This window comes from Kitasatospora kazusensis (assembly GCF_039529945.1).
In the GTDB taxonomy this organism is placed as follows: domain Bacteria; phylum Actinomycetota; class Actinomycetes; order Streptomycetales; family Streptomycetaceae; genus Kitasatospora; species Kitasatospora kazusensis.
Genome location: NZ_BAAANT010000008.1, coordinates 1 through 113,152, shown reverse-complemented (window position 1 = coordinate 113,152; position 113,152 = coordinate 1). Strand labels below are relative to the sequence as shown.

The 113,152-nt window shown below is 71.4% G+C and carries 111 protein-coding genes, 2 tRNA genes, 1 other RNA gene and 1 riboswitch (1 of these 115 cut by a window edge); of the genes, 74 read left to right on the top strand and 40 right to left on the bottom strand.

Features of this window, described 5'->3' with window-relative positions:
- Nucleotides 1-727, bottom strand: partial view of an ABC transporter ATP-binding protein gene (locus ABD330_RS09590; RefSeq protein WP_344462928.1) — the 5' portion only. 185 nt of this gene lie to the left of the window's left edge; 727 of the gene's 912 nt are visible here — the first part of the coding sequence; its start codon is at nt 725-727; its stop codon lies off the left edge, out of view.
- A 133-nt stretch (nt 728-860) separates the two neighbouring features.
- On the opposite strand from ABD330_RS09590, the gene ABD330_RS09585 reads away from it, so the two are divergent.
- The 4 genes from ABD330_RS09585 (at nt 861) to ABD330_RS09570 (ending at nt 8,203) form a co-directional block, all read left to right on the top strand.
- Entirely contained in the window at nt 861-2,183 is a 1,323-nt protein-coding gene (locus ABD330_RS09585; RefSeq protein ID WP_344462926.1) for a sensor histidine kinase, read from the top strand.
- Complete coding sequence (locus tag ABD330_RS09580) at nt 2,180-2,848, top strand: response regulator (protein WP_344462924.1); 669 nt, start codon at nt 2,180-2,182, stop codon at nt 2,846-2,848. The genes ABD330_RS09585 and ABD330_RS09580 overlap by 4 nt, the downstream gene beginning before the upstream one ends.
- Before the next feature lie 149 nt (nt 2,849-2,997).
- Nucleotides 2,998-5,829, top strand: coding sequence for an AAA family ATPase (locus ABD330_RS09575; RefSeq protein WP_344462922.1), 2,832 nt, complete (start codon nt 2,998-3,000; stop codon nt 5,827-5,829).
- A 496-nt stretch (nt 5,830-6,325) separates the two neighbouring features.
- A complete protein-coding gene (locus tag ABD330_RS09570) occupies nt 6,326-8,203 on the top strand; it encodes a putative Ig domain-containing protein (protein ID WP_344463104.1) in 1,878 nt (625 codons plus the stop codon).
- 174 nt (nt 8,204-8,377) lie between these two features.
- On the opposite strand, the gene ABD330_RS09565 is transcribed toward ABD330_RS09570, so the two are convergent.
- Nucleotides 8,378-10,027 (bottom strand): Nramp family divalent metal transporter, encoded by a 1,650-nt coding sequence (locus ABD330_RS09565; protein ID WP_344462920.1) that lies wholly within the window; start codon nt 10,025-10,027, stop codon nt 8,378-8,380.
- Between the two features lie 314 nt (nt 10,028-10,341).
- Nucleotides 10,342-10,518: riboswitch (M-box (ykoK) riboswitch) on the bottom strand.
- A 301-nt stretch (nt 10,519-10,819) separates the two neighbouring features.
- Here ABD330_RS09565 and ABD330_RS09560 point away from each other — a divergent pair.
- From ABD330_RS09560 to ABD330_RS09540, 5 genes are all read left to right on the top strand, one after another.
- Entirely contained in the window at nt 10,820-12,157 is a 1,338-nt protein-coding gene (locus ABD330_RS09560; RefSeq protein ID WP_344462918.1) for a nucleotide sugar dehydrogenase, read from the top strand.
- Nucleotides 12,154-14,025: a glycosyltransferase family 2 protein gene (locus ABD330_RS09555; protein WP_425555488.1), complete on the top strand. Its 1,872-nt coding sequence runs from the start codon at nt 12,154-12,156 to the stop codon at nt 14,023-14,025. Before ABD330_RS09560 ends, ABD330_RS09555 begins: the two co-directional genes overlap by 4 nt.
- Before the next feature lie 100 nt (nt 14,026-14,125).
- A complete protein-coding gene (locus tag ABD330_RS09550; RefSeq protein WP_344462916.1) occupies nt 14,126-16,246 on the top strand; it encodes a polysaccharide deacetylase family protein in 2,121 nt (706 codons plus the stop codon).
- On the top strand, nt 16,243-17,208 hold the full coding sequence (locus ABD330_RS09545; RefSeq protein ID WP_344462914.1) for a hypothetical protein: 966 nt from the start codon (nt 16,243-16,245) through the stop codon (nt 17,206-17,208). The genes ABD330_RS09550 and ABD330_RS09545 overlap by 4 nt, the downstream gene beginning before the upstream one ends.
- 306 nt (nt 17,209-17,514) lie before the next feature.
- Entirely contained in the window at nt 17,515-18,189 is a 675-nt protein-coding gene (locus ABD330_RS09540) for a Crp/Fnr family transcriptional regulator (RefSeq protein ID WP_280718543.1), read from the top strand.
- Nucleotides 18,190-18,499: 310 nt separating this feature from the next.
- Here the strand turns inward: ABD330_RS09540 and ABD330_RS09535 are convergent, their stop codons facing one another.
- The 5 genes from ABD330_RS09535 to sp36 all read right to left on the bottom strand — a co-directional run bounded on the left by ABD330_RS09535 (nt 18,500) and on the right by sp36 (nt 21,214).
- Entirely contained in the window at nt 18,500-19,321 is an 822-nt protein-coding gene (locus tag ABD330_RS09535) for an MBL fold metallo-hydrolase (protein ID WP_344462912.1), read from the bottom strand.
- On the bottom strand, nt 19,318-19,506 hold the full coding sequence (locus ABD330_RS09530) for a hypothetical protein (protein ID WP_344462910.1): 189 nt from the start codon (nt 19,504-19,506) through the stop codon (nt 19,318-19,320). Before ABD330_RS09530 ends, ABD330_RS09535 begins: the two co-directional genes overlap by 4 nt.
- A 49-nt stretch (nt 19,507-19,555) precedes the next feature.
- Nucleotides 19,556-20,437 (bottom strand): NUDIX hydrolase, encoded by an 882-nt coding sequence (locus ABD330_RS09525; RefSeq protein WP_344462908.1) that lies wholly within the window; start codon nt 20,435-20,437, stop codon nt 19,556-19,558.
- 148 nt (nt 20,438-20,585) lie between these two features.
- Nucleotides 20,586-21,056: a RidA family protein gene (locus ABD330_RS09520; protein ID WP_344462906.1), complete on the bottom strand. Its 471-nt coding sequence runs from the start codon at nt 21,054-21,056 to the stop codon at nt 20,586-20,588.
- Nucleotides 21,056-21,214 (bottom strand): Sp36 family protein, encoded by a 159-nt coding sequence (gene sp36, locus ABD330_RS09515; RefSeq protein WP_095874066.1) that lies wholly within the window; start codon nt 21,212-21,214, stop codon nt 21,056-21,058. Before sp36 ends, ABD330_RS09520 begins: the two co-directional genes overlap by 1 nt.
- Nucleotides 21,215-21,423: 209 nt before the next feature.
- On the opposite strand from sp36, the gene bagA reads away from it, so the two are divergent.
- A complete protein-coding gene (bagA, locus tag ABD330_RS09510; protein ID WP_344462904.1) occupies nt 21,424-22,542 on the top strand; it encodes an ATPase BagA in 1,119 nt (372 codons plus the stop codon).
- Nucleotides 22,539-23,738, top strand: coding sequence for an ATPase BagB (gene bagB / locus ABD330_RS09505; RefSeq protein ID WP_344462902.1), 1,200 nt, complete (start codon nt 22,539-22,541; stop codon nt 23,736-23,738). Before bagA ends, bagB begins: the two co-directional genes overlap by 4 nt.
- Nucleotides 23,739-23,815: 77 nt before the next feature.
- Here bagB and ABD330_RS09500 read toward each other — a convergent pair whose 3' ends face one another.
- Entirely contained in the window at nt 23,816-24,139 is a 324-nt protein-coding gene (locus ABD330_RS09500) for a WhiB family transcriptional regulator (protein ID WP_280718551.1), read from the bottom strand.
- A gap of 400 nt (nt 24,140-24,539) precedes the next feature.
- Here ABD330_RS09500 and ABD330_RS09495 point away from each other — a divergent pair, with 400 nt between their 5' ends.
- Complete coding sequence (locus ABD330_RS09495) at nt 24,540-26,840, top strand: transglycosylase domain-containing protein (protein ID WP_344462898.1); 2,301 nt, start codon at nt 24,540-24,542, stop codon at nt 26,838-26,840.
- Between the two features lie 272 nt (nt 26,841-27,112).
- Here the strand turns inward: ABD330_RS09495 and ABD330_RS09490 are convergent, their stop codons facing one another.
- On the bottom strand, nt 27,113-27,568 hold the full coding sequence (locus tag ABD330_RS09490) for a GatB/YqeY domain-containing protein (protein WP_344462896.1): 456 nt from the start codon (nt 27,566-27,568) through the stop codon (nt 27,113-27,115).
- A gap of 173 nt (nt 27,569-27,741) precedes the next feature.
- Between ABD330_RS09490 and ABD330_RS09485 the strand changes: the two genes are divergently transcribed.
- Both ABD330_RS09485 and ABD330_RS09480 read left to right on the top strand, forming a co-directional pair.
- A complete protein-coding gene (locus tag ABD330_RS09485; protein WP_344462894.1) occupies nt 27,742-28,683 on the top strand; it encodes a metallophosphoesterase in 942 nt (313 codons plus the stop codon).
- A 100-nt stretch (nt 28,684-28,783) separates the two neighbouring features.
- Nucleotides 28,784-28,857 (top strand) — tRNA-Pro (locus tag ABD330_RS09480).
- 121 nt (nt 28,858-28,978) lie between these two features.
- Here ABD330_RS09480 and ABD330_RS09475 read toward each other — a convergent pair.
- On the bottom strand, nt 28,979-30,409 hold the full coding sequence (locus tag ABD330_RS09475) for an ATP-binding protein (RefSeq protein WP_344462892.1): 1,431 nt from the start codon (nt 30,407-30,409) through the stop codon (nt 28,979-28,981).
- A 412-nt stretch (nt 30,410-30,821) separates the two neighbouring features.
- Here ABD330_RS09475 and ABD330_RS09470 point away from each other — a divergent pair, with 412 nt between their 5' ends.
- From ABD330_RS09470 to ABD330_RS09440, 7 genes are all read left to right on the top strand, one after another.
- Nucleotides 30,822-31,418: a TetR/AcrR family transcriptional regulator gene (locus tag ABD330_RS09470; protein WP_344462890.1), complete on the top strand. Its 597-nt coding sequence runs from the start codon at nt 30,822-30,824 to the stop codon at nt 31,416-31,418.
- Nucleotides 31,415-31,762, top strand: a complete 348-nt coding sequence (locus ABD330_RS09465; protein ID WP_344462888.1) for a nuclear transport factor 2 family protein — start codon at nt 31,415-31,417, stop codon at nt 31,760-31,762. The genes ABD330_RS09470 and ABD330_RS09465 overlap by 4 nt, the downstream gene beginning before the upstream one ends.
- A complete protein-coding gene (locus ABD330_RS09460) occupies nt 31,759-32,070 on the top strand; it encodes a TfoX/Sxy family protein (protein WP_344462886.1) in 312 nt (103 codons plus the stop codon). The genes ABD330_RS09465 and ABD330_RS09460 overlap by 4 nt, the downstream gene beginning before the upstream one ends.
- 103 nt (nt 32,071-32,173) lie before the next feature.
- Nucleotides 32,174-33,118, top strand: a complete 945-nt coding sequence (locus ABD330_RS09455; protein ID WP_344462884.1) for an RNA polymerase sigma-70 factor — start codon at nt 32,174-32,176, stop codon at nt 33,116-33,118.
- A 127-nt stretch (nt 33,119-33,245) separates the two neighbouring features.
- The gene (locus ABD330_RS09450) at nt 33,246-34,451 is read left to right on the top strand and encodes an NAD(P)/FAD-dependent oxidoreductase (RefSeq protein ID WP_344462882.1); all 1,206 of its coding nucleotides are present in this window, start codon (nt 33,246-33,248) and stop codon (nt 34,449-34,451) included.
- A 260-nt stretch (nt 34,452-34,711) separates the two neighbouring features.
- Nucleotides 34,712-35,314: an HAD domain-containing protein gene (locus tag ABD330_RS09445; protein WP_425555487.1), complete on the top strand. Its 603-nt coding sequence runs from the start codon at nt 34,712-34,714 to the stop codon at nt 35,312-35,314.
- Between the two features lie 216 nt (nt 35,315-35,530).
- Nucleotides 35,531-36,184, top strand: a complete 654-nt coding sequence (locus ABD330_RS09440) for an LppU/SCO3897 family protein (protein ID WP_344462880.1) — start codon at nt 35,531-35,533, stop codon at nt 36,182-36,184.
- 115 nt (nt 36,185-36,299) lie between these two features.
- Here the strand turns inward: ABD330_RS09440 and ABD330_RS09435 are convergent, their stop codons facing one another.
- The 3 genes from ABD330_RS09435 to ABD330_RS09425 form a co-directional block, all read right to left on the bottom strand.
- Complete coding sequence (locus tag ABD330_RS09435) at nt 36,300-38,426, bottom strand: vanadium-dependent haloperoxidase (RefSeq protein WP_344462878.1); 2,127 nt, start codon at nt 38,424-38,426, stop codon at nt 36,300-36,302.
- Nucleotides 38,427-38,623: 197 nt separating this feature from the next.
- A complete protein-coding gene (locus ABD330_RS09430; RefSeq protein WP_344462876.1) occupies nt 38,624-39,094 on the bottom strand; it encodes a hypothetical protein in 471 nt (156 codons plus the stop codon).
- A gap of 190 nt (nt 39,095-39,284) precedes the next feature.
- On the bottom strand, nt 39,285-41,981 hold the full coding sequence (locus tag ABD330_RS09425) for a helix-turn-helix transcriptional regulator (RefSeq protein ID WP_344462874.1): 2,697 nt from the start codon (nt 41,979-41,981) through the stop codon (nt 39,285-39,287).
- Nucleotides 41,982-42,115: 134 nt separating this feature from the next.
- On the opposite strand from ABD330_RS09425, the gene ABD330_RS09420 reads away from it, so the two are divergent.
- Both ABD330_RS09420 and ABD330_RS09415 read left to right on the top strand, forming a co-directional pair.
- Nucleotides 42,116-42,478 (top strand): nuclear transport factor 2 family protein, encoded by a 363-nt coding sequence (locus ABD330_RS09420; protein WP_344462872.1) that lies wholly within the window; start codon nt 42,116-42,118, stop codon nt 42,476-42,478.
- Between the two features lie 289 nt (nt 42,479-42,767).
- Nucleotides 42,768-44,579, top strand: a complete 1,812-nt coding sequence (locus ABD330_RS09415; RefSeq protein ID WP_344462870.1) for a S9 family peptidase — start codon at nt 42,768-42,770, stop codon at nt 44,577-44,579.
- A gap of 66 nt (nt 44,580-44,645) precedes the next feature.
- Here ABD330_RS09415 and ABD330_RS09410 read toward each other — a convergent pair whose 3' ends face one another.
- The 10 genes from ABD330_RS09410 to ffs all read right to left on the bottom strand — a co-directional run bounded on the left by ABD330_RS09410 (nt 44,646) and on the right by ffs (nt 54,863).
- Complete coding sequence (locus tag ABD330_RS09410) at nt 44,646-45,428, bottom strand: SURF1 family protein (protein WP_344462868.1); 783 nt, start codon at nt 45,426-45,428, stop codon at nt 44,646-44,648.
- 58 nt (nt 45,429-45,486) lie between these two features.
- Nucleotides 45,487-46,671, bottom strand: a complete 1,185-nt coding sequence (locus ABD330_RS09405) for a hypothetical protein (protein WP_344462865.1) — start codon at nt 46,669-46,671, stop codon at nt 45,487-45,489.
- Nucleotides 46,664-47,185 carry a SigE family RNA polymerase sigma factor gene (locus ABD330_RS09400; protein ID WP_344462863.1) on the bottom strand — a complete coding sequence of 174 codons (522 nt, stop codon included), beginning with the start codon at nt 47,183-47,185 and terminating at the stop codon, nt 46,664-46,666. Before ABD330_RS09400 ends, ABD330_RS09405 begins: the two co-directional genes overlap by 8 nt.
- Nucleotides 47,186-47,617: 432 nt before the next feature.
- A complete protein-coding gene (locus tag ABD330_RS09395; protein ID WP_344462861.1) occupies nt 47,618-48,682 on the bottom strand; it encodes an aspartate-semialdehyde dehydrogenase in 1,065 nt (354 codons plus the stop codon).
- Nucleotides 48,679-49,959 (bottom strand): aspartate kinase, encoded by a 1,281-nt coding sequence (locus ABD330_RS09390; RefSeq protein ID WP_344462859.1) that lies wholly within the window; start codon nt 49,957-49,959, stop codon nt 48,679-48,681. Before ABD330_RS09390 ends, ABD330_RS09395 begins: the two co-directional genes overlap by 4 nt.
- A 395-nt stretch (nt 49,960-50,354) precedes the next feature.
- Nucleotides 50,355-51,032, bottom strand: coding sequence for a DUF5063 domain-containing protein (locus ABD330_RS09385; protein WP_344462857.1), 678 nt, complete (start codon nt 51,030-51,032; stop codon nt 50,355-50,357).
- Nucleotides 51,025-51,624 (bottom strand): recombination mediator RecR, encoded by a 600-nt coding sequence (gene recR / locus ABD330_RS09380; RefSeq protein WP_344462855.1) that lies wholly within the window; start codon nt 51,622-51,624, stop codon nt 51,025-51,027. Before recR ends, ABD330_RS09385 begins: the two co-directional genes overlap by 8 nt.
- Before the next feature lie 361 nt (nt 51,625-51,985).
- Nucleotides 51,986-52,288, bottom strand: coding sequence for a YbaB/EbfC family nucleoid-associated protein (locus ABD330_RS09375; RefSeq protein WP_425555485.1), 303 nt, complete (start codon nt 52,286-52,288; stop codon nt 51,986-51,988).
- A gap of 231 nt (nt 52,289-52,519) precedes the next feature.
- A complete protein-coding gene (locus ABD330_RS09370; protein ID WP_344462851.1) occupies nt 52,520-54,700 on the bottom strand; it encodes a DNA polymerase III subunit gamma and tau in 2,181 nt (726 codons plus the stop codon).
- A gap of 66 nt (nt 54,701-54,766) precedes the next feature.
- Nucleotides 54,767-54,863: signal recognition particle sRNA small type (gene ffs, locus ABD330_RS09365), an RNA gene on the bottom strand.
- A gap of 128 nt (nt 54,864-54,991) precedes the next feature.
- Between ffs and ABD330_RS09360 the strand changes: the two genes are divergently transcribed.
- Nucleotides 54,992-55,076: transfer RNA gene (locus ABD330_RS09360), tRNA-Ser, on the top strand.
- 156 nt (nt 55,077-55,232) lie between these two features.
- Here the strand turns inward: ABD330_RS09360 and ABD330_RS09355 are convergent.
- From ABD330_RS09355 to ABD330_RS09340, 4 genes are all read right to left on the bottom strand, one after another.
- Nucleotides 55,233-56,036, bottom strand: a complete 804-nt coding sequence (locus ABD330_RS09355; protein ID WP_344462849.1) for a hypothetical protein — start codon at nt 56,034-56,036, stop codon at nt 55,233-55,235.
- Between the two features lie 127 nt (nt 56,037-56,163).
- The gene (locus tag ABD330_RS09350; protein WP_344462847.1) at nt 56,164-57,399 is read right to left on the bottom strand and encodes a tyrosine-type recombinase/integrase; all 1,236 of its coding nucleotides are present in this window, start codon (nt 57,397-57,399) and stop codon (nt 56,164-56,166) included.
- A gap of 10 nt (nt 57,400-57,409) precedes the next feature.
- The gene (locus tag ABD330_RS09345; protein ID WP_344462845.1) at nt 57,410-57,715 is read right to left on the bottom strand and encodes a helix-turn-helix domain-containing protein; all 306 of its coding nucleotides are present in this window, start codon (nt 57,713-57,715) and stop codon (nt 57,410-57,412) included.
- A 274-nt stretch (nt 57,716-57,989) separates the two neighbouring features.
- Nucleotides 57,990-58,499, bottom strand: a complete 510-nt coding sequence (locus tag ABD330_RS09340; RefSeq protein ID WP_344462843.1) for a helix-turn-helix domain-containing protein — start codon at nt 58,497-58,499, stop codon at nt 57,990-57,992.
- 408 nt (nt 58,500-58,907) lie between these two features.
- Here ABD330_RS09340 and ABD330_RS09335 point away from each other — a divergent pair, with 408 nt between their 5' ends.
- The 6 genes from ABD330_RS09335 to ABD330_RS09310 all read left to right on the top strand — a co-directional run bounded on the left by ABD330_RS09335 (nt 58,908) and on the right by ABD330_RS09310 (nt 65,708).
- Nucleotides 58,908-60,308: a DUF3631 domain-containing protein gene (locus tag ABD330_RS09335; protein ID WP_425555484.1), complete on the top strand. Its 1,401-nt coding sequence runs from the start codon at nt 58,908-58,910 to the stop codon at nt 60,306-60,308.
- A gap of 426 nt (nt 60,309-60,734) precedes the next feature.
- Nucleotides 60,735-61,541 (top strand): DUF2637 domain-containing protein, encoded by an 807-nt coding sequence (locus ABD330_RS09330; protein WP_344462841.1) that lies wholly within the window; start codon nt 60,735-60,737, stop codon nt 61,539-61,541.
- A gap of 512 nt (nt 61,542-62,053) precedes the next feature.
- The gene (locus tag ABD330_RS09325; RefSeq protein ID WP_344462839.1) at nt 62,054-62,650 is read left to right on the top strand and encodes a MobC domain-containing protein; all 597 of its coding nucleotides are present in this window, start codon (nt 62,054-62,056) and stop codon (nt 62,648-62,650) included.
- Entirely contained in the window at nt 62,647-64,380 is a 1,734-nt protein-coding gene (locus tag ABD330_RS09320; protein WP_344462837.1) for a relaxase/mobilization nuclease domain-containing protein, read from the top strand. Before ABD330_RS09325 ends, ABD330_RS09320 begins: the two co-directional genes overlap by 4 nt.
- A 125-nt stretch (nt 64,381-64,505) precedes the next feature.
- A complete protein-coding gene (locus tag ABD330_RS09315) occupies nt 64,506-65,249 on the top strand; it encodes a ParB/RepB/Spo0J family partition protein (protein WP_344462835.1) in 744 nt (247 codons plus the stop codon).
- A 129-nt stretch (nt 65,250-65,378) separates the two neighbouring features.
- On the top strand, nt 65,379-65,708 hold the full coding sequence (locus ABD330_RS09310) for a hypothetical protein (RefSeq protein ID WP_344462833.1): 330 nt from the start codon (nt 65,379-65,381) through the stop codon (nt 65,706-65,708).
- 493 nt (nt 65,709-66,201) lie between these two features.
- Here the strand turns inward: ABD330_RS09310 and ABD330_RS09305 are convergent, their stop codons facing one another.
- From ABD330_RS09305 to ABD330_RS09285, 5 genes are all read right to left on the bottom strand, one after another.
- Entirely contained in the window at nt 66,202-67,044 is an 843-nt protein-coding gene (locus ABD330_RS09305; protein ID WP_344462831.1) for a hypothetical protein, read from the bottom strand.
- Nucleotides 67,028-67,924 carry an aldo/keto reductase gene (locus ABD330_RS09300; RefSeq protein ID WP_344462829.1) on the bottom strand — a complete coding sequence of 299 codons (897 nt, stop codon included), beginning with the start codon at nt 67,922-67,924 and terminating at the stop codon, nt 67,028-67,030. The genes ABD330_RS09305 and ABD330_RS09300 overlap by 17 nt, the downstream gene beginning before the upstream one ends.
- On the bottom strand, nt 67,924-69,108 hold the full coding sequence (locus ABD330_RS09295) for a cupin domain-containing protein (protein ID WP_344462827.1): 1,185 nt from the start codon (nt 69,106-69,108) through the stop codon (nt 67,924-67,926). The genes ABD330_RS09300 and ABD330_RS09295 overlap by 1 nt, the downstream gene beginning before the upstream one ends.
- 11 nt (nt 69,109-69,119) lie before the next feature.
- Nucleotides 69,120-69,260: a hypothetical protein gene (locus ABD330_RS09290; RefSeq protein ID WP_344462825.1), complete on the bottom strand. Its 141-nt coding sequence runs from the start codon at nt 69,258-69,260 to the stop codon at nt 69,120-69,122.
- A gap of 225 nt (nt 69,261-69,485) precedes the next feature.
- The gene (locus ABD330_RS09285) at nt 69,486-69,926 is read right to left on the bottom strand and encodes an ATP-binding protein (RefSeq protein ID WP_344462823.1); all 441 of its coding nucleotides are present in this window, start codon (nt 69,924-69,926) and stop codon (nt 69,486-69,488) included.
- A gap of 272 nt (nt 69,927-70,198) precedes the next feature.
- On the opposite strand from ABD330_RS09285, the gene ABD330_RS09280 reads away from it, so the two are divergent.
- The gene (locus ABD330_RS09280) at nt 70,199-71,512 is read left to right on the top strand and encodes an NsdA family TPR-like regulatory protein (protein WP_344462821.1); all 1,314 of its coding nucleotides are present in this window, start codon (nt 70,199-70,201) and stop codon (nt 71,510-71,512) included.
- On the opposite strand, the gene ABD330_RS09275 is transcribed toward ABD330_RS09280, so the two are convergent.
- Entirely contained in the window at nt 71,513-72,046 is a 534-nt protein-coding gene (locus tag ABD330_RS09275; protein ID WP_344462819.1) for an NUDIX hydrolase, read from the bottom strand.
- A gap of 256 nt (nt 72,047-72,302) precedes the next feature.
- Here ABD330_RS09275 and ABD330_RS09270 point away from each other — a divergent pair, with 256 nt between their 5' ends.
- From ABD330_RS09270 to ABD330_RS09245, 6 genes are all read left to right on the top strand, one after another.
- Nucleotides 72,303-72,671 (top strand): hypothetical protein, encoded by a 369-nt coding sequence (locus tag ABD330_RS09270; RefSeq protein WP_344462817.1) that lies wholly within the window; start codon nt 72,303-72,305, stop codon nt 72,669-72,671.
- Nucleotides 72,672-73,017: 346 nt separating this feature from the next.
- On the top strand, nt 73,018-75,060 hold the full coding sequence (locus ABD330_RS09265; RefSeq protein ID WP_344462815.1) for an ATP-binding protein: 2,043 nt from the start codon (nt 73,018-73,020) through the stop codon (nt 75,058-75,060).
- A gap of 126 nt (nt 75,061-75,186) precedes the next feature.
- The gene (locus ABD330_RS09260) at nt 75,187-76,863 is read left to right on the top strand and encodes an Eco57I restriction-modification methylase domain-containing protein (protein WP_344462813.1); all 1,677 of its coding nucleotides are present in this window, start codon (nt 75,187-75,189) and stop codon (nt 76,861-76,863) included.
- A gap of 13 nt (nt 76,864-76,876) precedes the next feature.
- Nucleotides 76,877-77,602, top strand: a complete 726-nt coding sequence (locus ABD330_RS09255; RefSeq protein WP_344462811.1) for a PaeR7I family type II restriction endonuclease — start codon at nt 76,877-76,879, stop codon at nt 77,600-77,602.
- A 474-nt stretch (nt 77,603-78,076) separates the two neighbouring features.
- On the top strand, nt 78,077-79,354 hold the full coding sequence (locus ABD330_RS09250) for a tyrosine-type recombinase/integrase (protein WP_344462809.1): 1,278 nt from the start codon (nt 78,077-78,079) through the stop codon (nt 79,352-79,354).
- Nucleotides 79,355-79,465: 111 nt separating this feature from the next.
- Entirely contained in the window at nt 79,466-80,239 is a 774-nt protein-coding gene (locus ABD330_RS09245; protein WP_344462807.1) for a hypothetical protein, read from the top strand.
- Between the two features lie 62 nt (nt 80,240-80,301).
- Here ABD330_RS09245 and ABD330_RS09240 read toward each other — a convergent pair whose 3' ends face one another.
- Both ABD330_RS09240 and ABD330_RS09235 read right to left on the bottom strand, forming a co-directional pair.
- Nucleotides 80,302-80,550 (bottom strand): hypothetical protein, encoded by a 249-nt coding sequence (locus ABD330_RS09240; RefSeq protein ID WP_344462805.1) that lies wholly within the window; start codon nt 80,548-80,550, stop codon nt 80,302-80,304.
- A 139-nt stretch (nt 80,551-80,689) separates the two neighbouring features.
- Complete coding sequence (locus ABD330_RS09235) at nt 80,690-81,106, bottom strand: hypothetical protein (protein ID WP_344462803.1); 417 nt, start codon at nt 81,104-81,106, stop codon at nt 80,690-80,692.
- A gap of 282 nt (nt 81,107-81,388) precedes the next feature.
- On the opposite strand from ABD330_RS09235, the gene ABD330_RS09230 reads away from it, so the two are divergent.
- From ABD330_RS09230 to ABD330_RS09180, 11 genes are all read left to right on the top strand, one after another.
- Entirely contained in the window at nt 81,389-81,607 is a 219-nt protein-coding gene (locus tag ABD330_RS09230) for a DNA-binding protein (protein WP_344462801.1), read from the top strand.
- Nucleotides 81,604-81,768, top strand: coding sequence for a hypothetical protein (locus ABD330_RS09225; protein ID WP_344462799.1), 165 nt, complete (start codon nt 81,604-81,606; stop codon nt 81,766-81,768). The genes ABD330_RS09230 and ABD330_RS09225 overlap by 4 nt, the downstream gene beginning before the upstream one ends.
- Nucleotides 81,765-82,196: a hypothetical protein gene (locus ABD330_RS09220; RefSeq protein WP_344462797.1), complete on the top strand. Its 432-nt coding sequence runs from the start codon at nt 81,765-81,767 to the stop codon at nt 82,194-82,196. The genes ABD330_RS09225 and ABD330_RS09220 overlap by 4 nt, the downstream gene beginning before the upstream one ends.
- On the top strand, nt 82,193-82,408 hold the full coding sequence (locus ABD330_RS09215; RefSeq protein WP_344462795.1) for a hypothetical protein: 216 nt from the start codon (nt 82,193-82,195) through the stop codon (nt 82,406-82,408). Before ABD330_RS09220 ends, ABD330_RS09215 begins: the two co-directional genes overlap by 4 nt.
- Nucleotides 82,405-83,079, top strand: coding sequence for a hypothetical protein (locus tag ABD330_RS09210; RefSeq protein WP_344462793.1), 675 nt, complete (start codon nt 82,405-82,407; stop codon nt 83,077-83,079). Before ABD330_RS09215 ends, ABD330_RS09210 begins: the two co-directional genes overlap by 4 nt.
- Complete coding sequence (locus ABD330_RS09205) at nt 83,076-84,248, top strand: DNA cytosine methyltransferase (RefSeq protein WP_344462791.1); 1,173 nt, start codon at nt 83,076-83,078, stop codon at nt 84,246-84,248. The genes ABD330_RS09210 and ABD330_RS09205 overlap by 4 nt, the downstream gene beginning before the upstream one ends.
- A 119-nt stretch (nt 84,249-84,367) precedes the next feature.
- Complete coding sequence (locus ABD330_RS09200; RefSeq protein ID WP_344462789.1) at nt 84,368-85,222, top strand: hypothetical protein; 855 nt, start codon at nt 84,368-84,370, stop codon at nt 85,220-85,222.
- Nucleotides 85,222-85,914, top strand: a complete 693-nt coding sequence (locus ABD330_RS09195; RefSeq protein ID WP_344462787.1) for a zinc finger domain-containing protein — start codon at nt 85,222-85,224, stop codon at nt 85,912-85,914. Before ABD330_RS09200 ends, ABD330_RS09195 begins: the two co-directional genes overlap by 1 nt.
- Nucleotides 85,911-86,300, top strand: coding sequence for a hypothetical protein (locus ABD330_RS09190; protein ID WP_344462785.1), 390 nt, complete (start codon nt 85,911-85,913; stop codon nt 86,298-86,300). The genes ABD330_RS09195 and ABD330_RS09190 overlap by 4 nt, the downstream gene beginning before the upstream one ends.
- Nucleotides 86,297-86,692 (top strand): hypothetical protein, encoded by a 396-nt coding sequence (locus ABD330_RS09185; protein WP_344462783.1) that lies wholly within the window; start codon nt 86,297-86,299, stop codon nt 86,690-86,692. The genes ABD330_RS09190 and ABD330_RS09185 overlap by 4 nt, the downstream gene beginning before the upstream one ends.
- A gap of 86 nt (nt 86,693-86,778) precedes the next feature.
- The gene (locus ABD330_RS09180; protein WP_344462781.1) at nt 86,779-87,600 is read left to right on the top strand and encodes a hypothetical protein; all 822 of its coding nucleotides are present in this window, start codon (nt 86,779-86,781) and stop codon (nt 87,598-87,600) included.
- 34 nt (nt 87,601-87,634) lie between these two features.
- Here ABD330_RS09180 and ABD330_RS09175 read toward each other — a convergent pair whose 3' ends face one another.
- On the bottom strand, nt 87,635-88,057 hold the full coding sequence (locus ABD330_RS09175; protein WP_344462779.1) for a hypothetical protein: 423 nt from the start codon (nt 88,055-88,057) through the stop codon (nt 87,635-87,637).
- Between the two features lie 744 nt (nt 88,058-88,801).
- On the opposite strand from ABD330_RS09175, the gene ABD330_RS09170 reads away from it, so the two are divergent.
- The gene (locus tag ABD330_RS09170) at nt 88,802-89,140 is read left to right on the top strand and encodes an HNH endonuclease signature motif containing protein (RefSeq protein ID WP_344462777.1); all 339 of its coding nucleotides are present in this window, start codon (nt 88,802-88,804) and stop codon (nt 89,138-89,140) included.
- A 155-nt stretch (nt 89,141-89,295) separates the two neighbouring features.
- Here the strand turns inward: ABD330_RS09170 and ABD330_RS09165 are convergent, their stop codons facing one another.
- Nucleotides 89,296-89,574, bottom strand: a complete 279-nt coding sequence (locus ABD330_RS09165; RefSeq protein WP_344462775.1) for a hypothetical protein — start codon at nt 89,572-89,574, stop codon at nt 89,296-89,298.
- A gap of 448 nt (nt 89,575-90,022) precedes the next feature.
- Here ABD330_RS09165 and ABD330_RS09160 point away from each other — a divergent pair, with 448 nt between their 5' ends.
- The 25 genes from ABD330_RS09160 to ABD330_RS09040 all read left to right on the top strand — a co-directional run bounded on the left by ABD330_RS09160 (nt 90,023) and on the right by ABD330_RS09040 (nt 109,902).
- Nucleotides 90,023-90,511, top strand: coding sequence for a phage terminase small subunit (locus ABD330_RS09160; RefSeq protein WP_344462773.1), 489 nt, complete (start codon nt 90,023-90,025; stop codon nt 90,509-90,511).
- A gap of 139 nt (nt 90,512-90,650) precedes the next feature.
- Nucleotides 90,651-92,051, top strand: a complete 1,401-nt coding sequence (locus ABD330_RS09155) for a terminase TerL endonuclease subunit (RefSeq protein WP_344462771.1) — start codon at nt 90,651-90,653, stop codon at nt 92,049-92,051.
- A 19-nt stretch (nt 92,052-92,070) separates the two neighbouring features.
- The gene (locus ABD330_RS09150) at nt 92,071-92,226 is read left to right on the top strand and encodes a hypothetical protein (protein ID WP_344462769.1); all 156 of its coding nucleotides are present in this window, start codon (nt 92,071-92,073) and stop codon (nt 92,224-92,226) included.
- Nucleotides 92,223-93,500: a phage portal protein gene (locus ABD330_RS09145; RefSeq protein ID WP_344462767.1), complete on the top strand. Its 1,278-nt coding sequence runs from the start codon at nt 92,223-92,225 to the stop codon at nt 93,498-93,500. Before ABD330_RS09150 ends, ABD330_RS09145 begins: the two co-directional genes overlap by 4 nt.
- Complete coding sequence (locus ABD330_RS09140; RefSeq protein ID WP_344462765.1) at nt 93,500-94,189, top strand: HK97 family phage prohead protease; 690 nt, start codon at nt 93,500-93,502, stop codon at nt 94,187-94,189. Before ABD330_RS09145 ends, ABD330_RS09140 begins: the two co-directional genes overlap by 1 nt.
- A 117-nt stretch (nt 94,190-94,306) precedes the next feature.
- Nucleotides 94,307-95,665, top strand: a complete 1,359-nt coding sequence (locus tag ABD330_RS09135) for a phage major capsid protein (protein ID WP_344462763.1) — start codon at nt 94,307-94,309, stop codon at nt 95,663-95,665.
- Between the two features lie 75 nt (nt 95,666-95,740).
- The gene (locus tag ABD330_RS09130) at nt 95,741-96,076 is read left to right on the top strand and encodes a hypothetical protein (protein WP_344462761.1); all 336 of its coding nucleotides are present in this window, start codon (nt 95,741-95,743) and stop codon (nt 96,074-96,076) included.
- 5 nt (nt 96,077-96,081) lie between these two features.
- The gene (locus ABD330_RS09125; protein ID WP_344462759.1) at nt 96,082-96,606 is read left to right on the top strand and encodes a hypothetical protein; all 525 of its coding nucleotides are present in this window, start codon (nt 96,082-96,084) and stop codon (nt 96,604-96,606) included.
- A gap of 15 nt (nt 96,607-96,621) precedes the next feature.
- A complete protein-coding gene (locus ABD330_RS09120; RefSeq protein WP_344462756.1) occupies nt 96,622-97,506 on the top strand; it encodes a hypothetical protein in 885 nt (294 codons plus the stop codon).
- Nucleotides 97,506-97,988, top strand: coding sequence for a hypothetical protein (locus ABD330_RS09115; protein ID WP_344462754.1), 483 nt, complete (start codon nt 97,506-97,508; stop codon nt 97,986-97,988). Before ABD330_RS09120 ends, ABD330_RS09115 begins: the two co-directional genes overlap by 1 nt.
- Nucleotides 97,989-97,998: 10 nt before the next feature.
- The gene (locus tag ABD330_RS09110) at nt 97,999-98,220 is read left to right on the top strand and encodes a hypothetical protein (RefSeq protein ID WP_344462752.1); all 222 of its coding nucleotides are present in this window, start codon (nt 97,999-98,001) and stop codon (nt 98,218-98,220) included.
- Nucleotides 98,213-99,187 (top strand): phage tail tube protein, encoded by a 975-nt coding sequence (locus ABD330_RS09105; protein WP_344462750.1) that lies wholly within the window; start codon nt 98,213-98,215, stop codon nt 99,185-99,187. The genes ABD330_RS09110 and ABD330_RS09105 overlap by 8 nt, the downstream gene beginning before the upstream one ends.
- A 10-nt stretch (nt 99,188-99,197) precedes the next feature.
- Nucleotides 99,198-99,653, top strand: coding sequence for a hypothetical protein (locus ABD330_RS09100; RefSeq protein WP_344462748.1), 456 nt, complete (start codon nt 99,198-99,200; stop codon nt 99,651-99,653).
- Between the two features lie 41 nt (nt 99,654-99,694).
- A complete protein-coding gene (locus tag ABD330_RS09095; RefSeq protein ID WP_344462746.1) occupies nt 99,695-99,850 on the top strand; it encodes a hypothetical protein in 156 nt (51 codons plus the stop codon).
- On the top strand, nt 99,843-100,340 hold the full coding sequence (locus tag ABD330_RS09090; protein WP_344462744.1) for a hypothetical protein: 498 nt from the start codon (nt 99,843-99,845) through the stop codon (nt 100,338-100,340). The genes ABD330_RS09095 and ABD330_RS09090 overlap by 8 nt, the downstream gene beginning before the upstream one ends.
- Before the next feature lie 42 nt (nt 100,341-100,382).
- On the top strand, nt 100,383-102,956 hold the full coding sequence (locus ABD330_RS09085; RefSeq protein ID WP_344462742.1) for a phage tail tape measure protein: 2,574 nt from the start codon (nt 100,383-100,385) through the stop codon (nt 102,954-102,956).
- Nucleotides 102,957-102,999: 43 nt separating this feature from the next.
- On the top strand, nt 103,000-106,419 hold the full coding sequence (locus ABD330_RS09080; protein WP_344462740.1) for a hypothetical protein: 3,420 nt from the start codon (nt 103,000-103,002) through the stop codon (nt 106,417-106,419).
- 18 nt (nt 106,420-106,437) lie between these two features.
- On the top strand, nt 106,438-106,974 hold the full coding sequence (locus ABD330_RS09075) for a hypothetical protein (protein ID WP_344462738.1): 537 nt from the start codon (nt 106,438-106,440) through the stop codon (nt 106,972-106,974).
- Nucleotides 106,967-107,248, top strand: a complete 282-nt coding sequence (locus ABD330_RS09070) for a hypothetical protein (RefSeq protein ID WP_344462736.1) — start codon at nt 106,967-106,969, stop codon at nt 107,246-107,248. The genes ABD330_RS09075 and ABD330_RS09070 overlap by 8 nt, the downstream gene beginning before the upstream one ends.
- 69 nt (nt 107,249-107,317) lie before the next feature.
- Nucleotides 107,318-107,755, top strand: coding sequence for a hypothetical protein (locus ABD330_RS09065; protein ID WP_344462734.1), 438 nt, complete (start codon nt 107,318-107,320; stop codon nt 107,753-107,755).
- Nucleotides 107,752-108,273, top strand: coding sequence for a hypothetical protein (locus ABD330_RS09060; RefSeq protein WP_344462732.1), 522 nt, complete (start codon nt 107,752-107,754; stop codon nt 108,271-108,273). Before ABD330_RS09065 ends, ABD330_RS09060 begins: the two co-directional genes overlap by 4 nt.
- Complete coding sequence (locus ABD330_RS09055; RefSeq protein WP_344462730.1) at nt 108,270-108,977, top strand: peptidoglycan-binding protein; 708 nt, start codon at nt 108,270-108,272, stop codon at nt 108,975-108,977. Before ABD330_RS09060 ends, ABD330_RS09055 begins: the two co-directional genes overlap by 4 nt.
- Nucleotides 108,978-108,994: 17 nt before the next feature.
- On the top strand, nt 108,995-109,249 hold the full coding sequence (locus ABD330_RS09050; RefSeq protein WP_344462728.1) for a hypothetical protein: 255 nt from the start codon (nt 108,995-108,997) through the stop codon (nt 109,247-109,249).
- Entirely contained in the window at nt 109,246-109,560 is a 315-nt protein-coding gene (locus ABD330_RS09045; RefSeq protein WP_344462726.1) for a hypothetical protein, read from the top strand. Before ABD330_RS09050 ends, ABD330_RS09045 begins: the two co-directional genes overlap by 4 nt.
- 162 nt (nt 109,561-109,722) lie before the next feature.
- The gene (locus ABD330_RS09040) at nt 109,723-109,902 is read left to right on the top strand and encodes a hypothetical protein (protein ID WP_344462724.1); all 180 of its coding nucleotides are present in this window, start codon (nt 109,723-109,725) and stop codon (nt 109,900-109,902) included.
- A 66-nt stretch (nt 109,903-109,968) separates the two neighbouring features.
- Here ABD330_RS09040 and ABD330_RS09035 read toward each other — a convergent pair whose 3' ends face one another.
- The 3 genes from ABD330_RS09035 to ABD330_RS09025 form a co-directional block, all read right to left on the bottom strand.
- On the bottom strand, nt 109,969-111,138 hold the full coding sequence (locus ABD330_RS09035; RefSeq protein WP_344462722.1) for a methyltransferase domain-containing protein: 1,170 nt from the start codon (nt 111,136-111,138) through the stop codon (nt 109,969-109,971).
- An 8-nt stretch (nt 111,139-111,146) separates the two neighbouring features.
- Entirely contained in the window at nt 111,147-112,079 is a 933-nt protein-coding gene (locus ABD330_RS09030) for a radical SAM/SPASM domain-containing protein (RefSeq protein ID WP_344462720.1), read from the bottom strand.
- A 142-nt stretch (nt 112,080-112,221) separates the two neighbouring features.
- The coding region (locus ABD330_RS09025; RefSeq protein WP_344462718.1) for an endonuclease/exonuclease/phosphatase family protein at nt 112,222-113,152 on the bottom strand (931 nt) is incomplete at its 5' end.

The following is a 113,152-nucleotide window of genomic DNA, read 5'->3' as shown; positions in this document are numbered from 1 at the left end:
AGGCGCCTGCGGCGGTCAACACGCCGGCCAGCGCGGCGGCCTCCCTGGTGCGTACGGTCACGCCGAGCCGGGCGCCCCGGGCCGCGAACTCCGACAGGCTCTCCGCGGCGATCAACTCGCCCCGGCCGACCACGATCAGCTGGTCGGCGGTGTGCTCCATCTCGCTCATCATGTGGCTGGAGACGAAGACCGTCCGGCCCTCGGCGGCGAGCCGCCGGAACAGGCCGCGCACCCACAGCACGCCCTCCGGGTCGAGGCCGTTCAACGGCTCGTCGAAGAGCAGGACCGGCGGGTCGCCGAGCAGCGCGGTGGCGATGCCGAGTCGCTGCTTCATGCCGAGCGAGTACCCGCCGATCCGGCGCCGGGCCGCGCCGGTCAGCCCGACCTCGGCCAGCACCTCGTCCACCCGGCGCAGCGGTATGCGGTTGCTGCGGGCCAGCGCGGACAGGTGCGCCACCGCGCTGCGCCCGCCGTGCACGTCCCCGGCGTCGAGCAGTGCGCCGACCTGGCGCAGGCCGCGCGGACGGTCCCGGAACCGGTGGCCGTCGACGGTGGCCGTGCCGCTGGTGGGCTCGTTCAGGCCGAGGATCAGCCGCAGGGTGGTGCTCTTGCCGGCGCCGTTGGGGCCGAGGAACCCGGTGACGCAACCGGGTCGCACGGTGAAGGTCAGGCGGTTCACGGCCGTGGTGCTGCCGTAACGCTTCGTCAGTTCGTTGACTTCGATCACCCGGCCAACGGTGCCGTGCGGGGCGGCCGCCCGGCATCGGACGGTCGGTGGCATTCACGACGGGGCCGGCGGACCGTGGTTGTACACCCCCGGTCCGATGCGCCGGAGATGATCACCGGCCTACCATCGGCCCATGCACGCAACTCCCGCTCTGCCCCTGCTCAAACGCGTGCCGACCGGCGCGTGGGCGGCCCTGACCTGGTGCGCGGCCACCGGGTACTCGTTCGCGGAGTCCGTACGGCTGCCGGGCGAGGGCCGCCCGCTGCTGCACCGGCAGCACGGCTTCCTGCTGGCGGGCCCGAACTGGCACCTGCTGGAGGTCGGCGCCCTGCTGACGGCGGCGGGCTGCGCGCTGCTGCGCCGGCGGCCGCTGCCCGCCTTCGCGCTGCTGCTCACCGGGGCGGTCGCCGGGGCGATGGCGTTGAACGGGACGGAGATCGGCTTCGCGCAGTTCCTCGCGGTCGACGTCGCCCTGTGCTCCATCGCGGCCACCCGGTCCCGCCGCAGCTCGACCGTCGCCGTCGCGCTGGCACTCGGCGTGGTGATCGGCTACCCGGCCGCCCGGCTGCTGGTCGGGTTCGCGATCGGCACCTCGACGGAACTGGCCGTCGCCCTGACCTCGCTGGTCGCCTGGTTGATCGGCAACTCGGCGCGGCAGAGCCGCGAGCACACCGAGAAGTTGGGCGAACAGGCCGCCGCACAGGCGGTCACCACCGAACGGCTGAGGATCTCAAGGGAGTTGCACGACATGGTCGCGCACAGCATGGGCGTCATCGCCCTCCAGGCCGGCGCCGCGAGCCGGGTCATCGACACCCAGCCGGCCCGCGCGCGCGAGGCCCTCGGCGCCATCGAGATCGCCGGCCGGGAGACCCTGTCGGGTCTGCGCCGGATGCTCGGCGCGCTCCGCCAGGCCGAACCGGACCGGTCGGCCGAAGCGCTGCCGCTGGACCCGGCCCCCGGGCTGGCGGACCTCGGCCGGCTGGCCGAGATGACCACGGCCGCCGGGGTCCGGGTCGAGCTGCGGTGGCTCGGCGAGCGACGCCGGCTGCCGCCGGACGTCGACCTCTCGGCCTACCGGATCGTCCAGGAGTCGGTCACCAACGTGGTCCGGCACGCCGGCAGCCCGTCCTGCCGGGTGTCCATCGAGCAGCGCGACGAGGAACTCTCCATCGAGGTCACCGACGACGGGCCGGGCGCCGACGGCAGCGGTACACCCGGCCGCGGCAGCACCGGAACGACCGGCAGTACCGGGAGTACCGGAACGACCGGCGGTACCGGCGGTACCGGGAGTACCGGCAGTACCGGCAGTACCGGCAGTACCGGCAGCGGGTACGGCCTGGTCGGCATGCGCGAGCGGGTCGCGCTGCTGCACGGGGAGTTCGCCGCCGCGCCGCGCCCCGAGGGCGGCTTCCGGGTGACCGTCCGGCTGCCCGTCCCGGCCGGGGTGGCCCGATGACCTTCCGTGTCCTGCTCGTCGACGACCAGCCCCTGGTCCGCGCCTCGCTCCAGATGGTCATCACCGACGCCCCCGACCTGGAGGTCGTCGGGGAGGCCGGCGGCGGCGCCGAGGCCGTCCGGCTGACCGCTGAACTCGCCCCGGACGTCGTGGTGATGGACATCCGGATGCCCGGCATGGACGGGATCGAGGCCACCCGGCTCATCACGGCGGAGCACCGTACGGCGCGCGTCGTCGTGCTGACCACCTTCGACGACGACGACTACGTGTACGCCGCGCTGCGGGCCGGGGCGTCCGGGTTCCTGGTCAAGGACATGGCCCTCGACGACATCCTCGCGGCGATCCGGATCGTCGCCGCCGGAGACTCCCTGATCGCGCCGAGCGTCACCCGCCGCCTGATCGCGGAGTTCGCCAACCGTCCCGACCCCGCAGCCGCCCCGCCGACCGGACGGCCCTCGCTCGAAGGCATCACCGACCGCGAACACGAGGTACTGGTACTGGTCGGACGCGGCCTCTCCAACAGCGAGATCGCCGCCGAGATGTTCATCAGCATGGCGACCGTCAAAACCTACGTGACGCGGCTGCTGGCCAAGCTCGATGCCCGCGACCGGGTCCAACTCGTCATCCTCGCCTACGAGAAGGGCCTGGTGACACCACCCCGCTGAGCCTCCGGGCAAGCCCGCCCAGGGCATCGACGCCCGGCAGGGGCCGCCCCGCGGTACGCGGTCACCCGGGGCGGCCTCGCCCTGGAGAGTGCACGGCGAGGCCCATAAGGACTAGACCATTCCGGGATCGCGGGTGGAGACTCTTCCGCATGAGCGACGTGCCCGCACTGCTGGGTCGTGATGCGGTGCTCGCCAGGTGCCGGGCGGGCCTTGCGGAGGGCGGCGGTGTCCTGTTGACCGGGCCCGCCGGGATCGGGAAGTCCGCGGTCCTGGACGCCCTCGGGGCCGAGGCGGCGGAGGCGGGTGCCCTTGTGCTGCGCAGCAACTCCTCCGCGGCCGAGGCCTCGCTGCCCGGCCTGGCGCTCTACGACCTGTTCGCCCGGCCGGTCGCCCAGCAGGACGGCCTGATCGCCCCGCACCTGAGGGCCGTCCTCGACGGCGCCCTGCTGCGGGCTCCCGCCGACAACGCGTCCGCCCACGGCTCGCCCGGCGGCCGACTGGCCCTGCGGGTCGCGGTGTTGGAGCTGCTGAGGTCGCTGGCGGCCGCCCGTCCGGTCCTGCTGGTGCTGGACGACGCGCACTGCCTGGACCCCGTCAGTGCCCAGGTGCTCGCCTTCGCGGCCCGCCGGCTGCCCGGGCACCGGGTCCGGGTGGCCGCCGCCGAGCGCCTCGCGGACGGCCGGGAGCCGCACCGTCTCGACGTCCTGCCCGAGCCCCGGACCGAACTCACCCTCAGCCCCCTTCCTCCGCAGGTCGTCGGCGAGCTGCTGCGGACCAGGCTCGGCCTGGCCCCGGCCGACCGGCTCTCCGAGCGGATCAGGACGGCCGCCGGGGGAAACCCGCTCCACGCCCTCGAACTCGCCCGCGCCGCCCGGCGCCCGGAGCCACACCCGCAGTCACAGCCGCATCCGCACCCGCAGTCACAGCCGGGTCCCAACCCGCACCCGCAGTCACACCCGCACCCGCACCCGGGCTTCCCGGACCGGCCCCTGCCGGTACCGGAACGGCTGCGCGCGCTGCTCCCCGTCCGGCCGGACCTGCTGCCGCGCGAGACCGTCGACGTCCTGCTGCTCGTCGCGACGGCCGACGCTCCGCTGCGCCACCTGCCCGCCGCCGCCGAGCGCGCGCTGGCCGAGGCCCGCGCGGCCGGGGTGGTCCGTGGCGAGTCCGGCGGCGGGCTGCGCTTCGCCGATCCACTGTTCCGGGAGATCGTCCTCAGCGATGCGACCGACGCCCAACGGCGGGCCTGCCACGCCGCGCTGGCCGGTCTGCTGGACGACCCGGTCGAACGGGCCCGGCACCGCGCGCTGGCCAGCCCGGGGCCGGGCGCCGAACTCGCGGCGGAGCTGGCCGACGCCGCCCGGCTCGCCGCCGGCCGCGGGGCGCCCGCGCTGGCCGCCGAGCTGTCCCGGCTGGCCGCCGAACGCACGCCCGGCGACCCGGGGTTGGCCGGCGAACGGCTGCTCGCCGGCGCCCGGTACGCCTACGACGCCGGGCTCTGTGACCAGGCGAGACAGGTCTGCGCCGCGCTGCTGGACGGGCAGAGCCGGGCGGCCCGGGTCGGCGCACGGCTGCTGCTGGTGGAACTCGCCGGGGGCGACCGGTCCGGAGTCCCGGCCCTGCTCGCCGCCGCGCAGACCGACGCGGGCGACAACGCCAGGCTGCGCGCCGCCGTCCGGCTCTGCCGGGCCGAACACGCGATCAGCACCGGACAGACCGGGCTCGGCCTGGCCGAACTCGCCCGGGCCGAGAGGCAGGCCGACCGGAGCGGGGACCTGGAGCAGCAGATCGAGGTGATCGCGCTGCGGGCGCCGATCGAGATGCAGGTCTGCCCCGATCCGGTGCTGCCCTCGCTGCGCCGCGCCACCGTGCTGGCCGCCGAACTCGCCGCCGGGCGCCCGGCGGCGGCCATGACGGCGGCCTCGGTCCAGGTCCGTTGCTGCCTGGTGGTCGGACTGCTGCGCCGCGGCGAGGTGGCCGAGGCGATCGACGCCGTCAACCTGCTCCGGACGGACGTCGAGAACGCGGGGCGGGTCAAGGACCTGGGCGACGTGCTGCACCTGGTCGCCTCCGTGCACGAGCGTGCCGGGCTCTGCGGCCAGGCGTACCGGGCGGGGGTGCGTGGCGGGCGGCTGCGGGCCGAACTGGGGCCGACGCCCGGTCCGGGGCTGGTGCTGAGCGCGGCGGCCGAGCTCAACGGCGGTACGGCCGAGCGCGCGGGCGAGCTGGCCGCCGCCGCGATCCGCGCCGGGGAGCTGGCCGGGGACGCCGAGTGGTCCGCGTACGCGCTGGGCATCCGGGGCCGGGCCGACCTGCTCGGGCACCGGACGGCGCAGGCGGCCGAACACCTCGGCCGGTGCCGGGCACTGCTGCGCGGTCTCGGCTTCGTGGACCCGGCGCTCTTCCTGGTGGACGCCGACCTGGTCGAGGCGCTGGCCAGGTCGGGGGCCACGGACGAGGCCCGGCGGGTGCTGGCGGAGGCGACCCGGGAGACCGCCCGGCTCGACCGGCGGGTGGTGCGGCTCGGGCTGGCCCGGGCCCGCGCGGTGCTGACCGGGCTGGACGGCGACCCGCGCGGCGCGGCGGACGCGCTGCGCTCGGCGCTGCCCGCCGGGCACCCGTACCCGTTGGAGACCGCCCGGGCCCGGCTCACCCTCGGCGACCTGGAGCGGCGGGCCCGGCGCCGGGCGGCGGCCCGGGCCGACCTGCGTGCGGCGGCGCAGGCGTTCGCCGCCGCGCGCAGCCTCCCCTGGCTCGACCACGCCCGGGAACGGCTGGCCCGCCTGGACGGACCGGCGTCGGCCCTGAGCGACCTGGAGCGGCAGATCGTCGAGCTGGTGCAGCGCGGCGCCACCAACCGGCAGATCGCCGGGGAGCTGCACGTCTCGGTCAAGTCGGTGGAGGGCAGCCTGACCCGGCTGTTCCGCCGGTTCGGCGTGCACACCCGGACCGAGCTCACCCTCGCCCGGACAGCCGGCTGATCAACGCCGGTCGGAGCACCCCCGACCGAGCACCCCCGACCGAGCTCCACCGAGCAGCACCCCCGACCCGAGCAACGCCGGGCAGCACCCCCGACCCGAGCAACGCCGGTCGGGGCACCCGGCTCGGCAAGGGTGCCCCCTCGGGTTTGCAAGCAAAGGTCAAGGGTGCCCTTGTGGCTTCGATTCATTGACCGCCATCCGGGTGCGGACTACGTTTCCGCTCGGCGCAGGACGATTGACCACCCCCACCACCCCGCGCCACGCACACCATCCTTCGTGGCCCCGGCGACCCGGGGCTGGTTCGCCGTGCCCGCGATCGGCGCCGGTCCGCGCGGGATGTGCTCGTGGGCGACCCGCCTCGCGAGCCCGGCCGCCCCACCCGAGGGCGATGTCAGGAAAGGAATTCCGAGTGGACACCCACCATTCGGCACGCCGTGGACGGTCCGCACCAGGACGTGCCCTCGCCCCGCTCTCCGTCCTGGGGCTGCTGGTCGCGATGACCTCCACCGCCTTCGCGGGCAACGCGTCGGCCGCCGCCCCGGCGCAGCAGAGCGGGTCGGCCGGGATCACCGTGGCCCGTTCGTGCGCCGCGCCGACCCACCCGGGCGAGCTGGCCTGTCTGGCGCTCCGGCGCACCGACCTCGGCCGGCAGGCGCTGTCCCCCTCGGCGCTGCCCTCGGGCTTCGGTCCGAGCGATCTGCTCAGCGCCTACAACCTGCCGGCCGGCGGCTCGGGCCGGACCGTGGCGATCGTCGACGCGCAGGACGACCCGAACGCCGAGAGCGACCTCTCGACCTACCGCTCCACGTACGGCCTCCCCGCCTGCACCACCGCGAACGGCTGCTTCCGCAAGATCGACGAGAACGGCGGGACGAGCTACCCGACGGCGGACTCCGGCTGGGCCGGTGAGATCTCGCTCGACGTCGACATGGTCAGCGCGGTCTGCCCGGCCTGCCACATCCTGCTGGTGGAGGCGGCCTCGGCCAACGTCTCCGATCTGGGCACCGCGGTGAACCAGGCCGTGGCGCAGGGCGCGAAGTTCGTCTCCAACAGCTACGGCGGCTCCGAGGACTCCTCGGTCGCCTCCTCCGACTCCGCGTACTTCAACCACCCCGGGGTCGCGATCACCGCGAGCACCGGCGACTCCGACACCGGAGCCGAGTACCCGGCCACCTCGCAGTACGTCACCGCCGTCGGCGGCACCGCACTGACCCGGTCCTCGAACGCGCGCGGCTGGAGCGAGACGGTCTGGAGGACGAGTTCCTCCGAGGGCACCGGTTCGGGCTGCTCGGCGTACATCGCCAAGCCGTCCTGGCAGCACGACACCGGCTGCTCGCACCGGATGGAGGCCGACGTCTCGGCGGTGGCCGACCCGGCCACCGGCGTCTCGGTCTACCAGACCTACGGCGGCAGCGGCTGGGCCGTGTACGGCGGTACGAGTGCGGCCTCCCCGATCATCGCCTCGGTCTGGGCCCTCGCGGGCGCGCCGGGCGCGGGTGACCGGGCGAACCAGTACCCGTACGCCCACACCGGCAGCTTCAACGACGTCACCTCGGGCAGCAACGGCTCCTGCTCGGTGGCGTACTTCTGCAACGCCGGCGCAGGCTACGACGGCCCGACCGGCTGGGGCACCCCCAACGGCACCGGCGGCTTCGCCTCCGGCACGACCGGCAGTGAGACGGTGACGGTCACCGGCCCCGGCAACCAGAACACCAAGGCCGGTACGGCGGTGTCGCTCCAGATCTCCGGCAGTGACTCGGCCGGCAAGCCCCTGGCCTACAGCGCGACCGGCCTCCCCGCCGGACTCTCCATCAGCTCCGGCGGCCTGGTGACCGGCACCCCCTCCAATACCGGAACCTCGAACGTCACCGTCACTGCCTCCTCCGGCACCGCGAGCGGCAGCACCTCCTTCAGCTGGACCGTCGGCTCCACCGGCGGCGGCGAGACGGTCACCTTCCGCAGCCCGGGCAACCAGAGCGGCACCACCGGTACGGCGGCCTCGCTCCAGGTCAGCGCCAGCGATTCGGCGGGGAACGCGCTCACCTACAGCGCGACCGGCCTCCCCGCCGGACTCTCCATCAGCTCCGGCGGCCTGGTGACCGGCACTCCGACCACCGCCGGAACCTCGAACGTCACCGTGACCGCCTCCTCGGGCACCGCGAGCGGCAGCACCTCCTTCAGCTGGGTCATCGCCTCCGGCGGCGGTGGCGGCGGCTGCGGCGGGCTGTCGGCCTGGAGCGCGAGCACCTCGTACGCGCCCGGCGACCAGGTCTCCTACGGCGGGCACAAGTGGCTCTCCAGCTGGTACTCCACCGGCGCCGTGCCGGGCGCGCCGGCCTCCTGGGCGGTCTGGTCCGACCAGGGAGCGTGCTGACCCCGGCGGCCGCCCCTGGGGTGGGGTAGCCGACCGGACGGCGGGGCCGCGACGGCAGGGGATCCTGTCGCGGCCCCGCACCGGCGACGGCGGGCCGTGGCCTGAGCCACCGCCCGCCGTCGCTTCCCGCGTACTTCCCGCGTACTTCCCGCGTACTGACCGCCTACTGACCGCCTACTGCGCCAGCGCAACCTGGACGATCTTGGCGACCACCAGGATCATCGCGATCAGCAGGTAGCCGCGCAGCGCGCCCATGCCGATCTTGTTGGCGCTGGACATCACCGGCTTGGCGAGCGTCTCCAGCGGGGGCATCCGCCAGTCGTCGCGGCCGGTGCGGTCGATCGGGTCCTCCTTGGTGGCGGTGCGGCGGCGGGTGAAGGAGTACCCGGCCGCGAGCACGCCGGCCACGCCGCAGCCGGCCATGATGTCGAGGATCGTGCCGGCGGTGATGTGCGGGAAGAGCACGGAGGCGGTCAGGATCACCGACAGCGTGACCAGGACACCGACCACCGCGGCCGTGAAGGCGTTGGTCTTCGGGCCGTTGACCCAGGGGCCCAGGACGTCCTTGTCGTTGCAGAGCAGCAGCAGGAAGACCGAGGCCGAGGGCAGCAGCACGCCCGCCAGGGTCTGCACGCCCGTGGTGAGCAGACCGAGCGGCGAGCCCGGGATCAGGACGATGACGGCGGCCAGCCCGACCAGCCCGGCGTAGACGGCGTAGAAGCCCTTGGCTCCGCCGACGCCCCGGTGCAGCGAGTGCTTCATGCCGAAGACGTCGCCGATCGCGTACGCGGTGGAGAGCGAGACGGCGAACGCGCCGATGATCGAGGCGTCCAGCAGGGCGATGGCGAACAGCACGCCGGCGAGCTTGCCCGCGTGGGCGGCGATGCCGTGGGCGATGCCGGTGGTGTCGGAGAAGTTGCCGAAGCCGTCGGTGCCGGCGAAGGCGGCGGCGGTCAGGCCCATCATGCAGGCCGCGCCGATGACGACCACCGCGATGCCGATCCCCAGGTCGACCTTCTCGTACTTCATGAAGCGCGGGGTGATCCGCTTGTCGATGACGTAGGACTGCTGGAAGAACAGCTGCCAGGGGGCGACGGTGGTACCGACGATGCCGATGATCAGCAGCATCACGGTGGACAACTCGCCTGCGCCGCCCGGCATGTTGGGCACCACGAAGTCGTGGGCCATCTGCGAGGTCTTCGGGTGGGAGAGGAAGTAGACCGGCACCAGCAACAGCGAGCCGACGCAGAGCGCCATCGCGATCCGCTCGAAGCGCTGGAACGACCCGGTGAAGGCGGAGGCGACGATGACGACGGCGGCCAGCACCACGGCGGCGACCTTGGGCAGGCCGAGGTAACCGGCCGCCAGGGTGATCCCGATGAACTCGGTGACCAGCGTCAGCGCGTTCAGCAGGAACAGGTCGATGACGCTGAACGCGCCCCAGAACCTGCCGAAGCGCTCCAGGATGAGCCGGGCGTGCCCGACGCCGGTGACGGCGCCCAGGCGCAGCACCATCTCCTGGTTGACGTACAGGACGGGGATCAGCAGGAGCAGCGTCCACAGCAGGTGGGTGCCGTAGTTCTGGCCCGCCTGCCCGTAGGTGGCGAAGGCGCCGGCGTCGTTGTCGCCGACCATCACGATCAGGCCGGGCCCGATGATCGCGAGCAGGGTCTTGAGCTTGGCGGAGAGTCCGTGGCGGGGCGCGGAGTCGTCCAGCCGGATGGTGCCGAGTGCGCCCTTGATGTCGCCCAGGTGGGCGTCGTCGAGCACGGCGGCGCGCTGCGCCGGGATGATCGGCTTGATGGCGGTGGTGGTGTCGGTCATGACGGGCCTCCCAGAACCCCCGGGCAGGGGGAGGTCGGTGGGCGCGCGGCAGCTATCCCCCCTACGAGACCTGTGGGAGCGCACCACGTCGGCCCACGACGGCAGGAAGCCGTGCGGGAGCTGATGGTGCGTCAGGAAGGTGCGCAGGAAAGGTGGTTACCGCGTGCCGGTGGAGTACGAGGACAGGCGGGTGGGGGGCCGTTTGTGGCCCGGACTACTGCAACTCGAATCCATGTCTCTCGCCTCCTTCCGGCCGGGGCGCACGCGTGGTGCGCCGTATCGACACGGCAAGGAGCGGACCGGCCCGGATGACCGGTACACCCCAACTCGTCAGAGCTTTGGCACTTCACGGCGTGATCCCGCCGGAGGGCGGGAAGCCACTTGGGATCAACCCTTAGGTCGGGAAGATCTGTCCTGAACCTGGGCGTCTCTCGACGTCGTGGGGTCAGTGGCCTGTGTCCGTGAAGACGCCTCACCGAACGAGGTGCCTACTCACATCTCCAGCCAGGATAGCCCCTCCCCCGGACCGCTCCGGCGATATTTACGAAACCTTGACGCGGATTCGGGCACTGATCCGATCATTTCGGTTCCATCACACTTTGGAAGCACTCGCGCGCACGTTCCACCAATACCCAACGGTAGTACCAGGACATACGACCTGATACTGCACCAAATCACCCATGTTCCGATGCCCCAACGGCCCCTCAGGCCTATTTGCCACCATCGGTTCCGAAACCACATCCTTCTGCGGAATAGGCAGAAAATCTGCTCAACACCGTCCGCGGAGAACCCATGCCGACAGCCCTGTCCGCCCTCGCGGAGCCCGAAGCGACCACCGGGCTCCTTCCCCACCCCCGCCCGACGGGTGACGGCGAGGAGCGGCCGACCGTCGCCGTCATCGGACTCGGCTACGTGGGCCTGCCGAGCGCACTGGCCCTGCTCGCCGCGGACTGCCGGGTGATCGGCATCGACGTGAGCACCGAGCGCCTCGCCGCGATCGGCCGCCAGGACGTCGACCTGCTGCCGTCCGACCTGGCCCGGCTCGCGGAGTTCGCCGACGACCCGCGCTTCAGCCTGACCACCGACCCGGCCGCGCTGGCCGAGGCCGGCACCGTCATCGTCTGCGTGCCCACCCCGGTCGACCCGTACCTGGTGCCCGACCTCGGCGCGCTGGCCAGCGCCTGCGCCTCGGTCGTCGAGCACGCCGTCCCCGGCCAGCTGCTGATGCTGACCTCCACCACGTACGTGGGCACCACCCGGGACCTGCTGGTCGAGCCGCTGGCCGCCCGCGGCCTGACCGCCGGCACCGACATCCATGTGGCCTTCTCGCCCGAGCGGATCGACCCCGGCAACTCCCGGCACACCCAGGACAGCACCCCGCGGGTGGCCGGCGGCGTCAGCCCCCGCTGCGCCGAGCTGGCCACCGAGGTGCTGAGCCTGACGGCGCCTTCGGTGCACCTGGTCGGCTCGCCCGAGGCCGCCGAGATGAGCAAGCTCTTCGAGAACACCTTCCGGGCCGTCAACATCGCGCTGGCCAACGAGTTCGCCGACAACTCCCGCGCCCTGGGCCTCGACCCGATGGAGATCATCGAGGCCGCGGCGACCAAGCCGTACGGCTTCATGCCGTTCTACCCGGGCCCGGGCGTCGGCGGCCACTGCATCCCCTGCGACCCGCACTACCTGCTCTGGCAGCTGCGCAAGCTGCGGGTCTCCTCCCCGCTGGTGGACACCGCGATGACGGCGATAGCCGGCCGTCCGCGCCAGGTCGTCAACCGCGTCCGGGAGCTGCTGGCCGAGCGCGGGCACGCCGTCGCGGGTGCCAAGGTGCTGATCGCCGGTGTGGCCTACAAGCCCGGCGTCGCCGACCTGCGGGAGTCCCCCGCGCTGGAGATCATCGAGGAGCTGTCGGCACTCGGCGCGGAGGTCGCGTTCAGCGACCCGCTGGTGTCGAAGGCCCGGATCCACGGCACCGTCCTGGAGAGCGTGCCGGACCCGGCGGCCGAGAAGTGGGACCTGGTGGTCGTGCACACCGTCCACCCCGGCTCCGACCTCGGCTGGCTCGCCGAGCACGGCTCGGTGCTGGACGCCACCTACCGCCTGGCCGGCCTCCCGACGAAGGCGGTCGTGTGAGCCTCCCGCCGACCCCGGAGCGCGGGTTCTTCACCCCCGCCACCCCCTCGCCCGACGACACCCCCGGGTACGACGCCACCCGGTACGACGAGCCCGAGCAGCCGTACGCCCCGGAGCGCCCCTACGCCCCGGAGCACCCGTACGCCGCGCAGCAGCCGTACGCCCCCGCGCACCCGTACGAGCCGGAGCAGCCCTACCGGCCCGCGCACCCGTACGCCGCGCAGCAGCCGCAGCCGTACGCCCCCGAGCAGCCCCACGTGCCGGACGGCTTCGCCGTCATGCCGGACCAGGGCTACTCCTACCAGGCGTACGAGCCGGAGCCCGAGCCCGTCAGCGCCTGGGCGGCCACGCCGGCCGCCGCCGCACCCGCGCCCTCGCCGCTGCCCGCCGCACCGGCGGGCGGCCGGGCCGGCCGGGTGCTGCCCGTGCTGCCGCCCGGCGTCCGCGCCAACGAGCGGCGGCCCGGCCCGCTGGGCCGCGCGATGGACCGGATGCACCCGGCCCTGCGGAACAGCGTCCGCCGGGTGCTGACGCTGATCTGCATCCTGCCGCTGCTGCTCCTGCTGGCCCGGGAGGCTCCGCGTCTGCCGTCGAGCCCGCTGGTGCTCGGCTACGGCTTCATCGTGCTGGCCGGCACCATCGCGCTGCTGTACATCGCGTACAGCAAGTACGACGACCCGTCACTGCGGGAGCTGCGCAAGCGCCCGCGCCGGCTCGGCGACTTCCCGCCGCTGAAGGCCAACCCCCGGGTCAGCTTCCTGCTCGCCGTCATGGACGAGGAGGAGGCGATCGAGGCCTGCGTGCGCTCGATGGCCGAGCAGGACTACCCCGACGTCCAGATCATCGTGGTCGACGACCTCTCCACGGACGGCACCCGCGACGTGCTGCGCCGGCTGGAGGTGGAGCTCGGCATCACCGTGCTCTACCTGGAGAAGAACCTCGGCAAGAAGCACGCCCTGGTACAGGCCTGCGCGATCGCCGACGGCGACGTCATGGCCTTCACCGACTCGGACTGCATCCTGGCCCCCGACGCGCTGCGCAAGTGCGTGGAGTCGCTGGTCCGCCACCCGGAGCTGGGCGCCGTCAGCGGCCACTGCCGGGCGCTCAACGCGCCGCTCAGCCTTTTCACCCGGGCCCAGGACGTCTGGTACGAGGGACAGTTCCGGGTCTCCAAGGCGGCGGAGTCCACCTTCGGATCGGTGACCTGCGTGTCGGGCCCGCTGGCCGTGTTCCGCCGGGACGCGATCTACAACTACCTGCCCGCCTGGGCCGGTGACCGCTTCCTCGGCGCGCCGTTCCGGTTCGCCACCGACCGCCAGCTGACCGGCTACGTGCTCGGCCAGAAGTGGAAGGGCCAGGCGCTCAAGGACCAGTACGCCGACTCCCCCTTCGTGACGGCGGAGGACTACCCGGCCCGCCAGTGGCGGATCGGGTACGTGCAGTCCGCCCGGGTGTGGACCAACGTGCCGGTCCGGTTCCGGCCGTTCATGAAGCAGCAGATCCGCTGGAAGAAGAGCTTCTTCCGCAACCTCTGCTTCACCGGCACCTTCATGTGGCGCCGCGGCCTCGGCCCGGCCCTGCTGTACTACGGGCACGTGCTCTGGGTGGTGGCCGCACCGATCATGGCCTTCCGGCACCTGGTCTGGGCGCCGATCCACGGCATGGCCTTCCTGACCCTGCTGTACCTGTGCGGCGTGATCCTCAAGGGCCTGATCTGGGGCCTGGCGTTCAAGATCGACAACCCCGGTGACACCCGCTGGCGCTACCGCCCGGTGATGAGCCTGCTGTCGTCGACGCTGCTGGCCTGGCTGCTGCCGTACTCGATTCTCACCATCCGACGCGGCGTCTGGTCGAGGAGTGCCACGTGAGAAACGCCCTGACCAACGTGGCGAAGTTCCTGGCCGCCGTCCTGACCACCGCCTTCGTGATCGCCGTCTACGCGATCGTGCTCTCCCGAGGAAGCCTGCTGTGACCGCACGACGCCACCAGGCCGGCCGCACGACCCCGATGCGGCGCGGCCTCACCCACTGGATCTCCCGACTGGTGCTGGCCGCCGCCGCGGCGGCCGTGCTGGCGATGCCGTTCTACGTGGGCTGGCAGTACTACGTCTTCCGCCGGGACGTCACCCCGCAGATCGCCACCGCCGCCGCACACACCGCCCAGGCGCTGCAGGCCGACTGGAAGGGCGACGCGAGCAAGCTGCCCGAGACGGCGGCTCCGGTGGTGCTGACCTATCACGACATCAGCCCGAAGAGCGACAGCCCGTACGTGGTCACGCCGGACACTTTCGACGCGCAGCTCAGCGCGCTGGAGGCGGCCGGCTACCGCAGCCTGACCACCGACGAGTTCGTCGACTACCTCAAGGGCGGCCCGGCCCCGCCGCGCTCGGTCTACATGACCTTCGACGACGGCACCAACGGCCTGTGGGTCTACGGCGACCGCATCCTGGCCAAGCACCACATGCACGCCGCCTCCTTCCTGATCACCGGCCGGGTCGGCCAGAACCGCCCGTACTACCTGTCCTGGGAAGAGGTCACCCGGATGGCCGCCTCCGGCCGCTGGGACTTCCAGGACCACACCCACGACCTGCACTGGCGCGGCGCGGTGGACGCCAAGGGCACCCAGGCCTCCGCACTGGCCAACCGGCTCTGGCTGCCGGCCCAGCAGCGGATCGAGACCGTCGGCGAGTACCAGACCCGGTTCTCCGCCGACATCGCCCAGTCCCTGGCCGACTTCAACACGCACAAACTGGCGAAGCCGCTGATGTTCGCCTACCCGTTCTCCGAGACCAGCGAGCGGGCCAACCTGCCCGTACCGGGCCCGTCGCTGCAGAACATGCTGGAGCAGACCTTCGCGGCCACCCTCACCGACGTGAGCCGCCGCCCGCTGCCCGCCGGGCGCCGGGCCGCCGGTGCCCGCCAGGTGCAGCGGCTGGAGGTCTACCAGAAGACCACCGCCAAGGACCTGCTGGCCGAGATCGGCGAGTGGACCCTCGTCCCGCCCGTCGCCGACACCCCGCTGACGCAGCCGGAGGAGTGGACCCGCAGCGACGGCAGCAACGCCAAGGACATCGGCCCGCTGACCGGCGCCGGCCCCTACCCGGCCGGCGCGGGCTACGTCTCCGCCGAGTACCTGCCGCTCACCTCGGCGGACTGGACCGACTACACCGTCAACGCCTCCGTCTCCGGCCTGGCCGACGACAACAACGTCGGCGTGCTGGTGCGCAACGGCAGCGGGGACCCGCTCACCGTCAGCCTCAGCCGGTCCTCCGTCGGCATCTACCGGGGGCCGAACGAGAAGCGCGAGCAGGTCGCCAACAAGTCGCTGGTGACCACCACAACCCACCAGTTGCAGATCACCGTCACCGGCAGCCTGACCAAGGTGCTGGTCGACGGCCGGACCGAGCTGAGCTTCACCACCCAGGCGACGGGCACCGAGGCCACCGGCGGCATCGGCATCAGCGTCCGCAACGGCGCGACCAGCAGCACCTGGCCGAAGTTCACCGCGCTCAAGGTCGCCCAGACCGAGAGCAGCGGCACCTCCGGCGGCCCCACCCTGCTGCCGATCACCAAGGCCGTCCTGCTCGACCCGGGCGCCGCCTGGGAGTCCGCCCCCGGCGTGCCGTCCGGCATGAAGATCGGCGGCGACGGCCTGGCGCCGCAGGGCCTGGCCCTGTCGGACTACGCCGCCTACGAGCAGACCCGCACCTCCGGCTGGACCAACTACACCGTCCGCGGCACCGTCGGCCGGCTGAACACGCCTCAGGTGTCCGGCGCCATCTGGGTCCGGGTCGGCAGCCCGCAGACGATCAGCGTGGAGGTCACCAGGCGCGGACTGCGCGTGCTCTCGGGCAGCGCCGACGCGCGGACGGTGGTGTCCACCAAGACGCTCGCGGACGCCGACCACCACGACATCACCATCACCGTGGGCAGCGAGGCCACCTGGATCACGGTCGACGGCACCGTGCACATCCAGCTGCTGGCCAAGGGCGAGACCGGCGGCGTCGCGTTCTCCGCCTACCGGGACGTCACCCGGCACGCCTGGCCGACCGCCCGCGGCTTCAAGGTCGTCCCGGCGGAGGTCCGATGACTGACGAGCACGAGCACGGGCATCACCACGGGCACGGGCACGAGCCCGGGCACGGGCACGGGCACGGGCATCACCACGGGCACGAGTCCGGGCACCGGCCCGGGCACGAGCCCGCCCCCGGCTTCCCCCGGCGGACGCTGCTGATCGCCGGCCTGGCCGCCGCGGTCGCGGCCGGCGGCATCGCCGCCTACCTGCTCACCGAGGACGACGGCGGCGGCACCCCCGACGGCGGCACGGGCGGCTCCGCCGGCCCGACGGCCGGGGGCGCCTTCCACCCGTCGTTCGGCCCGGACGGGCTGGTGACGAACGAGTACGCCTTCCGCAGCCCCAAGGCCGAGAACGCGCACAACAGCCCGGACTGGGTCGTCACCAGCGGCTCGCTGTTCGCCCGGGCCAGCTGCGGCTGGACGGGCGTCCCGGACGGCCAGTCCCCCGGCCCGGACTCCAGCCCGCACACCGGCTCCTCGGTGTTCCGGCTGGTCACCCGGCGGCGCGACTTCGCCGACTGCACGGTGCGGACCGACATCCGCCTGCAGCCGCCGGGCACCACCACCCGCACCTCCTCGGTGGACTGGGACGGCGCCCACCTGTGGATGCGCTACCGCAGCCCGGAGCAGCTCTACGCGCTGAGCTTCCGGCGCCGCGACGGCGTGGTCGCGATCAAGCGGAAGACCCCGGACCCGAACGGCGCCGGCGCCCCCGGCGAACAGGGCGCCTACGTCACACTGGCCGAGGGCAAGTCCGCCTTCGGGTACCGGGAGTGGCACACCGTCACCGGCACGGCGACGGACCAGGCCGACGGCACGGTACGGCTGATGCTCGCCATCGACGGGAAGACGGTGCTGGACGTCGTCGACAAGGCGCCCGAGCGGATCACCGGCCCCGGCGGGGTCGGGATCCGGGGCGACAACACCGACCTCGACTTCCGCAACTTCACCGCAGGCCCGCCGACCGACCACTGACCGGCAGACGGCAGACGGCAGACGCAGGGTGTCCGGGGCTTCGGCCGCGGGCACCCTGCGGCGTCCCCGGGGCCGCCCGCCGGGCCGCCGGCGCTCGTCCTCCGCCCCCGCCGGCTGCGCCGAGGGCGAACATTTGTCCACCGAACGGCCCTGCTGCGGCCCACGCGGCGGGCCCCGATAAGTACAAATGGCCCCGTACCGTACTCCACCCCCCACCCCTCCTCATATGATCGGAGTGACATGCGTCATCCTTGGTGATGCAGTCTTGACGAGATAGACCGCCCCACACCCAGCAGGAGGAAGCACGTGGACGACGTTCTGCGGCGTGCCGCGCTGTTCGCGGCTCTCGATGACGAGCAGGCCGGCGAGCTGCGAGCCTCCATGACCGAGGTGACACTCGCCCGTGGCGAGTCGCTGTTCCACGAGGGCGACCCGGGCGACCGCCTGTACGTCGTCGCCGAGGGCAAGGTGAAACTGCACCGTGCCTCGCCCGACGGGCGCGAGAACATGCTCGCGGTGCTCGGCCCCAGCGAGATGATCGGCGAGCTGTCGCTCTTCGACCCGGGCCCGCGTACCGCCACCGCGACGGCGCTGACCGAGGTCAAGCTGCTCGGCCTCGGCCACGGCGACCTCCAGCCCTGGCTGCACGCCCGGCCCGAGGTCTCCGTCGCCCTGCTGCGCGCCATCGCCCGCCGCCTGCGCCGGACCAACGACGTCATGTCGGACCTGGTCTTCTCCGACGTCCCCGGCCGCGTCGCCAAGGCCCTGCTGGACCTCTCCCGGCGTTTCGGCGTGCAGTCCGAGGAGGGCATCCACGTCGCCCACGACCTGACGCAGGAGGAGCTCGCCCAGCTGGTCGGCGCCTCCCGCGAGACGGTCAACAAGGCACTGGCCGACTTCGCGGGCCGCGGCTGGCTCAAGCTCGAAGCCCGCGCGGTGGTCCTGATGGACGTCGAGCGGCTCTCCCGGCGCTCCCGCTGAGGCCTCGCCGGCCGGGCGGTCCCACGCGCCCTCTTGGGTTCACCTAACAAGTAGGGGCAACCCCAGGGGGCGCGGGGAACTGCGCGAACCGGGAGTGACGGTGCGGTGCCTTCCGCCTCGCGCAGTTCCTCGCGCCCCTTTGGGTTCACCTAACAGGTAGGGGCATCCCCAGGGGGCGCGGGGAACTGCGCGAAACGGGAGTGACGGTCCAGTGCCTTCCGCCTTCGCGCAGTTCCTCGCGCCCCCTGGATAGTGCAACCTCGGGCGAGCTGCACAGCTGAGCCGCACAGCTGAGCTGCACAGCCGGGCCTCAGATCAGGCCGTGGTCCTCCAGGTAGCCCAGTTGGGCGCGGACGGAGAGTTCGGCTGCGGGCCAGAGTGACCGGTCGACGTCGGCGTAGACCCGGGCGACCACCTCGGCGGGGGTCCGGTAGCCGGCCTCGACGGCCGTCTCGACCTGGGCCAGCCGGTTGGCCCGGTGCGCGAGGTAGTAGTCGACCGCGCCCAGGGCGTCCACCAGGACCGGCCCGTGGCCCGGCAGGATGGTCCGGACGCCGCGTTCGGCGGCCATGGTGTGCAGGCGCCGCAGCGAGTCCAGGTAGTCGCCGAGCTTCCCGTCCGGGTACGCCACCATCGTGGTGCCGCGGCCGAGGACGGTGTCACCCGTGAGCACCGCGCCGTCGGCCGGCAGGTGGAAGGTCAGCGAGTCGGCGGTGTGCCCGGGGGTGGCGACCACCCGCAGCTCCAGGCCGCCGACGTCCAGGGTCTGGCCGCCGCGCAGGCCTTCCGAGCCGAGGCGGTGGGCCGGGTCCAGCGCGCGTACGCCGGTGCCGGTGAGTTCGGCGAAGCGGGCCGCGCCCTCGGCGTGGTCGGGGTGGCCGTGGGTGAGCAGGGTGAGGGCGATGCGCTTGCCCTGCTGTTCGGCGGCCTCGATCACCCGGCGCAGGTGGCCCTCGTCCAGTGGTCCGGGGTCGACGACCGCGGCGAGGTCCGAGCCGGGCTCGGACAGCAGCCAGGTGTTGGTGCCGTCGAGGGTCATCGCCGAAGGGTTCGGCGCCAGGACGCAGAACGCGCGCGGGGTGGCCTCGCCGCCGATGGAGGCGGCGGGGTCACCGGGGAGGAGACCGCTCACCGGCCGCCCTCGCAGAGGCGGAACACCTTCCGGCCCCGCAGCGGGCGCTCCAGCGGCCGCACGGTCGGGTCCGGGAACGGTTCGGCTTCGAGCAGTCCGAGCGTCCGGGGCGTCAGGCTGCGGGGAGCCAGGCTGCGGGGGTGCAGGGTGTACGCCGTACGGCGAGCCACGTCGTTGTGGTCCATCGGGCGAGGTCCTTCCTTCAGCGGGTAGTGCGGCTACCTCGGGACTGGTCTACTGCGGGAAAATACCGTCGATGGTCAGCTCTTCATACCCCGACCATCGCACCGTCATCCGGTCGCCGACCAGCTCGGCCCGGCCCACGATCGGCTCGACCTTGCGGTCGGCCGCCGCCGTGAGCGCCCCGGCGGCCGTCCGGACGCCGAGCAGTTCGCGCAGCACGGTCACGGTCGGCGGCAGCATCCCGTACCGGCCGTCGGTGTAGCCCTGGACGGCCTCGGCCGGCGAGAGCCAGGCCACCCTGTCCGCCTCGCCGACCTGCTGGGCGGCGTCCTGTCCGGCGGGCAGCACGGCGACGAAGAACCAGGTGTCGTACCGGCGCTCCTCGAACTCCGGGGTGACCCAGCGCGCCCAGCCGCCGAGCAGGTCGCTGCGCAGCACCAGCCGGTGCCTGCGCAGGAAGTCGGCGAAGGAGAGCTCATGGGCCTCCAGGGCGGCCCGCTCGGCGGTCCAGTCCCGGGGTTCGGCCATCGTGGTGGCGTCGGGGCCGGCCAGCAGCACTCCGGCCTCCTCGAAGGTCTCCCGGACGGCCGCGCAGACCACCGCCTGCGCCGTCCGGGCATCCACGCCGAGCCGCTCGGCCCACTCGGCCGGGGAGGGCCCGGCCCAGCCCAGCTCCGCCTCGGCGTCACGCGGGTCGACCCCGCCGCCCGGGTAGGCGTACATCCCACCGGCGAACGCCATCGAGGTCCGGCGCCGCAGCAGGTACGCCTGCGGGCCGTCGTCCCCGGCGCCGTCCCGCAGCAGCACCACGGTGGCGGAGGGTTTGGGCACCGGCGGGGTCAGCTCACCGGCCGCGACCGCGCGGATCCGGGCCGGCCAGGACGGCGGCATCGGAAACGAGGGGGCTGCACCGGACGGGCCGTGATGATCCATGCTCGGATGCTATGCAGGCGAGGGCGGGGTTGGAAGAGCCCAACCCCGCCCATTTCGACGCCGTACGAGTCATCCGGGTCGTGCGCGCCGCGCCGGGAGTCCGATCACTCGGGCCGGCCGGCCGGCCAATCCGACCGACCGGCCGGCCTCAGGCGCCCGGGCTGACCCGGACCTGGATCTCGACCTCGACGGGAGCGTCCAGCGGCAGAACCGCGACACCCACCGCGCTGCGGGCGTGCACGCCGGCCGCGCCGAGCGCCTGGCCGAGCAGCTCGCTCGCGCCGTTGATCACACCGGGCTGCCCGGTGAAGTCGGGGGCGGAGGCGACGAAGCCGACCACCTTGACGACCTGCTCGATCCGGTCCAGGTCGCCGATCACGGACTTCACGGCGGCCAGCGCGTTCAGCGCGCAGATCTGCGCGAGCGCCTTGGCCTCGTCCGGCGTGACCTCGGCGCCGACCTTGCCGGTGGTCGAGAGCTTGCCCGCGACCATCGGCAGCTGGCCGGAGGTGAACACGTACTCGCCCGACCGGACGGCCGGCACGTACGCGGCGACCGGTGCGGCCACGCCCGGGAGGGTCAGACCGAGCTCGGCCAGCTTCTCCTCAACCTTGCTCATCAGCTCTTCTCCCGCTTGAGGTAGGCAACCAGCTGCTCGGGGTTGTTCGGCCCCGGGACGACCTGGACGAGCTCCCAGCCGTCCTCGCCCCAGGTGTCGAGGATCTGCTTGGTGGCATGCACGAGCAGCGGCACGGTGACGTATTCCCACTTGGTCATGGGGGTGACTCTAGACGAGGAAGCACCCCGGCCCGGTGCCGCACCGACCGTGTCCGGGCGGGGCCCGGCAGGAGTGTGAGGTGGGACACAAAGCGGGCATGAATCAGCTCGGCCACCCCGGTGCTCCCGGCATCGGGGGCGGTCCGTGGTTACGCTCGCAAAGACGGCACCTCGCGGTGCAGGTACTCGGATACGGACGGAGACGGCGCGTGGCGAGCACTCCCGGCCCCCCGGAGCAGCAGGACCCGGACTGGGAGGGCGTGCGGCTGCACGTCGTCACCGGCAAGGGCGGCACCGGGAAGACCAGCGTCGCCGCCGCGCTCGCCATCGCGCTGGCGGCGGACGGCAGGCGGACCCTGCTGATCGAGGTCGAGGGCCGGCAGGGCATCGCCGAGCTGTTCGGCATCGCCGCGCTGCCGTACGAGGAGCGCAAGGTCGCGACCGTCTCCCCCGGCCAGCTCGGGCAGCCCGGCCGGGCCGGCCGGGCCGGCCGGGCTGACGGCGGTGGCGGGCCGGACCGGACCGGGAGACCCGGCGAGATATTCGCCCTCGCGATCGACACCGAGCAGGCGCTGCTCGAATACCTCGACATGTTCTACAAGCTCGGCCGGGCCGGCAAAGCGCTGCAGAAGGTCGGCTTCGTCGACTTCGCGACCACCATCGCCCCCGGCGTGCGGGACGTCCTGCTGACCGGCAAGGCCTGCGAGGCGTCCCGGCGCAAGGGCCCGGACGGCCGCCGGGCGTACGACGCGATCGTGATGGACGCGCCGCCGACCGGGCGGATCACCAGGTTCCTGAACGTCAACTCCGAGGTGGCCGGGCTGGCCCGGTTCGGGCCGATCCACGGGCAGGCGCAGGCGGTGATGCGGGTGCTGAAGTCGCCGGAGACGGCGGTGCACCTGGTCACCGTGCTGGAGGAGATGCCGGTGCAGGAGACGGTGGACGGCGTCGCCGACCTGCGCGAGGCGCAGCTCCCGGTGGGCGGGGTGCTGGTGAACATGGTCCGGCCGCCGGTGCTGGACGCCGCCGCCGTGGCGGCGGTGGACGGCGACCACCGCGAGGAGGTCGCCGCGGCGCTCGGCGAGGCCGGTCTCGGCGGCCGCTCGCGGACGGCGGCGACCGTCCGGGCGGCGGTGGAGCCGCTGCTCGACCCGCTGCTGGCGCAGGCCCGGGAGCACGCGGAGCGGGTCGAGCTGGAGCGGGCACAGCGGGTCGACCTGCAGCAACTGCGGCTGCCGACCTACGAACTCCCGCTGCTGGGCGAGGGCGTCGACCTGGCCGGGCTGTACCGGCTGGCGGGCGAGCTGAAGCGACAGGGGGCGGCATGACGGCCAGGACCGCACGGACCGGACCCGCCCGGCGGAGTCCGCTGGACGTGGACGCGCTGATCGACGACCCGAAGACCCGGATCGTGGTCTGCTGCGGCTCCGGCGGGGTCGGCAAGACCACCACCGCCGCCGCGATCGGGCTGCGGGCGGCCGAACGCGGGCGGAAGGTGGTGGTGCTGACCATCGACCCGGCCCGGCGGCTGGCGCAGTCGATGGGGCTGACCGAGCTGGACAACACCCCGAGGGTGGTCAAGGGCGTCGACGGGCCCGGCGAGTTGCAGGCCATGATGCTCGACATGAAGCGGACCTTCGACGAGGTCGTGCTCGCCCACGCCGACCCCGAGCGGGCCAAGACGATCCTGGAGAACCCCTTCTACCAGTCGCTGTCGGCCGGTTTCGCGGGCACCCAGGAGTACATGGCGATGGAGAAGCTCGGCCAGCTGCGGGCGGCCGACCGCTGGGACCTGATCGTCGTGGACACCCCGCCGTCCCGCTCGGCGCTGGACTTCCTGGACGCGCCGAACCGGCTCGGCTCCTTCCTGGACGGGAAGCTGATCCGGATGCTCACCGCACCCGCCAAGGTCGGCGGGCGCAGCGCGATGAAGTTCCTGAACGTCGGCATGGGCCTGCTGACCGGCACGCTCGGGAAGATCTTCGGCGCCCAGCTGCTGACGGACATTCAGACCTTCGTCAGTGCGATGGACTCGATGTTCGGCGGCTTCCGCGAGCGCGCGGACCGGACGTACCAGCTGCTCAAGGCACCCGGGACGGCCTTCCTGGTGGTGGCCGCCCCGGAGCGGGACGCGCTGCGCGAGGCCGCGTACTTCGTCGACCGGCTGGCCGCCGACACCATGCCGCTGGCCGGGCTGGTGCTGAACCGGGTGCACAGCACCGGAGCCCCGCAGCTGACCGCGGAGCGGGCGCAGGCGGCGGCCGAGATGCTGGAGGAGAACGGTTCGCCGCACACCTCGGCGGCGGCCGAGACCCTGGCCGCCGGGCTGCTGCGGCTGCACGCCGAACGGATGCAGGTCATGGACCGGGAGCGGCGCACCCGGGACCGGTTCGTCTCGGTCTACCCGGACGTGCCGATCGTCGAGGTCGGCGCCCTCGCGGGCGATGTGCACGACCTGGAGGGCCTGCGCGAGATCGGAAACCGCCTCGGCGGCTCCGGCCCGGCTCCGACGGCCGGGCTCTGACGGTACGTTCGTGCGGGTGTCGGACCAGCCCCCCAGCCTCCGACACCCGTGACGTCCGGTGTTGTGTGCGGCCCGGTTCAGCCCGCCTGCGCGTAGTCGGTGAGGATGATGCCGGTCGCGAGCGACTCCTCGTACTCCGTACGCGCCGTCTCCAGCAGTCTCCGCCACGACATCACCGTCGGGCGACGGCGCAGCAGCGCCCGCCGCTCGCGCTCGGTCATCCCGCCCCACACACCGAACTCGACCCGGTTGTCCAGGGCGTCGGCCAGGCACTCGGTGCGCACCGGGCACCCGCTGCACACAGCCTTGGCGCGGTTCTGCGCCGCCCCCTGAACGAACAGTTCGTCCGGATCACTAGTGCGGCAGGCAGCCTGCGCACTCCAGTCGTCTACCCAGCCCATGCCGGCGCCGTCCTCTCCCGAATCGAGGCTCCCCCACGGCGGCAACGGCATATTCACCGTTGCCAGTTGAGGACGTTACGGAAGAACCACAGCGAGCAACAGCCCCGCCGTGCCCAATCTCGAATGACCCGATCGGACTATGGGTACCTGGTACCTCACTCGTTGGAGTGATCGCAGGTCGCGGGCCTTGCCAGACCCGGCCAGAGCAGTTTCGTCACGCTCTGCTAGGGGTGCGGCGGCGGCAGAGGCCGCCAAACCCCCCGAACTACATCAATTCGGGCAAACCTCATCACCCACAAGAGTGATGATGATGAACAGAGTGCAGCTGTCGCACTCTTGTGACAAGCGTAGGCGAACACCTGCCCCCATGTGCGGGATTCGCCAACGTAGTCTTCTCCCCATGGCACCTCATCGACCCGCGGGTTCCCCGCTCGACAAGGCCGGGCTTGGAGTCAGGTTTCTGGGCATCAGCGTGCTCGCCGGGCTCCTGGTGGCCGGGATGGCACTGCCCGCCGTAGGCGCACTCGGCCTGACCGTCAAGAGCAGTGCGGACAGTCTCGGCACCATCCCCGACGACTTCAAGACCCCGCCGCTCTCCCAGGCCTCGTACATCTACGACGCCAAGGGCGGCCTGATCGCCAAGGTCTTCGACCGGGACCGCACCATCCTGACCAAGGAGCAGATGGCGCCCATCATGCGCCAGGCCCAGGTCGACATCGAGGACAACCGGTTCTTCGAGCACGGTGCCGTCGACCTCAAGGGCGTCCTGCGCGCGGTGGGCAAGAACGCCTCGTCCGGCGCGGCCAGCCAGGGCGCCTCGACCCTGACCCAGCAGTACGTGAAGAACGTCAACATCGAGAAGGCCGGCGACGACCCGGCCGCCTTCCAGGAAGCCACCAAGAAGAGCCTGGGCCGCAAGATCCAGGAGCTGAAGTACGCGATCAAGCTGGAACAGGATCTGACCAAGGACGAGATCCTCACCAACTACCTGAACATCACGTACTACGACCACCAGGCGTACGGCGTCGAGGCCGCGGCCAACCGCTACTTCGCCAAGAGCGCCAAGGACCTGACGATCCCCGAGGCCGCGATGCTGGCCGGCATGGTCCAGAACCCCTCGGCCTACGACCCGATCGCGCACCCGAAGGCCGCCCAGGCCCGCCGCGACACGGTGATCAACAAGCTGCTGGAGTACAAGCACATCACCCCGCAGCAGGCCAAGGACGCACTGGCCTCCGGGCTCGGGATCACCTACAAGGAGCCGCTGAACGGCTGCATCACCGCGCAGGCGGGGATGGGCTTCTTCTGCGACTACGTCCGGCACGTGGTGAAGAACGACCCGGTCTTCGGCAAGACCGCCGCCGACCGGCAGAAGCTCTGGAGCCAGGGCGGCCTGAAGATCAACACCACCATCGACCCGGACAAGCAGGCCGCGGCCTACCACGCCGTGACGACCAAGGTGTACCCGACCGACGACGTCTCGGCCGCGATGACCATGGTCAAGCCCGGCACCGGCGAGATCCTGGCGATGGCCCAGACCCGGCAGTACGGCCTGGACGCCAAGCAGAACCAGACCGTGCTCAACCTGAACGTCGACGCGGCCATGGGCGGCGGCAACGGCTTCTCCCCGGGCTCGACCTTCAAGCCGATCCTGGCGGCGGCGGCACTGGAGTCGGGCATCCCGATCTCCCAGCAGTACCCCGCACCGCACGACATGACCTATCCGCAGATGAGCACCTGCACCGGCACCTGGAACGAGAAGGGCGTCCCGGTCCAGAACGAGGCGACCGACGAAAAGGGCCCGTTCTCGATGAACGACGCGATGGCCAAGTCGGTCAACACCTACTTCGTCCAGCTGGAGCAGCAGGTCGGCCTCTGCCCGATGAAGCAGATGATCAACAAGGTCGGCATCAAGAACCTGGCCAACGGCAAGCCGGTGCTCGAAGTCCCCTCCATGGTGCTCGGCACCCAGGAGGTCAGCCCGCTGATGATGGCCAGCGTGTACGCCACCTTCGGCGCGCGCGGCCTGCACTGCGACCCGATCGCGATCAGCTCGTTGGTCGACGCGACCAACAAGAAGCTGAGCGTCCCCTCCGCCAACTGCACCCAGGCGATGTTGCAGAGCACCGCCGACGGCGTGAACACCCTGCTCAAGACCGTGACCGAGAAGGGCACCGCGGCCAACATCAAGATCGACGACGGCCGCCCCTTCGCCGGTAAGACCGGTACCACCGACAACCGCTACGCGGCCTGGTTCGACGGCTACACCCCCGACCTCGCGACCGCCGTCTGGCTGGGCGGCCCGAGCGGCAACGTCTCGATGCGCGACATCACCATCGGCGGCATCTACCGCCCCCAGGTGTACGGCGCCGACGGGCCCGGCCCGATCTGGGGGATGGCCATGAACGACGTGCTCCCGGGCACGCCGATCACCCCGTTCCAGCTGGTCCAGATCCCGGACTCGACCCCGACGCCCGACCCCAACAGCTCGCCCAGCGACGCGGCCTCCTCGCCCTCCAGCGACGCGGCCGGCGGCACCGCGACCAACGCGGGCGGCGGCCTGATCGGCGGCTTCAGCTTCCCGCCCGGCACCCTGAACGGCGGGAACGGCATCGGCGGCGGGAACGGCGGCCCCGGCGGCAGCCCCGGCACCACCGGCGGCACCCCGACCGGCAAGCCGAGCAAGCCGGGACACCACTGACGGGCCGGCCCTGCCCCGCGGCGACCCGCGGCGGGGCAGGGCCGGCTCGTGACCGTTCACGTCATGACCGCTCACGACGGAGGGCCACCGACTCACTGAGTCGGTGGCCCTCCGTCTTCGCCATGGCCGGCTCGCCTGCGTTGCTTCGCCATCGCCGCCTCGACTGCGCCGCCTCGGGTGCGTCGCCTCGCCATCGCCGCTTCGGGTGCGCCGCCCCGGCTGCGCGGCTCCGCCTGTCCGGCGCGCTACGGCGGCCGGGCCGACGCCGCGCCTCAGCCGGCCAGCGCGGCCTTCACCGCGGCGGCGACCCGGCCGCCGTCGGCCAGACCATCGGTCTTCGGCTTCACCAGCTTCATCACCGCGCCCATGCCCTGCGGCCCGCTCGCCCCGCTCGCCGCGACGGCCTCCGCCACGATCGCGGTCAGCTCCTCGTCGCTGAGCTGCTTGGGCAGGTACTCCGCCAGCACCTCGTGCTCGGCCCGCTCCAGCGCGGCGGACTCCGTACGACCGGCGTCCTCGAACGCGGTGGCGGCCTCGCGGCGCTTCTTCGCCTCCTTGGCGATCACCTTGAGCACCTCGTCGTCCGAGAGCTCGCGCTTCACCTTGCCCGCCACCTCCTCGCTGGTGATGGCGGCAAGCGTCAGCCGGATCGTGGACGAGCGCAGCTCGTCCCGGGACCTGATCGCAGCCGTGAGGTCCTCGTGCAGCTGCTCCTTGAGCGTAGTCATAGGGCGATCCTCGCACCTGACGTGCCCGAACGCCGACCAATATCGCCCTCGGCACAGTCCCCGGGCGCTGACCGGCCGTCACGGGTGCCCGGCCTGCGCGCCCGTACCCGCGTGGCCGCCCGGGCCCCGAACCGGCGTTCACCGTCCCATCCGGCGTCTGCGACCATGGACCGATGCGACCGCTGTACTCCGTCCCCCTCGGAATCGCCGCCACCGGCGCCGCCTGCCTCGCCTACTCCGCCGGATACGAGGTCCGCTCGTTCCGGCTGCGGCGGGTCGAGGTACCCGTCCTGCCGCAGGGTGCCCGCCCGATCCGGATCCTGCAGGTGTCCGACATCCACATGGTCGACGGGCAGGGCAAGAAGCAGCGCTGGCTGCAGAGCCTGGCCGGGCTCCGGCCCGACCTGGTGGTGAACACCGGCGACAACCTCTCCGACCCGCTCGGCGTACCGGCCACGCTGGACGCGCTCGGACCGCTGATGGACTTCCCCGGCGTCTACGTCTTCGGCTCGAACGACTACTACGGCCCGGCCCGCAAGAACCCGGCCCGCTACCTCGCGGCGCTGAAGAGCGGCGTCCACGGCATGAACAACCCCGACGGCACCGGGCGGCGCGGCATCACCGGCGCCGTCCACAACCCGTGGGAGAAGCTCCGCGACGGCTTCGACGCGGCGGGCTGGCTCGACCTCACCAACACCCGCGGCCGCCTGACCCTGGCCGGCCTGGACGTCGAGTTCACCGGCCTGGACGACCCGCACATCCGCCGCGACCGCTACAACGAGGTGGCCGGCGGCCCGTCCGCCGACGCCGACCTCTCCCTCGCCGTCGTGCACGCGCCGTACCTGCGCGTCCTGGACGCCTTCGCCGCCGACCGCTACCCGCTGATCCTCGCCGGGCACACCCACGGCGGCCAGCTCTGCATCCCCTTCTACGGCGCCCTCGTCACCAACTGCGACCTCGACACCAAGCGGGTGAAGGGCCTCTCCGAACACCGCGCGGGCGGCCACCGCTCCTACCTCCACGTCTCGGCCGGCTGCGGCACCAACCGCTACACCCCGGTCCGCTTCGCCTGCCCGCCGGAAGCCACCCTGCTGACCCTGACACCCCGCCGCTGAGCCCCTGGTCAGAGCCCCGCGGAATCGGATTTCGTCTCTCGGCACCTGTCCGGTAGAGTTCTACTCGTTGCACCGGGGAACGGAGCAACAAACGCAGGACCGGGGTGTGGCGCAGCTTGGTAGCGCGCTTCGTTCGGGACGAAGAGGCCGTGGGTTCAAATCCCGCCACCCCGACCCAGTAAGACCAGCTCAGGGCCGGTCTCCCGCAAGGGAGACCGGCCCTGACTGCTTGTCGGGGCCGCTCTGGAGAAATCCTGGCGCCTCCCGCTCGACAGGGCTCAGCAGAGAGCGGCGGTCAGCGGGCGCGCCAGGCGCCGAGCAGTTCATCCGGTCCGTACGTTGCCTGGAGCCCGGCGCAGCTGACGCCGCTTCGGGAGACTGCAACGAGCGGGATCGGGTCGTCCGTGAGTGCGGCTCGGTGCTTGTGCAGGGCGGCCAGGTCGTGGGCATCGAAGGGGGATGTCTCCAGCCATTTGATCGACCCCAGGAACAGCAGTTCTTTGGCCACGGGCTGACGGTCGGCGCCCACGAGGTCGATCTCGACGTCGTTGCTGCGGGTCCAGTAGCCACCGACCGCAGGAGCGGCGGGCAACATGCCGTCAGGGAGGATGCGGGCGAGAGACTCCCGGATCAAGGGCTCGACGGCGCGGCCTCGCCAACTGGGCCACTGCTCCCGGACCCGCGCCAGGGTGAGGTCACCGCGCATGCGCTCGATCTCTGCCATGTACGGATCCAGGAAGGCCAGCCAGAAGCGCAGGTACGGGTCCGCCACACGGTAGCGGCGCTCCTTCGAGGGGTGGAGGGCGATCGGGAGCTCGGCCGCCACCACGCGCTTGTCGATCAGCAGGTCCGCTGCCCTGGCGAGAGTGCTGTGCGCGATGCCGCCGGCGGCCCTGGCGATGTTGGTGAACGTCCGTTCTCCCGTCCCGATCGCTCGCAATACCTCCCGCCCCATCGCTTGCGGGGGGAACTCGGCAGCCAGCGACCGCTCGGCCGAAACCAGAAGCGCGGAGATCGGATTCTCCAGCGCTGCGCCGAGGAACTCCCACATCGAGGCGCCGACCGGCCACTCCCGGCAGATCAGCGGCAACCCGCCGGTGATGAGAGCCGCGTCGAAAGCAGCCGCGGGCTCCAGTTCGAGCATCTCGCTGAGGTCGGCCGGGTTGAGCGGCCCCACGACCATCTCGCGCCCGCGCTGATGGAACGGCCGGTCGTAGCTGTTGAGCGCCTCCATCATCGACAGGTCCGAGCCGACGAGCAGAAGGAGGACGGGCTTGCGACTGAGCAGCCGGTCCCAGGCCCGTTGGAGCATGCCCTCGAACGCATCGATGCGCTCCATGAGGTAGGGAACCTCATCGATCACCACCACGCTGGGTGAGTCGTCGGGCAGGATCTCGGCAAGCAGCCGGAAGGCAGCGTTCCACTGGGTCGGCGCTTCCTCCGCGAAAACTGCCTTGTCCGGCAGGGTGGAGGTAGCGACCGCGTCGAGCAACTCCGCCAGCTCATCCTCGGCAGATCCGCCGCCGGCTGTGAAGAACAGCTGAGGAACCTCCGCACGCCGCAGGAACTCCTCGACCAGCGTCGACTTCCCGACCCGTCGCCGCCCCCGCATGAGCAGGCACTGCCCGGGCTGTGCGGCGCCGGCGCCAGCGCCGGCTTCTCGGACTTCTCGGAGTGCGTGGTCCAGGATGCGCAGTTCTCGACCTCGACCAATGAACCGATACATGTGCGGACCCCATCAGGGTGGCGGGAGACGGCGGCGGCAAGATGGTAGCGCCAGAGATAGTATCTCGCCGGAAACTATCTCCACCTCGCATGTCCCCGTGTCGGCGCGAGCCACATCCGAGCCGCCCATGCCAGAAGTGCAGCAGCAACGTCACGGCGAACGAGTCCGCGCCGGAGCGGCGCCGCCACCTCCTCGGCCTTTCACCTCGGCGACCCGCCAGGCCGCGCTGCAAGGTGCCCGCGTGTGAGCACGCGGCGTCCCCGGTCATGCCTGTCCGACCCGTCAGCAGCCCCCCTCGTTCGCCCGGGAGTTCTCGTAGCCCGACCGCTCCCCCATGGGGCCTCCGCCGGGGACGGCCGGTCGGACTCGTGTGCTATTTTTTGTGAGCAATCGTTCAACTATGGAGGTGGCGGTGGGACGCAGGCAGCTCTGGGACCAGGCAGAGGTGCTGACCTCCGCCATGCGGCTCTTCCGTCGGCGGGGTTACCTCGGCGCCTCGCTGCGGGACATCGAGGAAGCCACGGGGCTGCACCCGGGCAGTCTGTACCGGGCCTTCGACAGCAAGGAAGGCCTGTTCCAGGCCGCGTTGGACGCCTACAACGACCAGGTGGTACGAGCCCGGGTCCGGGTCCACCTCCTGGAGCCGGCGGATCCCGTGGCGGGTATCCGATCGTTCTTCACCTCGGCGTTCGAGACCGGTCTCGATCCCGATCCGGGCTGCCTCCTCACCAACACGGCCGTGGAGTCCTTCACCGTTCCGCAGGCCGCCGCAGGGGTGCAGCGCGGGCTGGAGGCCATCGAGGCGGGGTTCGCCGACGCCCTGACGCGTGCCCGCGCGCTGGGCCGGCTGTCGGCCGGTCTGGACGTCGGGGTTTCGGCGGCCCAGCTGCTGGCGCTCTATCAGGGCCTGCTGGTGCTCGTCCGGGCCGGCACACCCGTCACCAAACTGCACACCATCACCGATGGCGCGATCGCGTCGATCGGCCCCGGCAAAGAGGGACAGCGATGAGTGACTCACAGCAGCTCTGGACGGACTACGCGGCATGCTGGTCGGCCGGCACCGACGAGCGGCTCACCGCGCTCGGCGCGGTCGCCGTCGACGAGGTCGCCTACCGGGACCCGGGAACGGAGGTCAGCGGCCTGGACGAGCTGGCCGCCTACATGGCCGGATTCGCCGGCGCCTTCCCCGGTCACCGGTTCCGGATCGACGAGGTGCTCGAACACCACGACCGCTCGCTCGCACGCTGGACCCAGCTCGGCGAGCAGGGCGAGGCCGCGATGACCGGCGTGAGCACCGCGCTGCACCGCGACGGCCGGCTCGCCGACATCACCGGGTTCTTCCTGCCCGCATGAGCGGATCCCGCAGCCTGGCCGAGCACCTCGCCGACCAGCTGGCACCGCTCGGCGCGGTCACCGTCCACCGCTACTTCGGCGGGTGGGCGGTCCGCAGCCACGGCAGGCAGTTCGCGATGGTGATGGACACCCTCTACTTCCGCGTCGACGACGCGACCCGCTCCTCCTACGAGGAAGCCGGGTCGGTGCCGTTCAGCTACCGTGCCGCGGGTCGTGAGGTGGTGGTGAGCACGTACTACAGCGTCCCGGCGGAGGCGGTCGACGACCGTTCCGGGCTGTGCGACCTGGCTCGCGCGGCACTCGCCTGACCGGTCGGCATACCGGGGGCGGCGGGCGGGCTGGTCCGACTGCTCGTCAGGGGGCGCCGCCGTGCCTGCCGTTGCGCCGCCCGGGCGAGTAGGATTCGCGACCATGGCCCTGAGCATGAGCGACGTGGACCGGTTCGAGGGCACCAGGCCCCGGCTGGAGGCCATCGCCTACCGGCTGCTCGGCTCGGCGGCCGAGGCGGAGGACGCCGTGCAGGAGACGTTCCTGCGCTGGCAGGCGACCGACGTCGGGCGGATCGAGGTGCCCGAGGCCTGGCTGACGAAGGTCCTCACCAACTTCTGCCTCAACCAGCTCACTTCGGCACGCGCCCGGCGCGAGACGTACGTGGGGACCTGGCTCCCCGAGCCGCTGCTCGCCGGGGACCCCATGCTCGGCCCGGCCGACACCGTGGAGCAGCGCGAGTCGGTGTCGTACGCCGTCCTCGTCCTGCTGGAGCGCCTGTCGCCGGGCGAGCGGGCGGTGTACGTGCTGCGCGAGGCCTTCGACTACCCGCACCGGGAGATCGCCGGGATCCTGGACATCACCGAGGCCGGCAGCCAGCAGATCTACCACCGGGCCAAGAAGCACGTCGCGGACGGCAAGGCGCGCACCGAGATCGACGAGGCCGCCGCCCGCAGGATCGTCGAGGAATTCCTGGCCGCCGCGACCAGCGGCCGTACCGAACCCCTCCTGCGCCTGCTCACCCAGGACGCCGTCACGGTCGGCGACGGCGGCGGGAAGGTCCCGGCCCGCGCGAAGGCGTTCGAGGGCGCGCTCGCGGTCGCCAAGTTCCTGCGCGGCCTGTTCAAGCCCACCGAGGCCAAGCGGGCCCTCCTCGGCGGCGCGGCCGAGTTCCACGCCACGACCGCCAACGGCGAGCCCGCCCTCGTGACGGTCGTGGACGGCCGGGTCGCCGGGATCACGTGCCTGGAGGTCACCGCGGAGGGCATCGCCGCGGTCCGCAGCCAGGTCAACCCCGACAAGCTCGTACGCGCGACCGAGCAGTGGGCCGCCGCGGACCACGGGGGTTCCCCGCTCTACATCCTCTGATCCGACGCGGAGCGCGCTCTGTGACGTGCTTCACATCCCGATCCTGTCAGGAAACGCCGGGCTGCCCGGTTCAAGGGGCGAAACCGCGCAAGACAACGGCGGGACCCGCGCAGACAGGAGCAGGGACATGCAGCACCGCATCGTCGTCCTCGGAGCCGGCTACACCGGAGCCGTCGCCGCCGGCCGCCTCGCCAAGCGGCTGCACCGCGAGGACGTCACCATCACCCTCGTCAACCCCGAGCCCGACTTCGTCGAGCGTGTCCGGCTGCACCAGCTCGCGGCCGGCCAGGACCTCGCGTCCCGGCCGTTCAGCGAGATGTTCGCCGGCGCGGGCGTGGAACTGAAGCTCGCGAAGGTCAGCGCCGTGGACGTGGACCGCAAGGCCGTGACGATCACCGGCGTGGACGGCCCCGCGCGGGAGGAGCTGGAGTACGACACGCTGGTCTACGCCCTCGGCAGCGGCTGGAACGACGAGGGCGTACCCGGCACCGCCGAACACGCCCACGAGGTCTCCAGCCGCCCAGGAGCACTCCGCCTGCGCGAGCGCCTGGCCGCCCTGGACGCCGGTCGGCCCGTGGTCGTGGTCGGCGGCGGCCTGACCGGCCTGGAGGCCGCGACCGAGATCGCCGAGGCGCGCCCGGACCTCGATGTCGCGCTGGCGGCTCGCGGCGCCCTCGGCGACTGGCTCTCCGAGAAGGGCCGCACCCACCTGCGGAAGGTGGTGGACGGGCTCGGCATCAAGGTCCACGAACACACGGCGGTCACCGCCGTGGAGGCGGACGGCGTGACGGCGGCCGACGGCACGGCCATCCCCGCCGAGGTCACCGTCTGGACCACCGGCTTCGCCGTCCACCCGATCGCCCGGGCCACCACCCTGGAACTCACCGACCGCGGCCAGATCATGGTCGACTCCACGATGCGCTCGGTCTCCCACCCGGACGTGTACGCCGTGGGCGACGCGGCGACGGCGATCGGGCCGGGCGGAAAGCACCTCCGGATGTCCTGCGCCTCGGGCGTCCCGATGGCTTGGCAGGCCGCCGACGCCATCGCCGCCCGCCTCACCGGCACCAAGCTCCCCAGCATCCCCATCCGCTACTTCCAGCAGTGCATCTCCCTCGGCCGCAAGGAGGGGCTGATCCAGTTCGTCACCGCCGACGACCGGGCGAAGACCAGCGCCCTCACGGGCCGCGTGGCCGCCCTCTACAAGGAACTGATCTGCAAGGGCGCGGCCTGGGGCGTCGCCAACCCGACCGCGGGCATCCCGTCCCGGCGCCGACGTGTCGTGCGGCAGGAGACCCGAAGCGGTGCACAGGTGGAGGCGACCGCGGCCTGACCCCGCCCCAGGGGGCGTCGGAGGGGATGCACCGGCTTCCAGGCGGGATGTCGTGCAACCCAGCCCGTGTTCGGTCCGCCACCCCGAGCCGGTCCGGAGGGCCTGTCAGAGACATCTGAGGGGCCCTCCGGCATTGCCGTCGGCAGCCACGCCGACACAGCCACGCCGACACAGCGACGCCGGCACAGCGACGCCGGCAACCACGGCAACGGTCCCGGCCGTCCAAGTGGTCAATGGATCCTCTACCCCTGGGAAGTCCCGTGGCGAAGCCCTTGCTCTTCCTCGATGTCGACGGGGTGCTCAATCCGGCCGCCCCGTGTCCCGGGACGGACTTCGATGCCCATACCCTTCTCGGGTTCCGCGTCCTGCTGTCCGCTCGGCACGGTGACTGGCTGCGCGAGCTGGCGGAGGCGTACGAGCTCTGCTGGGCCACGACCTGGGAGGAGGACGCGAACACCCACGTCGCCCCGGTGCTCGGTCTGCCGCCGCTGCCTGTGGTGCGGTTCGCGGGTGACAAGCCGCAGCCAGGAGACCCGCGCATGCGGCTGATGGAGCTGTTCTCCGGCGCCAAGTGGGCGCCGCTGCTGCGCCACGCCGGCGGGCGCCCGTTCGCATGGGTGGACGACGTCATGCCGTTCCGGCTCGTACGCAACTCCCTCGTCCGGCGGGACCGCCTGCTGCTGCCCATCGACGCGGCGCAAGGGCTCGAACGGCACCACGTGGACCGCCTGCTGGAGAAGCCGCCGCGTCCGAGACGACTTGCCGTGGCGGCAAGTCGACTGCACCGTACGGCCCGGACGGGCGCGGCGCACCACGCCGAGGATCCGGAGCAGGCCGGCCGCGCCTCCGTCGGCAGCCCCTGAGCGGTCGGCCCGAGAGCCGGGAGCCGGGCCCGGAGGTGTCCGGGCCGCTCCGGGGACGTCCGGGCGTTCACCGCCCGGCGGATCGCGGCGCCGTCGGTCGCTTCCGACGGTGTTCCCAGCGGTGTTCCCGGCGCTGCGCGGGCCTGGGCCGATGTTCGAATCGCTAAAGTACGTCAGCGCACGGCCCATCCGCAGTCAGAATTCCCGGGGGAACCGATGACCACACCGCCGCCCAACCCGTTCGGCCAGCCGCCGGCCGGCCAACCGCCCCAGGGCAGCCCGCCGAACGGCTACCCGGCCCCTCAGCCGCAGAACGGCCAACCCGCGTACGGGTATCCGGCTCCCCCGCAGCAGAACGGCCAACCCGCGTACGGATATCCGGCTCCCCCGGCGCAGAACGGCCAGCCTGCGTACGGATATCCGGCTCCCCCGCAGCAGAACGGCCAGCCCGCGTACGGCTACCCGCCCGCGCCGCAGCCGTACGGCCAGCCGGGGTACCAGGGCCAGGGGTCGGTGCCGCCGCAGAAGCAGGGCCTCAGTTGGAAGGCGAAGCTCTTCTTCGGGGGCGGCGCCGTCGCCGTCCTGGGTGTGCTGGGCCTGGGGGCTTGGTCGTTCATGAGCGGCGGCACCACGGGGGCGCACGTCGGGAACTGCATGCAGTACAACCCGCCTGCCGTCACCAAGGTCGTCAACTGCTCGTCCGCCGCCGCCGACGCGGTCGTCATCAAGCGGTTCGAGACCCCGATCATCGCCAGCTGCCGCAACGTGCCGGGGACGATCTACAGCTACCAGGGCAGGTACCGCAGGAGCGGCAAGAGCCACACGTACCTCGCCTGCCTCGGCCGCCACACCCCGGGGCAGTCCTCCTGACCGCGTGCGGCGCGGGACCTGCCCGACCGTGCCGACGGACCCGGGGGCCGGCCGTCCGGCGTGAACTGCCGGGCGGCCGGACCCCGGTGGCGCCTGCGCCCCGGTTCGGCCCGGTCTAGCGGAGGGTGACCGCGGCGGCCATCCACTGGTGGGTGGCCGTACCGGTGGCCGCGTACCCGCCGGTCGCGGAGACGTTGCGGTAGGCGGTGGCGAGCTGGTCGTCGGCGACGAACAGGGTGGGGAGCGCGGTGAAGCCGTCCGACCAGGTGGCGGCCGCGCCGCCCTGGACACCCGCGACGCCGAAGACCAGTTCGTTGGCGGCTGTGGTGACCGGGGTGGTCCCGGAGTTGAAGGGCGTACCGGCCGCTCCGGTGGCGGCGGCGCTCCGGTCGACGGCGCCGACCCCGCTGAATTCCACGACCGAGACGTGGTGTTCGCCGGTGGTCGGGTAGGTGAGGGTGAGGTGGTCCGCCGTGGTCAACGCGTTGACCCCGACCGCCGCCAGCACCAGGGTGCGGTCCCCGGCGCCGTCAGGGGTGTTGCTGACCACGGTGTAGGAGTTGCCCTGGCTGTCGGTGGCGCCGACCGTCCCGGAGTGGGTGTTGGTGAGCATCACCGAGACCAGCAGTGTGTCACCGGCCCGGACGGCGCGGGAGACCGGCAGGGTCAGGCTCGAACCGCTCACGGCCGCCGCCGAAGCGGCCACCGACCCCTGGTAACCGATGGCCGGCTTCAGCGTGTTCCGGAACGCGTAGTCGCCGACCGAGGATCCGGCGGCGAGCCCCTGCTCGGTGTCCCAGCGGTAGTGGACGCCCAGGTACAGCCTGCTGAAGGCGTCCTCGGTGGCGGCGGCGGTGAAGCTGCTGAAGCTGCGGGTGACCCCGGCGGCGTGCGCGTCATCGGTGGCGGCGGTGAAGCCGACCTGGTCACCGAAGTAGTCGCGCATCACGGCGGCCCAGGCCCCGGCGAAGGTCGCGTGCCCGGACACGTAGGACGGGAACGGCGGGGTGAAGTGGGTGCCGTCCGCCCCGGTGGAGAGCGGCTGCCAGTTCGGATCGGCGACGACACCCGGGCTGGCGACGGCGGTCGCCTGCTGGATCGCGGTGACCGGCCGCCAGAGCTGGATGGCGGTGTCGTACTTGGCGTCCCAGGCGGTGACCGAGGCGTCCGTCATCGCGAGCCCCACCAGCGCGAACAGCCGTGCCTCGGCGAACTCGTCCAGGTTCTCGTTCCTCGCCACGGTCTGCGTGGTCTGGAACAGCTGGCCCGGCGGCTTGTAGGTGCCCGGCGTGGTGACGTGTCCGTTGGCGTCGCAGATCGGGCCCTGGTCGTTGGCCCAGAAGAACGCGCTCTGGGTCTGGTCCGCCGACCGGTCGGCCGGGGCGGCGCTCGCCGAGCCGACCCGCTCGACCTCGTTGACCTGGGCCGCGTACTCCGGGCCGGCCAGCAACGCCTGGTAGGAGCTGTACCCGGCCGGCAGCGGGGGCCGGAACTGGGTGCTCGAACTCAGCGTGAACGGCTTGAGCGTGCCCCAGGCGGGCGTCGCGGCAACCCACTTGTCGTCGGTGGGCCGCCACGCCCCGTCCACCGTGCCGTTGGTGTACGCGGGGTTGAAGGCCGGGGCGTCACCCGACCTGGCGGCGATCATCGCCTGGGCCGCCTGCCGGCCCACGCCGACGCCGTCGTTCTCCTGCTGCGTGGTCACGGTCCCCGTCAGGTAACCGGTCTCGGTGGCCAGCGCGGCGTCGAAGGCCGCCTGCTGCGCGGGGAAGACGTCGACCAGCGTGTCGTGGGCCGCGTAGTCGATCGCGGCCTCGGCCGAGGCGCCCGCGGGCGCGGCCAGCCTGCCCAGGTAGAAGCCGTACGCCGGAGTGGCGCCGCCGGAGACGGAGTTCACCGCGTCCCAGATCGCGGCATGCATCATCGCGCCCGCCCGGGCCAGCGGGCCGGGGGCACCGGCCGCGCCGCACGCGTTCCGGTACGCCTGGAGCAGCACGTCGTTCCAGTCCAGCACGTGGTCGTGCCCGCCGGCCGCACCGGCCCTCACGGCAGCCCCGGCGCCCACCCCCGCGCCGGCGCTCGCGCTCGCGGACGAGGGCAGCGCCAGCGGGCCGCCCAGCGCCACCAGCGCGGCGACGGCCGCCGCCGCCCACCGGCCGCCCTGACGGGCACTGCGCGGTGTCCCGGACGGGCCGGACAGGCTTGACGGACGTAACGGGCGTAACGGATCTGTCGAACGCATGAGGACTCCTCGGCCTGGTGGGGGTACGAGCGCACCCGCGCCGAGCCGATCACGTACGCCGCCGTACGGGCTACCGCCCTGGACGACCCCGGACGATCGCGGACGATCGCGGACAGCCGCACGCACCGCACCGTCCGACGTCGACGGCTGTGCGGCCGGGCCGGGCCGCACAGCCGTCGACGGGACCTCCGGTCAGGTCACAGCACGGTGATGTGGAAGGCCGCCGCATCGTCGTTCGGGGTCGGGTCGCCCGGCAGGTCCACGTGGACGCTGCCGGGGTAGCTGCCCGCGGACATGCCGTTGCCGACCGAGATCGTGAACGCGGCCAGGACGGTGCCCCCGGGCTGCAAGCCCGCCGGGTAGGTGCAGGTCAGGACGTGCCCGAAGGGGAAGACCTGGCAGTTGGCGGTGGGGAACGGATCGGCGATGTCCACACCGGGCGGGAGGTCGATGGTCAAGGTGAACGGTGTCGTGGTCGGCGCGTCCCCGTTGTTCACCACCCGGGAGTGCACCACCGTCTGCCCGCCGCCGTGGACGGGTGCCGGGTCCTTCACCCGCACCAGCAGATCCGGGCCGCAGCGGCCGCCGTCCGCCACGGCCGGTCCTGCCGCGAGCAGCACCGCCGCGCACCCCGCCAGCGCCGCCCTGCGGAACGATCCACGGGTCATCTTCCTCACCTGTCCTCGTCTGTCTGTCGTCTGTCGACTGGAGGCCGGCCCGTACGGACCGCGCCACGCACATCGTGGGCAGCCGGTCGGCCGGGCGCGACGGGGACTCGCCCAGATGGGCGCGCGGAGGTGCCACGGAGGTACCCCGGAGGCGCAAGAGGCGTCGGAGACGTCAGCGATGTCGGAGGCGTCAGAGCAGGTCGGCGAGTTCGGCCCGGGAGGCCACGCCGAGCTTCGGGTAGGCCTTGTAGAGGTGGTGGCCGACAGTGCGGGGGCTGAGGAAGAGCTGCGCCGCGATGTCGCGGTTGCTGAGGCCCTGGGCGGCGAGCCGGGCGATCTGGAGTTCCTGCGGGGTGAGGGCGGCCAGCGGCCCGTCGGCCCGGCCGGTGGGGGCGGCCTCACCGGTGGCGGTCAGCTCGGTGCGGGCGCGGTCGGCCCAGGGGCGGGCGCCGAGCAGTTCGAAGGCCTCCAGGGCGGCGCGCAGCAGCGGACGGGCCTCGTTCTTGCGGCGTTCGCGGCGGAGCCACTCGCCGAACAGCAGGCGGGTGCGGGCCTCCTCGAACGGCCGGTTGGCCTGCCGGTGGAGTTCGAGCGCGGACAGGTAGGCCGACTCGGCGAGTTCGTCCGGACCGAGCAGGGCCTGGCAGCGCAGCAGCAGGGCCCGGGCCCAGGGGGTGCCGGCGGCGGCCGCCCAGCGGGCGTAGCGCTCGAACGGCTCGGCCGCCCGCTCGGGACGGCCCAGTCGGACGGCGGCCTCGACCAGGTCGGGGACGGCCCGGGTGGCCGAGACGTGGTGGCGGTCCGGGCCGGTGGTCAGCGGGACGAGCCGGTCGAGCGCGGCGGCCGCCCGGCCCTGGCCCAGGTCGAGCAGCGCGAGCGACCACTGCGCCCAGGGCCGGCCGGCCGGTGGCGCGGTGCCCGAGCCGTCCAGCGCGGCTGCGGCCAGCCCGGCACAGGAGTCGGCGTCGCCCGCCAATGCGGCCAAGTAGGCCAGCACACTCCGCAGTTGGCTGCTCCACTGGCGCTGCCCGGTGTCCCGGGCCAGCGCCAGCCCCTCGGTCGCGGTGACCTCGGCGTCGCGGTGGCGGCCGTGGAACAGCTCCGCCTCGGCCAGGAAGAAGAGCAGGGTCGGCAGCAGCCCGACCGATCCGGTGGCGCGGGCCTCGGCGACGAGCTCGGTGGCGAGGTCGTACGTCTCCTCGTCGCGGCCGAGGATCAGCGTCGCCCCGCAGACCTGGACCAGGTCCCGGACCGGGGCGGCGCCCGCCCGGCGGGCCTCGGCCGCGGTGTCGCGGGCGGCGGGGAGCTCCGGCGCGGGACGGCCGAGCAACGGGAGCACGGCGGCGAGCAGGTAGCGGGCCGGCGGCCCGGCCGGGTCCTGGTCCGACAGCGGGAGCGCCGCCAACCCGTCCAGCACTTCGCCGAGTTGCCGCTCGCCGAGGTACCACGCGGCATGGAAGGCCTGGAGCAGCATCCGGGCGGCACGCGGCGGCTCGATGCCGGCACGGGAGCCCTCCAGCAGCAGCTGGTAGGCGGCCGGGTAGGCGCCGCGCCAGAAGTGGGCCGTGGCCCGGACGTGGTCGAGCAGCGCGACGGTCGACGGTTCGTCCGTCCGGGCCGACGCGAGCTCCGCCAGTTCGGCGGCCCGGTCCAACTCGCCCGCCTCGGTCGCCGATTCGGCCGCCAGGACGAGCCGCCGGGTGGCCGCCGCCCGGTCGGGGGTGAGCCTGGCGGCCCGTTCGTAGGCGGTGGCCGCGCCACCGTGGCCGCCCAGTGCCTCGGCGCGGGCCGCGACGCGTTCCAGGTCGTCGGCGAGGGCGGCGTCGGGGCCGGTGGCGGCGAGGGCCAGGTGCCAGGTCCGGCGGTCGCCGTCGGCCAGGGTCTCGCCGAGCGCCCGGTGCGCCGCCAACCGCTGGGAGAGCGGCGCCCGTTGCAGGACGGCCGCGCGCAGCAGCGGGTGCCGGAAGACCAGTCGGTGGTCGGCCGTGAGCCGGACGGCGCCCTGCTCCTCGGCGGCGCCGAGACTGTCCGGCGGGGCACCGAGGGCGGTCGCGGCCCGCAGGACGGCGTCGAGATCGCCGGTCTCCTCGGCCGCCGCGACCAGCAGCAGCGTCTGGGTCGCGGCCGGCAGGCGGCTCACCTGGCCGTGGAAGGCGAGTTGGAGCCGACCGGTGAGCGGCAGACCGCCGACGGCACCGGGCCGCTCCCGGGCGAGTGCCCCGGGCAGCTCGGTGAGTGCGAGCGGATTGCCGTGGGCCTCGGCGAGCGCGCGTTGGCGGACCGCCGGTGGGTGATCGGCGGCCCTGGCGGAGAGCAGCTCGGCGGCAGCGGTCGGCGACAGGCCGGTGAGCGGCAACTCGGCCAACCCCGCTGCGTCGAAGGCGCCTTCACCGTCCCGGGCGGCGAGCAGCAGCACCACCCCCTCGGCCTGGAGCCGCCGCGCCGCCAGCAGCAGCGCCTCGGCGGACGCGCGGTCGAGCCACTGCGCGTCGTCCACCAGGCACAACAGCGGCTGCTCGGCGGCCAGTTCGGCGAACAGGCCGAGGGTGGCCAGCCCGGTCAGCAGCCGGTCGCCGGGGCCGCGCTCGGCCAGCCCGAACGCGCCTTCCAGGGCCCGCCGTTGCGGCCCGGGCAACGCACCGATCCGGTCGAGGGCAGGCGCGAGCAGCAGGCTGAGCCCGGCGAACGGCAGCTCGGCCTCGTACTCCACCCCCGTCGCCCGGATCACCCCGAACGACTCCCCCGCCCGCCCGGCCGCGTACTCCAGCAGCGCGCTCTTGCCGATCCCCGGCTCGCCGCGCAGCACCAGCACCGCGCTCCGGCCGTCCCTCGCCCCGTGGAGCAGCCCGTCGATGACGGCCTGCTCGCGTCCCCTCCCGTACAGCATGGCCCGACCCTACCTACGCCGACACCCGTACGGGCGGCGGGGATTACCGATGGCCGACAGATTCGGCCGGCACTGCCACTGCGTAACTTCTTGACCTGCGGGAAGCGCCCGCGGACGACAAGAAGGAGCACACCATGAGCGACCTCCAGCAGCTGGTCGAGCGCTACATCGCCGCCTGGAACGAGACCGACCAGCCGGCCCGCCGCAAGCTGATCGACGAGGTGTGGGCCGAGGACGGCCGCTACACCGACCCGCTGGTGGACATCACCGGCCGGGACGCGCTCGACGCGACCATCGGCGCCGTCCAGGGCCAGTTCCCCGGCCTGGTGTTCGCCCTCGGACCGGTCGACGCACACCACCACATCGCCCGCTTCACCTGGCTGCTCGGCCCGGCGGGCGGCGAGGAGCTGGTGATCGGCTTCGACGTCCTGACCACGGACGGGGAGGGGCGGATCGGGGCGGTGCTGGGGTTCTTGGACAAGGTCCCCAGTGCGTAGTGGCTCCCGCCGGGGAGGGGTTTCGGGGTGCGGGTGCGGCGGGGTGCGGCGGCGGGGTGCGGGTGCGGCGGTGGGTGCGGCGGCGTTGCTTCCGGGATCGCGCAGTTCCCCGCGCCCCCGGGTTGGCCCCAACTGTCCGGGAAGGCGGGCCTGCCCATGACCGGGCGGCGGTAGGTGCGGCGGCGATGCTTCCGGAGTCGCGCAGTTCCCCGCGCCCCCGGGTTGGCCCGAACCGTCCGGGTGGTGCAGGGCGGGATCGGTTGTGGGGGCGATCGGGTTGGATAGGGGTATGAACGAGGAGAAGAGCGCCGTACCGGCGTGGGAGCAGCGGTTTCGGGCGGCGCGGGTCTCGCTGCCGGACTGGGCCGAGGAGGCCCCTGACCGTGCGCTGTACGTGTCGAACTCCACCGGGACGTACGAGTTGTACGCCTGGGACCGGGCGGCCGGCACGCACCGGCAGGTGACCGACCGGCCGAACGGCACCACCGAGGGGGAGCTGAGCCCGGACGGGGAGTGGATCTGGTGGTTCGACGACACCGACGGTGACGAGGTCGGGGTCTGGCGCCGCCAGCCGTTCGCGGGCGGCCCGGACTCCGAGGCCGTCCCGGGTGTGCCGGCCGCCTACTCGGCGGGTCTGGCCCTGGGCCGCGACGGCACGGTGGTGGCCGGCACCTCGACGGACGACGAGGGCACCACGCTGTACCTGCGGCGTCCGGGTGCGGCGGAGCCCGAGGTGGTCTACCACCACGAGGAGTACGGCGGCGTCGGCGATCTCAGCCACGACTGCGCGCTGCTCGCGATCGACCACACCGAGCACGGCGACGCGATGCACTCGGCGATCCGGGTGGTCCGCACCTCGGACGGCGCGACCGTCGCGGAGTTGGACGAGGTGACCGGGCGCCGGAACCCGCTCGGTGTGGCCTGCCTGGGTTTCGCCCCGGCGGCGGGCGACACCCGGCTGCTGGTGGCCCACCAGCGGCGCGGCCGCTGGGAGCCGATGCTCTGGGACGTCGCCACCGGGGTCGAGACGGAGCTGCTGCTCCGCGACGACCAGGGCCGCGAGTTCCCCGGCGACCTCTCGGCGCAGTGGCGTCCCGGGGCCCGGTCGGTGCTGATCGAGCACGAGTACGAGGCGCGCAGTGAACTCTTCTCGTACGACCTGGAGAAGGGCGAGCTGAGCCGGCTGGAGACCCCGCGCGGCACGGTGGTGAGCGCGACGGCCCGGCCGGACGGGACGGTCGAGTTCCTCTGGTCCTCCGCCGCCGAGCCGTCGGCCGTCCGGTCGACCTCCGGCGCGGTGGTGCTGCGGGCGCCGGGGCCGGTGCCGCCGGGCTCGGTGCCGGTGGAGGACGTCTGGGTGGAGGGGCCCGGCGGGCGGGTGCACGCGCTGGTCCAACGGCCGGACGGCGAGGGCCCGTTCCCGACCGTCTTCGAGATCCACGGCGGACCGACGTACCACGACAGCGACTCCTTCGCGGCCGGACCGGCCGCCTGGCTGGACCACGGCTTCGCGGTCGTCCGGGTCAACTACCGCGGCTCGACCGGCTACGGGCAGGCCTGGACGGATGCGCTGCGGCTGCGGGTCGGCCTGATCGAGCTGGAGGACATCGGCGCCGTCCGGCAGTGGGCGGTGGACTCCGGTCTCGCCGACCCGGCGCGGCTGGTGCTCTCCGGAGGCTCCTGGGGCGGGTACCTGACGCTGCTCGGGCTCGGTGTGCAGCCGGGCGACTGGACGCTCGGCCTGGCCGCCGTCCCGGTCGCCGACTACCTGGCCGCGTACGCCGACGAGATGGAGGCGCTCAAGTCGCTGGACCGGACGCTGTTCGGCGGCTCGCCGGAGGAGGCGCCGGAGCGCTGGCGGGCCTCCTCGCCGCTGACGTACGTCGAGCAGGTCCGGGCACCGGTCTACATCAGTGCCGGGGTCAACGACCCGCGCTGCCCGATCCGGCAGATCGACAACTACGTCGAGCGGCTGGCGGAACTCGGCAAGGTGCACGAGGTGTACCGGTACGACGCCGGGCACGGCTCGCTGGTGGTGGAGGAGCGGATCAAGCAGCTCCGGTTGGAGATCGACTTCGCCCTGCGGCAGCTGGCCGGGTAGCCGGCCGTCCGGAGGGCCCTCGGCGGGCCGGGTGGCCGGCCGGGTGGCCGGCCGTCGGACGAACCCTCAGTGGGCCGGGTCCAGGCCGAGGGCCCGGTCCTCGGCCGCCTCCGCCTCCCGGCGGACCAGGCGGAGCCACATGAAGACCACGAAGCCGGCGAAGACGAACCACTCCAGCGTGTAGCCGAGGTTCTGGAAGGCCCGCAGGCTCAGCCCGTCGCCGCCCTCCGGCTGGACGGTCGGTACGGCGGTGAGGCCGGCCGGCGCGCTGTCGGCCGCCACCCAGCCGTCGTACGTGCCGTAGGGCAGCAGGTTGACCAGCGAGGCCGGGCTGATGGTGCCGAGCTGCCCGGCGGGCAGGCCGCCGGCCACGGCGCCGTCGCTGCCGCTGGTCTCCGGCGCCTGGAGCCGGCCGGTGACGGTCACCTCGCCCGTCGGTGCGGCTTGGGCGGGCCCGGCGCCCGGCGAACCGGCCGTCCAGCCCCGGACCACCGCGACGGCCCGGCCGTCGGCGGTGCGCAGCGGGGTGAGCACGTAGTAGCCCTGCTTGCCGCCCACCGTGCGGTTCGGCACCAGCAGCTGGTGCGCGGGGTCGTAGCTGCCGGTGACGGTCACGCTGCGGCCGACCGTGTCGGTGCCCACCGTCGGCCGGTCCTTGGTGAGCACGGCTCCGAGCGGGACGGCCGTGCCCGGGGCGGCGGCTGCCGGGCCCGACGTGGCGTGGTGGGCCGACGCCCTGTCCTCGAAGCGGCTGAGCTGCCAGGAGCCGAGCCAGAGGCAGACCGCGATGGCCACCAGCGCGACTGCGGCGCCGCTCAGCCAGCGCGGAGTCAGGAGGAATCGGTACACACCCACCACCGTAACCACTCACCGGGGCGCCCCGACCGCAGGGGTCGCCCCTGCGCGCTCAGCCGCCCGCGAGCTGTGTCCCGGCCGGGACGGCGGCGGGCACCACCTGAGGTGCGGCGCGGTAGACCGTACCGGCGCACGCGCCGTTCACCACGGCGCTCGCGGCCGCCGGTGCGCCGGCCTGCGGGGTCTCGACGAGCGTGATGCCGACGGTCGCGGCGGGGGACGAGCCGGCGGTCGGCCCGGCGCTGGGCGAGGCCGAGGCGGAAGCGGTCGGGGTGGGCGTGGGGGTGCCGGGCACCCCGGCGCTGCCCGGGTCCGCCGAAGCCGTCCCGGGGCCGCCCGCGTCGGCCGCCCGCAGCCCGGGTCCGGAGCCGGAGCCCGCGCTCGGAAGGGGCGCGGGGCTCGGCCGCGCCGCCGAGCCGCCTCCCGGCGCGGCGGTCCCCGTGGGCACCGCCCGCAGGGCGCTGGAGGCCGGGCAGGGCGCGTCCGGCACCCAGCCGAACTGCACCCGGTACCCCGTCGACGGCTGGAGCACCAGCGAACGGGGCGCCGTGGCCGGGTCCGGCAGCCCGGTGGCGGGGTCGCCGGCCTGGTGGTCGGCCACCTTCACGCGGCTCGGGTCCGTCCCGCTGACGGCGCCGACCTGCAGTGTCCCCGGGCCGCTGAGCGCACAGCTGCGCCCCGAGATGTTGTACACGGTGAACCAGCCGTAGATCCGGCCGCCGCTGTCCGCCGACCCCAGGTACGAGTCGGCCCGCCCCAGGTCGGCCCGCGCGCAGGGCGGCAGCACGGGCGCACCGCTGGGGCTGACGGCCGGTCCGGGCGGGGAGTCGGCCGCCGTCCCGGAGGCCGCGGCGGTCGCCGGGCCGCCGGTCGCCGCACCGGCACCGGAGCCGGCCGGCCGGGGCGCGGGCGGTCGGGCGGTCGCCCGGTCGTCGCCCGGGGCCGGCGTACCGGCTCCGGTGGTGGCCGCGAGGGCCCGGCCGCCGGTCGGGCTGTCGGAGAGGCCGACCTGGTCGACGCCGTGCAGGGCCGGCACCGCGGCGACCGCGAGCAGGGCAGCCGCCGCCACGCCCGTGAGCATGTTGCGGTGCCTGGCCCGGCGGCGCGGTACCGCCAGCCGGATCCGCGGCAGCGCACCCGGGTCGGGTTGCAGCTCCGCGACGGCCCGCCGCAGCAGCTCCCTGACCTCGCGCTCCGCCGCGCTCCCCGCCGCATCCGGGTGCTGGTCGTCAGTCATGGCTCGTCTCCATCCGGACCCGCAGGGCGGCGAGGCCCCGGGAGCCGTACGCCTTCACCGAGCCGAGGGAGATCCCCAGCAGGTCGGCGACCTGTGCCTCCGTCATGTCCGCGTAGTAGCGCATCACCAGCACCTCCCGCTGACGGCGTTGCAGCCCCCTGAGCGCGGCCTTCAACTCGTCGCGCTCCAGCGCATCGTAGGCGCCTTCTTCTGCACTGGCCATGTCAGGCATCGGCTTGGGCAGCAGGCGCAGCCCCAGGATCCGGCGGCGCAGGGTGGAGCGGGACAGGTTCACCACGGTCTGCCGCAGGTAGGCGAGGGTCTTCTCGGGTTCGCGCACCCGCCGCCGGGCCGCGTGCACCCGGATGAACGCCTCCTGGACGACGTCCTCGCAGGAGGAGAGGTCGTCCAGCAGCAGGGCCGCCAGCCGCAGCAGGGAGCGGTAGTGGGCCTGGTAGGTCTCGGTGAGGTGGTCGACGCTGGCTCCCGCCGCGTCCGCCGCGGCCGCGCCCATCCGGCTACCGGCCGGGGGCGCTGCTCGCGGCGGCGGTGGCAGCACGGGGGACGGCGGCCGCTTCACTCGCGTGCCTGCCGACCGCCCTGCGGACAGAGTCCCCGTCATGTTCGCCACACTTGTCGGACACTTGATCCCCTGTCATGGTTGCCCCGCCCTGGGCCCCGGACTCAGGATTCTGACACTACTTACGAGTAGTCGTCTGCCCGACCACCTTCTTCTCACCTCACGTTGAGGTCACGCCCGAGGCCGCACGGCGTCACCCCCCGGACCCGCACGGCGTCACGCCCGAACCTGCACCGCTTCGAGGCCGAACCTGCACGGCGTCACCCCCGAACCCGCACCGCTTCGAGGCCGCGGCGCCCGTCGGAGGCGCCGCCCGGCCCGTCCGAGCCACCGCCCGGCGGGCCGGTGTGGTCCCTGGCCGGTCCCTCAGCCGGCCGGGGTCAGCTCTGCGGCCACCAGTTCGGCGATCTGAACGATGTTCAGCGCCGCGCCCTTGCGCAGGTTGTCGCCGCAGAGGAAGAGGTCCAGCGCGGTCGGGTCGTCGAGCGAGCGACGGACCCGGCCGACCCAGGTCGGGTCGGTGCCGACCACGTCGTTCGGGGTCGGGAACTCGCCCGCCTCCGGGTTGTCGAACAGCACCACGCCCGGGGCCTCCCGCAGGATCTCCTGGGCGCGGGCCCGGGTGACCTCGCGCTCGAAGACCGCGTGGACGGCCAGCGAGTGACCGGTGACCACCGGGATCCGCACGCAGGTGGCGAAGACCCGCAGGTCCGGCAGTCCGAGGATCTTGCGCGGCTGGTCGCGGAGGCCGAGTTCCTCGGAGGACCAGCCGTCCGCCCGGGCCGAGCCGGACCACGGCACCGCGTTCAGGGCCAGCGGTGCCGGGAAGGGGCCGTGCTCGGTGACCACGGCCCGCAGGTCGCCGGTCTGCTCGCCCACCCCGGTGCCCGCCACCTGCCTGATCTGCTCCCGCAGGGTGTCCACGCCGCGCTGCCCGGCGTCGGAGGCCGCCTGGTAGGAGGCGACCGCCAGTTCCGTCAGCCCGTACTCCGAGTGCAGGGCTGCGAGCCCGTTGACCAGGGTGAGGACGGTGCAGTTCGGGCTCGCGACGATCCCGCGCGGCCGGATCCGGGCCGCCGGGGCGTTCACCTCGGGCACCACCAGCGGCACGTCCTCGGCCGGCCGGAACACGGCGGAGTTGTCGACCACCACGACGCCCTTGGCCGCGGCGATCGGCGCCCACTGGGCGGCGACCGGGTCCGGGACGTCGAACACCGCGACGTCGATCCCGTCGAACGCCTCCTCACGGAGTGCGACCACCTCGGCAGGCTCGCCGCGCACGGTCAGCGTCCGGCCCGCCGAGCGGGCGGAGGCGACCAGCCGGATCTCGCCCCAGACGTCCCGGCGGGAGGAGAGGAGGCCGAGCAGCACGGTCCCGACGGCGCCGGTGGCACCGACGACCGCGAGGCTCGGCCGCCTCTCCGACGTCACCGTCCGGTACCGCCGTAGACGACCGCCTCGTCCGTGTCGCTGTCCAGGCCGAAGGCGCTGTGCACCGCGCGGACGGCCTCGTTCACGTCGTCGCCCCGGGTGACCACCGAGATCCGGATCTCGGAGGTCGAGATCAGCTCGATGTTGACCCCGGCCTCGGAGAGCGCCTCGAAGAAGGTCGCGGTGACGCCCGGGTTGGAGCGCATACCGGCGCCGACCAGCGAGATCTTGCCGATCGCGTCGTCGTAGCGGAGCGACTCGAAGCCGATCCCCTGCTTGACCCGGCCCAGCGCGTCGATGGCCTTCTGGCCCTCGGTCTTCGGGCAGGTGAACGAGATGTCGGTGAGGCCGGTGGACGCGGCGGAGACGTTCTGCACCACCATGTCGATGTTGACCTCGGCGTCCGCGATGGCGCGGAAGATCCGGGCCGCCTCGCCCGGCTTGTCCGGCACCCCGACGACCGTGACCTTGGCCTCGGACGTGTCGTGGGCGACTCCGGAGATGATGGCCTGCTCCATCTCGCCCCCTTCGGGCTTGTTCGGGTTGGTGCTACTGACAATGGTCCCCGGAAGTCCGGAGAAGGACGAGCGTACGTGAATCGGGATGTCGTAGCGCCGGGCGTACTCGACACAGCGGTCCAGCAGCACCTTCGAGCCGGACGAGGCCAGCTCCAGCATGTCCTCGAAGCCGATCCAGTCGATCTTGCGGGCCTTCTTCACCACGCGCGGGTCGGCGGTGAAGACACCGTCCACGTCGGTGTAGATCTCGCAGACCTCGGCACCCAGCGCGGCGGCGAGCGCCACGGCCGTGGTGTCCGAGCCGCCCCGGCCGAGCGTGGTGATGTCCTTGCTCACCTGCGAGACGCCCTGGAAACCGGCCACGATCGCGATGTTGCCCTCGTCCAGGGCGTTCCGGATCCGGCCCGGCGTCACGTCGATGATGCGCGCCTTGTTGTGGACGGAGTCGGTGATGACCCCGGCCTGGCTGCCGGTGAACGACTGGGCCTCGTGGCCCAGGGATCTGATCGCCATGGCCAACAGCGCCATGGAGATCCGCTCTCCGGCCGTCAGCAGCATGTCGAACTCACGCCCGGCAGGGATCGGGGACACCTGCTCCGCGAGTTCGATCAGCTCGTCCGTCGTGTCGCCCATCGCGGACACCACGACGACGACCTCATGGCCGGCCTTCTTGGTGTCGACGATTCGGCGGGCTACGCGCTTGATGCCCTCGGCATCCGCAACGGATGAGCCGCCGTACTTCTGCACGACAAGGCCCACGTGCGCTCCTCGACTTGTGTCGTGTCCGGGGGGCCGGTGACCCCCCGCACCCCCGGGGGAAGGGGGCTCTGCGGTCCGCGCCAGTCTACCGAGCGGGGCAGCCCCGACCGCTACGTTCCGAATGGCGAGACAGCGGTATCACCTGGCGAGCGCCGCCCGGACACCCCGACCGGCAGGTGTGCGGAGGACCCGGCGGCCCCCAAGAAATTTGCCCGGGGAGCGGGCCGTCCGCCCCCGATTTCCCGGCCGGGCGGATTTTTGAATTGTTCGTCACACCACCGGCCGGAGGGCGGGTGAGCGGTGCCTGGGCGGCCGGCCGGCGACCGGGCGGGTGTGCCTGGGTGGGCGGCCGGCGGCCGGGTGGGCCGCCGGCCGGCCGCCGTCCGAGGGGACGGCTACAGCCCGAGCTCGGCCGCCATCAGGTCGCCGGCCTGCTGCTCCAGCTGCTCGTCCGTCAGCCCGTCGTCATCGGTGTCGGCGCCGTCCGCCGCCGCACCGATCGGGCTGTCCAGCCGGACATGCGCGATCAGCGACTGGAGCGCGCGCAGCACCGCCGTACAGGTCGAGCCCCAGTTGGAGAGGTAGGAGAACTGCCACCACCACATCGCCTCACTGACCCGGCCCTCCCGGTAGTGGGTCAGCCCGTGCCGCAGCTCGCTGACCACCCCGGCCAGGTCGTCCGAGATCCGGAAGGCGTTGGGCTTCTCCGGCGGCCCGTACGGGTCGAAGACCTCGTGGTAGACGTCGATCGGCGCGAGCAGCTCGGCGAGGCGCTCGCGCAGCTCGACGCCGTCCGGCTCCGGGCCGGCGTCGGGCTCGAAGCGGTCCTCGGGGAGGACGTCCTCGACGGCGCCCAGCCGGCCGCCCGCCAGCAGCAGCTGCGAGACCTCCAGCAGGAGCAGCGAGACCGCGCTGCCCGGCTCGTCGCCCTTGGCGACCTCGGTCACCGCCAGCACGAAGCTCTCGACCGAGTCCGCGATCTGCACCGCGAAGTCGTCGGGTTCGTGCCGGTGTGCGCTGCTCCGGCTGGTGCTGCCCTGGTGTGTGGTGCTGCTTTGGGTACGGTCAGACATCGAGCAGTCGTCTCCCTTCGAAGGCCCGGCCGAGGGTGACCTCGTCGGCGTACTCCAGATCCCCGCCGACGGGCAGTCCGCTCGCCAGCCGGGTCACCTTCAGGCCCATCGGCTTGCAGAGCCGGGCCAGGTAGGTGGCGGTCGCCTCCCCCTCCAGATTGGGGTCGGTCGCCAGGATCAGCTCGGTGACCGTGCCGTCGGCGAGCCGCGCGAGCAGCTCCCGGATCCGCAGGTCGTCCGGTCCGACGCCCTCGATGGGGCTGATCGCGCCGCCCAGCACGTGGTACCGGCCGCGGAACTCACGGGTCCGCTCGACCGCCACCACGTCCTTGGGCTCCTCGACCACGCAGATCACCGCGAGGTCGCGCCGCGGGTCGAGGCACACCCGGCAGCGCTCGGCCTCCGCGACGTTGCCGCAGACCACGCAGAACCGGACCTTGTCCTTGACCTCCAGCAGCGTGTGCGCCAGCCGGCGGACATCCGTCGGGTCGGCCTGCAGGACGTGGAAGGCGATCCGCTGCGCGCTCTTGGGCCCGACGCCGGGCAGCCTGCCCAGTTCGTCGATCAGGTCCTGAACCACGCCCTCGTACACTTCGCGCCTTCCTTCGGCTTCTTACCTGCTTGGTACTACGTACTGCCGGGTACTGCTCGCCACCGCGCGGTACCGCCCGGCACGGCGCCGTACCGCCCGATGCGGCGGGGTGCCGCCCGGCGCAGCTCAGGGCCTCCGGGAGTCCCGGTGCCGGGGCAGGGGTCCCGGTGCCCATCATCCAACGAACCGGGCGTCGGACACACCGTCCGACGCCCGACCCGCGCAGAAATCACACAGAGCCGCCCGAACCGGGCCCGGCACCGGGTGTCGCGAGGACACTCCCCTACCAGGCCACCCCTTCCAGGCCACCCCAGGCAAGCGCCCTGGAACAAGCGCTCCAGCAGGCGTCCTAGCAGGCTGCCTAGAAGGGGAGCGCTCCGCCGAGGCCCTGGGTGAGCGGGCCCATCCGCTCGCTCTGCATCTTCTGGGCCGCCGCGCTGGCGTCCCGGACGGCCGCCAGGACGAGGTCGGCAAGGGTCTCGGTGTCGTCCGGGTCCACGGCGGCGGGCGCGATGGTCAGCGCGACCAGCTCGCCGGCACCGGTGACGGTCGCCTCGACCAGGCCGCCGCCCGCCGTACCGCTCACCATCGTCTCGGCCAGCTCCCGCTGCGCCTTGCCGAGCTCCTCCTGCATCTTCTGCGCCTGCTTCAGCAGCTGCTGCATATTGGGCTGGCCACCACCAGGGAACACGGGTCACTCCTGCCTGTGCACGGAAAGATCAAGATCTGGCTCACCGAGCCGTCGGCCGCCGCGCGGAACCCCGCGTGACGTGCCGCCGACCTCAGTCGTACCGAGCCTACGCGCCGGGTTCGGAGCCCGAGCGCCATCCCGACTTCCCGCCTCCCGCCTGCCCCGCGCGTGGGAGCGGCGACGCGGGAGGCCTGACCCCGTCGCCTACCTGTTGTGGTGGATCTCTTCGAGCACGGTCGCCCCCAGCTCCCGCACGATCAGCTCCTGACCGGAGATCTCGGGCACCTGCGAGCTCAGCCCCGGCCCCGCGTCGTCGGGGATGTCGTCCTCGGGCGCGAAGGCAGCGGCCGGGGCGGACGGGGCCGCCTGCTGCTGGGACTGCGGCGGCTGCTGTGCGTGCTGTTCGTACTGAGTGGGCTGTGACTGGACGGGCTGCTGAGCCTGGACGGCCTGCGGCTGTACCGGCGCGGGCGGCTGGGCCTGCGGGACGGGCACCGGGGCGGGAGCCTGTACGGGCTGCGCCGCCGGAGCCGGCCTGGGCGCCTGCGCGCCCCACCCGCCGCCGGCCGAGCCCGCACCGGCCGCGCCGCCCGACGGGGGCGGGGTGGCCGAAGCCGTACTGCCGCCGCCCGACGGGTCGACGATGCACTCCACCCGCCAGTCCACCCCGAGCGCGTCGGACAGCGCCTGCTTGAGCACGTCGTCGCTGTTGCTGCTGACGAAGCTGTCGCGGGCGCCCGCGTTGATGAACGAGACCTGGAGGGTGCTGCCGTCGAACCCCGCGACCTGCCCGTTCTGGCTGAGCAGGATCCAGGTGAAGCGCCGACGGTTCTTCACGGCCTCCAGGATCTGCGGCCAGTGCTGGCGGACCTGCCCCGCGCCCTGCTGGGCGGAGGCGGACGGCTGCCCGGCCGTCGACTGCGGAACGACGGCGACCGGGGTGGGCGTGGCAACGGGAACCGCCGGTGCCGCCGCAGCGGCCGGGGCCGGCACGGGCGCCTGCGGCGCGGCGCCGCCGACGGGCGGGAAGCTGCGCGGGATCGGCCAGGCCCCGGGGGCCGGGGCAGCGGGCGCGGCGGGGACTGCCGCCTGCGGCTGCGTCGGCTGGGCGGCGGGGGGCGCGACGGGGGCCGGGGCCGCCATCGGGGCCGCGATCGGGGCCGGGGCTGGGGCCGCCGTCTGCGGCGGCGCGGCGAAGCCGCCGGCCGGGGCGGCGAAACCGCCCGCCGACGCGCGCCGCTCCAGCTTGTCCAACCGGGCCAGCAGCGAGAGCTCGTCGTCATAGGCACCGGGCAGCATCACCCGGGCGCAGATCAGCTCCAGCTGGAGCCGGGGGGCCGCGTTGCCGCGCATCTCGGTCAGCCCGGTGTTGGCGATGTCGGCGGCGCGGCTCAGGTCGGCCGGGCCGAAACGGTCGGCCTGGGCCTGCATGATCGCGACCCGGTCGGCGGGGGCGTCGATCAGGCCCTTCTCCCCCGCGTCGGGGACGGTCGCCAGGATCACCAGGTCCCGCAGGCGCTCCAGCAGGTCCGTCACGAAGCGCCGGGGGTCGTGACCGCCCTCCACCACCCGGTCGATGACCTGGAAGACCGTCGCGCCGTCCCGGACGGCGAAGGCGTCCACGACCTCGTCCAACAGCGCCGAGTCGGTGTAGCCGAGCAGCGAGGTGGCCATCTGGTAGGTGACGCCGCCCTCGTCGGCACCGGCGAGCAGCTGGTCCATCACCGACATCGAGTCACGGACCGAACCCGCACCCGACCGCACGACCAGCGGGAACACCGAGTCCTCGACCTGGATCTGCTCCCGGCCGCAGACGTCCGCGAGGTAGTCGCGCAGCGTGCCGGGCGGGACCAGGCGGAAGGGGTAGTGGTGGGTACGGGAGCGGATCGTCCCGATCACCTTCTCCGGCTCCGTGGTCGCGAAGATGAACTTGAGGTGCTCCGGCGGCTCCTCCACCACCTTCAGCAGCGCGTTGAAGCCGGCCGAGGTGACCATGTGCGCCTCGTCCAGGATGAAGATCTTGTACCTGCTGTGGACCGGCGCGAAGAAGGCCCGCTCCCGCAGCTCACGCGCGTCGTCCACACCACCGTGCGAGGCGGCGTCGATCTCGATCACGTCGATCGAACCGGGCCCGCCCGTCGCCAGGTCGCGGCAGGACTGGCACTCACCGCACGGCGTGGGCGTGGGGCCTTCGGCGCAGTTCAGGCAACGGGCCAGGATGCGCGCGCTCGTCGTCTTGCCGCAGCCACGGGGGCCGCTGAACAGGTAGGCGTGGTTGACCCTGTTGTTGCGCAGGGCCTGCTGGAGCGGAGCGGTCACGTGCTCCTGCCCGATGACCTCGGCGAAAGTCTCGGGGCGATAGCGGCGGTACAGGGCTAGGGACACGCCACCGACGATATCGGGACACACGGACAAACGCGTCGCCCCGCCGCCCCGGGCCCGCCCGGGGAACGCAAAGACCCCCCGTGCACCCGCCAGAGCCCTCCTACCCTTGCTGCCTTCCGGCCCTGGGGGAGTTCAGAGAGATAACGCCACACGAGGGGCTGCACCCAGAGTACCGGATCCCGGCCCCACTCAGTACCGCCTCCCCACCTCTGCGATCCGCAGGCACCCACCCGCGACGACCTGCAGATGGGTGGTCGCGAGCACCCCCAAACATGTACTAAGCTCTCCCACGGAGGATTCGCCTAGTGGCCTAGGGCGCACGCTTGGAAAGCGTGTTGGGGGCAACCCCTCACGAGTTCGAATCTCGTATCCTCCGCACCCGCCCACCTGGGCAAACGAAGGCCCCGACCGCCATGCGGTCGGGGCCTTCGTCGTGGCGTAGTTGCAGTTTTAGTTGCGGTTCCTCGCAGCCGAACGGAACAGGCAGACCAGATCTCCAGGAGCGCCTGGTCTGCCAGATCGCGAGTTGCAGCTAGTCCTTGGCGGAGAGCCGGGCGATGTGAAAGTCCAAGGCCATCTCGTCGGCCGTGTCGCGGCTTCGGGTGTAGGTGCACACGAGGCACTGACCAGGACCGAACCCGTATCCGTAGTCGTCGATGCCCTGGACGCAGAAGGTGTCGAGCCCGCAGACGGGACACTCTTCAAGATCATGGCCGTCCGGGTTGTGCTTAGGGTGGTACGCGTTCGGGTTGTCCACATCGGTGGCCCGCTGCGCGGCTACGTCCTCGCCAATCAGATCGAGGTGGGCAACGGCGCGCAAGATCGAGGCGCGGTCGTCTTCGCGTGCCTGGTTCCAGACCCGGTCGGCCTCCTCGCTGCTGAGGGAGCTAAGACTCTCGTGGATGTCCAGCACTCGGAGTGCCTCGACGTGCCGATCTTCGAGCCGGCCTGCACCACGGGCGTGCCGAACCGCTTGTGTCTGCGCGATCCCATCGCGGAGTGTCGCCACATCGATCCGCGTTTCCATGAGGTCGGAGTCGTCGCCGGGGCCACCGATCAGCCGTGCGAATTCCTTCGTGCGCTCTGGATCAGGATCTGGGATGACGTGAACACCCGTCTGTCCCTCTTGCGGGATACGCTCCGCGATGATGGTCAAGAGCTGAGCTGCGGAGTGCACGCGGCCCTTACCGTCGATCTCGGCTCCAGGCCACTCGGCCGCAACGATCGCGGCGAGGCCGTTCGTGAGAGCTTGATCGAACACCGCTTCGCAACCTGGCTGATCTGGGATCAGGCGGATCGTGCACGCTGCGTAGACCCACCGTCGTTCCTGCTGCATGGACCCATCCTTCCGTGCCGAGGCCGACCGAAGCTACAGATTTCTCGACCGAGACCGGGAGGGATCGGCGATGCACACCGCGGCAGGGTGTGCCCGAAAGCCGAAGCCTCCGGGCACACCCGACAGGTCAAGCGGCCGGAGGTTCCTCGGGTGCCGCCCAGAGGAGTCCGCCGATCTTGTCGGCCGTGTCGGTGAGCACCCGGTTGGTGAGGTGCTGGTAGCGGCGGCGCATCCGGGCGGACTTGCCGGGTTCCCAGCCCATCAGGGCGTCGACGATGGCGTCCGGGACGCCGATGATCAGCAGGACGGTCGCCGCCGTGTGACGGGCGTCATGGAGCCGACCGGCGCGCAGGCCCGCCGCCTTGAGCAGGTCTTTCCACTCGTGGTGGTCGGTGTTCGGGTTGAGGGGCTCGCCGGTCGGCGAAGTGAATACGTACCCCTTCTCCGTCCAGAGGTCCCCGGCCAAGCGCCGCTCGCGCTCCTGCTCGCGCCGGTGCTGGAGCAGGAGGTTCAACAGCGGGTCGGGGATGCCGATCGGTCGGCGTCCGGCACGGGACTTGGTGTCCTTGGTCTCGCGACGGATGTTGACCTTCTGCGGGCAGTAGCCGGGCTTGCGCCCGCAGCGGTCACCGCAGCCGTGCTCATAGCGGGGCCGCAGCCGGTTCCGGTGGACGGTCAGGACGCGCAGCTCGAAGTCGACATCCGTCCACTTCAGTCCCAGGACCTCGCCCTGGCGCAGGCCCAGCGCCAACGATATGACCCAACGCGCGGGGTGCCGCTGCTTGTTGGCCTGGTCGAGCAGACGCTGCACCTCCTCGACCGTGTAGGGCACGACCTCTTCCTCTTCGAGGCGCGGAGCCTTGGCGATCGAGGCCGGGTTGACCGTGAGGTGACCTCGGCGCACCGCCTCGTTCAGCGCGGTGCGGACGGTGCGGTGAACCTGATGAGCGGTACCGGCGGCGCTGCCGGCCTTCAGCATCTTCTGGTAGAAGCGCTCCAGGTGCTCGGGCTCCAGCTTGGCGAGGCGGTGCGCGGCCAGACCGGGAATCAGGTGGTGGTAGACCGCGACGCGGTAGCCGTCAATGGTGTTCTCACCGACGTGCGGCGCGGCGATGTTCTCCACCCAGTGGGTCAGCCAGGTCTTGACGGTCCAGGTCTGTCCGGCCTTGGCCACGGTGCCGGAGTCGCGCTTCTTCTCCAGGTCGCGCACGGCCTTGGTGGCGTCGGCGCGACGCTTGCGCATGACGTGGCGGCGGTCGGGCTTGCCGTCGTCCTTCACGCCGACGGTCACATAGCCGTGCCAGTAGCCGTCCTTGCCGAGGAAGATCGAGGAGGCGCCGTTGGGCTGTCGAGACTTCGTCATGTGATCCCCCTCAGGCCGCGAGCGCGACGGTCGTGGCGGCGGCCTGTACGCGGGCGGCCATGTACGCCTTGAGAGCGTCGGCGGGCACACGGCGGAGGCGTCCGATCGTCACTGAGGGGATCTCGCCGGAGGCGACGAGGGCGTACATCGTCGTCCGGCCGACGCCGAGCCGACGGGCGGCCTCTTCAACGGTGAGGGCGATAAGCGTCGGGTCCGGCACTTGCACGCCAGCGCTGGCGACGAGGCCGAGGAGCTGGTGCTCGGTGAGGTCGAGCGCGCCCGCAAGGCGCGCAAGGGACAGGGGCGTTTCAGGCATGGGCATTCCTCCCGGCGGCGCGGGGCAACGCGCGGCCGTGGCGACTGTTGGGATGGGCGGTGGGCAGTTGGACCCGCTTGGTGGCCCTCGGCGTTCGTAGCGCCGAGGGTCGGGCAGCGGGAGTCAGTGGTGGGGGATTGGAGACCGTAGGGGCAGGACCGGCCGTTTTCCAAAAAATGCCGACCGGCGGCCTATTTTTTGGAAAACGGCCGGATGCGAGACGACGATGGGCACACGAAGTCGTCGCGTCCGAGGACGTGCTGAGCGTGCGGAGCTACTGGTCGGCGCCCGGTGCCCGGCGGAGCGGGTCCCACGGCGAGTTGGGCGCCGGGTACCACTCAGGCTCGGCGTGGTCGGAGCCGACGTCGATGCCTTGGGCCGCGAGGCGTTCGGCGATCTCGTTGTACTCGCGCTCCGCCTCCTCCAGCCGGGTCTTGGCCGCTTGTTCGAGATCGTGGGCAGTTCTCCACTCCTGCTGGGCCTTCTCGACGCGGAAGCCCGCTTCCTGCAGCTCGTAGTCCGGCTCGTCCGGGCCGGCGACGGCCTCGGTCATGAAGTTGGCCGCCGGGACGCTGAGCGCCTTGGCCAGGCCGATCACCTCGTCGAAGCGCACCGGGCGGGTGCCGTTCTCGATCTTGGCGACCTGGGTCTGGTGGAACTTGAAGCCGAGCCGGGTCATGCGCTCGGCCACGTCCTCCTGGGAAAGGCGGGCCGCCTTGCGCAGGACCTTCAGGTTGTGGGCCACCAGGGCCTCGCCCTCCAGGGGCTTGAAGCGATGCACCATGGGGTTGACCATATCAACCTCCTTCCGAATGCGAGTGGACGTGACGCGGCAACGGGATCGACTGTAGCAGCATGAAGAAGCCAACCCCCAGGCGATTGAGCAGCCCTACGCAAAATCTCCACACATTCGCCTTGCCAGCATGTATGCCGAGATAGGTTGAGAAAAATATGCGCGAGTCGCTTGACTGGGAGCCAGTGGCGCCACTACGGTCATCCATACAGCATGAAAAAGCCAACCGAGAGGAGGTTATGCCGGGCCGGACAGCGGCCCGGGTGTCCCGAGAAAACGCGAAGCCCCCGGCGCTACGAACACCGGGGGCTGATCGGAAACCTCGCCACCGCCCATCCCAGGACAGTCGAGCTACGGCGGACCGGGTTGCCCCCCGGATCCGCCGAGTGAGGAATCGCCATGACCGAGAGTACTGCCTCCCACCCCGCCCCCACAGCCCCAGCAGCCAGTTCGACCGCGACCGGCTGGCCGCCGGTCGCCAAGCCGGGCGAGCCCGGCACCTACCTGCCCGCCCCCCAGTTCGGCCAGCCGTCCACAGACTGTGGACAGGTCCACGCCGAGGCGGCACCGGACGCGCCCACAACCGTGGACGAGATCGACCTGATGCCGGACGCCGAGGCGACCAAGGGCGCCGAGGCGCTCGCGCAGCTGAAGGCCCTGATCGCCAAGTTCGTGATCCTGCCCTCCCAGGAGGCGCTGGACGCCGCGACGCTGTGGGTGGCGGCGACCCACCTGCAGGGCTCGTGGCAGCACGCCCCGCGCCTGGCGGTGGTCGGCCCCGCGAAGCGCTGCGGCAAGTCGCGCCTGCTCGACATCCTCACCGAGACCGTGCACCAGCCGGTCCTGACGGTCAACTCGACCCCGGCGGCGGTCTTCCGCTCGATCACCGAGGAGCCACCCACGCTCCTGGTGGACGAGGCCGACACGATCTTCGGCAGCCCGAAGATGGCGGAGAAGAACGAGGAGATGCGCGGCCTGCTCAACGCCGGGCACCAGCGCGACCGCTACGTGCTGCGGGTGGTCGGCAACGACCACACCCCGCGCCGCTTCCACACCTTCGCCATGGCGGCCATCGCCGGGATCGGCGACCTCCCGGACACGATCATGGACCGCTCGATCGTGATCCGCATGCGCCGCCGGGCCGAGGGCGAGAAGGTCGCGCCGTACCGCACTAAGCGCGACAGCCCCGCCCTCCACGAGATCCGGGACCGGATCGCCCGCTGGACCGCCCCGCTCGCCGATCAGGCCCTGCAGCTGGAACCGGCCATGCCGGTCGAGGACCGCGCCGCCGACACGTGGGAGCCCCTGGTGATCATCGCCGACCTCGCGGGCGGCCCTTGGCCCCGCCTGGCACGGCAGGCGTGCAGGCGCATGGTCGACGCCGAGGTGAAGACCGAGGAGGACAACCCCGGCGGCGCACGGGTCCTGGCCGACATCCGCCGGATCTTCCACGCCGCCGGCGACCCGGACAGCATCACCACCGACCAGCTGCTGTTCACCCTCAACGGCGACCCCGAGGCGCCGTGGGCGGAGTCGGGCCGAGGCGGGCTGACCCCGCGCGGGCTGGGCTCGATGCTCCGCGAGTTCGGCGTCTCCTCGGGCAACGTGCGCATCGGCGACGGAACCCAGCGCAAGGGCTACATGCGCCACAAGTTCGCCGACGCCTGGCGACGCTACTGCCCGACCGTCCACCCCCTCGCCCCCAGCACCAGCACCAGCACCAGCTCCGGCACGGGCACGGGCACGGGCGCCAGACTGACCTGCCCTCACCGGTTGCCGTCCCTGCCGTCCCTGCCGTAACGCCGCAGGTCACAGGGCCTGCCACCGGGACGGATCAGCCGTCCAAGACGGAAGCAGCATCCGTCCTGGGACGGCAGGACGCCGCCCGCAGGACGGCAACCGTCCCTCACCGCTACCGGCCTGCCGCCGCACGAACCCCGCGTGAGCGGCGGGCCCGGGCTGGGACGGGAAGCACAGCCGTCTTGTGCCGTCCCAGCCGTCCCTGCCGTAAAACAGCAGGTCAAAGGCCCTGCTGCCGGGACGGATACGCGTCCCAAGACGGATGGGCGGGCCGTCCCGAACCTGAACACCGCCGCGCCCAGTGCGCTGCCGGCCAGCCGCGCCCGCCCCTGCCGAGCCCGCCCTGCAACGGCAAGACGGCAAAGACGGCAAAGACGGCAATCCAGCCAACCACCCCGCCACACCCCCTTGAGGACTCCTGCCAGCATGACCGCCACCAAACGAACGCGCCTTCCCCGCCCGGACGCTGTCCTGGTGCAAGCCGCCATCGCGGGCGCCCTGTCCTTCGCCCACCTCCACGACATCGCCGAAGCCGCCGGACAGCACGGCTGGAAAGCCTGGGCCTACCCCGTCTCGGTGGACCTCCTGCTCGTCGCCGCCTGGCACCGCATGCGGACCCTGCGTGCCAACGGACGCGCGGCCGGCTCCGCCTGGACCTGGTTCGCCATCGCCCTGACCGCCTCGCTCGGCGCGAACGTCGCCACCGCCGGCCTGCTCGACCTCACCCACGTCCCGGCCTGGCTGCGGATCCTGGTCGCCGGGTGGCCAGCCCTCGCCTTCTTCGGCGGCACCCTACTTGCCCACGACACCACCGCGACCGAGGTCACCACCGAGCCCGAGCCCGCCGAGGAGCAACGCCCGCTCCACGAAAACCCCGAGCCCATCCCCGCCGCCCCACCTGCCGAGCCCGCACCCGAGGCGGAGCAGGACGGCCCGCCCGGCGACGAGTCAGCCGGCGACCCCGGCGAGGAGGAAGACCGGCTCCTCGAGCGGGACCCGGTGATCGGGCGCAGGCGCACCGGCCGCAGGCCCGCCGCCACCATGGACGAGCTGGCCGAGATCGCCCGCCCCGCCGTGGAGGAGCACGGCGCCACCCTGGCGGTGATCAAAAACGCCCTTCGCGAGGCCGGCATGCCGGTCGCCAGTGACCGCCTCGGCAAGCTGACCCAGCGCTTCAAGGACGAGCAGGCCGCTCAGCAAGCCGAGCCGCAAGCCCACCCTTCGGCCGCCTGACGCGCCTGCGCATCACCACCGCTCGCCCGACCAGCGACCGCTCCCGGTTCGGGCGAGCGGCCCTCCGTCGACGCGGACCGCCGCTTCCGGATTTCCCGCATGCCGCCAGCCGGGAGCTCCGGGAACCCGCCAGGCCGCCGCCCGCACCGGATATCCGACATCGCCGACCCGGGTTCACGGCCGGACCATCACCCGCATCCCCCGCACACCCCGCCGCCCGCCATCCGCCTGTCCCGACAGAAAAACCCGGAGGACCCGTGCCCGACCCGCAGCACCCCCTCGACACCGCCGACTCCGTGCCTGAGCAGCCGTCCAAAACCGGTAAGCTGATCGACCGTCTCTTCCGCGCCTTCGGCAACTCAGCTCCTGGCGGAGCCAGTTGTACCCAGTCTCCGACACTTCGCCGGAGTCTGGGGTCCTCCGCCCCAGGGGTGGCGGAGGAGGCTCGGCGCGAGGGCGCGCCGGGCTGGGAGGCCGGGGCCGGCGGCCCCGACCCGGACAAGCTCAACGCCGTGCAGCTCGACATCCTCGCCCGCGTCCGCGCCGAACAGCCCAGCGCCGAGACGACCACCGACGAGACGCCCGCTGTCGACGCCGAGAGCGTGCGCGCCGCCAGCGCCGCGTTCTTGCACGAGAACACCGCCGCCCTCGATGTCCCGAAACTGAAGGACCCCGCAGGCGGGCAGCCGATGCCCAAGGGGAAGATCCGGAAGTTCAACGGGAAGCGCCGCAGGAAGCGGGTCGGTCCGGTCGGCTTCACGCCTCCGGAGCATGCCGAGCTGCTGGACGCCGCCGACCGCCACGGCTACCGGGACACCGTCTCCGGATACCTCGCGGATATCGCGCTGGCGTTCATCCGGGGCAAGTTCACCGTCGACCTTCCCCTGCACACCGACCGCCTCGCGCTCCAGATGTTCCGCGCCGAGATCCGCCAGGAGGTCAACGCCATCGGCAACAACATCAACCAGATGGTCCACGTGCTCCACCGCGACGACCGCGTCGAACCCGACATCCGCGAACGCCTGGACCGCCTCGAGCGCCTGCTCACGGACATCGCCCGTGCCCTGCTCATCCCCACCACCAGCCCCGAAGGAGGCATAAGCGCGTGATCCCCTCCGTCAAGGACCCCGGCCACAACACCCGCGGCCTGCTCGCCTACCTGTATGGGCCCGGCCGCCACGACGAGCACACCGACCCGCACATCGTCGCCTCCTTCAGCCCGCTCGGCCTGGCCGATCCCGGCCGCGACCCAGAAGCCACCCTCACCCAGCTCGCGGCGATCCTGGACGAGCCGGTCAAGCTTCGCAACAGCGGCTTCGGCAAGAAGGTCACCGACCACGTCTGGCACTGCCCCGTCCGCGCCCACGCCACCGACCGCTACCTCTCCGACGCCGAGTGGGGCGAGATCGCCCGCCGCATCGTCCACGCCGCCGGCATCGCCCCCGACGGTGATCCGCACGGGTGCCGCTGGATCGCCGTGCGCCACGCCGACGACCACATCCACATCCTCGCCACGACCGTCCGCCAGGACGGCCGCCGACCGAAGATCCACAACTGCGGCGAGCGCGCCCAAACCGAGGCCCGCGAGATCGAGCGGCAGCTGCGCCTCTACCAGGTCCGGCCGGGTGACCGGGCCGGTGAGCGCCGACCCACCCAGGCCGAGATGCACAAGGCCGACCGCCTCGGCTGGCAGCAGACCAGCCGCGCCTGGCTGCAGGACCACATCCGCGACGCCATCCCCCACGCCTCCAACGTGGAGGAACTCCTCGCCTACCTGCAGGCCGACGGCGTCGAGGTCAAGCTCCGCCGCCTGCCCTCGGGCGACCTCCAGGGCTACTCCGTCGGCCGCCCCGGCGACACCAACGCCGCTGGCGAGCAGATCTACCTCCCCGCCGGCAAGATCGCCCCCGATCTGTCCCTGCCCAAGCTCCAAGCCCGCCTCGCCACCACCACCCCCGAGGAGCACCCCACCGCCCGGCGCAACCGGCCCACCACCAGCTGGCAGCGCACCACCATCGCCCTCGACACCCTCCACCAGCACCTCACCGACGACACCGCAAGCGGCGACGACGGGGACGGCTCGCTCGCGCAGGCCCAGATCACCGCGCTCGGCGACATCATCAACGCCACCGCCCAGCAGGCTCCCGCCGAACTGCGCGCGGAACTGCGAGCCGCCACCAGGGCGTTCGCCCGCGCCCAGCGCTCCCAGATCCGCGCCGACCACCAGGCCGCCGCCAGCCTTCGCCACGCCGCCCGCGACATCCTCAAGGCCGGCGACGGGCCCGACGGCAGCACCCTCGCCGCCATGATCGCAGCCCTGCTCTGGGCGGCGATCCTCACCAGCCGCTGGCACCAGGCCCGAGGCCACCAGCAGCAGACCCACGCCGCCCAGCAAGCGGTCCAGCACCTCCAAACCGCCTACGACCAGGCCGCCGCCCAGCAGCTCGCCGCCCTCACCCACCGCCAACCCGCCAAGGAGACCACCAACACCCTCGCCGGCGACCTCCGCTCCGCTGTCCCCGACCACGCCACCCGGATCCTCGCCGACCCCAACTGGCCAGCCCTCGCCACCGTCCTCGCCGACGCCAAAGCCCTCGGCCACCAGCCCCGCCAACTCCTCCAGGAGGCCGCCGCCCGCCGCGAACTCACCACCGCCCGCCTACCCGCCAAGGTCCTCCTCGGCCGCATCCAGCACACCAGCCGCAACCCCGCACCCAACCCCACCGCCGAAGCCGCCCGCATGCGCTCCACCACCGCCCGCGCACCGCGCGCCACCCCCATAAGCCCGACCACCCCGCCCACCGCACCGGCCGACACTCCGCAGCGTCGGACCCGCTGACCCTCCCACGGTCAGGCGCGCACGCGCCTGACCGCCCCACGCCGGGGCACCGACACCGGGCCCCGGCATCCCCAACCAGCGAGGAACCCACTCTGAAGATCCACCCGCTCGCCGCCAACTTCCCGATGCTCCCCGAGCACGAGCTGCACGACCTCGCCCAGTCCATCAAGACCAGCGGCCTGCTTATGCCGATCGTCCTCGACCCCGATGGCGTCCTCCTGGACGGCCGCAACCGCCTCGCCGCCTGCGAACTCGCCGGCGTCGAACCCCGCTTCGCCACCTACACCGGCACCGACCAGCGGGCGTACATCTGGCTGTCGAACGTCCGCCGCCGACACGTCACCGAAGGCCAGCGCGCGATGGTCCACGCCATGGTGCTTTCAGCTTCGGGACACTCCCTGCGCACCCACGCCGCGCTCCACGCCATCAGCCGCAGCCGACTCTCCCTCGCCAACACCGTCCTCAAGAACGCCCCTGACCTCGCCGAACGCGTCCGCGACGGCAAGATCCGCCTCGACGCCGCCCACGACATCGTCCGCCAGCGCAAGGCCGAGGCCGCAGCCATCCAGGCCCAGCACGACAACCTCCTCCGACACGCCCCGGACCTCGCCGCCCAGGTCACCGAAGGCCACTTCACCCTCGACGCCGCCACCGCCACCCTCGCCGAGCGACAGAAGGCCGTCCGAGCCGACCAGCAGCACCTGACCACCATCGCCGAGCACTGGGACACCCTCCAGCACCTCGCCCGCCACCCCGACAGCCTCCACACCCAGCAGGTCCTCGACGGACTCACCACTGAGGCACGTGCCCTCGCCGACCACCTCATCACCCTCGAAGCCCGAGCCGAGGAGGCACACCAGCACAGCTGACCCACCCTGCTCACGGGCCAACGGCCCTGCTGAGATGTCGGGTTGATGTCTTCTACGGCGGCCGGGAACCATCCCGGCCGCCGTACGTCTTGTGGTCCTTGCAACTCGCCACCAACGCGGAAGGACCGCATGACCGACTACGACCACGACTTCTACAACCCCCGCCCCGAGCCCCACCAGAGCGTCATCCGCGCTGTCCCCCACCCCGGCGAACTCGACGCCCACGGCATCCCCATCGCCTGCCCCAACTGCCATGCCCACCGCGACTGGCTCCTCCTGAACGTCGGCCCCCAGGTCTTCGTCCGCTGCCGCTGCGCGCACGAGTGGCCCGAGCCCGACCTCACCCGCGACGACTTCGATCAGCAGTACTCCGAGCCCGAGCGCGAGTGGGACAGCTTCGACACCGCCATGACCGGGTTGGGCTTCGACGGGCTGCTCGCCGGAGCGACGTGGAACTGACCTGAACAGCGCTGCGGGCTGCCACCGATCGGTGGCAGCCCGCAGCGCTGGTGCCTCGCCCCTCCGGCGCACCTGGATAAGGACCAGCATTCGCTACTGACGACGCAACAGCCGACGCCGACCCCGATGGCGTCCGCCACTCCGGGCTGCCAGCAGCTCCGCCTCGCGAGCACCAGCAGGCTCCGTCCGGGCCGGTTCATCGTTGAGAAGTATCGACCGCCAGACCCGTTCCTGAAGTTCCTCGATGCAGGGTCCGCAGGCGAACATCGCCGCTTGGGCGCCAGCCACGCTCGCCGGGCCGATCCACAGCACGCGGGTCCACTGCTGGCCGCAGTACAGCCAACAGAAGCCGTCCACCCAGTGATTGCCGTCGTCCGTGGCTGCCGGCGCAGGAAGACCGCCACGGGCGAAGTCGGCGATCCCGGGTATCACCCTGTGAGGCACAGCAAGTTCCGTAAGCACAGCTCATCCTTCGAGATCATCAGAGCCGAGCTCAGGGGGCCTGGCCCAGTAGGTGGCCGAGGCGCCCACGCAGTGGCTTCTCCAGTTCAAGGTTGTCGCCTCGGGTGGTGGTCTGCAGCAACTCGGTGATGACAACGAGCTCTGCGAATCGCCCTGCAGGGATGTCGAGGACGTGCCCGAGGCGGCGCCGCACCTCGGCTGCGGTCTCGGGCACGAGGAGGCTGTAGGCGTGCAGGAGCGCGGCGTCGTAGCCAGCGGGGGCAGCTCCCCAGCCCTCCCAGTCGAGAAGCGTGAGCTGGGGTCCGGTTAGGTTGGCCCAGTGCAGGTCGCCGTGGGCCGTCGACCAGGCGGGGGCGGTGGTGTCGAGAGAGACGCCCAGGTATTGCGGCATGGCACGGTCCAGATACTCCTGACGGACCGCCACACGCTCGGTAGGGACCTCGGCGATGGCGTCAACAGCGGTGCTCAGCCCCGACCACCATGCCTCGTCCAGATCAGGGACTGCCCGAAGGATGGGTTCCTCAGTGGTGACGGTCCGGTCAGCGACCCTGTCGTACAGCTCCGCCAAGTAGCCGTAGTCGCCGTCGCTCCAGGCGAGCCGCTCGCGCAAGCGGGGGCGAGGGACCGCAGGAGGCATAAAGCGCTCCGCCTCCTGCGGTCCTTCCCAGAGCTTGCCGCCGGCCTTTTCAGCCGGAGCGCACACCAGTCGGAGCCAGCCCGCGCCGAGCGGCGTGGAGACCGCACGGCTCAGGGTGCGTCCTCGCCAGCCCCATGCCTCGTCAGGCCCGACCGGCGTGGAGCCGAGAGCGGCTGCCGCCGTCGCATGCGTCTCGCGCATGCGCTTGGCGGTGTCGGGCTCAGGTTCCGAGTACATCCGTGATCCTTCGCAACGTTTCCCGGGACAGCGGCGGCTGACCGACCGCGTCGGCGGCCTGCCTCCAGTGTTCCCGGTTTCCCGTCGACAGGAGGACACGACGCACGCCTGGGGCTGATGCGACAACTGCCAAGGCAGACTGAACTGGTGTGCTGCCGGGTCTGATCAGGTCGGACAGCTCCTGAGTGATCATTCCGGTGATCTCTCCGCCATGCAGTGGGGCAGATGCGAAGACCTCCAGCTCCGCCTCGACCGCGTCGACCAGAACGCCGTATCCGTCGAGCGCGTGCGCGACGGGCGCCAGATGGACCATCGAGATGGGGAGTTGGATGGCCCGCAGGTGGTGCTGCGGGCCGCCGGCCTTGGACGCGAGTTCAAGTAGCGTCCCCACATCGAGAAGTCCGCTGCTGAATCCGCGCCACGTCGCGACACCGTAAGCGCTGATCGTCCCATTGCTGCACGCCTCCTCCAGAGCGAGGAACGCCACCAAGAGCCGGTCGGCGATCTCCTCGCTGGCGCAGTGGTGCTCCGGGTTGTGCAGGAACACCAGGTCGGGTGTGCGGCCCAGCCGCCGCTTACTACGCGCGACCTGCCAACCGACGTAGTCGGGGGCCAGGCAGTGACCTCGCTCGGCGTCCTCGGCAGACAGCGCACCTGCCTGCACGCCGAGGCGCTTGGCGCTGTCCGCCACGAAGCCGACCTTGGTCGAGACGTGGAGGTCCGGATACATGCCGAGGACCATGGCGAGCGAGTTCTCCGCCTGGCCGCTCTCGTAGTTGGGCGCGGTGTCCACCCAGTCAGCGCCCTGTGACGCGGCCATCGCGGCGGCCTCGCACACGTCGAGGCAGCGGTAGGTCCCCAGGCCCAGCCGAGCGGTCATCATGCTCCTCCGATCGCAGCGGCCTGGCCCTCAACGAGTTCCGTCACCACACTGGCCGCCTGCGGCAGGGTGATGTCGGCGGCCTTCGCGAGGTCGACCAGCCGCTGGGGCACCCCGCCGATGAGGAGAGCGAGCATCGGGCCGGCCTTCGCGGCGAAGGTCCACTCCTCGCCACCGGCAACCAGCCGGACGGTGCTCTCGGCACCGGCCGCAAGCGAGACGCGTGAGGTCACGAGGCGAACCAGCAGGTCCGGGTCCGGCGGGGCCGCCGTGATGTACGGCAGCGACGGAGCCAGCCGAGCCCGCTCGGTCGCGTCGCGCGTGGCTGCGAAGCGTGTGACCAGGTCGGTGCTCTCCAGTTCGGCGGCGACGAGCTTGCCGATCGTGTCGAGGAAGGCCCGCTGCTCGGCGGCGGTGCCGAACCGCGGGATGTCCGCTCGGACGGCTTCGTGGGCGCGCAGGGTCTCGGAAAGCCAGGTGATCAGGTCCGCTCCGGTCGTGCTCTGCACTCCGCAGGTGACGTGCAGGGAGTGCTGGCCCTCGGAGGCCGCGACGGCGTGCCACCAGCCGCGAGGCAGGTAGAGCACGTCGCCGGCGTTGAGCACCAGGTCGGCTACCGGCTCCTCGGGGGGCGGTTCCGGCACGTCGACGTCGCGGTGCATCGGTGCGGTGCGTGTCGGCCCGTACAGGCGCCAGCGCTTGGCGCCGTCGAGCTGGACCACGACAACGTCGTGGTCGTCCCAGTGGACACCGAAGCCCTCGATGCCGGTCCACGAGGCGTAGAGGTTGACCTGGACGCCGGTTCGCAGCCAGCGCTCCAGTTGGGCGGCGAGACCACCGATGCCGGGGTGGAGTTCGTCCACGGCGTCCAGGACCAACGTGGCACCGTCGGCCAACTGCTTGTGCAGCTCCGACGGCTGGAGCTGGTGCCACACGGTGCTCCGTCGGGTGACCACCGGGCGGGAGTACAGGTGAGTGGGGAGCTGCTCGCCGTCGGTGGCGAGACGGAAGCGGGGGGCTTCGAACCGGTGGTAAGTCAGGATGGCGTTGAGGTCATCCCAGCTCAGCAGTCCGGCGAGTGACGCGGCATCGCCGCGTACGACCTTGAAGCTGCGGCCAAGCGTCTGGGCGAGGAAGTCATCCCCGCCCAGACGCTCAACCACCGAGAACTGCTCGGCGGTCATGGGTGAAGCCGTCAGTCGTTGGTGTCGGTACGGCCGGTGGAGCCGCCGTCCGAGGGCTGCTCGCCGCGCGAGCGGGCTGCAGCGACCTTGGTGCGGGAGACGAGCAGGCCGTCACCCTCCAACTCGGTGTTGGTGGTCAGGTTCTCGGGCATGAAGCCCTCCTTCCGATACGGGGCAGGCCGATTGCCTGGCCCCACTGGTGTTGCGGCGCGAGTCACCCTGGGGGTGTCGGGTACTCGCACCGCGCCTGCGCATGCCCACACCCCTCAAGATCGGCGCGGGTCCTGCTGCAGGGTTCCGGCACCACCGACCAGCCTCGAAAGAGCCGACGGTGCCGATCCCTCCCCAGCCCTTGCCGGGCGGGGAGGAAGACTTGGTCAGGCGGTGGCCGGCAGGTGGCCGACCCGAACGATGGGGACGGCAGCTCTCACCCGGGCCGCCAACCGTTCGTCAGCTCCAGCCGTGGAGCCAACCTCGAACCACACGCGCTTCCCAGCGAGGTCTCTCTCGACGCCCCAGTCACTGGACAGCGCCTCGACCAGGAAGAGCCCTCGGCCCTCCGTGGCCTCCGTGCCAGCCTCGCCGAGTGCGGGCATCTGCTCGTCCGTGTCGGTCACTTCCACCCGCAGCCTTGCTCCGTTCCACCGCACGCAGACGGCGAACGCGGCCTCAGCGTGAGTAACGGCGTTGGTGATCAGCTCGCTGGACAGCAGCTCGACATCGCCCAGCGTGTCTTCGGACAGGGGCAGTTGCCAGCGACGCACCACTGCTATCACCCGTCGCCGAGCATCCGGCACGGCCTCGGCGCTGGGCAGCACCCGGAAGCCGTAAGGACCCTGGGTCGCAGGTGAAGTAGTGGCGGGCATCGCTGAGAACCTTTCGCCAGGAGGTAGATGCCGTGCCACGCCCATCGAGCAGGGCACAGCGTCCGGCTTCAGTCGCTTCCCTCGGGGCTGACCCCTGAAGGAATCTCAGAATCTCTCGCCGGTCCGTTTCGGGATAAGGCCAGCGTGTGTACCCACGATGGGTAAACTCGCGGTCAGTGATCTCGCGTGACTGTGAGCGATGATCTTCGGAGGGGGCGCCGGACATGACCGAACCCACAGCGCCACCGGGCCTGCCCGGCCGCCTGCTGGCAGACCCCGAGATGATCGCGGCCTGTTCGGCACGGGACTTCACGAAGATCTTCAGCCTTGCGAAGTCGAAGGCCGGCATCCACGCCTCGCGCATCGGCCGCCAGTGCGAACTCACACCGAGCCGGGTGGGCGAAGTCCTTTCCGGGCGCCGGAAGATCACGAACATGAGCGTGATCGAGCGCATCGCCGACGGCCTGCAGATTCCCGGCCATATGCTCGGCTTGGCCTCCCGCGCCTGGGAGCGTCCGAAAGTCCCCGCACCACGAGAGCCAAGGCCGGCGGCCTTCCAGGCCGGCCCCGGGCTTCAGCCCGCTGCCGTGCCGACCAGCGACCTGGACGACATCCTCGCCATCGCCGCGAACACGAAGGTCACACCCAGCACGCTGCGGTCCCTGCAGACCTCCATCGAGGACTACTGGCGACGAGACGACGAGCACGGCGGCGAGGCCCTGCGCCCGGCCGTGATCGGCCAACTTAGATACGTCAAGGGCATACTGGCCGACACCACGGACCCGAACTACCGCCAGAGCCTGCACGGAATCGCAGCCGAACTCGCACGGCTGACCGGCTGGACCTACTTCGACGCCCGCCAATTCAGCACCGCCAGAACCTACTTCACCGAGTCGCTCCGCCTGGCCCGGGCCATCGACGACCGCACCTTCGTCTCCAACGTCCTCGCCTGCCTGAGTCTCCAAGCCACCTACCAGGACCGGGCGGGGGAGGCCATCACACTGGTACGCGCCGCGCAGGACGCCGCCCGCGACGACGGCGGCACCCCACGGCTGATGGCGATGCTGTCCATCCGCGAGGCATTCGGCCACGCCAGCGGGCGGGACCAACAGGCAACCCACTTGGCCATCGACGAGGCCCAGCACCACTTCGAGCGGATCAACCCCACCGACGACGACCCACCGTGGGTCCAGTACTTCGACCGGACCAAGCTCACCGTCGACACCGGCATCGCCCTCGGGCAGCTCGGCGACGCAGCCGCCGCCGAGCCACTGATCGCCGAGGCGCTCCGCAACGAGCCGGAGGTGAACCTGCGCGGCCGGGCCTTCCACTCGTTCTGGCTGGCCCGGACCCAGCTGCAACGCCGCCAGGTCGAAGCGGCCTGCAGGACAGCGAGCGACGCCCTGGACCTGGCCGCGACCGTCGACTCTCCTCGCGTTGCAGCGCACCTGCAGGAGTTCCGCCACCTGCTCACGCCGTTCCGGACGTTCCGACCGGTCGTCGAGCTGGAGGCCCGGCTGAGAGAGGCGACGGGCTGACTACAGGCCCGCCTCGTCCAGCAGCAGGTAGAGCACGCCGACGAGCGAGCCGCTGCTGACGATCTCCCGGCGGTCGATCATCCCGCGCAGATCGGACAGCGGGATCCACTCCAGGCGATCGGACTCGTTGCGCTCGGTCGGCGGTCCCGCGTACTCCACAGCATCGGCACGGAACACGAAGTGCTCGGAGTCGGTGATCCCGTTGGCCGGCTGGGCGTAGATCAGCGGCCTCATCTCGCCCGTGCGCCAGCCGGTCTCCTCCAGCACCTCACGGGCAGCACCCTCGGCCGGGGTCTCGTCAGGCTCGATCAACCCCATCGGGAGCTCCCAGGCCCAGGAGTCCGTGATGAAGCGATGCCGCCACATCATCAGCACCTGCTTCTCGCTGTTCACCACGGCCGCCACCGCCAGGTGCCGCAGCTTGAGCACGTGATGCTCCCAGCGGTGCCCGTCCGGTTGCTCAACGTCGACCAACCACACGTTCACCCAAGGGTTTTCGTAGATCGGACGTTCCCCATGGATCTTCCACTGCATCGCTGCGGCCCCTCTCGATGGACCATCAGCATGTCAGACACAGGCCCTCCGGTCGGCACGTTCCGGCGGTTTCGCGTCACACTGACGAATAGAGTCGGCGTCGATGCCCGCAGCCCCCACGGCATCGGCATGCTGACACGACGGCACCTCACCCAGCCGAGGTGACCTTCAGCTCAGAGTTTGATTCATCTTGGGTGTACCGGAACCGCTCCGCTTGTAGCCTTCCCCGAACGTACAGAAGCAAGGGGAGGGCTCGATGAGCAAGATCGAGATGATCAAGCTGCTGGACTTCTATCGGGAGCACGGTTACCCGATGAACGGCGCGGCCTACCAGCGGATCACGAACCGCGTCGCCAGCGGCGAGTACCCGGTGTACGCACCTAGTCCGAAGGTGCGCTACATCACTCCGGAGACCGCCGAGAAGATCCTCAAGGAGGTGCCACCGCCCACCAGCGACAAGGAGGTGGAAGAGGACATGGACACCGTCGGCCACGGCCAGCCCAGTACGCAGCAGCCTGACGAGGATGGAGCGGCGTCAAGCGAGTTGCGGGCGCTGCGCGCAGAGGTAGCGCAACTGCGACTCGCCATAATCGGCCTGACGGAGACCCTCAAGAACCACGCCTGAGCTGCTTGGCCACAGGCGCGTCTGGTCTCAGTTTTGGTCTCTTTCATCGCCGTTCAAGCGGGTTCAATCGCCACTCCAGCGGCCAGAAACCCGCAGGTCAGGACGCATACGGACCCCACCGAACAGCCCCGTGCAGAGTTGGAAAGCGTGTTGGGGGCAACCCCTCACGAGTTCGAACCTCGTATCCTTCGCCGGCAGAGGGCCCGCACCGTTCTACGGTGCGGGCCCTCTGCGTTTTCCAGGGCGAGGCCGACGAGGAGGCCACTCTGTGAGCATCTCCGTCGCCGAGCACGCTCACACAGCGCCTACCGATAGGGTTGGCGGCGCCGGAGCGAGGAGGAAAACCATGGCGCTGACCACGTCGCTGGCTGGCCGGGTCCGGAACACGAGTCTGCCGAAGACTCATGCCCTCTTGCCGCTCCTTGAGGCCGTCGTTAACGGCATTCAGGCGATCGACGCCCGATTCGGCGACGACGTCGAGCGTGGCCATCTGAGCGTCAGGATCCAGCGCAGCCCGCTAGAGGAACTCGACCTCGGTCCTGCTGGCCCTGGGCGCATGCCGCTGAAGCCCATAGTCGGCTTCAGCGTCGAGGACAACGGAGTGGGCTTCACCCCGGAGAACATGACCTCGTTCGAGACGCTGGACAGCGACCACAAGGTCGCCATCGGCTGCCGTGGCGTGGGACGCCTGCTCTGGCTCAAGGCGTTCGACAAAGTCTCGATCCGCAGCGCCTATGAGGACGAAGCCGGAGGCCTCCACGAACGGCAGTTCCGGTTCTCCGTAGAGGGGGAGGTCGAGCCGGACGCGGAAGCGGTTGGCCTGGGCAATGTCGGCACGACCGTGAGCCTCGACGGGTTCAAGAAGCCCTACCAGCAGAGCGCGGTGAAGTCCGTCGACGCCATCGCTCGCGAGACGTTCGAGCACTGCGTCTGGTACTTCCTCCGCCCAGGCGGCGCGCCTGACATTACGGTGACCGACGACGACGAGACCGTCTCGCTCAAGGACCTCATGGACGACTTCGTGTTCTCCGCGATGCCGACGACATCTATCGACGTCAAGGGTGAGAAGTTCGACATGGTCAACCTCTGCCTCAAATCCTCGACGCGCAATCCCGCGCCACGGCTCTACTGGTGCGCCGCGAGCCGCGTGGTCATGGAGGAGAACCTCACCAGCAAGGTGCCAGGGCTCTACGGACGACTCAAGGACGAAGCGTCCTCCGCGTTCACGTATGTCTGCTACCTGTCTTCCAGCTTCCTCGACAACCACGTCCGCGCCGACCGCACGGCCTTCGACATCGCCGAGCGCGTGCCGGGCGCGACGCTGTTCGAAGACGTGTCCCTGGACGACATCCGCGAGGGCGTGCTCAAGGAAGTCGAGAGGATCCTCGCCACCCCGCTCAGCGCAGCGCGCGAAGAAGGCAAGGCTCGGGTCAACGAGTTCGTGAGCAACCGTGCGCCGAGGTACCGGCCAGTTCTGTCGCGGATCGAGTCGCTCGGCGTATCCGTGGATCCGTCCATCAAGGACCACGACCTTGAGTTGTTGCTGCACGGCAACCTGCAGAAGCTCGAAGCCGCCGCGATCGCGGAGGGCCACGCCGTCTTCGCTGAAGCCGGCTCCGCTCAGCCGGAGGACTACGCCGAACGCCTCGCTCGGTATCTGGACACGGTGAAGGACATCAACCAGTCCGACCTGGCCGCGTACGTCTCGCGCCGGCGAGCGATCCTCGACGTACTCGCCAGACTGATCAGGTCCGACGACCAGGGCAGGTACAGCAAGGAGGACGCCATCCACTCGCTGCTCATCCCAATGCGAACCGACTCGAACGAGATCGGCACCGACGCCTCGAACCTGTGGATCATCGACGAGCGGCTTGCGTTCCACGACTACCTCGCCTCCGACAAGACGCTCAAGAGCATGCCGATTACAGGATCCGAATCGACGAGGGAGCCCGACGTGCTCGCGACTCGGCTCGTCGGCTCCCCGGTGCTGGCCTCGGAGGGCGAGTCGCTCCCGCTGCCGTCCATCGTCGTGATCGAGATCAAGCGGCCGATGCGTAACGACGCGTCGGAGGACAAAGATCCGATCCAGCAGTGCCTGGAATATGTGAACCGTGTGCGCGCCGGTGGCGTGAAGACGGCATCGGGGCGGCAGATCCCCGAGACGCATGAGGCGCCCGCTTTCTGCTACGTCGTCGCCGATCTCACGCCGACGATGGTGCAGAGGTGCAAATATGCGAGCCTGCGTCCCACCCACGACGGACTCGGTTACTTCGGCTTCAACGAGCCGTACAAGGCATACATCGAAGTGGTGAGCTTCGACCGTCTTGTCAATGCGGCCACTGAGCGGAACCGAGCGTTCTTCGACAAATTGGGGCTTCCGTCCAGTTGATCGATGATGGGGCTCGTCGAGAACGGTGCTGCCTGCGCGGAAGGATCCTGAGCGGCCTCCCATGGAAGGACCACCCGTTCGTGTCTGGCCAGAACGGCACCGCAGGGGCCCCTGTAGTGTCGAGTCGTGACAGCTCTAACCCTCTTCGGCGCCGACCATCCAACTCTCCCCGACCTCCCGTCGGAGGCAGTCGAGCATGGTGAGGTCTTCACGCGGCGCTGGGTGGTCGAGCTGATCCTTGACCTCCTCGGCTATACGCCCGACAAGGACCTCTCGGAGTTGACGGTCGTCGAGCCTGCCTGCGGAGCAGGGGCGTTCCTCGGCGTGATCGCCTCACGGATCAGTGCCTCCTGCCGAGCCCATGGGCGCCCGATCTCCGATGCAGCGGAAGCGCTCCATGCCTTTGACCTGCTGGAGCGCAATGTCGCGCTGAGTCGCGGACTCGTCGAACAGAAGCTTTACGCCGACGGGTGGGGGCGTGAGGATGCCCGGCAGGTGGCGGCCGGCTGGGTGAAGCCAGGCGACTACCTGCTTCAGCCGGATTCAGCGCACCTCGCGGACATCGTCGTCGGCAACCCGCCCTACATCCGGCTTGAGGATGTCCCCAGCAAGCGAATGGACGCCTACCGGGGCGCCTGCTCCACGATGGGTGGTCGGGCCGATATCTACATCGGCTTCTACGAGGTGGCCCTGCGGAGTCTCAAGCCGGGCGGTCAGCTCGGATTCATCTGCGCCGACCGCTGGATGCGGAACCAGTACGGCCGCAAGCTGCGACAGCTGGTCACGCGCCGTTTCAGCATGGACCTGGCCTTGGCCATGCACGACGTGGACGCTTTCCAGGATCAGGTCTCGGCCTATCCCGCGATCACGATCATCTCACGCAGGGAGCAGAGCAGCGCCGTCGCTGCCGACACGACCCGTATCTTCGGGGAAGCCCAGGCCCGCAAGTTCCTCGCCTGGTACCAAAGCAGCTCCCCGGAACCGGTCACGACCAACGCCCTGCAGGCCGCCCGCCTGCCGCACTGGTTCCCCCGAGAGGACTCGTGGCCGTCTGCTTCACCGGCCAGGCTCGCTGTCCTCGAAGATCTCAGTGAGCGCTTCGGCCTGCTGGAGGACGAGACGACGGGAACCCGCGTCGGCATCGGCATCGCCACGGGCGCGGACAAGGTCTTCATCACCGATGACGAGAAGCTCGTCGAGGAGGACCGGCTTTTGCCGATGGCCATGGTCCGCGATACCACTAGCGGCACCATCCACTGGAACGGCTCCTACCTGGTCAACCCGTGGAACGCCCAGGGTGAGTTGGTCGACCTGACCCGCTACCCACTGCTCTCGGCTTACTTCCGTAAGCACGGCGACGCACTGCGCAAGAGGTACGTGGCGGTCAAGCAGCCGGAACGCTGGTACAAGACTATCGACAAGGTCGACCACCGACTGACGGCCAAGCCCAAACTCCTCTTCCCAGACATGAAACTGACGATCCATCCGGTCATCGACGAGGGTGGGCTGTACCCTCACCACAACCTGTATTTCATCGTCTCGGATGTCTGGGACATGCGAGTGCTCGGTGGGTTGCTCCTATCCAAGGTCGCGGAGGCCTTCGTGGAGGCGTACGCGGTCAAGATGCGAGGGGGAACCCTTCGGTTCCAGGCGCAGTACTTGCGCAAGATTCGCGTGCCCGACCCTGCGACCATCCGCGAGACTGACCGGGCTGCGCTTGCCGAAGCATTCGACAAGCGTGACGTGAAGGCCGCCACGGAGGTTGCCCTTCGCGTCTATGGACTCACCGAGCTGCCTGATTAGGGAGGAACGGACCTTGGCGGTTACCCGTCAGGACTTCGAGGACGCCATAGCGGCGTACTGGGGAGCCAAGCAGTTGCAGGACGAGCAATCTGCGATCAAGAACGTGGTCGGCGCTGGCACTGCTGGGTCAGTGCGCGGCGGCAAGCACTTCGATGCGATCACGGTCCTCTTGTCGAAGTTCTTCCTGGAGGCCGGCTACCCGCCGGAGAGTATCCGCGTCACCAAATCTCAGGGCTTGGAGCTGCCCGGCTACTACCGCCCGCAGAAGCAGTGGGACCTTGTGGTCGTCCACGAGAACGTGCTGGTCGCGGCCTTCGAAATGAAGGCGCTGGGAGGGCCGTCCTACAGCAACAACTACAACAACCGAGTCGAAGAGGCGCTCGGTAGTGCGGTTGACCTCCGCCGAGCCGCCCTCGCGGAGCTGTTCCCGAAGGAAAAGCCCTGGCTCGGCTACTTCTTCATCATGCAGGACGGCGAAGGCTCTCGGCGGCCTGTCAAGATCGCCGAGGGAGCCTTGCCTGCCGACGAGATCTGGCACGGCACCTCTTACCAGGACCGTTTCGGCATCTTCTGCGAGCGGCTGCTGGGCGAGCAGCTCTACGACTCCGCGTGCTTCGTCACATCCTCAGCCGAGAATCCGAAGCCCATCGAGCTGGTGGAGGGTCTCGACTGGAGGCACTTCGCAGCTGGGATAAACGCTCGCCTCACGTATCTGAAGGAGCTCGGTCTGCCCGGCTAGAGCGACCTCGGTGCTGAACGAGCCGACAGGGGCGGGGTCCGGAGGAGCCCCCGCCGGGGCATCCGCGCGGCTGGAAGCCACGCCGACGGGCGGAGGGCAATCCACCTCGCCAGTTCGGACGGAGCGAAGCGGGCGCGGCACTGCCGGATCGGCCGGAGGCCGATATCAGCGCAGCGCAGGCCAGGGCCGACGGGCGCCGGGACAGTTGCAGTTCCAGTTGCATTCGTCTCCGTTCAGCGCCGTCCAGAGCCCTACCTTCGAGACGGTGCGCCGCAGGTCAGAACCCCAATGAACGGGCCTGGATCCCCGGACGAACAGTTGGAAAGCGTGTTGGGGGCAACCCCTCACGAGTTCGAATCTCGTATCCTCCGCCAGCACCACACAGGGGCTGACCTGCGAAAGCGGGTCAGCCCCTTCTGTTTGCCCGCCGAAATTACAGCACCGGTGTCAGCACGGCCGGGGTAGATTCGTCACATGGCATCCATTCGCGTTCGCGAACGCAAAGACGGCGGCATCACGTACACGGTCACCTGGCGTGACGGCGGGGCTCGCACCGCCAAGCAGGAGTCCGAGAAGTTCGACGACATCGACAGCGCCGAGCGCTTCCAGAACCTCGTTGACGGCTTCGGCCAGCAGTGGCCGCCCGGCTGGATCCGGGGCCGCGGGTTCGTCGAGGAGACGCCGGCCGAGCCCGAGGCCGAGGTCGACCCCGAGACGATGTTCGAGGCGTACGCGCTCAAGTTCGTCGATCTGCTGACCGGCGTGCAGGGCGGCACCAAGGCGAAGTACCGGAAGATGATCGAGCACAGCATGGTTCCGTGGTTCCGCGACTTCTCGGTCGCCGACGGCGAGCTGTCCATCACGAGCGACGCGATCAAGTTGTGGGTCAACGACCTCGGAGCGGGGCGCTGGGGGCCGCACCCGCCCGAGGGTGCGCGCAAGCGCCGCAAGCACCGGGCGAAGACCATCCGGGACGAGCACGGCCTGCTGTCGAGCATCATGAAGGCCGCCGTCGTGGCCGACCTGCGCGCGGCCAATCCGTGCGATGGCACCCGACTGCCGCGCACGGACGACACCGACGCCGATGAGATGTGCTTCCTGGAGCACTGGGAGTACGCCCTCATCCACAAGCACTTGAAGGCCGATGCCGCCGACCTGGTCGAGCTTGCGGTCGGGACTGGCATCCGGTGGGGCGAGCTGTCCGCCTTGCAGAAGCGGGACATCGTCCGGCGCAACGGGCGCCCGGCGCTGCGGATCCAGCGGACGTGGAAGCTCGACGAGAACGGTGCGCGGTACATGGGGCCGCCGAAGACGAAGAAGTCGCGGCGCACCATCGTCCTGACGGCACGTCAGAGTGAGATCGTCCAGCTCGCGGCCCGGGGCAAGGCGGCGGACGGCCTTCTGTTCCTCGCGCCGCAGGGCGGCGCGTGGCTCCCGGTGGGCTTCCGGCGCCAGCGGTGGTTGCCGGCCATCGCGATGGCCCAGGAGGAGGGGCTGACCAAGTCGCCCCGCATGCACGACCTGCGGCACACGCACGCCTCGTGGATGATCGCGGGCAGGCTCCCGCTGCCGGCGCTCCAAGCACGGTTGGGCCACGAGTCGATCCAGACGACGGTGGACGAGTACGGGCACCTGCTCTCCACCCTCGACGAGGAGGTGATCACCGCCGTGGACGCCGCGTTCAGCCTCACCCTGGTTGCCCCTCCGGCCGACGTGGTGCTAGCCCGCGCGGACCTCGCCGAGGCCGCCTGACCCTGACCCTGGCAGCACAGTGCCCCGGATCGCGATCGGTCCGGGGGCACTTGTGTGATGACTTAGGGGAGTTGACTCCCAGAAGCCGGTGCGTGCTGCCATCCTGATCAGATGGGGATCGAGGAAGAAGAGGCGTGGGAGCTGGACATGGTCCTCGGGCAGACAGTGGCCTTGCTTGAACGTCGTGGCCACCATGAAGCCTGGCGACTGCTCTTGGACGCCACCGGACTTGACACCGAGGTCACCGAGGGGGGCTTTGGGGGTCCAAGCTTGGCCTTCATCCTTCTGGTCGAGCCTCACATGTCCCCGCTGTTCACCGACGACGTGCACGAGCTCATTCAGGATGCGTTCCTTGAGGTCGCTCGGCGTCGTGGCTTCCGGAACGCATACCACCTATTGATCAGGGACGCCTTGCCCGAAGTCGGCGAGGACTGGCGAGCGCAGTACAAGTCTCTTGCTGCCGCACGCCCCACAAACCAGGCTCGTCGAGAGCGCACCGGCCCAAGCGTCCTCACCGAGGACGGACTCGCCCTGGCCAGCCAGGAGGAGCGCACCGTCTACCTTGCGCTCAAGGAGATCCAGACGACGGTGACTCCGGAGGACAGGACCATCGCGATCGCGCCTCTGCCAGGAGTACGCCTGAGGGCCGGCCATACCTGGACTCCCGACATCACCGTCTTCGGGAACGGCCGCATCGTCATCTTCGAAGTCGACGGTCCTCACCACCGCCAAGCCCGCCGCTACGCCGACGACCGTAACCGCGACTTGCAGTGGCAACGCTGTGGAGTCCCAGTGGTCCGTCTGCCTGTCGAGGACCTCACCAACCACGATCAGCTGATCAAGCGGCTTCGCGAGGAGATTCTGCGGCACCTCTGGCCGCGGTGATCAGTGGCGGGATCACAGGTCACGCCGACGCCAGTGCGATTCGGCGTGACCTGCGGCACCGCTTATTCGGCAGGCAGGGCGAGGGGTCCACCCTTGATCAGGTTCTCTATCTGGCCGGCCAGCACGTCCGCCGCCCGGCTGGCGTCCACTCCTCCGGCCATCCACGTCCGGACGTCCGCAGTGTGCTGCGCCAGTTGTTCCGCCGACACGATCCGGGGGTCTCCCACGATCACGAGTCGGCCGTGCAGCACCACCAGCATGAGCGGAACGCCCTCGTCGAGTTCCGTCAGCTCGTGGGTGGCTCTGTTCACTCAATCCCCCTCTTCCGGGCAGCGCGCGGCCGTCCCCCGGCTGCTGCGCCCACCTGCCCAAACGCCTGTTCGACCATACGCCCGCGCTCGCGGTGGTGCTAGGACGATCGAATCCAGAGGGGGTGTGTATAGGGACCAACTAGGACGCATCCGGCGAGGACTCGTTGAGCCTTGAACTGAGCGCTTCAATCACTGCCCGCGCCCGGGACAGGTCTTCCGGCTGCATGCCCTCAAGGTGGCCGATGATGGCCCGCATGTCCTCGGGCAGCTCAGACAGCTCGGCGCTGGTGTACTCCAACCACTGCGCGGCTGCGGCCCTCTGCACCTGCGGGAGTGGCAGACCGAGCCCCACGGCCAAGGCGCGCAGTACGCGCGCCTCCGGCGCCCGGGTCACGTTGCCCTTGACCAACTTGTGCAACCAGGTCTGGCCGACATGCTCACTGGTCTCGGGATCGACGCACAGAGCCGCGAGCGCCTGATAGGTCATGTCTTGCCGATCCAGCGCGGAACGCACCATCTGCGTCAGGGCATCGCTGCCCGTTGTGCCCGTGGTCATCCCCGGTTCCCTTCGCACGCTTCCCCCGACGCTGTGGCAACGCCGGAGTACTGACGGTCGGGTCCAGACCACTCCCGACCGCGTTCGCGAACGAGGCTAACAGTCAACATCAGGTAATGGCACATCTTCGGGCGTCAGCACGGACGCGAACACGCCATTTTTCACGGACGCTTGCCGAACGGTCACGACGCGTCATGAAAAAGTCATTCGCGTTCGCGAATACGGACGTGTAGCGTCACGCCATCGCACGGAAGTGACACAAGCGGACTCGAAGGAGCGTGAATGGTCGCCCTACTCGACTACGCCGGCGCTGCGGAGGTTCTGGGCCTTCCCGAGACGTGGCTGCGCCGGAACATCAGGCGGATTCCCCACGAGAAGTACGGCAAGTACGTCCGGTTCGGCGAGCAGCACCTACAGGCGATCCGGGCGATGCACGAGGTGCAGCCCGCCGGTCGGCCCGCCTCCGGCCCGGCCGACCTCGTCCCCCGGGGCGTCCGATGACCAACAGCCCCGCCGGGGACATCCGGATCACTGCCGAACCCGACCTCGTCGAGGCCGTCCTCGCCGCTCTCCGGTCGGCTTCCCCGCTCACCGTCACCCGGGTCTCGAAGGCCCAGCCGGAGGCCGACGGCCGCCAGCGGCTGTACGTGAGGGTCCGATGATCCGCGCCCACCTTCACCCCGACCGGCACACCGTCCGGGTCGACGCCACCGACGCGGCCGAGCGGCTGCTCGACGCGGTCGCGTTGGCGTTCGCCGCCGACGAGCAGGGCGTCGCCGTGCTGCTGCGCGAGCTGGCCGAGGCCGCCGACCGCCACCGTTCCCGCCGGGGCGACCCGCGGGCGACCGAGTACGGCCGGGAGTCCGCCGCTGCCGCGCTCGACGCTGTCCGCGACGACGCGCGCCACGGGATCCGGCAGACGTTGGAGCGCCGCCGCGCCGACCTGCTCGACACACTGCCGGCGGTCGGCGGCCTGCTCGCCGCCGATCTGACCTGGCGCACGTCCGTCGCGCTCGCCGACCAGTTGCGCGCCCTCGCGGCGCAGACCGTCGCTGGGCGCCGCGTAATCGAACTGGAGTCCGATCAATGAGTCGAGTCAGCCAGCCCGACGCGCAGGCGGCGCGGCCGGGCGTGCTGTTCATCGGCGCCGCCACCGTGGCCACCACCACCGAGGAGGCGCGGGAGGTGTGGCGGCAGGCGCACGCCGCCGGCCAGCCGCAGTGGCACCTCGACCTGGTCGCCGGCATCGGCCGTACCAAGCCGGGCGCCCGCCCGGCCGAGCCCATGGCGGGTGCGGCGTGACGCGGCCGAGGGTGTGCGGCCTCGACCTGTCCCTGACCGGGTCCGGCGTGGCCGGGGCCAACTGGGCCCGCACGGTGGCCAGCAGCGGTCACCGGGACGACTCGTTCCTCACGCGCGGCACCCGGCTGCACCGCCTCGCCGGCGGTGTGGTCGCGCTGGTCGGCCGTTGCGACCTGGTGGTCGTCGAGGGTCCGGCGTACAGCCGCACGACCGGATCGGCCTGGGACCGGGCCGGGCTGTGGTGGCTGGTGGTCGACGCCCTGATGCACCGTGAGATCCCGGTCGCGGTGGTCGCGCCGACCGCGCGGGCGAAGTACGCCACCGGCAGGGGCAACGCCAGCAAGGCCGCCGTGGTCGCCGCCGTGCGCCGCACCTACCGGGTGCCGGTCGCCGACGACAACCAGGCCGACGCGTTCACGCTCGCCGCGATGGGGCACGACTGGCTCGGCGCCCCGCTGGCCGAGGTGCCCGCCGGCCAGCGGTGCGCCCTCGACCACGTCGCCTGGCCCGCCACGTCCGGCCCCGCGCAGCTCGCCCTCGACGGCGGCGCCGTGCCTTACCGCGACACCGTCGAGCCGGTGCGCCGCCCGCGCCGCTCGGCACCTGCGGCCGGTTCGCCCGAGATCGGGCCCGGCCTCGGGCAGCTCGACGCCTTGGCGGTGGCCGAGTGAGCGGCGAGCTTCGGATCGGGTCGCTGTGCAGTGGTTACGGCGGCCTCGACATGGGCGTGCAGCAGGTGCTCGGCGGGTCGGTGGTCTGGCATTCGGACATCGACCGCGGGGCGCAGCGCATCCTCTCCCACCACTGGCCCGACATCCCCAATCTCGGCGACCTGACGGCCGTGGACTGGGCGGCGGTCGAGCCGGTCGACATCCTCACCGGCGGGTATCCGTGCCAGCCGTTCAGCACGGCGGGACGCCGGAAGGGAACTGAAGATGACCGGCACATCTGGCCGTACATCGCCCATGCCCTTGGGGTACTACGACCCAGGATCGCACTGTTTGAGAACGTCTCAGGGCACCTTTCCCTGGGATTCGACGCCGTCCTCGCCGACCTTGCCCGTCTCGGGTGGGATGCGGAATGGGTGTGTGTACGTGCGTCCGATGTCGGCGCGGCCCACCAGCGCAAGCGGCTGTTCATCCTGGCCTGGCCTGCTGCCGACGCCGACGGCGGGGTTCGTGCAGGACGCGATCTCGCCCGAGCGCTGGCTCGCCCGGCGGGCCAGGATGCGCGAGCGGCACGGGACGGCCAGCGACTCGGGGCTGCCGCTCGGTCTGGCGGTGCGGTTGCTGCCGACGCCGACGGCGTCGGAGGCCAGCGGGCCCGGTCGGATCGACGGTCCGCGGGCGGACACTCTGCGGTCGCGGGTGCGGTTGTTGAAGACGCCGACGGCGCAGCTGGGGGTGAACGGCGGGACGCAGCACCCGGACAAGCGCAAGGCCGGCGGGCACGGGCCGACGCTCGCGGACGAGGTCGAGCACCTGCTGCCGACTCCTCGGGCGAGCGACGGGACCAAGGGAAGCCCGAACCAGCACGGCAGCAAGGGGGACTTGACCCTGTCGTCGGCGGCGTACCGGATTGGGGCGCCTATGGCTCGGCGGTCACGCGGTGGGAGGAGTTCACCCGTCCCGCTCCCGGGCCAACTGACGATCGAGGACGCCTGAGCCCTCGGTTCGTCGAGTGGCTCATGGGCCTGCCCGACGGCCACGTGACCGGCGTTCCGGGGCTCGGCCGGCCCGCCCAGCTGCACGCGCTCGGCAACGGCGTGGTGCCCCAACAGGCGGCCTACGCACTGCGGTTGCTGCTCGACCGCACTGGGCCTCTACTCCCGTCCGGCTGACCGGACCGGCTTGGCACATCCCCTGATTCTCTCAACTTCCGCGAGGAGTAAGCACGGTGAGTCTTTCCGCCCGGGATTGGGTCTGGGAGCGGTCCCGCACGCGCGGCACCGCCCGGCTGGTGATGCTGTCGCTGGCCGACCACGTCACCGGGCCCGAGTGCCTGGCCTACGGCAGCACCCGCTCGCTGGCCGGGCGCACCGGGGCCGGCGAGCGCACCGTCGTGACCGCCGTCGACCGGGCCCTCGCGCTCGGCGAGCTTGAGGTCGTCGAGGGGCGGCGCGGGCCGCGCGGCGAACGCGTCTATCGCCTCCCGCGGGCCGTTGGCTGGGTGCCCGGAGCCGCCGAGCCGGCCGAGCCCGAGAGCCCCGAGCAGCCTGGTGAGGGGTGCGGAATCGGCACCGGCGGGGGTGCGGAAACGGCAGGGCGGGGGTGCGAAAGCTGCATGGGCGGGGGTGCCGAATCGGCACCCGGCGCGAGCAGCGCATGCAAGAACTGCACCCCCGGGGGTGCGGAAACGGCAGGGCGGGGGTGCGAAAGCTGCATGGGCGGGGGTGCGGAATCAGCACCCCAGAACCTGAGTGAACGGGAGAGAACGGGAACTGAGTGGGAGCAGCGCGCGGGCGCGCGCGAAGCCCCTGCCTCTGCTGCCCGCTTCGCTCTGCCCGCCGACTGGCAGCCCGACGACGCGCTGATCGGCTGGGCCGGTGTCACCGGGCACTTGCAGCGCCTCGGCATCGACGGCATCGACGGGGCCACTGCCAAGTGGCTGGCCCACCGGGCCGACACTCCGGCCCGGACGGCCGAGCAGTGGCGGGCCGACTGGCGGCAGTGGATCGCCCGCGAGCGCACCGGCCCGCAGCTTCGGGCCGTGCCCGGCGGCGCCGGCGGTAGCGGCGGCACCCGCGCCGGGCGCAACGCCGAGCTGTTGCAGGCCGCGCTCGCCGAACTCAACACCCAAGGGGGGAACGCCTGATGACGCCGAACGAGGTTGCCGCGCTGCTGGCCTACGTCGCCGAGCTTGACCCGCGCACCGCCAACAGCAACCAGGACGAGGCCGGCGAGCAACTGCGGCGCTGGTGCGACCTGTTGCGCGATGTACCGGCCACGGCGCCGGACGGCTGGGACGCCGCCGCCGTGGTGCGCCAGCACGTGACCGAGTCGCCGTTCCCGATCCTGGCCGTCGATGTCACCCGGCCGTGGATCGCGCACCGCCGCTCGCTGCTCGCCCGCCACACCGACCCGGCACCGCCGGTGGACCCCGACGATGTCGCCGGGTGGCAGGCCGCGATCCGGGCGCAGCGCGAGGCGGTCGCCACCGGCCGGGCGGCGCCGAGCGCCTCCCGGGAGCTGACCAGCGGCGCGCCGCACGCCGAAGTCGCCGCCCGGATCGCCGCTGCGGGCAGTCCGCTCCCGGTCGGGGCCGCCGACGCACTGCGGCCCTACCGCCCGGCGAAGGCCGCCCGGGAGGCCGCCACCAGCGAGGGCCGACCCGACGAGCTGTCCGTCGTCTGCCCGTGGTGCCGCGCCCCGGTCGGCGAGCAGTGCCGGCGCCGCACCAACCGCGGACCCGACCGCGCCGGGAGCTGGCACCGCCGCGCAACCGTCCACCCCAGCCGCCGAGAGGCCGCCGCCGCCCGGCTCGACCGCAAGGAGAGTGCCGCATGACCCCTCGCCACCGCCGCCGCGCCCGCACCAACAGCACCCACAACCAGACCTCCTACCGGCTCACCGCGACGTGGCCGAGCACCACCCGGCCGACCCTGTTCCAGACCACCGACCGGCGCCGCCTCGACAAGGTCGCCCGGCAACTGGCCGGGGCCGGCGCCACGGTCGACATCGAGGAGCACACCGGCCACGGCGCGTGGACCGCGCTCCGCCGGCTGGAGCCGTCCCGGGCGCAGCGCCCGCGCCCCACGGCGGCCGGTCAGCGGGACAGCGGCCCCGAGGAGCGGCTCGACGGCGTCGAGCGGCTGATGAGCCGCCCGCCGATCCCGCGCGACGGCGGCAAGCCGCAGGCGCGCACCGTCGCCCACGGCCGGGGGATCCGATGAGCGCCCCGGACCGCGCCGATGTCACCGTGCTGCTGCACCTGGTCGAGCGGGCCGAGCGCGGCAGCCTGCTGCCGGCCGAGGCCGCGATCCTGCGCGCCGGGATCCGCGATCTGGCGGAGTACCGGGAGTGGTGCGCCGAGTGGAGCCGGATCGCCGACGACGGCCGACGCTACTTGCACGTGATGCGCCGGGCGCTTCGCCGCGCGGTGGTCAGGGCGCAGCGCGGCCGACGGGCCGAGGCCGAACTCGCCCGACTGCGCGCCGCCACCACGGCCGTGCCGGACGGGCAGGCGTACGAGGCGCTGCTCGCCGCCCAGTTGCTCGACGGCCTCGCGCTCGCCCGCGCCGCCCGCCGCCTCGAACCCGTCACCCGACGGACGGCGGCCCCCTGACCGGCCTGGGCGCCCCCGTACGCCGCAGAGGGGCGCCCAGGCCCACCAACCCCGTTCCACCCGCACCAGACCGGAGAGAGCGCACCGTGTACCAGCCCGCCGACATCTACCGAGCCGCCGACCAGCTGCGCACCGTCCGCACCGAGTGGGCCGCGCTGCTGATCGCCATCGAAACCCCACCCGCCGCCACCTGGCCGCCCGCCCAGCTCTCCACCCATCTCGCCCAGCAGCAGGCCGCCGAGGCCGACCTGCTCGTCGCCGACCGCGCGCCGTTGACCCTTCGCCAGCACCCGGCGCCAGCCAACCTGACCGCGCTCGACGCCGCCGTACGCGTCGAGGGTCTGCTGTTCGACCTGGCCGATACCCTCGCCGCCGCCGCGCAGCGCCCGATCGGCCGCCGCCTGGTGTCGAGCCCGGGACGGCCCGAGGTGTGGGCCGACGACGCGGCCGACGCCGCCGACCCCCGCCGCTGGCGCTTCCGCAGCCCCACCGACCCGGGCAGCCGCCGCCACGGGCTCCACTTCGCCGCCCTGTGGGTCGAGGGCCGTCTCCTCGACGAGGACACCGCGCCCGAGCGGCACCTCGACGGCAGTCCGGCACCCGCCCTGTTCGCCCGGCTTCCCGAGCACCTGCGGCACGAGACGATCCGCGTCGCCCGCCAGTGCGAGCGCTTGGTGCTCCGAGCGCTCGAACTCGACGAGCGCGAGACCCCCGTCGAGGGGCGGCCATGCCCGTGGTGCGATGGCGAGCTGATCCTGCACACCGCTGGCGGGAAGCCTCCCCGGGTCACCTGCCAAACCGGGCCTAGGTGCCCTGCTCCCGTAGCAATCGACGAGCGGAGTCGGCGTGTCTGGGAGGTAGCCGGGTTGCCAGCCCTAGTCAGTGCGCTCGGACGAGCATTGTACTAGTCAGCTCGTCACTGGCGATATCCGAGTCGCTGCCCTAGCCGGTCTCTGCGCTACGTGCGTGAGGCCGGCGAATCCTTCCCGGCTCATCTAGGTCGGCAGGATTCATTGATTCTGCCGCTTCGATTGCAGACACCAAAACAGGGAGCAGGCGCCGCGGACTGTCCATCTCACCACTGGCAATTACCTGATCGTGGGAATCGCCAATATTGTTACTGATACTGGCGTGGACCTCGATCAACGCACCGCCGTAAGCTAGATCCTTCGGCACTACATAGACAGATACAAAGCGATGCAGATCTACCGTGTCGTCGTAGCGGTAGCGCGTGTACTCGGTCCCGCCGTGCCGATCCGACTCGTCGGTCAACCAGTCATAGGGGGCCGGCACCTGCGCAACGCCCTCACACTCCTCGAACCTGCCCCAAATTTCTTTTCCCCAGTCCTGATCGTTGTCCCTCATCGCAAGCGCACCATCCATCCCTCGGCAACCGCCTTCAAGGGGGCACCGTTAGGAAGCAGGTACTCGACACTCCCTCCGCCCTGTCGGACGAGCTTGGGTCCAAGAATTGGCCCGTCAAGCTCGCGCGGGTCAATCAGCAGGACGTACCGTCGCGGAATATGAGGAAACGGCAGCCGGAGATAGTCAATTGCCTCCTCGGAAGAGTAGGGGGTTGGAGTGACCCACATTTTCCATCTCAGGTCCTCCCGGCCCGCGAAGCTTTGCAAGGCATAGTCAGGGATGTAGTGAACGAACATGCGACCGCCAAGCTCCCTGGCCACTTCCTCTATGCCCGCAGGGTCATCCCGTCGTTTCATGAGCCGCTCGGCCTGCCACTCGGGGCCCAGCCCAGCACCCAACATGTCCCGGTCAAGCGTCGTTGCTAACCACCCGCAGCCGCCCATTCGGATCACCACCTTCGCGACACCATCAGCCTCTCTCCGATGCCAGCAGGTCGCCAGTCACCAGATGCACCTGTGCTCGACCGGCCGCCGGTCAATGCCCTACCTCCGGCCCTGCCGCCCCATGACGCCGCGCCGACACCGAACAGACTTGCGCCGTTGCCCAATCGTGATCTAAAGTTCGAAGCGCTTCCGGCGTGCCCGGATTCCACGAACTTCCGACCCGTCACCAACTTCTCGGTGGCGGGTCTTTCGCATGTCCGGGATCCACCCCACCGGGACCGGACGACCACCAGGGGGTGAGATGCGGCGACCACGCCCCTGCCTGGTGTGCGGCACCCTCACCCGCAACCCGAGCCGGTGCAACACCCACCAGACCGAGTGGCAGGCCCAGCAGGACCAACGCCGGGGCAGTGCCTCGAAGCGCGGTTACGGCTCGGCCTACCGCCGCACCGCCGCCGCCGTGGTGGCCAAGCACCGTACCCAGTACGGCAGTTGGTGCCCCGGCTGGGGAGTCGCGGCCCACGCCTCCACCGACCTGACCGCCGACCACGTGGTGCCGAAGTCCGCTGGCGGCAGCGACGAGACAGCCAACCTGGCAGTGCTCTGCCGCTCGTGCAACGCGCGCAAGCACAACCGGTAACCCCTCACCAGGGAAAGTCACACTGCGTGAGTGCAGACCCCCGTCGTGGCCGCATACCGGGGGGTGGGTAGAAGTCGCGCGCATGATCATCTACGGACCCGGCCCCCCGCCCCAAAGTTTTCTGTACGGGTTCCGAGCTCTTTTTCGGCCAGGCTCTACAGCGCGGAGGACTTGCCGCCGAGTAGCCCGAGGATGCCGCCAAATCCCAGCTTCTCAATCGTCGCCAAGTTATCAAGCAGCTGCTTTGCCTGGTCATTCGGGTTCTTTACCGCAACGGTGATCCATACGGAGGCGACAAGGCACGCAATTGTCAGCCCCAACACTGAGAAGAAGACGAGGCGGAAGAGTGGTGTCACCTTGGCGACCTCGACCGGTGGCGCCAGCGTCTTCCCAGGTACATCGACCAGGGTGCCGCGAGTAGGCTCGATAGTCACTTTCCGTCACGCTCCCCTGTGCGAGGTCCTGAACTGCTGGACGGCTCACCAGGGTGTGCCTCGGTCCCTGTGGCGCTCGTGTCGGCGTTTACGACTCTGAGGAGCCGTTCGAACTGCTCAGGGGTGAGTGCCGCCGTAGCGCTCAGTTCTGTGACGCTGCCATCGGGTTTGCGGACGAGGACCGTAGTCGTTCGGACGTTGTGAAAGAGCGCGCGGACCACAGCGCGTGCCGACCTGGACACTGCGGCGCCTGTCGCGGTCGCAGCCGTTGCAGCCACCGCGGTGCTGATCTCTGCCCAAGGCAACGCCATGTCAACTCACCTCCCCTTCGTTGTAGTTATGAGATTACTCACAGATCCATGCTCCCACGCGCAGTCTCATTTCGTCGCCTCGACGGCGAATCGGTACAGCCCCTATCTGACACGAGCTGGACGGCGGAGGTGGTGGGATGCCGGGCCCGTTGCCGAAGCCGGCGGAGCAGCGGCAGCGCCGCAACGCGCGTGACCTGGGCGCCGTTTCGGCGCCCACTGGTGCCATTCCGGACCCGCCGGTGTTGGGTGCCGATGCCCTGGCCGCCTGGTGCTCCTACTGGGGTGACGTGGTCGCCGGCGTAGTCCGCCCGGCCGACACCTCCCTCGCCGTGCGGTGGGCCCGCAACTTGGACCGGTATCACCGGATCCTGAGCCTTGCAGACGCCGAGCCGGTGACCATCGGCTCGACCGGCCAGCCCAAGGCGAACCCCTTGTACGACCTCGCGTACAAGATCGAGGCCAGCGTGCGGGCCGACGAGGCTCAGCTCGGGATCGGCCCGCTGGCCCGGCTGCGGCTCGGGGTGAAGCTCGCCGAGGCGCAGACCTCGCTCGCCGACCTGGCGGCCGACATCGACGCCGAGGGGGTGAGCGCCGATGACGACCCGCGCTCACTCCTCACCGGCTGAGGTGCTGCCGTGGCCGGACTCCGTCCCGGTGCCGCTGTCGGCCCCGCCGCTGACCACCGCGCCGAGCGACGGCCCGAAGGTGATCCGGTGGATCGAACGGCACTGCCGCTACGGGGAGGGCGACAAGTTCGGGCAGCCCGTGCGGCTGGAGCTGTTCCAGAAACTGTTTTTGATCATGCTGTTCGAGCTGCGGCCGGACGGCACCCGCCGCTACCGCCGCGCGCTGCTCGAAGTTCCGAAAGGCAACGGCAAGACGCCGATTGCCAGTTGGGTTGCTGCGTACCTGCTGGCGACCCAGCGGTCGGCCGTCATCCCGGTGGCCGCCGCCTCGTACGACCAGGCCGAGATCCTGTTCGGCGATCTGCGGACCTCGATCGACGAATCGCCCACCCTCGCGCGGCTGTTCAACACCTTCGAGGGTGAGGTGCAGGTCGCCGGCGGCCCCGGCCGGGCCTACAAGGTGGCGGCCGTCGCCGGAACGAACGACGGCCAGAGGCCAAGCGCGTTCTTCGCCGACGAGATCCACGAATGGACCGGCAACAAGGGGCGGGTGCACCTGGTGATCGCCAACGGGGCGGCCAAGAGGGCCGGTTCGCTGGTGGTCAACACCACTACCCCCGGGGCCGACCTCGACTCGTTCGCCGGCAAGTTGCACGAGTACGGGCTCAAGGTGAACGCGGGCGAGATCGACGACCCCGAGTTCCTGTGCGTGATCTGGGGCTGCCCGGAAGACCGGTACGACCTCACCGACCCCGACAGCCCCGGCTTTCAGGACCGGTTGCACCGGGCGATCCGGGACGCCAACCCGGCCGCCGACCGCTTCCTGAGCGTGCCGGACGTGGCGGCGCGGTTCTATCAGATCGCCCGTCACGAGTGGGTGCGCTACCACCTGGGGATGTGGACGACGGTCGCCGAGCGGTGGCTGCCGGCTGGTTCCTGGGAGGCGTGCGAGCGCCCCGGGCCGATACCCGACGGTGTCGAGGTCTGCTTGGGTTTCGACGGGTCGTACAACGGCGACTCGACCGCGCTGGTGGTCGTCTCCTGCCCGGACGATGACGGCGAGCTGCCGCACGTCGATGTCGTCGCCGCGTGGGAGCGCCCCGAGACGCTGGTCGGCGAGTGGCGGGTGCCGATCCTCGAAGTCGAGGACGCGATCCGGGCCGCCTGCAAGCGCTGGCAGGTCCGCGAGATCGTCTGTGACCCCTACCGGTGGGCCCGCACGTACCAAATTCTCGAAGACGAGGGCTTGCCGATCGTCGAGTTCCCGCAGTCGCCGTCGCGGATGTCGCCGGCCACGGCGCGGTTCTACGAGGCCACCACCAACGCCCAGTTGACCCACTCCGGGCACCCCGCGCTCGCCCGCCACCTCGCCAACTGCGCGATCAAGGTCGACGCCCGCGGATCGCGCCTGGCCAAGGAACACCGGCACAGCGCCCGGCGTATCGACCTCGCGGTCGCCGCCGTCATGGCGCTTGAGCGCGCCGTGCAGACCCCCGAACGCCCGCCCGCTCCGCATTTCTGGAGCTGGGCCGACCTGTGAGCCGAGGGGGTGGTGCGCCGTGCGACTGCGCCTCTCCCGCCAACAGCTCTCCGACCTGCTCGACGCGGCCGGCCTGGTCACCCTCGACGCCGCCGCCTGGTGCTGGTGCCCGATCGCCGGCCTGGTCGTGGCCGGCGCCGCCCTGCTGCTAGCCGGGTGGGTGATCGACCGGTGAGCCTGCTCCGCCGCGCCTCTCGCACCCGCCCCGAGCGGCGCTTCTACGCCCCGCAGTCCTCGGCCGGCGACCCGTGGGCGATCCCGTCCAACGGATCGTTGGCCGCGTTCACCCCCTCCGGCGTCCCGGTCACCGAGGACACCGCCATGAGCCTGCTCGCGGTCGCCGCGTGCGTGCGGATCCTCTCGACCAAGGTTGCTGGCCTGCCGTTCGACGCGATCCGGATGCGCGGGCCCCTGCGCGAGAACATCGACCCGGCCCCGATCATCGTCGGCGACCCGTTCGGCGGCACCAACAACACCGCCTACCCCTCCCGCCGGGTCGGCTTCGGCCAGCTCATGGTGTCGCTGCTGCTGCGCGGCAACGGGTACTGCCTGGTCCTGGCCCGCGACACGCTCGGCCGCCCGACCCGCCTGCAGGTGCTCCACCCCGACCGGGTGCGCTGCGGCTGGGCCCCGGACGGATCCGGGCAGCGCGTCTACCAGATCAACCGCAAGCCGGTACCGACCGAGAACATCGTGCACCTGATGGGCATGTCCCACCCCGAGGCCGCCACCGGAATGAGCCTGATCGCCTACGCCCGCAACGCCATCTCCCTGGGGCTCGCGGCGGAGGAATTCGGCGGCAGGTTCTTCGGCAACGGCGCCCACATGAGCGGCATCCTCGAAGTGCCCGGGGATCTCGACAAGGAACGCGCCCGCGCGCTCAAGGAGAGTTTCACCGCCTCACATGCCGGACTGCAAAACGCCCACGCAATCGGCGTGTTGAGCGGCGGCGCCCAGTTCAAGCCGATCAGCGTCAGCCCCGAAGACGCCCAATTTCTGGGAACCCGGCAGGCCCAAAACCTCGATATCGCCATGCTTTTCGGGGTGCCCCCGCACATGCTCGGCCAGGTCGACCGCACCACCTCATGGGGTACGGGAATTGAGCAGCAGAGCCTCGGATTCCTGCGCTACACCCTCGAAGCGTGGACCGGGCTTTTCGAAGATGCATGGTCCGCGATGCTGCCCCGCCCGCACGTGGCGGCGTTCGACCTCGACGCGCTGCTTAGGACCGACACCGCCGGGCGTTTCGCCGTCTACACCCAGGCCAGGACGGCCGGGATCATGACGCAGGACGAGATCCGCGCGCGGGAGAACCTCGCCCCGCTGCCCGACGGCAAGGGTGCCGACATCAACGCGCCGCTGAATTCCTCGGCGTCCCCGAAAGCCGACGGCGCCGACCCGGGCGCCGCTTCGGCCAAATCCGACGCTGCGTCAGGAATGGAGCCGTGATGGATTTCAGCGCCCGCAACACCCAGCCTTCCGCGATCGAGCGCCGGTCGATGCCGTTCCGTGGCGTCGAGCTGCGATCGAAGCCGAACGGGACCGGCGGCGAAGTCCTTCACTTCGAGGGGTACGCCTGCGTCACCGAGACCGGATACGAAATGCAGGACTGGCTCGGCCCGTTCACCGAAGTGGTGCGCGCCGGTGCCTTCACCCGCACGCTCGCCGACAATGCCGACGTGCCGTTCCTGCTCAATCACTCCGGCATGACGCTGGCCCGCACGAAGTCGGGCACGCTGCGGCTGGCCGAGGACTCGACCGGCCTGCACACCGACGCCGACCTCGACCCGGCCAACCCCGACGTGGCGGCGCTGCGCTCCGCGATGTCGAGGGGTGATCTCGACGAGATGTCGTTCGCGTTCTGGGTCCGCTCGCAGCAGTGGTCACCGGACTACTCGCAGCGCGACATCCTCGACGTGGACCTCGACCACGGCGACGTGTCGCTCGTCAACTACGGTGCGAACCCCGCGACTTCGGCGCAGATGAACGCCCGTGACGCCGAGCACGTGCAGCGGCTCACCGCCGACGAGCGGCGCGCGCTGTTCGACCGCCTCGCCGCCGAGTTCGCCCCCGCCCCTCCGGGCGCACCGGCCGGGCTGCGGCTGTGGCAGGCCCAGGCCGCCGCCCTCGCCCTGTAGCCCCGCCCTCCCTTCACCCGCCCCGACGGCCGACCGGCCGCCGGGCGCTTCCGCCTGCCCCGGCCCGGCCGTCGCGCGGGTGCCGCAATCCACCAACTCACCGCATTGGAGCGCCAGTTGTCCGCGCTTATCACTTCCCTTATCGAGCGGCGCGGCCAGATCAAGGCCGGCCTCGACGAGCTGCTCGCCGCCCCCACCGCCGAAGCCCGGGACCTCAACCCGGCCGAGGCCGAGACCTTCAACGCCACGGTGGCCGAGATCCGGGCGCTCGACGACCGGATCACCGAGCTGACCGACCAGGCCGAGCGCGACCGCAAGGCCACCGAGACGGCCCGGAAGTTCGCCCTCGCCGGCGAGCACCGAAGCCCGGCCGACCTCAACGTCGTCGAGCCGCAGGTGTACCGCTCCGGCGCCGGCGGCGCGTCCTACTTCAAGGATCTGTACCAGGCGACCCGCAAGGGCGAGCACGCCGCCGCCGAACGGCTGCGCCGCAACGACAAGATGGTCGCCGAGGCCCGCGCGATCTCCACCGTCAACGGCGGCGGCGGCGAATTCGTCCCGCCGATGTGGCTGGAGGAGTCGTTCGTCAAGTTCGTGCGCCCGGGTCGGGTGACGGCCAACCTCTGCGTACAGGGGGAGATCCCGGCCGGCACCGACTCGCTGAACATCCCCAAGATCGCGTCCGGCACTGCCGTGGCGCCGCAGGGCGCCCAGAACTCGGGTATCCAGCAGACCGACATCACCACGACCAGCATCTCGGCCTCGGTCAACACCGTGGCCGGCGGCCAGACGATCAGCATGCAGCTGGTCCAGCAGTCGCCGCTCAACGTGGACGACATCATCCTCGAAGACCTCGCCGCCGACTACGCCATGAAGCTGGACGCCGGGCAGGTGCTCGGCGGGACCGGCACCGGCGGCACCGCCATGGGTCTGCTCAACCTCGCCGGCACCATCTCGGTCACGTGGACCCAGGCCACCCCGGCGCTCGGCGGGCCCGGCGGCCTCTACTCCAAGGTCGCCAACGCCATTCAGCTGATCAACACGAGCCGCTTCCAGACCCCGACCGCGATCGTCATGCACCCGCGGCGCTGGTGGTGGGCCGTGGCTCAGTCGGACTCGCAGGGCCGCCCGCTGGTGGTGCCCAACGCCGGCCACCCGATGAACAACCTGGCGAGCATGGACAGCATCGACGCCGAGGGCCCGGTCGGAACGATGCTCGGCCTGCCGGTGTACGTCGATCCGAACCTGCCCACCAACTTGGGCGCCGGCACCAACCAGGACCCCATCATGATCGGCCGCTTCCGCGACTACTACCTGTGGGAGGGCGACATCAGGGCCGAAGCCTTCGAGCAGACGTACGCCCAGAACCTTTCGCTTTTCGTGAGGCTCTACTCGTACGTCGCCTTCCAGGGCGCCCGGTACCTCTCCTCGACGGCGATCATCACCGGCACCGGCGCCGTCACGCCCGCGTTCTGACCCACCCCCACCCCTCGGGCCCGGCCGCCTACTCCACGGCCGGGCCCGCCCCAACTCCCATGAGGTGAAAGCACGTTGAACCAGATCAACTACGCCAAGGGGCTGCTCGACGAGCTTGAGGGCGCGCTGCGCACCGGCTCGACCAAGCTCGCCGCCGAGGTCAAGGCCGAGCTTGAGAAGATCGCCCCGCACGCCCGCCGGGCCATCGCCGATCTGCACGGCGTGGTCGAGGACAAGGTCGTCAAGCTGGCCGACGGCACCGAGGCCGAGAACAAGGTCGTGACCGACATCAAGGCGGTCGGTGTCCGGCTCGACGAGGCGCTCGCCCCGAAGACCACGAAGACGGCGGCGAAGAACCCGGCCGGCTTCGCCCCGCCGACCGGCCCGGCCGACAGCCCACCGGTGAAGTAGCCGCCGTGGCCCGCTCGGACCCGCTCCGCCACCACCTGCGCCGGGTCCGCTCCCAGCACCGGGCCCGCCGCCCGCACACCGGGCACCGCTCCCACGTCGGCAGCACCCACCGCCGCCGCGCCGGCGCCCACGGCCACCACCACAAGGCCACCCACCACGCCAAGCACCACCACCAGCACGGCCCGCGCGCCCACCACCTCAAGCACCACACCAAGGGCAAGCACCTGCGCCACGCGCGGCACGTCAGCCGCCGGCAGCACCGGCACCGCACCCACGTGCAACACCGGCGCCACCAACGGCACGAACACCGCCACGCCGCCCACCTGCACCGCAAGCGCCGTAAGGCCGCCCACCGCCGGACCCTGCACCACCACCGGCTACAGGCCGCCCACCAGCGCCACCGGCGCCGCCGTCACCTGGCCCGCCAGCAGGCGGCCCGCCACCACCGGCACGCCGCCGCCCACCATCGCGGCGCGCACCACCAGCACCGCAGCGGCGCCCACCACCGCGCCCACCGCCGCTACCGATAAGGGAGGTGAGATGGGTTGGCGCCGCTGATCTACTTCACCGGGCAGGACGTGGCCCTTGCCGTGACCGTCCTCGACGACACCGGTAACCCCGCCTACGGGTCGCCGACCGTCCTCACCGTCACCGCCCCCGACGGCACGGTGACCACGCCGCCCACCGTCTCCACCGGCGTCGGCACCTACACCGCGATCGTGCCGGCCGTCGCGCGCGCCGGGGTCTGGGTCTACCGCTGGACCGCCACCAACCTGGGCGTCTCGTTCGCCTCCGAGGGCCAGTTTCAGGTGCGGCCGATGTCGATCGAGCAGATCGTCGACATCGGTTCGGTCCGCGCGCACCTCAACATCCCGCAGAGCACGACCAGTTCGGACGACGAGTTGCAGGGGTTCATCCTCGCGGCAGGCGAGTTGGCGAGGGATGTGTGCGGGCCGTTCCTCCCTGAGCAGCACGTGCAGTGGCTCTCCGGCGGCGGCCCCACCCTCGAACTCGACTGGCTGCCGCTCGCGTCGGTCCAGTCGGTCACCGAGTACTACGGGCAGGCGGCGTTCCCGGTCACCGAGCAGCCGCTCGGCAGCCAGATCAACGCGTTCGCGTTCACCGCCGACTACAACGTCGGGACGCTGACCCGCCGTACCTTCGGCGGGCAGGCCGCGCTCTGGGCGATCGGCACGAAGAACGTCAAAGTGGTCTACACCGCCGGTAGATCCGGGCAGGTCCCCTACACGGTCCGGCTCGGAGCGTTGGAGCTGATCCGGCATCTGTGGCAGCTGTCCCAGCAGGGCGGTCGGCCACGCTTCGGCGGCGGCGCCGACGGCGGAGAGGCGCACGTGCCGATCGGCTTCGCCATGCCGGACCGGGTGCTTGAGCTGTGGGGCCCCTACCGCCGGCCGCCCGGGATCGCCTGATGACGACCCCGATCGGTGCCGTCCCCTCAAGCTCGATCACCGCCGCCCGCGCGTGGATCCTTGCCCACCTGCAAGCCGTTCTCACCCCCGACCCGGCGTCGCCGTCGAGCGAGTTGCTTGTGTGCGACGGCGGACCGGGCACCTACCAGCCCGACGACATCGTCGCCGTGGGGGAGGTCCACCAGACCTACGCCCCCGAGTCCGGGGTCGGCTCCGGCGGCGCCGGGTGGTTGCGCGAGGAATACCAGCTGCACATCACGGTCGACGTGTACCGGGGCGGCGACACTCCCGCTGCCACGTTCGCCCGCGCCCGCGCGCTGGCCGACCTGGTCGTCGCCGTCGTGCGCTCCGACCCCTCCCTCGGCGGCGCCGTCGACCGCGCCCGCCCCGCCAGTGCCGCGCATTCGTCCGGCTGGGACGAGGAGCACCGCGGCCGGCACGTCGAGATCGACCTCACGGTCGACTGCCTCAAGACCATCTAGGGACCGCCTCTTGCCTGCCTTCCTCTACACCGGCCCCGACGACGGCCGGTACTACCCCACGCTCGGTATCACTCCCGAGCCGGGCGGGACCTACGAGCTGGCCGCCGACCCCGGCGACGGCGCATGGACCCCCGCCCCGACACCGCCGGCCGCCCGCGCACGGGCCGCCGCCACGACCGCCACCGCCGACGCGGCGGCCGAGCCGGAACGGGGGGTGACCACCAGTGCCTAAGCCAACTCACCTCGCAGCTCTCGGAGTTGCGACCGAGGTTCCCGCCACGCCGGGCACGCCGGCCGCGCCGACGATGTGGGTGCCGTGGAAGACCTGCACCCCCAAGGACATCGTCACCAACAACGAGGACAAGGGCGTCAGGGGCGCCCCGGTCGAGGTCTTCGGAATCGTGCAGGGTCAGAAGGGTTCCACCCTTGACCTGGGCGGCGACCTGCTCGCCGACAGCTTCGGGCACGTGCTCGCCGGGATCCTGGGCGACGTGGTCGTGACCGGCGCCGCCGCCCCGTTCGCGCACGCCTTCTCGGTGCTGTGCACCGGCGACACCCAGGGCGTCAGCAAGACGTGGACGATCGTCGACCCCAACCTCGGCGCCTGGCAGTACCCGGGGATCCGGCTCAACGAGATCACGATCAAGTGGAACGCTGACGGCTTGGTCGAGTGGAGCGCCAAGGGCGACGGCTGGACGTTCGTCACCCTCGCCTCGCCGCCCGCCCCGACACAGGGCAACCTCCGCCCGTTCGCCAACTGGACCGTCACCACCAAGCTCGCCGGTGTCCAAATCGGTGTTCTCGACGGCGAGTTGAGCATCAAACGCAAGGTGGACGTGATCCGGGCGGCCAACGGCACCCAGAACCCGGTGTCGGTCTGGGGCGGCGACATCAGCGTCGAGGGCAAGCTGACCACGATCATGGAGGACTCGACACAGCGCGCCGTCTACCAGGCCAGCACCGTGCAGAGCCTCGACGTGGCGCTCTCCCAGGGCGCCGGTGCCGCCGCCAACGGCCTGGCCCTGCACTGCTCCCAGATCTACTACCCCGAGGCCAGCCCGAGCCCGTCGAAGGACTATTGGGAGCTCCCCCTCTCCTTCAAGGCCGTGGCCAGCGCGGCCGACGCCGGCGCGTCCGGCGGCTACTCCCCGATCAAGGCGACGTTGACCAACGCGCTGCCCGCCGGAACCTACAAGTAGGAGAGACACAGTGAAGCGCGTCAACCTCAAGTCTCAGGCAGGGAGTTGGGTCGATCTGCGGGAGCCGTCGGAGGTTCCCGAGCGGCTTCGGCGCCCGGCTCGGCGGTTGCAGCTCAGCCTCGCCGCCAACCCGGCCTTTGCCTCGGTGATCAAGGACGCTTCGGCCGGCGGCGCCCCGCGCTCGGTCGAGGACATCGACGAGAACGAGGCGCTCGCCATGGCCCAGCAGATGGGTACCGCCGCGTTCGACGCCATGGATCAGCTCAACGACCTGTCGGTCGTCGGCCGGGTCATGGGCTGGTCGTTCGACGGCCCGGTGACCACCGAGGCGTTGCAGGATCTTCCTGGCGCCGTCTACGACGAGCTTCGGGCGCTGTGCGCCGACGGCGCGCTCGACACCGGCCTCGACCTGCGCCCGACCATGGACGACACGTCCCCTATCGCGCCCTCTACCGCCTCCGCGTAGCGATAGAGGGGCGCTTCTCCTACACCGCCGACCAACTGCCCATGGAGCAGTACCGGGACTGGCGGCTGTGCCAACTGGTCGGCCCACCCCACACCTGGGAAGACCTCCCGGCCGAGCGCCTCGACTGGCTGCTCGCGGTCGACGACGCGGTCGCCCAGGCCCGGCGCAACGTGCAGGACGGGGGCGGCGGTGAGTGACGACGGCAGCCTCGGCAGCCGGGTGAGCGGTGTCCGCGAGATCGGCGAGGCGCTGAACCGGATGGAACGCCGGGTGGACGCCGCCACGATCAAGGCGCTGAAAGCCTCGCAGCGGGTGACCCGGACCGCGATCAAGGGCCGGATGCGCGGCCGTCCCCGGTGGGGCCACCGCGGCGCATCCTCGCGCACCGGGGCGAACGTGACCGTCGACCGAACGCAGGGGCGGATCACCCGCGCGGGCGGGCCCGGCAAGCTCTCGGGCTCGCTGCTCGCCTCGATCCGGTCCTCGAAGCAGCCCCGCCGCAAGGGCGATTCCTTGTCCGCGGCCGTGATGTCCGGCGGCGCCGGCGGCCCGCAGAACCTCTACAAGCGCCACGTAGAGAGCAAGTACCCGTACTTCAAGACCGGCGCCGAAGCCGCAGAGAAGAAGCTCCCGAAGATCTGGGAAGACCTCTGGCGCGACGCCGTGCACGGCCCCGACAGCAGCTAGAACGCAGTCGGGAGGCGAACCCAATTGGCTTCCCTCCCACCGGTGTTCATCGAGTTCCTCGGCAAGTCCACCGGCCTCGCGGCCACCGCAGCGGCCGTCAAGACCGAACTCGCCGAGGTCAAGGCCGAGGGCGGCGGCAACCTCGCCGGCCTCGGTGCGGTCGGCACCGCCGCGCTCGCCGGGATCGGCGCTGCGGCGGCGGGCGCCGCCGTCCACGCCGTCCACATGGCGGCGGACTTTCAGACCGCCATGACCCGGGTCCGCACCGGGGCGGGCGAGGCGGCCGGCAACATGTCGTTGGTCTCCAACGGCGTGCTGGCGATGGCCGGCCAGGTCGGCCAGACCACCGAGCAACTCACCGCCGGGCTCTACACCGTCGAGAGCGCCTCGTTCCACGGGGCGGACGCGCTGACGGTGCTCCGCAACAGCGCGATGGGCGCCAAGGTCGGCGCCGCGGACCTGTCGACCGTGACCGACGCGGTCACGACCGCGCTCAACGCGTACAAGATGGGGGCGGGTGACGCCGCCGCCGTCACGAACAGCTTGATCGCCACCGAGGCGGAGGGGAAGACCAACCTCGAAGCGCTGGCGGGCAGCATGGCCAGCGTGCTGCCGGCCGCGTCCGCCGCGCACGTCGGGCTGCAAGAGGTGCTCGGCGCCATGGCGACCATGACGGCGCAGGGCACCCCGGCGGCCGTCGCGGCAACCTACCTGCGGCAGACGATCGGCGCGCTGTCCAACCCTTCGGGGAAGGCGGCGCAGGAAATGCAGTCGCTCGGCCTCAAGGCGATCGACGTTTCCCAGAATCTCGGGAAAAAGGGCTTGGCGTCCACGCTGGAAATGCTCACGGACGCCATTCAGTCGAAAATGGGGCCGTCCGGCACGGTCCTCGTCGAGCATCTCCAGAAAGCAGCAAAAAGCAGCACCGATTTTCAGAAGGTGCTCGCCCAGTTGCCGCCCGCACAGCAGACCTACATTGGTGCGCTCGCCGATATGGTCGGCGGGACAAAATCCATGCAGGCCGCCCTCGAATTGACGGGCAGCCACATGGCGGATTTCAAGGCGAATACCGCCGGGATCGCCGAGCACGTCAAGGCGGGCGGAAAGTCGATCGAGGGTTGGGCGGACGTACAGAAGACGTTCAACCAGCGGCTTTCCGAGGCGAAGGCCGAGGCCGAGGCGCTCGGGATCAAGATCGGGCAGAAGCTCATGCCGGCGGTCTCCGCCGTGCTCGGCGGCGTGATGGCCACGGTGACGTGGTTCCAGAAGCACCACGACGCCGCGATCATGGTCGGCGGCGCGCTGGCCGGCGTGCTGGCGGTCGGGCTGTACATGGCGGCCACGGCCGCGTGGGCGTTCACGGCCGCACTGCTGGCCAACCCGCTGACGTGGATCGTTCTCGCGGTCGCCGCCGTCGGTGCCGCTATCGCGTGGCTGGCCGTCCACTGGTCGAGCGTCTGGGCGGGGATCAAGAAAGTCGCCGAGGTGGTCGCCGCCCTGGTCGTCGGCGCTTTTGTTTTTTTGGCCGCAGAAACGTTTCGTCTCTGGCGGATGATCTCCGGCGGAGTATCGGCAGCCTGGCACGGGATCGCCGCTTTTTTCTCGGCAGCCTGGCATTTTGTGGCCGATCCTGCGGTCGCAGCCTTTCGCTGGATCGAGAAAACCACGACGGAAATCTTCGGCCGGGTGACCGCTTTTTTTCACAAATGGTGGCCGCTTCTGCTGGTGATTTTTGCCCCGCCGATCGCGCTTCTGCTGGCCATCTGGAATCACTGGCATAAGCAGATAATCGGCACCGCGCTCGCAATCTGGGGCGCCGTGTCCGGCTTTTTTGTGAAAACCTGGCAGGAAATCTGTGCGGTCGCATCGGCAGGCTGGCGGATTTTCAAGCAGGTCGTGATCGCACCCACGCTCGAACTCTGGCAATGGCTGTCAGGAATCTGGTCGGAAGCCGAACGCTGGCTGTCCGAGAAATGGGCGCTCATCCACGCGGTCGCGCTGCTGGTCTGGCACAAGATCCGTTCGGCCGTGGTCGACCCGCTGCTCGACGCCTACCACTCCGTGACCGGTACGGCGGGCAAGATCGGTTCGGCGATATCCGGCGCGTTCGGCCGGGCCAAGGATGAAGTCATGGGCCTGGTACGGGACTTCGAGGATTTCGGCTCGAACATCGTGCAAGGGATCGTGCGCGGCATCTCGGGCGCGGCCCACTGGGTGACGGAAAAGATCAAGGGACTGGCGAACGACGCGCTCAAGTCGGCGAAGAGCTTCCTTGGCATCAACTCGCCGTCGCGCGTGATGGCGGACGAGGTCGGACAGTGGATCCCGCACGGGATCGCGGCCGGTGTCGCCGAGCACGCCCACGTTGCCGCCGGTGCCGTCGCCCAGCTGTCCGCCGGCCTGTCCGCCCAGACCGTCACCCCGAATCTGGCTATCACCGGCACCAACTCCGGTGCTGCTGGCGGTGGTTACGGGGGCGGCGGGTCCGTTGTCGAGGTGACGACGATCGTCCAAGTCGACGGTAGCGAGCTGTTCCGCGCGGTGCAGCCGCACGCGCTGCGTAACGACCGACGCAACCCGAAGGCCGGTCTCGTCTACGTGCGGGCCGCCCACTGACCCAAGGGAGGTACCCACGGTGGCCGCGCAACTCGGCTCTCTGGTGGATCAGTTCACTGGCCCCGCGCTCAACTCGGCGGTGTGGAACCAGTCGAGTGCCGGCTCAACCGGCATCGACGCCCCCGGCCGCGCCTACGTGACCGTGTCGGCCGCCTACCCGGCGCTCGGCTCGGGCCCGTGGAACGCGACCGGGCAGGCCGTCTACGCCAAGGTGACCCCCGCTGCCGCCGGCAGTGGGGGCGCCGGCGTGCAGACCCTGTTCAAGGTCCAGCTCGACGGCAACAACAGCGCCTACCTGGTCGTCCGCCCCGGCGTGTCGTTTCAGGCGTTCGTCTACAACGCCGGGGTGGCGTCCGCCGTCAACCTGCCCGCTTACGACCCGACCGCACACGCCTGGTGGCGCATCCGGGAGGCCGCCGGGAGCTTCGTGTTCGAGGCGGGCCCGGACGGCTTCGCATGGTCGACGCTGGCCACGCTCGCCCACACCTGGCCGGTGACGGCCGTCTCGTTCTTCTACATCGCCGGCACCTTCGACGGCACGCTCGGCGGCGCCGCCTACCTTGAGCACCTGAACACCCCGCTCGGCGCGGCCGGAGTGCTCCCGGCCTGGCCGCGGATCAGCTTCGCCGTGGCGTTCAACGTCGGCGGCACCCAGAGCGGCACCCCGTTCTGGACCGACCTCACCGCACGGCTGCGCGACACCTGGACCGCCACGCAGGCCGGGCGGCAGTACGAACTCGACGCCGTGCAGTCCGGCACCGCGACGTTCACGCTCGACACCACCGACGGGGCGCTCGACCCGACGAACCCGGCCGGCCCGTACTTCGGGATGATCCGGCCGTTCCGCCGGGCCCGGCTCGCCGCCACGTGGCCGCCTAGCCGCAACTGGCTGCCGCAGGGCCTGGCGAACGGCACCTCGACCGCCGACACCCAGCTGACCAACGGCAGCCGGACCGTGGCCACCGTCCCGGCCGCGCCCACCGGCCACACCCGGGCCGTCGCCTGGTCCTACCCGGTCAGCTCCGGCGCGTTCGCCCTCGGCCTGGGCGCCACATCGGCGTTCTTCGCCAACTGCGACACGGACGCCGTACCGGTGCTCGGCCAACCCGGCCAACTTCCGGGCCAGTCTTGGACGTTCAGCGCGTACGCCTCGGTTGCCGCTGGTGGACCGGCGGGGCTGCAACTGGGCGGCCGGATCAGCTGGTACCGGCAGGACGGCACCCGCATCGCACCGAGCGACGGCGCCCCGGTGACGATGCCCACCGCCCCGGGCTGGACCCGGATCACCGTCACCGCCGCCGCCCCGGCCGGCGCTGTGTGGGCGCGCGTCTCCCTGATCTCCCCGGCCACCACCGTGACCACCGTCGCTGGCACCGTCTACCTGACCGGCTGGCAGTTCGAGCAGTCCGCCGCCGTCACCCCGTGGACGGACCCGGGCGCCACGTTCCCGCTGTGGGGCGGCTACGTCGAGCGGTGGCGCCAGCGGTGGCCTAAGGGCGTGGCGTACGGGACCGTCGAGGCCGGGTGCGTGGACGCGCTCGCCGGGATCGCCCGCCTGACCCTGCAACCCTCGTTGCAGCAGACCCTCGCCGCCCTCGGCCCCTCAGCGGTGTACGCCTTCAACGAGGCCGCCGGCGCGACCCAGTTCGCCGACGCGACCGGCCGCCGCACCGCGCGGCTGCCGTTGGCCGGCCCGTCCGGGGCGGGAAGCGCCACCATCACCAGCGGCAACGCGGTGCAGGGCGCCGGATCGGTCGGCAACGCCGGCCCGGTGGTCACCCTCACCAACCCCGGGGCCGGGCAGACCACCAACCAGCCCGGCCTGTTCATCGGGCCGCCGCCCTCGGGCCCGTTCGGGCCGCCCGCCACCGGCGGGTGGACGAGGATCATCTGCTTCCGCACCACCACGACGCCCGCCGTCCGCCTCGCCCTGTGGACGAGCTTCGCCCCCGGTGCCGCCGGTGGCAGCGGCTCGAAATCCTACGTCGAGCTGTTCATCGACTCCTCTGGGCACTTCGGCGCCGCCCTGTCCAACGCCGACGGCAGCGCGACCGCCAGCGTCGGGGTCGCCGACGTGGTCTGCACCACCGGGGCGTGGCACATCGGAATCGTCCAACTGTCCGCCGACGGAACGGTGTTCACGGTCGCCTGCGACAACTTCGGGTACGAGGCGACGACCACCGGCGACTACCACCCGAGCGGCTGCACCGCCGACTCGATCGGCGGCCTGGTCATCGGATCCTCTGCCTACCTGCTGTACTCCGGCGACCTGGCGTACGCGGTCGAGATCCCGTACGAGATCGGCAACGACATCGCGTACGACGTGGGAGTCGGGTTCTCCCTGGGCTGGGCAGGCGACACCTCGACCCGCCGCGCGCAGCGGATCCTCACCATGGCCGGGTACCCCGGTCAGCTCGCCTCGCTCAACGGTGTCGAGGTGATGGGGCCGGCGAACCTGTCCAACCAGAACGCGGGCGCCGCGTTGCAGGTGGTGGCCGACTCCGAGGCGGGCCAGGTGTACGCGGACCCGTCCGGCGTCGTCACGGTGGCCGGCCGGCGGTGGCGCTACCTGCAAGCCTCCCCGGCCGTGGTGTTCGGCGACGGCCCCGGGGAGGTGCCCTACCAGGGCGACGTGTCGATCGACCTCGACCCGGATCACGTCTACAACACCGTCCAGGTCACCAACCAGGGCGCACCCGGGGCCGAGCAGCCGCCGGACACCTTCGCCTCGAACAGCGTCTCGGCTGGGGAATACTTCCCGTCGAGCCTGGCCCGGACGATCAACGTCTCGGACCCGACGGAGCCGCTGTACGCCGCCAACTACCTGGCCGGCCAGTACGCCGAGCCGCAGCCGCGTGTGTCCCGTGTGACGGTCGGCCCCAGCACCACCCCGGCGCTGTGGCCGACGCTGCTCGGCCTGGCCTTCGGCACCCGGGCCCGGCTCAACCGGCGGCCCAACGCCTCACCGAACGCGATCACGCTCGACACCTACGTCGAGCAACTGGAGTGGCGAGGAGACGACCAGGGGCAGTTGCAGCTCTCGTTGCAGCAGTCCGCCGCCGCCCCGTACTCCGGGTGGCTGATCGCCGCCGCGCTGCACACCACCCTCGCCGCCCCGGCCGCCGCCGGCGCGTCCACGCTCACGCTGTCCGCGCTGACCGGCTCGGCCGCCAACCCCGCCGCCGCCGTCCTGCCCGGCGGCACCGTGCTGACCGTCGGGTACGGCACGGCGGCGGCCGAGACGGTGACCGTCGCCCCGGGCGGCGTCGCCACCACCACGCCCGGCTACACCAGCGTCGCCGTCACCCTGACCGCGCCGCTGGCAGGCAGCCACGTGGCGGGCGAAGTCGTCTGCCAGCCCCTTCCCCCGGGCGTGACGCTGCCCAACCCGGCCGCCTACCCGGCGAGCCTCGACGCCGCCGCCACCCTCACCGCCACCGGCGGGCCCCGGGCCGCCTACTGAGAGACGGAGGAACGCCCCTTGACCGGACTGCCGGTCACCACCCCGTACAGCTGGAACGTCGCCGACAGCTTCACCGCGAGCATCGGCAACACGATCCGCGACCAACTCACCTTCCTGCAAAAGCCACCGAGTTTCGTCGGCTACCAGGGCACCACCCAGAGTCTCGGCAACCAGAGCTGGACCCCGCTCGGCCTCGACCAAGCCCCGATGGACTCCTACGGCGGCCACTCCACCACCACCAACACCAGCCGCTACACCTGCCAAAGCGGCGTCGGGGGCTGGTACACCGTCTGCGGCGTCTACGCCCCCAACGGCAACAGCACCGGTTTCCGGGCCGTCAAGATCCAGGTCAACGGCGTGGCCGTGATCGGCTCGGCCGCCTACCTGCCGGCCCAGGGCGCCGAGTTGGGGGTCGTCACCCCCACGAAGGACGTGTTCCTCAACCCCGGCGACTACGTCGAGGTGTCCGGCTGGCAGTCCTCCGGCGGAAGCCTCGGCACCGCCCTCGACGCCGACCTCCGCGCCGGTCTATGGGTGAGGTACTCCCATGCCTGACGTTCCCAACTTCCAACCACAGTGCGCCAGTTGCGGTCTTCCGCCGGTGGTCCAGTGGCGGCGCCGGTCCGCCGACGACCCGACCCACACGGTCACCGTGCTGGCCTGCGCCGCCCACGGCATCACCCGCGACCTGGCCGCGCACGTCCACGCCGCTACCTGCACCGCGCCCGACCCGGCGCACCTGCCGGCCTGCGGCTGCACGGTCGAGCCGATCGACCCCGAGCCGGCGTTCCCCGCCGCCGCGCCGGTGGCACTGCCGTCGGGCTGGTGACCGCGCCCGACCCGTTCCGTCCCGCCCCCGCGCCGTCCGGCCGGGGGCTTTCCCATGTCCGGAGTTTCCTTGACCAGCCGTTCCCGCAAGGCAGTTGCCGCCCACGACCAGCACGTCGCGCACCGCTACACCGTCCACTACCCGGAGCACCCGCCGCGCGAGGGCGACCCGCATTACGCCGACTTCGAGCACTACCGCCGCCGCACGAAGGACAGCGCGGTGTGCCACTTCGCCGAGCGCCGCCACGGCGACACCACCGAGTGCGACGGCACGCTCGAACTCCACCACGCGCACGTGGAATTCGCGCTGACCAACGCCGTCGATCTCACCCTGCTCGAAGCCGACTACCCCGGCATCGGCGACCCCGAGACGGTCGGTGCCTGGGTCGAGAGCGCCGACAACCTCGTCTGGTACTGCGCCCGCCACCACCGCGGCCCCGGCGGCGTCCACACCGCCACCGCGAGCGACTTCGAGGCCGAGGTGTACGTGCGGGGGCTGATCACGTGAGCCGCCTGTCCGTCCTCGACGACAAGGTCGCCGCCCGCGCCACGAAGGCGTTCGGCAGCATGCCCGCCTTCTACCTGCTCACCCTCTACGGCCTGCTCCCGCTCGCCCTGCCGAGCGCACAGGACACGCTCCTGTACTGGTCCAACTGCGTGCAGCTGATCAGTCTGCCACTGCTGATGGTCGGTCAGAACGTGCTCGGCCGCGCCGCCGAACAGCGCGCCGCCGAGACCCACGACGCCGTACTCGACGAACTCGCGCTGCTGCGCGCCCTCGTCGCCCAGCAGGCCGAGCAGCCGCCCGCGCCGGCCACCGCCAACCCCACCACCCCGAAGGGATCCGCCATGCCCGACCGACCCGTCGACCCCCACCTCGACCAGGCGGCCCAGGCCGCCGCCCTCACCGAGACCCACAACGGCCCGACCGAGCCCGGCGAGCAGCGCCTGCTCGCCGCCCAGTTCGGCGCCCCGAACTCCGCCGGCGTCTACGGCGCCCCGGCCCCCGAGGGGAACCCCGCATGAGCATCGACACCATGGTCGCCGCCGCCGAGCGCACCCTCGGCACCTCCGGCCGCCCGAACTACATCACCACCGACTACGCGTCCCGGGACGGCAGCGAGTTCGCCGCCGCCCCGTGGTGCGACGAGGGCGTGACCTACTGGGCCCGCCAGTCCGGCGAGTACAACGCGGTCTGCTTCGGCACCGACTACGCGTACACCGTCGCCCACGCCGCCCGCTTCGACCAGGCCGGCCAGTGGCACCCCGGCGCCGACGGCATCGCCCGGGGCGACATCGTGTTCTTCTCCTGGTCCGGCGGCACCACCATCGACAGCATCGAGCACGTCGGCATCGTCACCGGCACCTCGGGCGGCTACGTCTACACCGTCGAGGCCAACACCTCCGACTCCGTCGCCCGCCGCGTCCGCAGCGCCGGCGTGATCGTCGGATACGGCCGCCCCCAGTACACAGACGCGCCCGCCACCCCGGCCGCCCCGGCCTGGCCCGGCCGCGTACTCGTCAGCACCAGCCCCATGATCCACGGCGACGACGTGCGTACCTGGCAGCAGCAGATGCGCACCCGCGGCTGGTCGATCACGGCCGACGGCTGGTACGGCCCCGCCTCCGCCGCCGTGGCCCGCGCCTTCCAGCAGGACAAGGGGCTGACCCCCGACGCCGAGGTCGGCCCGATCACCTGGGCCGCCGCATGGACCGCCCCCGTCACCTGACCCGAGAGGACAACCCCGTGACCGACTCCACCCGCCGCAGCGTCCGAACCGCCGTGCAGACCCTGCTCGGCCTGCTCGCCGCGCTGCCCCTGCTCGTCTCCACCGCCGGCCTGCCCTCGGCCCTGCCGGGGCTCGGCGTCGCCCTCGCGGTCGCCACCGCCGTGACCCGGGTCATGGCCCTGCCGGTCGTCGAGAACCTGCTGCCCGCCTGGCTGCGCACCCCGGCTCCGGCCCCGGCCGCACCGGCCGCCCCGGAGGCCACCGCCCAGTGAGCCCCGCGACGACCGACGCCGGCCAGCTCGACACCGTCGCGCTCTGGTGCGGCGCCCTCGTCGCCGTCGCCAGTGCCGCCGGCCTCCTGTGGCGCATCACCCGCGCGCTTCACCACCTGGTGCGCCGCGTCGAGGACGCTGTCACCGGCTGGACCGGCACCGACGAACACCCCGGCGTCATGACCCGACTCGACCGCATCGAGCACCGCATCGGCGCCATCGAGTACCAGCTGCACCCCAACTCGGGGTCCTCGCTGCGCGACGCCGTCGACCGCGTCGACCGCCGCACCGCCCAACACCTCGATCCGTAGATTCTCCGACCCGCTAGCACCGGGCAGGGAGCCATCAACTCGCTTTGCCAAAAACGGCATTGGCCGACTAGCGTTCGATACATGGCAATCAGCGCTTGGTCAGTCAGTTACCGGGTCGATCCGGCCATCAGCCCCAACGGGCCGGTTCCCCTCGCGGGAAAGGTGCTTGGCAGTCTCCACGCTGCCCTCGCCGACAAGCCGATCGAGGAGTGGTCCTTCGAGGCGCGTGGCGAGAAGCTGGAGAACTTCGAGGAGTTCCAGCGGCTCATCCATGAGGCGGAGAGCATCAGTTACGGCGACTTCGTCGCGCGGGCGGACGGCATCACCGTCGAGTCCAGCTGATAGCACCCAGACAGCACTACGCCCCCGTACCGGCCTTCGTGCCGGTACGGGGGCGCTTTCTGCGTTTCAGCTCGTCGGCTTCGCCGCCCAGGGAGACGAGATGACCGTCGACCAGCCGCCCCGGGTCAGGGTGGTGACGCCGTCCGGGGTCACGGTCACATGCGCGCCGTAGACCGGCAGCGAGCCCTCGCCGAGCCAGCGGCGGCGTACGCGGTCGAGCTGGTCCCAGAGCTGGCGCGGGCCGCCCTGGTGCACCGTGGCCGGGCCCCGGTGGTTCGCGCTGCTGGCGCGCGCCCATGACCCGTCGGGGTGGAGCATCCACGCCGTCCGGCGGCCGTCCGGGTCCTCGCGGTACCGGTGCTCAAGGCCGGGAGTGGTGATGCTGAGCATCGACCAGAGTTCCCACGCCTCCGGGATGTTGATCACTGGGAACGGGCTCTCGGTGACGGTCTCGCCGTCCTGGTCCGCGATCCAGCCGACCGCCGTGGTGTCCATGAGGTCCGGGGCGTAGTCGTCCCCGGTCCGGGCCGCCATGAAGCCGGCCCGGTCCCACTCCACCCGGCCAACCGCCGAGCCGTCCGGCTGCTTGTCCGCGGTCACGATAAGCCCGGTGTCGGCGAGCGTGGTGACCAGTCGGCCGCCCGGCCGCAGCGCATCCAACCAGGACGCCGGTACGCCAGGCACCGCGACCGTGGACACGATCCGGTCGTAGGCGCCGACCGGCAGCCGGACGGTGATGTCGCCGGTGATCAGCCGCGGACGCATGCCGAGCTGGGAGAGGCGGTCGTCGGCGGCGTCGGTCAGGTACTTGTCCACGTCCATGCCGGTGACGTGGTGGTAGCCGAGCCTGTGCGAGAGCACGGCCGGCGTGTAACCGGAGCCGACCACGCACAGCACGTCGGCGCTGTCCGGGATCATCGCGTGCCGCAGCATCGTGACCACCAGGCCCGGCAGCGTGCCGGACGACGTGGGGTGCCCGGCCGGCAGGTCCCCGGCGTTCGCGTGGTCGGCGTGCAGCGGCCCGATCCGGGTAACCAACGTGCGGTCGGTGTAGGCGGTTTCCATCCACCGTTTCTTATCGAGGGTGCCGTCGACCAGCTCCCACGACTGCGCGCCGCGCTCCCACCAGCGCGGCACGAAGATGTGTCGCGGGACGGCCGCGACCGCCTGTGCCCACCGGGATGCCGGATGGACGCAGGCGGCGGCGAGCCGGGCCGCGTAGGGCTCGAACTGCAAGGTCACTCCTAGTACGCGGGGTCGCAGGCGGGGGTGCGGGACGGGTCGCAGTCGTTGCTGTCCGCCGGGGTGCACTCTCCCACCGCACCGGGGGACGGCATGCAGGAATCCTCCTTCGGGGTGCAGCTGTCGGGCGCACAGCCGTTGAGGCGCGGCGGGATGGTGGCGGCGATCTCTGCCCACTTCTGGCCGTTGAGGATGTCGGCGAGCGGCTGGTCGGCGACCGACCCGGCGGGCAGGAAGCGGCCGAGCACGCACGGCGTCACCGTGCCGTCCGGCATGATCGCGGCGCGGCCCCGGGCGCAGTTCCCGCACAGCTCGGAGACGGAAGGAAGGATCTTGCGGGAGGCGGCGTTCCCGACGCCGCGCACGCGGTCGAGCTGGACCTCGGTTACCCCGAGCGATTCGAGGTCGGCGCGGGCCTGCTCGACTCGCTGCCCGTCGAGGATCTCGACGATGCCGGCCTTCAACGGGATGCCCCGGCGAACGGCCTCGGCGATGTTCGCCCGCGTGCGGGCGTGGCTGCCCTTCCGGTCGGTAACGCGGTCGTGGTCCTCGGCCTGGTCGCTGTAGTAGCTGGTGGCGAGCGTGACCCGGGGGTGCTCCAACAGGGGCCACCACTCGGCCTTGATGTGGAACAGGTTGGAGTACACCTGCACCTTGAGGCCGCAGTCGAGCGCGTACCGAACGAGGTCGTCCCACCCGGGCCGGCGCGTGGGCTCACCACCGATGAACTGCACGTGCTTCACGCCGTTGCTCGCGGCCTCGTAGATCACCGCTCGCCACTGCTCGTCGGTCAGGGTGCCGTGGCCCTTCGTGGGGCCGGCCTGCGCGTAGCAGTGCGACGGGCAGGTGAGCTGACACTTGCTGGTGATCTCCAGTTCCAGGAATTCGACTCCGGCCGGGGCGGCGCTGTGCGCGCGCTGGGTGGCGGTGGTCATCGCGGGTGTCCTCTCGGTGGCAGGTGGGTTGGAGAGTTGCCGGGCCCTGAGCCGCAGGGCCCGGCAACAGGGCGCCGGACGGCCGTGGGGGAACGAAGCCGCCGACGCCGAACCGCCCGGGTCGCCGGGCGGAGACTGGGAGTCAGGCGCCGGTCAGCACCTGTTCGAGCGCCTCAAGGTCGAGGACCAGCTCAACCGGCAGATGGTCGGACACGGTCCTCAGCTCGGGGGTGTCGATGGTCGAGGCTCGGACGATGGCGGGGGCGAGTTCCCCCGAGGCGTAAATGCGGTCGATCCGCCGCAACGCGCCCTGGTCGGGCCTGCGGTACCCGGCAGTCGGGGCGGTCGCCTCGCTCTGGCCGAGCTTGTCGCGGGCGTAGCGGGCGGTGTCCACCAGACCGACCGTGGTGAGGGTGCGGTCAGGGCGCTCGTCGCTGACCCGCACGCCCGGCGCCGTCTCGTACGTGCGGTTCGCGAAGTAGGCGCGGTCAGCCACCGCCGCCCACTCCTCGGCCGACGGGCCCTCGCCGTCCGGGAAGGAGTTCCAGTCACCGCCGACGATCACGAGGCGGCCCGGCTGCGCGTGGCTGCTGTACCAGTCGGCTTCCCGCTGGCGGATCGTGGCCGAGTAGTAGCAGGAGTGCTCCGAGACCAGCGCGAGGGCACGGGGGCTGACCGCTCCGCCGGGGCGGCGCAGGCGCACCGTGACGTTGGCCGGGGCGTGCCACGGGGCCCACGGGTGCAGGTACTCGGCGTCGACCATCAACAGGCCGTCGTCGTGGACGAACACCACGTTGTCGTTGCGGCTGCCTCCGGCGACCGCAGCCGCGTAGCCGTGCATCCCGAGCTGCGCCCCGACCTGGTGAAGATCGCCGGGCTGCATCTCCTGCCACAGCACCACGTCCGGGCCGTACTCGGCGAGCCACCGGCATGCATCGTCGAGGTGCTTGCCCTTCTCGATGTTGTAACTGACGATGCGCAGCTCGTGATCGCTCCCGCTCAACGGTGCCTCCTGTGCGTGCGGTCGGAAGAGGTCGGCGCGGGCCGCCAGCGGGAAGGGGTGGCGGCCGGCG

What these genes read in the sequence shown, in the direction of transcription:
- ABD330_RS09585 (WP_344462926.1), top strand. Translation starts at nt 861, where the DNA reads ATGCACGCAACTCCCGCTCTGCCCCTGCTCAAACGCGTGCCGACCGGC.
- ABD330_RS09580 (WP_344462924.1), top strand. Translation starts at nt 2,180, where the DNA reads ATGACCTTCCGTGTCCTGCTCGTCGACGACCAGCCCCTGGTCCGCGCC.
- ABD330_RS09575 (WP_344462922.1), top strand. Translation starts at nt 2,998, where the DNA reads ATGAGCGACGTGCCCGCACTGCTGGGTCGTGATGCGGTGCTCGCCAGG.
- ABD330_RS09570 (WP_344463104.1), top strand. Translation starts at nt 6,326, where the DNA reads ATGACCTCCACCGCCTTCGCGGGCAACGCGTCGGCCGCCGCCCCGGCG.
- ABD330_RS09565 (WP_344462920.1), bottom strand. Translation starts at nt 10,027, where the DNA reads ATGACCGACACCACCACCGCCATCAAGCCGATCATCCCGGCGCAGCGC.
- ABD330_RS09560 (WP_344462918.1), top strand. Translation starts at nt 10,820, where the DNA reads ATGCCGACAGCCCTGTCCGCCCTCGCGGAGCCCGAAGCGACCACCGGG.
- ABD330_RS09545 (WP_344462914.1), top strand. Translation starts at nt 16,243, where the DNA reads ATGACTGACGAGCACGAGCACGGGCATCACCACGGGCACGGGCACGAG.
- ABD330_RS09530 (WP_344462910.1), bottom strand. Translation starts at nt 19,506, where the DNA reads ATGGACCACAACGACGTGGCTCGCCGTACGGCGTACACCCTGCACCCC.
- ABD330_RS09525 (WP_344462908.1), bottom strand. Translation starts at nt 20,437, where the DNA reads ATGGATCATCACGGCCCGTCCGGTGCAGCCCCCTCGTTTCCGATGCCG.
- ABD330_RS09520 (WP_344462906.1), bottom strand. Translation starts at nt 21,056, where the DNA reads ATGAGCAAGGTTGAGGAGAAGCTGGCCGAGCTCGGTCTGACCCTCCCG.
- sp36 (WP_095874066.1), bottom strand. Translation starts at nt 21,214, where the DNA reads ATGACCAAGTGGGAATACGTCACCGTGCCGCTGCTCGTGCATGCCACC.
- bagB (WP_344462902.1), top strand. Translation starts at nt 22,539, where the DNA reads ATGACGGCCAGGACCGCACGGACCGGACCCGCCCGGCGGAGTCCGCTG.
- ABD330_RS09500 (WP_280718551.1), bottom strand. Translation starts at nt 24,139, where the DNA reads ATGGGCTGGGTAGACGACTGGAGTGCGCAGGCTGCCTGCCGCACTAGT.
- ABD330_RS09495 (WP_344462898.1), top strand. Translation starts at nt 24,540, where the DNA reads ATGGCACCTCATCGACCCGCGGGTTCCCCGCTCGACAAGGCCGGGCTT.
- ABD330_RS09490 (WP_344462896.1), bottom strand. Translation starts at nt 27,568, where the DNA reads ATGACTACGCTCAAGGAGCAGCTGCACGAGGACCTCACGGCTGCGATC.
- ABD330_RS09485 (WP_344462894.1), top strand. Translation starts at nt 27,742, where the DNA reads ATGCGACCGCTGTACTCCGTCCCCCTCGGAATCGCCGCCACCGGCGCC.
- ABD330_RS09475 (WP_344462892.1), bottom strand. Translation starts at nt 30,409, where the DNA reads ATGTATCGGTTCATTGGTCGAGGTCGAGAACTGCGCATCCTGGACCAC.
- ABD330_RS09465 (WP_344462888.1), top strand. Translation starts at nt 31,415, where the DNA reads ATGAGTGACTCACAGCAGCTCTGGACGGACTACGCGGCATGCTGGTCG.
- ABD330_RS09460 (WP_344462886.1), top strand. Translation starts at nt 31,759, where the DNA reads ATGAGCGGATCCCGCAGCCTGGCCGAGCACCTCGCCGACCAGCTGGCA.
- ABD330_RS09455 (WP_344462884.1), top strand. Translation starts at nt 32,174, where the DNA reads ATGGCCCTGAGCATGAGCGACGTGGACCGGTTCGAGGGCACCAGGCCC.
- ABD330_RS09450 (WP_344462882.1), top strand. Translation starts at nt 33,246, where the DNA reads ATGCAGCACCGCATCGTCGTCCTCGGAGCCGGCTACACCGGAGCCGTC.
- ABD330_RS09440 (WP_344462880.1), top strand. Translation starts at nt 35,531, where the DNA reads ATGACCACACCGCCGCCCAACCCGTTCGGCCAGCCGCCGGCCGGCCAA.
- ABD330_RS09435 (WP_344462878.1), bottom strand. Translation starts at nt 38,426, where the DNA reads ATGCGTTCGACAGATCCGTTACGCCCGTTACGTCCGTCAAGCCTGTCC.
- ABD330_RS09430 (WP_344462876.1), bottom strand. Translation starts at nt 39,094, where the DNA reads ATGACCCGTGGATCGTTCCGCAGGGCGGCGCTGGCGGGGTGCGCGGCG.
- ABD330_RS09425 (WP_344462874.1), bottom strand. Translation starts at nt 41,981, where the DNA reads ATGCTGTACGGGAGGGGACGCGAGCAGGCCGTCATCGACGGGCTGCTC.
- ABD330_RS09420 (WP_344462872.1), top strand. Translation starts at nt 42,116, where the DNA reads ATGAGCGACCTCCAGCAGCTGGTCGAGCGCTACATCGCCGCCTGGAAC.
- ABD330_RS09415 (WP_344462870.1), top strand. Translation starts at nt 42,768, where the DNA reads ATGAACGAGGAGAAGAGCGCCGTACCGGCGTGGGAGCAGCGGTTTCGG.
- ABD330_RS09405 (WP_344462865.1), bottom strand. Translation starts at nt 46,671, where the DNA reads ATGACTGACGACCAGCACCCGGATGCGGCGGGGAGCGCGGCGGAGCGC.
- ABD330_RS09400 (WP_344462863.1), bottom strand. Translation starts at nt 47,185, where the DNA reads ATGGGCGCGGCCGCGGCGGACGCGGCGGGAGCCAGCGTCGACCACCTC.
- ABD330_RS09385 (WP_344462857.1), bottom strand. Translation starts at nt 51,032, where the DNA reads ATGTCTGACCGTACCCAAAGCAGCACCACACACCAGGGCAGCACCAGC.
- ABD330_RS09375 (WP_425555485.1), bottom strand. Translation starts at nt 52,288, where the DNA reads ATGCAGCAGCTGCTGAAGCAGGCGCAGAAGATGCAGGAGGAGCTCGGC.
- ABD330_RS09355 (WP_344462849.1), bottom strand. Translation starts at nt 56,036, where the DNA reads ATGCAGCAGGAACGACGGTGGGTCTACGCAGCGTGCACGATCCGCCTG.
- ABD330_RS09350 (WP_344462847.1), bottom strand. Translation starts at nt 57,399, where the DNA reads ATGACGAAGTCTCGACAGCCCAACGGCGCCTCCTCGATCTTCCTCGGC.
- ABD330_RS09345 (WP_344462845.1), bottom strand. Translation starts at nt 57,715, where the DNA reads ATGCCTGAAACGCCCCTGTCCCTTGCGCGCCTTGCGGGCGCGCTCGAC.
- ABD330_RS09340 (WP_344462843.1), bottom strand. Translation starts at nt 58,499, where the DNA reads ATGGTGCATCGCTTCAAGCCCCTGGAGGGCGAGGCCCTGGTGGCCCAC.
- ABD330_RS09335 (WP_425555484.1), top strand. Translation starts at nt 58,908, where the DNA reads ATGACCGAGAGTACTGCCTCCCACCCCGCCCCCACAGCCCCAGCAGCC.
- ABD330_RS09330 (WP_344462841.1), top strand. Translation starts at nt 60,735, where the DNA reads ATGACCGCCACCAAACGAACGCGCCTTCCCCGCCCGGACGCTGTCCTG.
- ABD330_RS09315 (WP_344462835.1), top strand. Translation starts at nt 64,506, where the DNA reads ATGCTCCCCGAGCACGAGCTGCACGACCTCGCCCAGTCCATCAAGACC.
- ABD330_RS09310 (WP_344462833.1), top strand. Translation starts at nt 65,379, where the DNA reads ATGACCGACTACGACCACGACTTCTACAACCCCCGCCCCGAGCCCCAC.
- ABD330_RS09305 (WP_344462831.1), bottom strand. Translation starts at nt 67,044, where the DNA reads ATGTACTCGGAACCTGAGCCCGACACCGCCAAGCGCATGCGCGAGACG.
- ABD330_RS09300 (WP_344462829.1), bottom strand. Translation starts at nt 67,924, where the DNA reads ATGACCGCTCGGCTGGGCCTGGGGACCTACCGCTGCCTCGACGTGTGC.
- ABD330_RS09295 (WP_344462827.1), bottom strand. Translation starts at nt 69,108, where the DNA reads ATGACCGCCGAGCAGTTCTCGGTGGTTGAGCGTCTGGGCGGGGATGAC.
- ABD330_RS09290 (WP_344462825.1), bottom strand. Translation starts at nt 69,260, where the DNA reads ATGCCCGAGAACCTGACCACCAACACCGAGTTGGAGGGTGACGGCCTG.
- ABD330_RS09280 (WP_344462821.1), top strand. Translation starts at nt 70,199, where the DNA reads ATGACCGAACCCACAGCGCCACCGGGCCTGCCCGGCCGCCTGCTGGCA.
- ABD330_RS09275 (WP_344462819.1), bottom strand. Translation starts at nt 72,046, where the DNA reads ATGCAGTGGAAGATCCATGGGGAACGTCCGATCTACGAAAACCCTTGG.
- ABD330_RS09270 (WP_344462817.1), top strand. Translation starts at nt 72,303, where the DNA reads ATGAGCAAGATCGAGATGATCAAGCTGCTGGACTTCTATCGGGAGCAC.
- ABD330_RS09265 (WP_344462815.1), top strand. Translation starts at nt 73,018, where the DNA reads ATGGCGCTGACCACGTCGCTGGCTGGCCGGGTCCGGAACACGAGTCTG.
- ABD330_RS09250 (WP_344462809.1), top strand. Translation starts at nt 78,077, where the DNA reads ATGGCATCCATTCGCGTTCGCGAACGCAAAGACGGCGGCATCACGTAC.
- ABD330_RS09245 (WP_344462807.1), top strand. Translation starts at nt 79,466, where the DNA reads ATGGGGATCGAGGAAGAAGAGGCGTGGGAGCTGGACATGGTCCTCGGG.
- ABD330_RS09235 (WP_344462803.1), bottom strand. Translation starts at nt 81,106, where the DNA reads ATGACCACGGGCACAACGGGCAGCGATGCCCTGACGCAGATGGTGCGT.
- ABD330_RS09230 (WP_344462801.1), top strand. Translation starts at nt 81,389, where the DNA reads ATGGTCGCCCTACTCGACTACGCCGGCGCTGCGGAGGTTCTGGGCCTT.
- ABD330_RS09225 (WP_344462799.1), top strand. Translation starts at nt 81,604, where the DNA reads ATGACCAACAGCCCCGCCGGGGACATCCGGATCACTGCCGAACCCGAC.
- ABD330_RS09220 (WP_344462797.1), top strand. Translation starts at nt 81,765, where the DNA reads ATGATCCGCGCCCACCTTCACCCCGACCGGCACACCGTCCGGGTCGAC.
- ABD330_RS09215 (WP_344462795.1), top strand. Translation starts at nt 82,193, where the DNA reads ATGAGTCGAGTCAGCCAGCCCGACGCGCAGGCGGCGCGGCCGGGCGTG.
- ABD330_RS09195 (WP_344462787.1), top strand. Translation starts at nt 85,222, where the DNA reads ATGACGCCGAACGAGGTTGCCGCGCTGCTGGCCTACGTCGCCGAGCTT.
- ABD330_RS09190 (WP_344462785.1), top strand. Translation starts at nt 85,911, where the DNA reads ATGACCCCTCGCCACCGCCGCCGCGCCCGCACCAACAGCACCCACAAC.
- ABD330_RS09185 (WP_344462783.1), top strand. Translation starts at nt 86,297, where the DNA reads ATGAGCGCCCCGGACCGCGCCGATGTCACCGTGCTGCTGCACCTGGTC.
- ABD330_RS09175 (WP_344462779.1), bottom strand. Translation starts at nt 88,057, where the DNA reads ATGAGGGACAACGATCAGGACTGGGGAAAAGAAATTTGGGGCAGGTTC.
- ABD330_RS09170 (WP_344462777.1), top strand. Translation starts at nt 88,802, where the DNA reads ATGCGGCGACCACGCCCCTGCCTGGTGTGCGGCACCCTCACCCGCAAC.
- ABD330_RS09160 (WP_344462773.1), top strand. Translation starts at nt 90,023, where the DNA reads ATGCCGGGCCCGTTGCCGAAGCCGGCGGAGCAGCGGCAGCGCCGCAAC.
- ABD330_RS09140 (WP_344462765.1), top strand. Translation starts at nt 93,500, where the DNA reads ATGGATTTCAGCGCCCGCAACACCCAGCCTTCCGCGATCGAGCGCCGG.
- ABD330_RS09115 (WP_344462754.1), top strand. Translation starts at nt 97,506, where the DNA reads ATGACGACCCCGATCGGTGCCGTCCCCTCAAGCTCGATCACCGCCGCC.
- ABD330_RS09095 (WP_344462746.1), top strand. Translation starts at nt 99,695, where the DNA reads ATGGAGCAGTACCGGGACTGGCGGCTGTGCCAACTGGTCGGCCCACCC.
- ABD330_RS09070 (WP_344462736.1), top strand. Translation starts at nt 106,967, where the DNA reads ATGCCTGACGTTCCCAACTTCCAACCACAGTGCGCCAGTTGCGGTCTT.
- ABD330_RS09055 (WP_344462730.1), top strand. Translation starts at nt 108,270, where the DNA reads ATGAGCATCGACACCATGGTCGCCGCCGCCGAGCGCACCCTCGGCACC.
- ABD330_RS09030 (WP_344462720.1), bottom strand. Translation starts at nt 112,079, where the DNA reads ATGACCACCGCCACCCAGCGCGCGCACAGCGCCGCCCCGGCCGGAGTC.